At 72.9% G+C, this 115,343-nt stretch carries 92 protein-coding genes and 1 pseudogene (1 of these 93 only partly in view); 46 read left to right on the top strand and 47 right to left on the bottom strand.

Annotated features, from left to right (window positions below):
• The 4 genes from WMF24_RS06100 to WMF24_RS06085 all read left to right on the top strand — a co-directional run.
• Positions 1-613, top strand: the 3' portion of a protein-coding gene (locus WMF24_RS06100; RefSeq protein ID WP_437735407.1) for a hypothetical protein. It extends 305 nt beyond the left edge of the window; 613 of the gene's 918 nt are visible here — the last part of the coding sequence; the start codon falls outside the window, past its left edge; the stop codon is at positions 611-613.
• Positions 610-1,941, top strand: coding sequence for a hypothetical protein (locus WMF24_RS06095; RefSeq protein ID WP_437735406.1), 1,332 nt, complete (start codon positions 610-612; stop codon positions 1,939-1,941). Before WMF24_RS06100 ends, WMF24_RS06095 begins: the two co-directional genes overlap by 4 nt.
• Positions 1,942-1,994: 53 nt before the next feature.
• On the top strand, positions 1,995-2,876 hold the full coding sequence (locus tag WMF24_RS06090) for a hypothetical protein (RefSeq protein WP_437735405.1): 882 nt from the start codon (positions 1,995-1,997) through the stop codon (positions 2,874-2,876).
• Positions 2,877-3,047: 171 nt separating this feature from the next.
• A complete protein-coding gene (locus WMF24_RS06085) occupies positions 3,048-3,314 on the top strand; it encodes a NifU family protein (RefSeq protein ID WP_437735404.1) in 267 nt (88 codons plus the stop codon).
• 234 nt (positions 3,315-3,548) lie between these two features.
• Here WMF24_RS06085 and WMF24_RS06080 read toward each other — a convergent pair whose 3' ends face one another.
• Positions 3,549-4,388 carry a hypothetical protein gene (locus tag WMF24_RS06080; protein ID WP_437735403.1) on the bottom strand — a complete coding sequence of 280 codons (840 nt, stop codon included), beginning with the start codon at positions 4,386-4,388 and terminating at the stop codon, positions 3,549-3,551.
• 407 nt (positions 4,389-4,795) lie between these two features.
• On the opposite strand from WMF24_RS06080, the gene WMF24_RS06075 reads away from it, so the two are divergent.
• The 3 genes from WMF24_RS06075 (at position 4,796) to WMF24_RS06065 (ending at position 7,911) form a co-directional block, all read left to right on the top strand.
• The gene (locus WMF24_RS06075) at positions 4,796-5,389 is read left to right on the top strand and encodes a cobalamin ABC transporter substrate-binding protein (RefSeq protein WP_437735402.1); all 594 of its coding nucleotides are present in this window, start codon (positions 4,796-4,798) and stop codon (positions 5,387-5,389) included.
• Entirely contained in the window at positions 5,386-6,204 is an 819-nt protein-coding gene (gene map, locus WMF24_RS06070; protein WP_437735401.1) for a type I methionyl aminopeptidase, read from the top strand. Before WMF24_RS06075 ends, map begins: the two co-directional genes overlap by 4 nt.
• A gap of 174 nt (positions 6,205-6,378) precedes the next feature.
• Positions 6,379-7,911 (top strand): FAD-dependent thymidylate synthase, encoded by a 1,533-nt coding sequence (locus tag WMF24_RS06065; RefSeq protein WP_437735400.1) that lies wholly within the window; start codon positions 6,379-6,381, stop codon positions 7,909-7,911.
• 170 nt (positions 7,912-8,081) lie between these two features.
• Here WMF24_RS06065 and recN read toward each other — a convergent pair whose 3' ends face one another.
• From recN to WMF24_RS06050, 3 genes are all read right to left on the bottom strand, one after another.
• Complete coding sequence (gene recN / locus WMF24_RS06060) at positions 8,082-9,779, bottom strand: DNA repair protein RecN (RefSeq protein ID WP_437735399.1); 1,698 nt, start codon at positions 9,777-9,779, stop codon at positions 8,082-8,084.
• A gap of 34 nt (positions 9,780-9,813) precedes the next feature.
• Positions 9,814-12,387, bottom strand: a complete 2,574-nt coding sequence (locus WMF24_RS06055; protein ID WP_437735398.1) for a hypothetical protein — start codon at positions 12,385-12,387, stop codon at positions 9,814-9,816.
• 203 nt (positions 12,388-12,590) lie between these two features.
• On the bottom strand, positions 12,591-13,382 hold the full coding sequence (locus tag WMF24_RS06050; protein ID WP_437735397.1) for a hypothetical protein: 792 nt from the start codon (positions 13,380-13,382) through the stop codon (positions 12,591-12,593).
• 197 nt (positions 13,383-13,579) lie between these two features.
• Here WMF24_RS06050 and WMF24_RS06045 point away from each other — a divergent pair, with 197 nt between their 5' ends.
• On the top strand, positions 13,580-14,791 hold the full coding sequence (locus WMF24_RS06045) for a DUF3829 domain-containing protein (RefSeq protein ID WP_437735396.1): 1,212 nt from the start codon (positions 13,580-13,582) through the stop codon (positions 14,789-14,791).
• 119 nt (positions 14,792-14,910) lie between these two features.
• Here the strand turns inward: WMF24_RS06045 and WMF24_RS06040 are convergent, their stop codons facing one another.
• Together WMF24_RS06040 and WMF24_RS06035 are read right to left on the bottom strand one after the other, a co-directional pair.
• Complete coding sequence (locus WMF24_RS06040) at positions 14,911-16,590, bottom strand: glycogen synthase (protein ID WP_437735395.1); 1,680 nt, start codon at positions 16,588-16,590, stop codon at positions 14,911-14,913.
• A gap of 26 nt (positions 16,591-16,616) precedes the next feature.
• Positions 16,617-17,432: a shikimate kinase gene (locus WMF24_RS06035; RefSeq protein ID WP_437735394.1), complete on the bottom strand. Its 816-nt coding sequence runs from the start codon at positions 17,430-17,432 to the stop codon at positions 16,617-16,619.
• Between the two features lie 90 nt (positions 17,433-17,522).
• On the opposite strand from WMF24_RS06035, the gene boxC reads away from it, so the two are divergent.
• Positions 17,523-19,265, top strand: coding sequence for a 2,3-epoxybenzoyl-CoA dihydrolase (boxC, locus tag WMF24_RS06030; RefSeq protein WP_437735393.1), 1,743 nt, complete (start codon positions 17,523-17,525; stop codon positions 19,263-19,265).
• Positions 19,262-20,701, top strand: a complete 1,440-nt coding sequence (gene boxB, locus WMF24_RS06025; RefSeq protein WP_437735392.1) for a benzoyl-CoA 2,3-epoxidase subunit BoxB — start codon at positions 19,262-19,264, stop codon at positions 20,699-20,701. The genes boxC and boxB overlap by 4 nt, the downstream gene beginning before the upstream one ends.
• 47 nt (positions 20,702-20,748) lie before the next feature.
• Here the strand turns inward: boxB and WMF24_RS06020 are convergent, their stop codons facing one another.
• Positions 20,749-21,201: a hypothetical protein gene (locus WMF24_RS06020; RefSeq protein WP_437735391.1), complete on the bottom strand. Its 453-nt coding sequence runs from the start codon at positions 21,199-21,201 to the stop codon at positions 20,749-20,751.
• A gap of 79 nt (positions 21,202-21,280) precedes the next feature.
• Here WMF24_RS06020 and WMF24_RS06015 point away from each other — a divergent pair, with 79 nt between their 5' ends.
• Together WMF24_RS06015 and WMF24_RS06010 are read left to right on the top strand one after the other, a co-directional pair.
• Positions 21,281-22,357 (top strand): AAA family ATPase, encoded by a 1,077-nt coding sequence (locus WMF24_RS06015; RefSeq protein WP_437735390.1) that lies wholly within the window; start codon positions 21,281-21,283, stop codon positions 22,355-22,357.
• Positions 22,357-22,989, top strand: a complete 633-nt coding sequence (locus WMF24_RS06010; protein ID WP_437738770.1) for a hypothetical protein — start codon at positions 22,357-22,359, stop codon at positions 22,987-22,989. Before WMF24_RS06015 ends, WMF24_RS06010 begins: the two co-directional genes overlap by 1 nt.
• Positions 22,990-23,011: 22 nt before the next feature.
• On the opposite strand, the gene WMF24_RS06005 is transcribed toward WMF24_RS06010, so the two are convergent.
• Positions 23,012-25,708, bottom strand: a complete 2,697-nt coding sequence (locus tag WMF24_RS06005) for a HEAT repeat domain-containing protein (protein ID WP_437735389.1) — start codon at positions 25,706-25,708, stop codon at positions 23,012-23,014.
• Between the two features lie 161 nt (positions 25,709-25,869).
• Positions 25,870-26,997: a hypothetical protein gene (locus WMF24_RS06000; RefSeq protein WP_437735388.1), complete on the bottom strand. Its 1,128-nt coding sequence runs from the start codon at positions 26,995-26,997 to the stop codon at positions 25,870-25,872.
• 296 nt (positions 26,998-27,293) lie between these two features.
• Here WMF24_RS06000 and WMF24_RS05995 point away from each other — a divergent pair, with 296 nt between their 5' ends.
• Both WMF24_RS05995 and WMF24_RS05990 read left to right on the top strand, forming a co-directional pair.
• Positions 27,294-28,208 (top strand): hypothetical protein, encoded by a 915-nt coding sequence (locus WMF24_RS05995; protein WP_437735387.1) that lies wholly within the window; start codon positions 27,294-27,296, stop codon positions 28,206-28,208.
• A 172-nt stretch (positions 28,209-28,380) separates the two neighbouring features.
• Complete coding sequence (locus WMF24_RS05990; RefSeq protein ID WP_437735386.1) at positions 28,381-29,304, top strand: hypothetical protein; 924 nt, start codon at positions 28,381-28,383, stop codon at positions 29,302-29,304.
• Between the two features lie 112 nt (positions 29,305-29,416).
• Here the strand turns inward: WMF24_RS05990 and purS are convergent, their stop codons facing one another.
• The gene (gene purS / locus WMF24_RS05985; protein ID WP_437735385.1) at positions 29,417-29,665 is read right to left on the bottom strand and encodes a phosphoribosylformylglycinamidine synthase subunit PurS; all 249 of its coding nucleotides are present in this window, start codon (positions 29,663-29,665) and stop codon (positions 29,417-29,419) included.
• A gap of 56 nt (positions 29,666-29,721) precedes the next feature.
• Positions 29,722-30,684, bottom strand: a complete 963-nt coding sequence (locus WMF24_RS05980) for a phosphoribosylaminoimidazolesuccinocarboxamide synthase (protein ID WP_437735384.1) — start codon at positions 30,682-30,684, stop codon at positions 29,722-29,724.
• Positions 30,685-30,814: 130 nt separating this feature from the next.
• Between WMF24_RS05980 and mdh the strand changes: the two genes are divergently transcribed.
• A complete protein-coding gene (gene mdh / locus WMF24_RS05975; protein WP_437735383.1) occupies positions 30,815-31,756 on the top strand; it encodes a malate dehydrogenase in 942 nt (313 codons plus the stop codon).
• A 177-nt stretch (positions 31,757-31,933) separates the two neighbouring features.
• Here mdh and WMF24_RS05970 read toward each other — a convergent pair whose 3' ends face one another.
• Positions 31,934-33,073: a hypothetical protein gene (locus WMF24_RS05970; protein WP_437735382.1), complete on the bottom strand. Its 1,140-nt coding sequence runs from the start codon at positions 33,071-33,073 to the stop codon at positions 31,934-31,936.
• Positions 33,074-33,231: 158 nt separating this feature from the next.
• On the opposite strand from WMF24_RS05970, the gene WMF24_RS05965 reads away from it, so the two are divergent.
• Positions 33,232-33,714 carry a GNAT family N-acetyltransferase gene (locus tag WMF24_RS05965; protein WP_437735381.1) on the top strand — a complete coding sequence of 161 codons (483 nt, stop codon included), beginning with the start codon at positions 33,232-33,234 and terminating at the stop codon, positions 33,712-33,714.
• Between the two features lie 120 nt (positions 33,715-33,834).
• Complete coding sequence (locus WMF24_RS05960; RefSeq protein WP_437735380.1) at positions 33,835-34,518, top strand: hypothetical protein; 684 nt, start codon at positions 33,835-33,837, stop codon at positions 34,516-34,518.
• A gap of 54 nt (positions 34,519-34,572) precedes the next feature.
• Here WMF24_RS05960 and WMF24_RS05955 read toward each other — a convergent pair whose 3' ends face one another.
• The gene (locus tag WMF24_RS05955) at positions 34,573-35,031 is read right to left on the bottom strand and encodes an NUDIX domain-containing protein (RefSeq protein WP_437735379.1); all 459 of its coding nucleotides are present in this window, start codon (positions 35,029-35,031) and stop codon (positions 34,573-34,575) included.
• A 108-nt stretch (positions 35,032-35,139) separates the two neighbouring features.
• Complete coding sequence (locus tag WMF24_RS05950) at positions 35,140-36,384, bottom strand: acyltransferase family protein (RefSeq protein WP_437735378.1); 1,245 nt, start codon at positions 36,382-36,384, stop codon at positions 35,140-35,142.
• Between the two features lie 242 nt (positions 36,385-36,626).
• Between WMF24_RS05950 and WMF24_RS05945 the strand changes: the two genes are divergently transcribed.
• The 8 genes from WMF24_RS05945 (at position 36,627) to WMF24_RS05910 (ending at position 41,775) form a co-directional block, all read left to right on the top strand.
• Positions 36,627-36,896 (top strand): hypothetical protein, encoded by a 270-nt coding sequence (locus tag WMF24_RS05945; protein ID WP_437735377.1) that lies wholly within the window; start codon positions 36,627-36,629, stop codon positions 36,894-36,896.
• Between the two features lie 109 nt (positions 36,897-37,005).
• Positions 37,006-37,371 (top strand): c-type cytochrome, encoded by a 366-nt coding sequence (locus tag WMF24_RS05940; RefSeq protein WP_437735376.1) that lies wholly within the window; start codon positions 37,006-37,008, stop codon positions 37,369-37,371.
• A complete protein-coding gene (locus WMF24_RS05935; RefSeq protein ID WP_437735375.1) occupies positions 37,368-37,835 on the top strand; it encodes a hypothetical protein in 468 nt (155 codons plus the stop codon). The genes WMF24_RS05940 and WMF24_RS05935 overlap by 4 nt, the downstream gene beginning before the upstream one ends.
• A 213-nt stretch (positions 37,836-38,048) precedes the next feature.
• Positions 38,049-39,182 (top strand): Kelch repeat-containing protein, encoded by a 1,134-nt coding sequence (locus tag WMF24_RS05930; protein ID WP_437735374.1) that lies wholly within the window; start codon positions 38,049-38,051, stop codon positions 39,180-39,182.
• 198 nt (positions 39,183-39,380) lie between these two features.
• On the top strand, positions 39,381-39,824 hold the full coding sequence (locus WMF24_RS05925; protein WP_437735373.1) for a contractile injection system protein, VgrG/Pvc8 family: 444 nt from the start codon (positions 39,381-39,383) through the stop codon (positions 39,822-39,824).
• Positions 39,825-39,830: 6 nt separating this feature from the next.
• Entirely contained in the window at positions 39,831-40,256 is a 426-nt protein-coding gene (locus WMF24_RS05920; RefSeq protein WP_437735372.1) for a hypothetical protein, read from the top strand.
• Positions 40,257-40,398: 142 nt separating this feature from the next.
• Positions 40,399-40,857 carry a hypothetical protein gene (locus WMF24_RS05915; protein WP_437735371.1) on the top strand — a complete coding sequence of 153 codons (459 nt, stop codon included), beginning with the start codon at positions 40,399-40,401 and terminating at the stop codon, positions 40,855-40,857.
• A 156-nt stretch (positions 40,858-41,013) separates the two neighbouring features.
• Positions 41,014-41,775 (top strand): hypothetical protein, encoded by a 762-nt coding sequence (locus WMF24_RS05910; protein ID WP_437735370.1) that lies wholly within the window; start codon positions 41,014-41,016, stop codon positions 41,773-41,775.
• A gap of 55 nt (positions 41,776-41,830) precedes the next feature.
• On the opposite strand, the gene WMF24_RS05905 is transcribed toward WMF24_RS05910, so the two are convergent.
• On the bottom strand, positions 41,831-42,997 hold the full coding sequence (locus WMF24_RS05905; RefSeq protein ID WP_437735369.1) for a DUF2169 domain-containing protein: 1,167 nt from the start codon (positions 42,995-42,997) through the stop codon (positions 41,831-41,833).
• 226 nt (positions 42,998-43,223) lie between these two features.
• Here WMF24_RS05905 and WMF24_RS05900 point away from each other — a divergent pair, with 226 nt between their 5' ends.
• Positions 43,224-43,886: a hypothetical protein gene (locus tag WMF24_RS05900; RefSeq protein WP_437735368.1), complete on the top strand. Its 663-nt coding sequence runs from the start codon at positions 43,224-43,226 to the stop codon at positions 43,884-43,886.
• A 9-nt stretch (positions 43,887-43,895) separates the two neighbouring features.
• Here WMF24_RS05900 and WMF24_RS05895 read toward each other — a convergent pair whose 3' ends face one another.
• Together WMF24_RS05895 and WMF24_RS05890 are read right to left on the bottom strand one after the other, a co-directional pair.
• Entirely contained in the window at positions 43,896-46,028 is a 2,133-nt protein-coding gene (locus tag WMF24_RS05895) for a DUF2169 domain-containing protein (RefSeq protein WP_437735367.1), read from the bottom strand.
• A gap of 36 nt (positions 46,029-46,064) precedes the next feature.
• The gene (locus WMF24_RS05890) at positions 46,065-46,595 is read right to left on the bottom strand and encodes a Uma2 family endonuclease (protein ID WP_437735366.1); all 531 of its coding nucleotides are present in this window, start codon (positions 46,593-46,595) and stop codon (positions 46,065-46,067) included.
• 353 nt (positions 46,596-46,948) lie between these two features.
• Between WMF24_RS05890 and gpmI the strand changes: the two genes are divergently transcribed.
• Both gpmI and WMF24_RS05880 read left to right on the top strand, forming a co-directional pair.
• A complete protein-coding gene (gene gpmI, locus WMF24_RS05885; RefSeq protein WP_437735365.1) occupies positions 46,949-48,580 on the top strand; it encodes a 2,3-bisphosphoglycerate-independent phosphoglycerate mutase in 1,632 nt (543 codons plus the stop codon).
• A 6-nt stretch (positions 48,581-48,586) separates the two neighbouring features.
• Positions 48,587-50,032 carry a serine/threonine protein kinase gene (locus WMF24_RS05880; protein WP_437735364.1) on the top strand — a complete coding sequence of 482 codons (1,446 nt, stop codon included), beginning with the start codon at positions 48,587-48,589 and terminating at the stop codon, positions 50,030-50,032.
• Positions 50,033-50,133: 101 nt separating this feature from the next.
• On the opposite strand, the gene WMF24_RS05875 is transcribed toward WMF24_RS05880, so the two are convergent.
• Together WMF24_RS05875 and WMF24_RS05870 are read right to left on the bottom strand one after the other, a co-directional pair.
• Positions 50,134-50,628 (bottom strand): YkgJ family cysteine cluster protein, encoded by a 495-nt coding sequence (locus WMF24_RS05875; protein WP_437735363.1) that lies wholly within the window; start codon positions 50,626-50,628, stop codon positions 50,134-50,136.
• Positions 50,580-51,596: a peptidylprolyl isomerase gene (locus WMF24_RS05870; protein ID WP_437735362.1), complete on the bottom strand. Its 1,017-nt coding sequence runs from the start codon at positions 51,594-51,596 to the stop codon at positions 50,580-50,582. Before WMF24_RS05870 ends, WMF24_RS05875 begins: the two co-directional genes overlap by 49 nt.
• Positions 51,597-51,717: 121 nt before the next feature.
• On the opposite strand from WMF24_RS05870, the pseudogene WMF24_RS05865 reads away from it, so the two are divergent.
• Positions 51,718-51,897, top strand: a pseudogene (locus tag WMF24_RS05865) (NADP-dependent isocitrate dehydrogenase); the annotation flags it as partial.
• 100 nt (positions 51,898-51,997) lie between these two features.
• Entirely contained in the window at positions 51,998-54,226 is a 2,229-nt protein-coding gene (locus tag WMF24_RS05860) for an NADP-dependent isocitrate dehydrogenase (protein WP_437735361.1), read from the top strand.
• Positions 54,227-54,469: 243 nt separating this feature from the next.
• On the opposite strand, the gene WMF24_RS05855 is transcribed toward WMF24_RS05860, so the two are convergent.
• The 3 genes from WMF24_RS05855 to WMF24_RS05845 all read right to left on the bottom strand — a co-directional run bounded on the left by WMF24_RS05855 (position 54,470) and on the right by WMF24_RS05845 (position 59,802).
• Complete coding sequence (locus WMF24_RS05855; protein ID WP_437735360.1) at positions 54,470-55,234, bottom strand: ribonuclease HI; 765 nt, start codon at positions 55,232-55,234, stop codon at positions 54,470-54,472.
• Positions 55,235-55,389: 155 nt separating this feature from the next.
• Complete coding sequence (locus tag WMF24_RS05850) at positions 55,390-57,504, bottom strand: DUF4215 domain-containing protein (RefSeq protein ID WP_437735359.1); 2,115 nt, start codon at positions 57,502-57,504, stop codon at positions 55,390-55,392.
• Between the two features lie 285 nt (positions 57,505-57,789).
• Positions 57,790-59,802 (bottom strand): hydroxysqualene dehydroxylase, encoded by a 2,013-nt coding sequence (locus tag WMF24_RS05845; RefSeq protein ID WP_437735358.1) that lies wholly within the window; start codon positions 59,800-59,802, stop codon positions 57,790-57,792.
• A gap of 96 nt (positions 59,803-59,898) precedes the next feature.
• Between WMF24_RS05845 and WMF24_RS05840 the strand changes: the two genes are divergently transcribed.
• Both WMF24_RS05840 and WMF24_RS05835 read left to right on the top strand, forming a co-directional pair.
• Positions 59,899-60,663, top strand: coding sequence for a DUF5995 family protein (locus WMF24_RS05840; RefSeq protein WP_437735357.1), 765 nt, complete (start codon positions 59,899-59,901; stop codon positions 60,661-60,663).
• Between the two features lie 378 nt (positions 60,664-61,041).
• On the top strand, positions 61,042-62,955 hold the full coding sequence (locus WMF24_RS05835) for a hypothetical protein (RefSeq protein ID WP_437735356.1): 1,914 nt from the start codon (positions 61,042-61,044) through the stop codon (positions 62,953-62,955).
• Between the two features lie 224 nt (positions 62,956-63,179).
• Here WMF24_RS05835 and WMF24_RS05830 read toward each other — a convergent pair whose 3' ends face one another.
• Positions 63,180-63,899 (bottom strand): CTP synthase C-terminal region-related (seleno)protein, encoded by a 720-nt coding sequence (locus tag WMF24_RS05830; protein ID WP_437735355.1) that lies wholly within the window; start codon positions 63,897-63,899, stop codon positions 63,180-63,182.
• Between the two features lie 312 nt (positions 63,900-64,211).
• Between WMF24_RS05830 and WMF24_RS05825 the strand changes: the two genes are divergently transcribed.
• Both WMF24_RS05825 and WMF24_RS05820 read left to right on the top strand, forming a co-directional pair.
• Positions 64,212-64,436, top strand: a complete 225-nt coding sequence (locus WMF24_RS05825) for a hypothetical protein (protein WP_437735354.1) — start codon at positions 64,212-64,214, stop codon at positions 64,434-64,436.
• Positions 64,437-64,530: 94 nt separating this feature from the next.
• The gene (locus WMF24_RS05820; protein ID WP_437735353.1) at positions 64,531-65,676 is read left to right on the top strand and encodes an FG-GAP-like repeat-containing protein; all 1,146 of its coding nucleotides are present in this window, start codon (positions 64,531-64,533) and stop codon (positions 65,674-65,676) included.
• Positions 65,677-65,740: 64 nt separating this feature from the next.
• On the opposite strand, the gene WMF24_RS05815 is transcribed toward WMF24_RS05820, so the two are convergent.
• The 5 genes from WMF24_RS05815 to WMF24_RS05795 all read right to left on the bottom strand — a co-directional run bounded on the left by WMF24_RS05815 (position 65,741) and on the right by WMF24_RS05795 (position 72,175).
• A complete protein-coding gene (locus tag WMF24_RS05815) occupies positions 65,741-66,310 on the bottom strand; it encodes a hypothetical protein (RefSeq protein ID WP_437735352.1) in 570 nt (189 codons plus the stop codon).
• A 543-nt stretch (positions 66,311-66,853) separates the two neighbouring features.
• The gene (locus WMF24_RS05810; protein ID WP_437735351.1) at positions 66,854-68,146 is read right to left on the bottom strand and encodes a serine/threonine-protein kinase; all 1,293 of its coding nucleotides are present in this window, start codon (positions 68,144-68,146) and stop codon (positions 66,854-66,856) included.
• Positions 68,147-68,423: 277 nt separating this feature from the next.
• Positions 68,424-69,965, bottom strand: a complete 1,542-nt coding sequence (locus tag WMF24_RS05805; RefSeq protein ID WP_437735350.1) for a serine/threonine protein kinase — start codon at positions 69,963-69,965, stop codon at positions 68,424-68,426.
• 51 nt (positions 69,966-70,016) lie between these two features.
• Positions 70,017-71,444 (bottom strand): carotenoid oxygenase family protein, encoded by a 1,428-nt coding sequence (locus tag WMF24_RS05800; RefSeq protein WP_437735349.1) that lies wholly within the window; start codon positions 71,442-71,444, stop codon positions 70,017-70,019.
• A 68-nt stretch (positions 71,445-71,512) separates the two neighbouring features.
• The gene (locus WMF24_RS05795) at positions 71,513-72,175 is read right to left on the bottom strand and encodes a glutathione S-transferase family protein (RefSeq protein ID WP_437735348.1); all 663 of its coding nucleotides are present in this window, start codon (positions 72,173-72,175) and stop codon (positions 71,513-71,515) included.
• Positions 72,176-72,368: 193 nt separating this feature from the next.
• Here WMF24_RS05795 and WMF24_RS05790 point away from each other — a divergent pair, with 193 nt between their 5' ends.
• Entirely contained in the window at positions 72,369-72,965 is a 597-nt protein-coding gene (locus WMF24_RS05790) for a hypothetical protein (RefSeq protein ID WP_437735347.1), read from the top strand.
• A gap of 421 nt (positions 72,966-73,386) precedes the next feature.
• Here the strand turns inward: WMF24_RS05790 and WMF24_RS05785 are convergent, their stop codons facing one another.
• Entirely contained in the window at positions 73,387-73,821 is a 435-nt protein-coding gene (locus WMF24_RS05785) for a hypothetical protein (RefSeq protein WP_437735346.1), read from the bottom strand.
• 594 nt (positions 73,822-74,415) lie between these two features.
• On the opposite strand from WMF24_RS05785, the gene WMF24_RS05780 reads away from it, so the two are divergent.
• A complete protein-coding gene (locus WMF24_RS05780) occupies positions 74,416-74,883 on the top strand; it encodes a hypothetical protein (protein ID WP_437735345.1) in 468 nt (155 codons plus the stop codon).
• Positions 74,884-75,090: 207 nt separating this feature from the next.
• Here WMF24_RS05780 and WMF24_RS05775 read toward each other — a convergent pair whose 3' ends face one another.
• The 7 genes from WMF24_RS05775 to WMF24_RS05745 form a co-directional block, all read right to left on the bottom strand.
• Entirely contained in the window at positions 75,091-75,669 is a 579-nt protein-coding gene (locus WMF24_RS05775; RefSeq protein WP_437735344.1) for a lysophospholipid acyltransferase family protein, read from the bottom strand.
• A 272-nt stretch (positions 75,670-75,941) separates the two neighbouring features.
• On the bottom strand, positions 75,942-77,390 hold the full coding sequence (locus tag WMF24_RS05770; protein ID WP_437735343.1) for a GuaB1 family IMP dehydrogenase-related protein: 1,449 nt from the start codon (positions 77,388-77,390) through the stop codon (positions 75,942-75,944).
• Between the two features lie 13 nt (positions 77,391-77,403).
• A complete protein-coding gene (locus WMF24_RS05765) occupies positions 77,404-78,591 on the bottom strand; it encodes a glycosyltransferase (protein ID WP_437735342.1) in 1,188 nt (395 codons plus the stop codon).
• Positions 78,588-81,215 (bottom strand): efflux RND transporter permease subunit, encoded by a 2,628-nt coding sequence (locus WMF24_RS05760; RefSeq protein ID WP_437735341.1) that lies wholly within the window; start codon positions 81,213-81,215, stop codon positions 78,588-78,590. The genes WMF24_RS05765 and WMF24_RS05760 overlap by 4 nt, the downstream gene beginning before the upstream one ends.
• 128 nt (positions 81,216-81,343) lie before the next feature.
• Positions 81,344-82,927 carry a glycosyltransferase gene (locus WMF24_RS05755; RefSeq protein ID WP_437735340.1) on the bottom strand — a complete coding sequence of 528 codons (1,584 nt, stop codon included), beginning with the start codon at positions 82,925-82,927 and terminating at the stop codon, positions 81,344-81,346.
• 218 nt (positions 82,928-83,145) lie between these two features.
• On the bottom strand, positions 83,146-84,183 hold the full coding sequence (locus WMF24_RS05750) for a glycosyltransferase (protein ID WP_437735339.1): 1,038 nt from the start codon (positions 84,181-84,183) through the stop codon (positions 83,146-83,148).
• Between the two features lie 6 nt (positions 84,184-84,189).
• Complete coding sequence (locus WMF24_RS05745; protein ID WP_437735338.1) at positions 84,190-84,783, bottom strand: DNA-3-methyladenine glycosylase I; 594 nt, start codon at positions 84,781-84,783, stop codon at positions 84,190-84,192.
• Between the two features lie 235 nt (positions 84,784-85,018).
• Here WMF24_RS05745 and WMF24_RS05740 point away from each other — a divergent pair, with 235 nt between their 5' ends.
• Positions 85,019-86,527, top strand: coding sequence for a serine/threonine-protein kinase (locus WMF24_RS05740; protein WP_437735337.1), 1,509 nt, complete (start codon positions 85,019-85,021; stop codon positions 86,525-86,527).
• Between the two features lie 57 nt (positions 86,528-86,584).
• On the opposite strand, the gene WMF24_RS05735 is transcribed toward WMF24_RS05740, so the two are convergent.
• The 3 genes from WMF24_RS05735 to WMF24_RS05725 form a co-directional block, all read right to left on the bottom strand.
• Positions 86,585-87,904, bottom strand: a complete 1,320-nt coding sequence (locus WMF24_RS05735; protein WP_437735336.1) for a glycosyltransferase family 4 protein — start codon at positions 87,902-87,904, stop codon at positions 86,585-86,587.
• 286 nt (positions 87,905-88,190) lie between these two features.
• On the bottom strand, positions 88,191-90,215 hold the full coding sequence (locus WMF24_RS05730) for a nucleotide-binding protein (protein ID WP_437735335.1): 2,025 nt from the start codon (positions 90,213-90,215) through the stop codon (positions 88,191-88,193).
• Entirely contained in the window at positions 90,205-91,116 is a 912-nt protein-coding gene (locus WMF24_RS05725; RefSeq protein WP_437735334.1) for a hypothetical protein, read from the bottom strand. The genes WMF24_RS05730 and WMF24_RS05725 overlap by 11 nt, the downstream gene beginning before the upstream one ends.
• A gap of 288 nt (positions 91,117-91,404) precedes the next feature.
• Here WMF24_RS05725 and WMF24_RS05720 point away from each other — a divergent pair, with 288 nt between their 5' ends.
• The 5 genes from WMF24_RS05720 (at position 91,405) to WMF24_RS05700 (ending at position 101,194) form a co-directional block, all read left to right on the top strand.
• On the top strand, positions 91,405-93,108 hold the full coding sequence (locus WMF24_RS05720) for a DUF1592 domain-containing protein (RefSeq protein WP_437735333.1): 1,704 nt from the start codon (positions 91,405-91,407) through the stop codon (positions 93,106-93,108).
• Positions 93,108-94,493 carry a DUF1552 domain-containing protein gene (locus WMF24_RS05715; RefSeq protein ID WP_437735332.1) on the top strand — a complete coding sequence of 462 codons (1,386 nt, stop codon included), beginning with the start codon at positions 93,108-93,110 and terminating at the stop codon, positions 94,491-94,493. Before WMF24_RS05720 ends, WMF24_RS05715 begins: the two co-directional genes overlap by 1 nt.
• A 135-nt stretch (positions 94,494-94,628) precedes the next feature.
• Positions 94,629-98,786: a PAAR-like domain-containing protein gene (locus WMF24_RS05710; protein ID WP_437735331.1), complete on the top strand. Its 4,158-nt coding sequence runs from the start codon at positions 94,629-94,631 to the stop codon at positions 98,784-98,786.
• A 30-nt stretch (positions 98,787-98,816) separates the two neighbouring features.
• The gene (locus WMF24_RS05705) at positions 98,817-100,481 is read left to right on the top strand and encodes a hypothetical protein (RefSeq protein ID WP_437735330.1); all 1,665 of its coding nucleotides are present in this window, start codon (positions 98,817-98,819) and stop codon (positions 100,479-100,481) included.
• Positions 100,482-100,594: 113 nt separating this feature from the next.
• On the top strand, positions 100,595-101,194 hold the full coding sequence (locus tag WMF24_RS05700) for a hypothetical protein (protein WP_437735329.1): 600 nt from the start codon (positions 100,595-100,597) through the stop codon (positions 101,192-101,194).
• 52 nt (positions 101,195-101,246) lie between these two features.
• Here the strand turns inward: WMF24_RS05700 and WMF24_RS05695 are convergent, their stop codons facing one another.
• Together WMF24_RS05695 and WMF24_RS05690 are read right to left on the bottom strand one after the other, a co-directional pair.
• Positions 101,247-102,047, bottom strand: a complete 801-nt coding sequence (locus WMF24_RS05695) for an alpha/beta fold hydrolase (protein WP_437735328.1) — start codon at positions 102,045-102,047, stop codon at positions 101,247-101,249.
• 270 nt (positions 102,048-102,317) lie between these two features.
• Entirely contained in the window at positions 102,318-103,001 is a 684-nt protein-coding gene (locus WMF24_RS05690) for a YqiA/YcfP family alpha/beta fold hydrolase (RefSeq protein WP_437735327.1), read from the bottom strand.
• Between the two features lie 45 nt (positions 103,002-103,046).
• Between WMF24_RS05690 and WMF24_RS05685 the strand changes: the two genes are divergently transcribed.
• On the top strand, positions 103,047-103,538 hold the full coding sequence (locus tag WMF24_RS05685; protein ID WP_437735326.1) for an N-acetyltransferase family protein: 492 nt from the start codon (positions 103,047-103,049) through the stop codon (positions 103,536-103,538).
• A gap of 430 nt (positions 103,539-103,968) precedes the next feature.
• Complete coding sequence (locus tag WMF24_RS05680; RefSeq protein ID WP_437735325.1) at positions 103,969-105,255, top strand: MFS transporter; 1,287 nt, start codon at positions 103,969-103,971, stop codon at positions 105,253-105,255.
• A gap of 103 nt (positions 105,256-105,358) precedes the next feature.
• Here WMF24_RS05680 and WMF24_RS05675 read toward each other — a convergent pair whose 3' ends face one another.
• From WMF24_RS05675 to WMF24_RS05650, 6 genes are all read right to left on the bottom strand, one after another.
• The gene (locus WMF24_RS05675) at positions 105,359-106,606 is read right to left on the bottom strand and encodes an ABC transporter permease (RefSeq protein WP_437735324.1); all 1,248 of its coding nucleotides are present in this window, start codon (positions 106,604-106,606) and stop codon (positions 105,359-105,361) included.
• Positions 106,603-107,829 (bottom strand): ABC transporter permease, encoded by a 1,227-nt coding sequence (locus tag WMF24_RS05670; RefSeq protein ID WP_437735323.1) that lies wholly within the window; start codon positions 107,827-107,829, stop codon positions 106,603-106,605. Before WMF24_RS05670 ends, WMF24_RS05675 begins: the two co-directional genes overlap by 4 nt.
• Positions 107,826-108,947 (bottom strand): efflux RND transporter periplasmic adaptor subunit, encoded by a 1,122-nt coding sequence (locus tag WMF24_RS05665; RefSeq protein WP_437735322.1) that lies wholly within the window; start codon positions 108,945-108,947, stop codon positions 107,826-107,828. Before WMF24_RS05665 ends, WMF24_RS05670 begins: the two co-directional genes overlap by 4 nt.
• A complete protein-coding gene (locus WMF24_RS05660) occupies positions 108,944-109,804 on the bottom strand; it encodes an ABC transporter ATP-binding protein (protein WP_437735321.1) in 861 nt (286 codons plus the stop codon). The genes WMF24_RS05665 and WMF24_RS05660 overlap by 4 nt, the downstream gene beginning before the upstream one ends.
• A 226-nt stretch (positions 109,805-110,030) precedes the next feature.
• Complete coding sequence (locus WMF24_RS05655) at positions 110,031-111,227, bottom strand: glycoside hydrolase family 88/105 protein (RefSeq protein WP_437735320.1); 1,197 nt, start codon at positions 111,225-111,227, stop codon at positions 110,031-110,033.
• Position 111,228: 1 nt separating this feature from the next.
• Complete coding sequence (locus tag WMF24_RS05650) at positions 111,229-113,490, bottom strand: heparinase II/III domain-containing protein (RefSeq protein WP_437735319.1); 2,262 nt, start codon at positions 113,488-113,490, stop codon at positions 111,229-111,231.
• Positions 113,491-114,022: 532 nt separating this feature from the next.
• Here WMF24_RS05650 and WMF24_RS05645 point away from each other — a divergent pair.
• Together WMF24_RS05645 and WMF24_RS05640 are read left to right on the top strand one after the other, a co-directional pair.
• Positions 114,023-114,328, top strand: a complete 306-nt coding sequence (locus WMF24_RS05645; RefSeq protein WP_437735318.1) for a hypothetical protein — start codon at positions 114,023-114,025, stop codon at positions 114,326-114,328.
• Positions 114,329-114,461: 133 nt separating this feature from the next.
• A complete protein-coding gene (locus WMF24_RS05640; protein WP_437735317.1) occupies positions 114,462-115,268 on the top strand; it encodes an SDR family NAD(P)-dependent oxidoreductase in 807 nt (268 codons plus the stop codon).
• The last annotated feature ends 75 nt before the right edge of the window (positions 115,269-115,343 follow it).

Raw genomic sequence — 115,343 nt, 5'->3', positions numbered from 1 at the left:
CACGGGCGACAAGGCCGCCGCCGCGGGCGACAAGGCCGCCGCCGCGGGCGACAGGACCGCCGCCGCGGGCGACAAGGCCGCCGCCGCGGGCGACAGGACCGCCGCCGAGGCCCCCGCCGGCGAGGCGAGAGCGCCGTCGGGGAGCGCCGCGAAGGTCGTGGCCGAGCCGGTGGCGCAGGCGAAGCAGGCGCTCCAGCGCGCGCACGGCGCGCGCGCGACGGGCGACGCGACGAACGCGCGGAGGCTCGACGCGCTGGCCCTGGAGTGGGCGGAGACGGCGAGGACGCTGCTGCGCGCCGCCGCGGCGGAGGCGGCGGCGGTCGAGGCGGCCAGGCGGGCGCGCGAGGTCGAGACGAAGCTCGAGCGGGCGCGCGCGCTGCTGGAAGAGACGCAGGCGCGGCGAGGCCGCGCCGCGGCGGAGCTGGAGCGGATAGAGGCCGAGGCGCGCGAGGCGACAAGGGCGGCGACGAGCGTGGAAGCGCAGCGGATCGAGGCCAGCAAGAAGGCCCCGTCGCGGAAGGCGGCGCCAGGGCAGGCGGCCGCCGCCGCGCAGGGCGCCGGGAGCAAGGGCGCCGGCAAGACGGCGCCGGCCGGCAAGGAGGGCACGCCGTGAGCGCGCGCCGCCTCGCTTCCGTCGCCGCGCTGGGGGCGCTGGGAGCGCTCGTCGCCGCGTGCGCGCCGATCCCGCGGCCCGCGGTGCTCGACGAGCTCGATCACGTCCGCGCCGGGGCGGCTGCGGCCGAGTCGAAGCGGCACGCGCCGGGCGCGTTCGCGCGGGCGGAGAAGCTGCGCGCCGAGGCGCTCGCCGCGCTCGATCGGAAGGATCAGTCCGGGGCCCAGATCCTCGGCGAGCAGGCCGTCGCCGCGCACGCGCACGCGCACGCGCTCTCCCGGGTGGCCCGGGCCGAGGCGGCCGAGGCCGAGGCGAAGGCGCAGAGCGCGACCGGCGAGGCGTCCCTCGCGGGCCTCGATGCCGAGCAGGCGCGCGTCGCGGCCGAGGTCGACGCGCTCGACATGCGGATCAAGGTCGCCCGGGACGCGCAGCCCGTGGTCCCCTCGGGCAAGGCCGACCCCGATCGCGAGAAGGCTCGCCTCGCCGCGGCGCGCTCGCTCGCGCTCCAGGCCCGCCTGCTGTGCGGCGCGGCGCGCCTCCTGATCGCGCCGGCGCAGCCCGCCGACGCGCAGGCTGGCGACACGCGGCCCCCCGGCGCGCAGGCTGGTGACACGCAGCCCCCCGGCGCGCAGCCCGCCGGCGCGCAGCCCGGCAACGCGCAGCCCCCCGGCGCGCAGCCCGGCAATGCGCAGCCCGGCAACGCGCAGCCCGGCAACGCGGCGCTCGTGGCGCAGCTCGACGAGGCGACCGCCGCGATCAAGAAGCTCGACGCGGATCTCGCGGAGACGGTCGGCTCCGCCCGCGCCATCCCGGCGCCGATCGACCAGGCCTCCCGCGCGCGGGCGGGCTGCCTCGCGGCGCTGACCGCGGCGCGCCGCGCCGCCACGCCGGTGACCCGCGCGCCCGGCGTCGGCGATGCCCTGCTCGCCGAGCTCTCGGCCGCGGGCACCTGGTCGCCCGTCCGCGACGACCGCGGCATCGTGATCACGCTGCGCGGGCTGTTCGCGGGCAACGCCCTCAGCAAGGCCGGCGAGGCGCGCCTCCGCGAGCTCGCGCGGGTGGCCGCAGCGCACCCCTCGTTCCCCGTCGCCGTCGTCGTGCACACGGACAGGGACGTCAGCGCCAGGGAAGAGCCCGCGTGGACGGCGCGGGCCGAGGCCGTCGTCCGCGCCCTCGCCCCGGCGCAAGGCGCGGGCGCCTCCCCGGCCAGCCAGCCCATCGCGCCGTTCCTCGCAGGCTCCGCGGCCCCGGTCGTCGACCCGTCCGGCAGCGAGCGCGCCCGCAACGCCCGGGTCGAGATCGTGTTTGTAACCCCCGAAACCCTTTGAGGAGCGATGGTCCCGGCCGATGGAACTCCGCTCCCCTTGGAGAGTCGTTCTCGATGATGCGCTCTTCAACCCTCGCTCGTAGCGAAAGCAAGCCGCTCGTGCTCGCCTGCGCCCTGGCCGCCACCCTCGCGGGCGCGTGCGAGGAGGACGGCAAGGCGTCGCAGAAGCACGCCGCGGAGCTCTGCGCCAAGCTCGCGCCCGTCGTCGCGGAGGACGTCCGCCAGGTGCGCACGGGCCTGCCGCCGGGCTCGCAGAAGCTCGCGTCGCTCGTGGACACCGACCCGGGCGCGGACCTGCGCGGGCTCCAGCGCGCGATCGCCGGCGCGCGCGCCTCGGTGAAGGAGCTCGAGTTCGCGAAGGGCACCTTCTTCTCGTTCGCCGACCCGAGCGGCACGGTGCTGCGCAGCGAGGCCGATCCGGACATGCTCGCGAACCGGTCCGTCCTGGCCTCGTTCCCCGAGCTCAGGAAGGTGCTCGAGCCGAACAGCGGGGTCGTCGAGGCCTTCGGCGAGATGCAGGAGATGCGCGGCGTGAGGAACGGGCCGGATCTCCAGTGGGTCGCCGCGCACCCGGTCCGGTCGAGCGGCGGCGAGCTCAAGGGCCTGTTCGTCACGGGCTGGTCGTTCCGCGCCTACGCGTACCGGTTGCAGGAGGCGGCCAACCGCGACATCGCCGAGATCACCAAGCGCGACGGGCTGAAGTCGACGCCGCTGCTCTACGTCTTCGTGTGGAAGGGCGCGAAGGCGTACGGCGGACCGGTGACGCCCGACGTCAACGCCGAGGCGCTCGAGAAGCTGGATCTGCCGGCGAAGACCGCCTCGGGTCCGTGGAGCGGCACGGTCGAGATCGCCGGTCGCACCTTCGGCGTCGCCGCGCAGCGCACGCCGGAGCTCGCGGCGGACGCGGGCGTCGCGGCGCTCGTGTCCACGCTCTGAGCGAGCGCGCCGGGCGCGCCCCCCGAGCGCGAGGCGCGCCGCGAGCGAGCGCCGGGCGCGCCAGCGGTCTCCCGGAGCTCGCCCCGCGGTGCGCGGCGGCGGGGCAATCGCCCGATCGGGCGAGGCCGTGCTAGGCTGCCATCCCTGGCTCGCCCTGCCGAGCTCACCCCCATGCCGGCTTCCATCGATCAGCTTCTCAAGGTCTGCCGCGAGGTCATCGCGCCGCTCGTGCGCGCCGACGGCGGCGAGCTCTACATCGTGGCCGTCGAGCCCGACCACCTGACGCTCCACCTGGCCGGCGCGTGCTCGGGCTGCCCAGGGGCCATGCTCACCGCACGCGCGGTGATCGAGCCGGCGGTGCTCGCGGTCGCGCCGTCGGCGCGGGTCGTGGTCACGAACGGCATGCGGGTCCCCGACGGCGCCTCCCCCGTCCAGTGAGCGGGGCGCACCTGAGCGGGGCGCACCCGCTGCGGATACGGGCCCATCTCGACGTTTTCGGTGCTCGGCGTGCTGGAGCACGCCTGTGCGCCGAGAACGCCGATCTGGGCCCGTCTCCTGTGCGGGTGCGCCCCGCTCGGGAACGCCTGGGTGAGGAGAGAGCCGAGCCGCCTGGGGCGGCTCGGTCGGGGTTTTGAGCGGTGGGCTGCTCCTCGCGGTCGCGGGAGCGGCGGGCTACTTCTTCTTGCCTGCCTTGTCGGACGGGGGAGCGGGGGACGGCTCTTCCTTGCGGATGGCGGAGGCGACGGAGGGGTCGATGGCGTTCGCGTCGACGGGCTTGTTGGGGCGGAGCGAGTCGAGGCTGCTCAGCGTCACGAGATCCTCGTAGGCGAAGGCGATCTCGGCCTCGCCCCGCTCGATCACGCGGAAGTGCGTGGCCGCGTCCTTCCAGTCGACCTCGGTGACGTAGCGGCCCTTCTCGGGGTCGGGCGGCGTCACGCGACCAGGCACCCCGAACGCCGCCGCGAGCTTCGTGACGGCGGACGGATAGTCCTTGCCGCGCGGATTTCCCTCGCCCAGCGCGTGCTCGTCGATGATCTTCCAGAGCTTGTCCTGGATGAAGAAGAAGTACCGCTTCCCGCCGTCGCGGGTCAGCGTCATCACCGACTCCTTGTTGAGGTAGGTGTACTCGCCCTTGAGCGGCGTCGCGTCCATGCCGGTCGGCAGCTTGCCGAAATCGATGCGGCTGCGGCGGAACGCGCTCTTCTCCTCGGCGAGCTCGGCGTCGAGCGCCCTCATCTTCACGCCGGGCGAGGTCGCCTTGTACCGCGGCACGTAGGCCTCATCGAGCATCTTGTCGATGACCGCCGCGACCTGCTTGGTGCTCATCCCCCACTGGATGCCTCGAGGGGTCAGCGCGATCGTCTTCTTCGTCACCGGCGGCTCGGCGGGCCGGGCGGGGGCCGCAGCGGCCTTGCCCCCCTTCGGCTGGGCAGCCACCACGGCAGTGCTCGTGATCGCCGCAAGGCCCAGCCCCACGGCCAACCCCGCTCCCAGGAGCCTCTTCGCTTTCATGTTCTTCCTCCAGCCGGCGCAGGCCCTGTCCCTGCGCTCTGCAAATCGCAAAAGTTAGGACGCCCCGCCCGGCAAGCCCGCAAACGCTAGCACCGGCGGTAGGACAGGAGAATAGGATCCCCGCACCGAACGGGGTCGACCCCACGTCGGCCCGTTGGACGATCGCTCGTCCGGATCGATGGATCGCTGCGCAGGTGGGGCGCCGGAGCGCGCCGGCAGCGCGGGACGCGAGCGCAGGGCGCGTGGGCGCGCGGGGAGGGCGACAAGGGTGAATGTGGGCGCACAGGAGCGAGGAGCGCGTCGACGGGCGACGGCGCGGGACAAACCGGCCTCGACAGCGCATGTCACCGATGTGGGTCAGGTCCTGACAGGACCCGGCCGACGTGCTACGAGCTCCCGCCCCAGGGATGATTTCCGCCGCCGGTGTTGCTCCCCTGCGCCTCGCGCTCGCCGTGCTGGCGACCACCGGCCCCGTCGGCGGCTGCGTCGCCGATCAGGAGCGCCCCGCGATGTCCGCCGATTCGCTCGACGGCCTGCCGATCTGGGAGGGGCACGCGCCCGAGGTCTTCGACGACAACATCGAGCCCGCGGCCGTGGGCTTCTCGCTCGACGGGCCGTCGCCGAGGTCCGACCCGTTCCTCCGGGAGCGGGCGCAGACCGCCGACGTTGTCGCGCGGGTCCGCGTGAGCACGGTGACGGTCGACTCGATCGGCGACCAGAGCTCCTACCACCTCGCGGTCCAGGTCATCGACGCCCCGCTGGCCACGCCCCGGCTGCCCGACCGGGCGTTCGAGCTCCACATCCGCCCGACGAGCCGCGCGTTCGGCGTCGCGAAGGCGGTTGACGCGCGGCTCCGCGGGCTCACCTTCATCGCCTTCCTCCGGCGCTTCGCCAGCGAGGCAGGCGAGCCGGAGTTCCACTGGCACCTTTCACCTGATACAGCGGAGGTCACCGCGGCCGTCAAGGAGGCCGTCGTCCTCGGGGAGCTGTCTGCGCCGTGAGCAATGTGAGCATCAAGACGGTCAAGGAAGTCGACGCCCTCCGTGTCGCCTGCCAGATGGCGGCGGAGACGCTCCTCGGCGTCGGCGAGATGATCCGCGCCGGCATCACCACCGAGGACATCAACACCTTCGTCCACGAGGACACGCTGCGCCGCGGCGGCTACCCGGCGCCGCTGAACTACCACGGGTTCCCGAAGAGCGTCTGCACCTCGATCAACGAGGTGGTCTGCCACGGGATCCCGTGCGACCGCGTCCTCGAGCCGGGCGACATCATCAACGTGGACGTCACCACGATCTACAACGGCTTCTACGGGGACACGTCGGCGACCTTCTACATCGGCAAGCCGTCGCCGGAGGCGAAGCACGTGACCGAGGTGTCGCGGCGCAGCCTGCAGCTCGGCATCGCCCAGGTCCGGGACGGGGCGCGGCTCGGGGACATCGGGGCCGCGATCCAGGAGTTCGCCGAGGCCGAGGGCTGCTCGGTGGTGCGGGCCTTCGTCGGCCACGGCATCGGGCGGCGCTTCCACGAGGCGCCGCAGGTCTCGCACGTCGGCAAGTACGGCAGCGGCGCCCGGCTCCGCGCCGGCATGTGCTTCACGATCGAGCCGATGATCAACCTCGGGACCTACGAGGTCGAGATCCAGGAAGACAAGTGGACCGCGCTGACGGCCGATCGCTCGCTGTCGGCGCAGTTCGAGCACACGATCGTCGTCACGAAGACCGGCTGCGAGGTGCTGACCCGGCGGAGCAAGCCGCTCGCGAACAGCGAGATCTTCGCCGATCCGTTCGCCGTCTCCGCGGCGCGGGCGCTCTGACGCGCGGCGCGTCCACCGGGTGAGCGCGCGGCGCCGGGCGAGCGCGCCGCCGCGCGAGCGCGCCGCCGCGCCGGGCGAGACGGCCGGCCGTGGCCAGGGGCGAGGCGGCCCGTGACGACGATCGGAACGGAGTTTTGTCGACCGTTCGGCGCGGGATTGGGGGTAGAAGCAGGCATGGCCTTGGACGAAGCGTCGCGTGCCCGTATCGCGCCGTATGTGTCGAGCCTGACGGCCGACGTCTTCTCGCTGTCGGGTCTGCCCGAGGAGGTCATCGCCGTGCTGTTCGCGTACTACTCGCGCAGCCGCGATGACCTGCGGACCAACCTCGCGCGCCTGCTCGGCGACGAGGAGCTCGACGTGGCCCCGGGGGCCGACGGCCGGCCGCAGCGCGGGCTCGCGTTCGCGTCGGACAAGGCGCGGAGCTTCCACGAGAAGTGGGTCGTCGGCTACGGCCACGCGTCGGTCGCGGAGCACGCGGTCGTGCACCTCGCGATCGAGAACGTGAGCATCGTCGCGTCCAAGGTGATCGAGGACCTGCGGCTCGGCTCGTACACGGAGAAGAGCACGCGCTACGTGGTGTTCGATCAGCACGCGTTCGTCGATCTGCCGGAGATCGAGGGGGAGCACGCCGCGCGGTACCGGGCGTCCTGCGAGCGGCTCTTCGCGGCCTACCTCGACCTGGTCCCGAAGGTGACCGAGCGGCTGAGCGCGCGCGAGCCGAAGCCCGAGAAGATGTCGGAGGGCGCCTACAAGGCGGCGCTGCGCGCGCAGGCGTGCGATCTGCTGCGCGGCCTCCTGCCGGCGGGGACGCGGACGAACATCGGCCTCACGGCGAACGCGAGGGCGCTCGAGATCCTGCTCACCAAGATGATGTCGCACCCGCTCGAGGAGGTGCGCAGGGTCGCCCGCGACATGCACGCGGCGGCGCTCGCCGTGACCCCGACGCTCGTGAAGTACGCCGCGCCGAACGAGCTGCGGAGGGAGCTGCAGGCCACCGTCGGCGCGGCGATGGAGCGCGTCTACACGCCGCCGGAGGAGGGCGTCAGCGCGACGATGGTGATCAACCAGCCCGTCCGGCTGGTGCGCTACGACAAGGACGCCCTGGAGCGGATCGCGCTGGCCCTCGCGTACGAGGGCAGCGATCCGGGCGTGCACGCCTACAACCTCGGCGACGCGCTCCGCCGCGCGACGCTGCCGGAGCTCATCGCCATCGCGCAGGCGGCGTGCGCGAAGCGCGGGCCGTACGACGCGCCGCCGCGCGCGTTCGAGGCGTCGACGATGACCTTCGAGCTGATGCTCGACTACGGCGCGTACCGCGACCTGCAGCGCCACCGGATGCTGACGCCCGCGACGCAGCGGCTCACCTGCCGGCTCGGCTTCGAGACGCCGCAGGCGCTCCTGGAGCTCGGCCACGCCGAGGCCTACCAGGACGCGATGCTCGCCGCGCGCGACGCCTGGCACGCGATGGAGGAGCGCTACCCGCTCGAGGCGCAGTACGCCGTGCCGCTCGGCTTCCGCGTGAGGACGCTGTGGACGCTGAACCTGCGCGAGCTCTTCCACGTGATCGAGCTCCGCTCGGCGAAGCAGGGGCACACGAGCTACCGGCGCATCGCCCAGGGGCTCTACCGCACCGCGATCACGGTGCACCCGTGGCTCAAGGACATGATCCGCGTCGACCTGAACGACTACGCGCTCGCGCGCAGCTGACACGCGCCGGGCACCGCCGCTCTAGCTAGAACGACCAACGGGTCGAAGCCGCTCGAAAGAGCAGAATTTGGAACCGCCAAGGCGCCAAGGACGCCAAGAAAACACAAAAATCTTGGCGTCTTGTGGCGCCTTGGCGGTTCACTTCTCGCTCGATCAACGTGTCCGGTGCTCTAGAGGCGCGCTGCTTCGATGAGCTCCGTCGCGGCCTTGAGCGACGCGCCGGTGACCTTCGCGCCCGACAGCATGCGCGCCACCTCGGCGATGCGGTCCTTCTTGTCGACGCGCGTGACCGAGCTCTTCGCGATGCCGCCCGCGTTCTCCTTGGCGACGACGAAGTGCGCGTCGGCGAACGCGGCGATGGGCGCGAGGTGCGTGATGCAGAGCACCTGGTGGTGGCGCGCGACGTCGCCGATCGCGCGCCCGATCTTGTCGGCGACGGCGCCGCCGACGCCGCTGTCGACCTCGTCGAAGACGTAGAGCCCGGCGGGGCCGCACTCCGCGAGCACGCGCTTCAGGGCGAGCAGGGCGCGCGACAGCTCGCCGCCCGAGGCGATGCGGCGCAGCGGGCGCGGCTCGATGCCCTTGTTGGGCGAGATGAGGAACTCGACGCGGTCGATGCCGTCCTGGCCGAGGCGGGCGCCGTCGACGACGAGCTCGGCGCGGTCGCCGCCGTGCGGCTCGATGTCCACGACCACCCGCGCGCCGCCCATCCCGAGGTCGGCGAGCTCCGCGGAGATCGCGGCGCCGAGCTTCTCGCCGGCCTTGCGCCGCTTCGCCGAGAGCTTGCGGGCGCGCTCGGCGGCGACGGCGAGCAGGGCGTCGCGCCGCCGCTCGAGCTCCGCGACGTGGCTCTCGACCCCCGAGAGCTGCTCCAGCTCGGCGGCGAGGCGCGCGCGCGCGGCGAGCACGTCCTCGATCGTGGGGCCGTGCTGCCGGAGCAGGCCCTCGAGGCGGTACATGCGATCCTCGATCTCGGAGAGGCGATCGGGATCGGCCTCGGCGCGCTCGGCGTAGCGGGCGATCTGGCGGGCGGCCTCGCTGAGCTCCGTCCAGCAGGCGTCGACGGCGCGGGCGACGGGGTCGAGGGCGGGGTCGATCTCGGCGGCGGCCTGGAGCTCGGAGGCGAGGCGCGCGAGCTCGTCGCACATGGCGTCGTCGCCCTGGTCGAGGCGGGAGGCCGCGCGCCGCGTGATGTCGTGCAGCCGGCCCGCGTGCCGCAGCCGGTTGCGCTCGGCGGCGAGATCGGCGAGCTCGCCGGGGCGCGGCGACAGCGCGTCGATGGCCTGGAGCTGGAAGGCGAGGAACGCCTCGCGCTCGCCGCGGCCGCGCTCGCGCTCGCGGGCGGCGCGGAGCTCGGCGGAGATGGCCTCGAGCTCGGCGACGTCGGCCGCGAGCTCGCTGCGCGCCGGGACGAGGCGGCCGAAGCGATCGAGGTAGCCGAGGTGCGTCGACGGGTCGGTGAGCGCGACGCTCTCGTGCTGCGAGGCGACGTCGGCGAGCTCCGGGGCGAGCGCCTGGAGCTCGCCCGCGGTGCAGAGGCGGCCGTTCAGGTACGCGCGCGAGCGGCCCGTCGCCTGGACGACGCGGCGGACCACGAGCTCGCCGCCGCTCGCGATGCCCGCGGCGTCGAGCATCGCCATCGCGCGATCGGAGCTGCGCACGTCGAACAGCGCCTCGATCTCGGCCTCGTCGGCGCCGGGGCGGATCTGCTCGGCGCTCGCGCGGCCGCCGAGGACCAGCGAGAGCGCGCCCACGACGATCGACTTGCCCGCGCCCGTCTCGCCGGTGAGGACGTTGAACCCGGGCTCGAGCCGGAGCTCGAGGGCATCCATCAGAATGAAGTTCTTGACCCGAAGGGCGACCAGCACAGCGGCGGGAGGATAGGAAGCTTTCGGCCCGTCGTCAGCGGATCTTCACCTGCTTCATGACGGTGACGGGGATCCCTTCGAAGGGCGGGACCGAGATATTTCGGAACGCGTTCGCAATGCACGCGGCCGTGGCCGTCCCCACGAGGTCGCCCCCTTCGACGCGCGACGACATCGCCTTGCCCGAGGTCGCGAAGGTGACGGCCACCCGGGCTGTGCCGGTGAGGCCCTCGCCCGTGCACCCGGCGGCGGCGGCCGCTGCCGACGCGAGGGCGCTCGAGGCCGCGTTCGGATCGAAGCGGGCCGGGGCGTCCCGCGCCGGAAGGAGCGGCGCTGGGGGCGGCGGCGGCTGCTTCGCCGCAGCCTTCGGGCGGTCGGGCGCGGTCGGCGCCGCGGCCAGGGCCGGCTTCTCGGCGGCCCGGGGCTGCTCGCCCGCCGGCTGGTCTGCGTTCGCCGGGGGCGCGGCGCTGGGCGGCGCGGGGCTTGCCGCCGGCGCGGCGCTCGGCGGCGCGGGGCTCGCCGCCGGCGCGGGGCTCGCCGGCGGGGCGCTCGCCGCCGGCGCGGGGCTCGGCTCGGGCGCCGCCGCGAGCGCGGTCGCCGCCGGAGCCGGCTTGGGCGGCGGCGCGGCCGGCTCCGCCGTCGGGCCGGCGGCGGGCGCGGACGGCGGCTGCTCCGCGACGGCTGCGGCAGGCGGCTCCGCGACCGGCTCGTCGTCGAGCGACGGCTCCCGGTCGACCGCGGGCGACGGCTCCCTGTCGGCGACCTGCTCGGCCTGCGCGGGAGGGGCGGGCGACGGCGGCGCGTCCGGCGGCGCGACGAGCGCGCCGCTGCTGGCGGCGAGCGCGGCCTCGGCCGTCGCGGCGCTCGACGATCGGCCGCGGGTCTGCGCGAGGTACACCGCGGCGCCGAACACGACGAGGACCACGATCACCGCGCCGGAGACCGGCAGGTACTGGCGCACCACCGTCGACACGGCCCGCAGCCCCTCGGACACGCGGGAGCCGGCCGTGATCGAGGTGCGCACCGGCGTCTCGTCCCCGGACGCGGAGCCCGCGTCGGCGTGCTCCTCCGCGGGCAGGACGTCGGTCTCGAGGGGCTGCGCGGGGAACGACGGGGAAGAGCTGCGCCCCGCGGCGGCCCCCTCGAACAGCCCGCCGCTGATGCTCAGGATCTCGTCGTCGGCCCGGAGCTCGTTGCGGCGCTCCCGGTCGTCCGCGCCGGGCGGCGGCGCCATGCTGCGCAGGTCGATGAGGCCCGAGTCCTCCTTGCGGCCGGCGCGCCCGCGGTCGGTCTGGCCGAGGAGGTCGGTCTGGCTCGTGCGGTCGCCCGCCGGACGGGCGGTCGTGCGGGGGGCGCTGCTCGCGCGCGCCGGCGGCTCGCGCGAGGGGCGCTCGTCGCCGTTCGCCGGCTCCCGGAGCTCGCCGGCTGCGCCCGTCGCCTCCGACGGCCTCGGCCTCGCGCGCTCCCGCCGCGGCTCTTCCGCGGTCGGCGACGGGCTCGGGAGCGGCGGCGGGGTGAGCGCTCCCAGCAGGGCGAGGTCCGCCGGGGAGGCGTCGCCGGGCTGCATCCCCGGGCCGGACCGGGCGCGCCGCGCGGCCGGCAGGGGCTGCGGGGCGAGCGCCGCCATCACCTGGACGTCCTGGAGGCGCAGCTCGGGAGACGAGCGGTGCGACGACGGCCGGCCCTCGTCGATGGAGATCGGCGCCGGCGGCAGCTCGGACAGCGGCGCCGGCGGCATCTCCGACGGCGGCGCGATGGGCCGGGAGGAGCCGCTCGCGCGCGGGGCGGTCGCGGGCCGCGGCCGCGCTGTCACCGTGGCGGGCCGGTGCTCGCGCCGCGCCGGCGGCCGCACCGGGATGGGCGCAGGCGCGCCCGTGCGGCGCCTGGGCGCGGCTTCCGGCGCCGGCGCGGGGCGGCTCGCGCGATCGTCCTCGGGGGGCTCCGACCCGAACGAGAGCGAGGGCGGCTCGACCCCCGGGGAGAGCATCTGCGCGAGGTCCTGGATCGAGACGGGATCGGAGTCGGCAGGGGGGAGCGCGGATGGGCTCCGGCCGCTCGTCGGCGGCGCCGAGCCGCCGCGGCGCGCGTCGTCCCAGGAGACGCCCGCGAACGTGCGCGACCGCATCAGGATCTCGCGCCGCCCCAGGCCGCCGTCGGGCGTCACCACCGCGTGCTCGAGCGAGGCCTCCGCCGCGACGTCGAGCGCATCCAGCGAGGACGCGCCCTCGCCGGACCCGGGCTCGTCGCCCAGCTCCTGCTGCGCGATCCGCTCCGCGAGCGTCAGCCCGCGCGCCCGACCGGACGCGGACGACGCCGGGCGCCGCTCCGAGCCCGACGCGGGCTGCGGCCGGCGCTGGATGCCAGCGCCCGGGAGCGTCGACTCGGCGTCCAGCAGCTCGCTGGACAGGCCGAGATCCCGCTCCAGCGCGCGGCCGGATGACGGCCGCGAGCGCTCCGGCTCGCTCGATGGCTCCCGCCGGTCGCGTCCGCTCGCCGAGCTCGGGACGCCCGAGGGGGAAGGCCTCGAGTCGGTGCCGCCTGCCCTGTCGGCCGCCGACTGCTTGCTCTTCGTGCGGCAAGACTTGCAGACAAACGGCAGAGACGGACGCATCTCGCGTCCGACGCCGATCTCCACGTAAGCCCTGCAGACAGAGCAGGCGAGTTGCACGTTGGTGAAGAGAATCGCGCAGCTCGACAGCCTGCGCAATCTTTCTTCCTGGCGACCGGGGCGGCCGCCCTCGTGGGGCGGCCCGACGCGCTGCTCCGGCCGGTCCTTCGTCGCTTCCGCTCTCTACGTAAGGGGCGTGCTGGCGATCACAGGCCGAGGGGCGCCGGCGGGCGCACCCAGCGCTGCTCGAGCCACGCCAGCGAGACCGGCGCGCTCCGCAGCGCCGCGTCGACGGCGCGCGCCGCCGGATCCGGGGCGGGCGGGGCCCCGGGAGCGCGCGTCGACAGGATCCAGTTCGACAGCTCGTAGTGGTGCAGCAGCGGCGCGAAGCGGTGCGCGTCGAAGCCGGCGAGGATCTCGGCCGCGCGGCTCAGGCGATCGCAGGGCAGGAGCGCCGTGGTGACGTCGAAGAGCAGGGCGCGGAGATCCTCGAAGGCGCGCTCCGGATCCGCGGAGACGCTCTCCAGGAGCGCCTCGAAGCCCGCGTCGGAGAGCCCCGCCGCCTCGGCGGCCTCGGCCATCGCGGGCACCTGCGTGGCAAGGAAGTCGGCGTTCGGAGCGTGCCCGAGGAGCCGCCCCACGAGGTACAGATCGAACGCGCTCGCGATCGACTCGGCGAGCAGGAGCGCTTCCGCGCTGGGCGGAGCGCCGGCGCTCGCGGACGTGAGGGCGCGGTGGGCGAGGTGGTGCCACGCGACGTGCGCGACGACGTCGGCGGCGATGTGCTCGCCCGGGATCAGGTCGCCCTGCTCGCTCTGGCTCCAGAACGTCAGGTTCAGGAAGACGACGCGATCCCAGCTCGCCTCGACGTCGGGCACGCGGAAGCGGTACCCGTCGCGCCGCAGCACCTGCTTCAGATCGTCGTAGAGCGCGACGTGCCGGAACGAGCGCTCGTCGTCGATGGTGAGCTCATCCAGGGTCAGGCTTCTCAGCTTCACGCCGCGGACCTTAGATCCTGATCGTTCCATCAGCCATAGCGGAGGCCTGGAAGAACCCGGCGACCCGGGGTGTTTGGGGCTGGAGCCGGGATCTTCCCGACCAGCGACGCAAGTTCCCGCCAATGGCCGGTGTTGCAAGCGGCGCCGGCTTAGGCATGATGCGCCCCGTTCCTGCGCCAGCCGAGGAGGCACACCGAATGATTTCCGTCAGGTCTCTCTGTTCCATCGCGCTCGTGCTCGTCGCCAGCGGTGTCGCCGGCTGCAAGGAGGACCCGCCTCCTCCCCAGCCGGAGCCGGCCAGCTCCGCGGCGGCGAACAAGGGCAAGGCGAACCTGCGGACGCCCGTGTCGCCGATCGCGAAGGTCGACCCGCAGTCGATGAAGGAGTACCGCGTCGATGCCTGCTACTTCGGGACGCTCTCGCTGAAACAGGCCCGCGACGCCTACCTCGCGAGCCTCGGCAAGGACGCGCCCAGCGAGAAGAAGATCCCGAGCTTCGGCCTCGAGGATCTGTCGAAGCCCGGGGACGCCAAGACCGCGCTCCCCGCGAAGCCGCCGACGCCCACGACCGGCGCCGCCGCGCCGAAGACGACGGCCGTGCCGCCCGGCGCCGCCGCGCCGGCGGGCAGCGCCGCCGCCGGCCTCAAGGGCGGCCCCGAGCGCCGGCCGATCAACATCGGCGCGCGCGCCCCGTACGAGCGCAACGCGCGCGCCTGCACCGTCGCCCTCAGCCTCAAGGAGCCGGCCATGCCGGACGTCGACGCGGCGCTCGCCGAGTACGCGCCGTTCGCGAGCGACCTCGCGAAGAACATCGCCGCGGCGGCCAACTACTACCAGCGCGAGGAGTACAAGAAGGACAGCTTCGCCAAGGGCAAGGAGCTCCACGCGAAGCTCCTCGAGGGCTTCGAGAAGCTCGACGCGCACTCCGACAAGCTCGGCCTCGCGGTGTCCGCGTGGCACGCGTCGCACATGCCCGACCTCTCGAAGGCGGACGAGGGCCAGAAGGCGGCGCTCACCGCCCTCGAGGACGCGCGCGCGCTCATGGTGATGCTCGCCAGCAAGAACGTCGACCCCGCGGCGGTGAAGGCCGCGCTCCAGAAGCTGGAGACGTCCGCGGCGGCGCTCAAGGCCCACGGCACGACGAACCAGACCGACCCGTGGTCCAAGATCATGGCGCCCGCGTTCGACAAGTTCATCGGCGACGTGAAGGCGGCGGAGCCGAAACTGACGGACAAGGGGATCAGCTCCCCCTCCCTGTACCTGCCGGTCGTCACGGGCTTCGTGTCGCTGATCGAGGGCAGGCACCGGTCGCTCTCCCGCTCGCTCATGGCGAAGGCCCAGGCGGAGAAGGCCCAGACCGCCGGGACCGCGCAGCCGGCCGCTCCGGCCGCGCCCGCGCAGAAGGAGTGACGCGCCCCGGGGCGGCGCGCCCCGCAAGGGCGGCGCCGCCCGCGCGCTGATCAGCGTGCGCGTGCCCCCAAGGGCGCGCGCCGATGACACGGCGCCTCCTCCGGGAGGCGCGGGCGCTATCAGATCTGGCGGCCGGTCCGGCGGGAGATGGCGAGGCGGTAGAGCGCCTCGTACTGCCGCGCCGCGTGCGCCCAGCCGAAGTTCTTCTTCATCGCCCGGAGCTGCATCGTCCGGAAGTAGGCCGGGTCGGCGCGGTAGAGGTGCACCGCCCAGGCGACGGTGTTCCCGAGCGCCATCGACGACATCTCCTCGAACTTGAAGCCCGTGACGTTGTTCTCGACGGTGTCGTCGAGGCCGCCGACGGCGCGCACGACCGGCAGCGTGCCGTAGCGCTGGCTGTAGAGCTGGTTCAGCCCGCAGGGCTCGTAGCGCGACGGCATCAGGAAGAGGTCGGAGCCCGCCTCGATCCGGTGGGCGAGCCCCTCGTTCATGCCGACGTAGACGCGGAAGCGATCGCTCGATCCGGAGATGCGCGAGAAGAGGTCCTCGGCCCAGCGCTCGCCGGAGCCGAGGATGACGAACTGGACGTCGAGCGAGAGGATGTGGTCGAGCGCGCCCGCGAGGATGTCGATCCCCTTCTGCGTCGCCAGCCGGCTGATGAGCCCGAGCAGCGGGACGTCGGGGCGCTCCTCGAGGCCCATCTCGCGCTGGAGCGCCGCCTTGCAGCGGGCCTTGCCGCTCAGGTCCTCGGCGGAGTAGGTCGCCGCGATGTGGGGATCGGTCGCGGGGTTCCAGATGGAGTCGTCGATGCCGTTGAGGATCCCGATCACGTCGCTGCCGCGATCCCGCAGCACGCCGTCGAGGCCCTCGCCCCCCTCCCACGTCTGGATCTCCTGCGCGTACCGGGGGGAGACCGTGGAGACGAGCGTGGCGTTGTAGATGCCGGCCTTCAGCAGGTTGATGCTGTCGTACGCCTCCAGGCAGAACCTGTGGAACTGGTCCCAGCCGAGCCCCGTCGTGGGGAGCTGGAACTTGTTGAACCAGCCCTGGTAGCCGAGGTTGTGGATCGTCAGGATGGTCGCGGCGCGCGCGAGCGGCGACCGGTGCTCGAGGACGTTGATGTAGAGCGGCACGAGGGCCGACTGCCAGTCGTGGACGTGGACGACGTCAGGCCAGAAGCCGAGCGCGTGGCAGAGCTGCAGCGCGCCGCGCGAGAGCAGGGCGTAGCGGGCGAGGTTGTCGCCGAACTCGCCGTGCGCGTCGCCGTAGATGCCGTCGCGGTCGTAGAGCACGTCGTGCTCGAGCAGGTACACGCGGGGCGCGGGCGCGCCCGGGGCCCCAGGCTCGAGGCGCGTCTCCCAGACGCCGGTCCACGCCTCGCCGCTGCCCACCGGCACGCCCAGCGGCTCCGGCAGCCGGCGCGGCATGAACACCTCGGCCGGAGGCGCCCCGTCGCCGCCCTGCGCCGCGGCGACCGCGGGCGCGGCGCCCGCCGCCACGTCCGTCGGCGCCGCGGCGGCCAGCGCGGCGTCGGCCGGGTCGAGGGCCGGCGCGCCGGCCGCGGCCGCGGCGACGGCGGCCCCCGCGACGGGCGCGCTGCCCCGGAGCTGCTGCTCGGCGGCCTCGGTCTGGCGGGCGAGGTAGCGCTTGGCGACCCGGTAGGCCGGCATCACGACGCGCACGTCGTGGCCCGCCGCGGCGAGCGCGAGCGGCAGCGCGCCGGCAACGTCGGCGAGGCCGCCCGTCTTGGCGAAGGGGACGCATTCGGACACCACGAAGAGAATTTTCAGGCGCGGCATGGACATGGGAGGGGGCGCGCCCCGGGTCACGCCGAGCGCGTCGCGTCCCTTCTACCAGCTTCACGGGCGATCTTGACCACGCGATCGACAGAGCGGTCGAGACCGAGCGCCGACGTGTCCACCACGAAGTCGGCCTGCTCATAGAGCGCGCGCCGGGCCTGGAAGAGCGCCCGGAGCTCCTTCATGGCGTCGGCGCGGTTGGCCATGGGGCGCGCGTCCCCCTGCTCGACGACGCGCCGCCAGTGGTCCTCGGGCTTCGCCCGCAGCCACACCGTCACCGCGCAGCGCCGCAGCCGCTCGAAGGTCGCCGGATCGGTCACGAGGCCGCCGCCCGTGGCGACGATGCCGTGGGCGCGCGCGTCGGCGAGCCGATCGAGCTCCTCGCGCTCCAGCCGCCGGTAGTACGCGTTCCCGTGGATCTCGAACAGGGCCGCGAGGCTCATGCCCGCGCGCGCGGCGACGAGGCCGTCGAGCTCGAGGAACGGCACCCCGAGCCGGGCCGCGGCGCGGCCGCCGATCGTCGTCTTGCCCGCCCCGCGCAGGCCGAGCAGCGCGATGAGGGCGCCGCCGGACCCGCCCTCCGCCTCGCCGGGCGCCGGGCCGCGCGCCGCATCGCCCCCGTCGAGCTCGCCCGTCGAGAGCAGCGCGGCGGCCGAGGTGCCGAGCGCGCGGCCGATGTCCTCGAGCCGCGCCACGGACACGTTCGCTCGGCCGCTCTCGAGCAGCACGAGGAAGCGCTCGCTCACCCCGGCGAGCGCGGCGAGCTCGCGCAAGGTGAGCGCGAGCGCCTGACGCCGCTGCCGGAGCCGCCCGGCCAGGTGCTCGAGGATGGGAGGAGGCATGTGTGATTGGTGCACTATATTTCATGAACGACGGATCAACAAGCACTATAGTGCTTGACGGAGGCGCGCCCTGGTGGTGGGCTGATGCGGATGGAAGCGACAACCTCTCCTCCTTCCGCGGCGGCGCAGGCGGCAGCGCCGCAGACGAGGGCCCGGGACGACGGCTCGTCCGGCGAGGACGCGCCCCTCCGCTTCGAGACGGAGCCGGGCCGCTACAGGCACTGGAAGCTCTCGTTCGAGGGGGCGATCGCGCGCGTGGCGATGGACGTCGACGAGGAAGCGCCGATGCGGCCCGGCTACCAGCTGAAGCTGAACAGCTACGACCTCGCGGTCGACATCGAGCTCGCGGACATCGTGCAGCGGCTGCGCTTCGAGCACCCCGAGGTGAAGGCGGTGGTCGTGACGAGCGCGCAGCCGCGGATCTTCTGCGCGGGCGCGAACATCTACATGCTCGGGTCGTCGACGCACGCCTTCAAGGTCAACTTCTGCAAGTTCACGAACGAGACGCGGCTCGCGATCGAGGAGGCGTGCGCCGAGAGCGGGCAGCACTACCTCGCGGCGCTGAACGGCGTCGCCTCGGGCGGGGGGTACGAGCTCGCCCTGGCGTGCGAGGAGATCTTCCTCTGCGACGACGGGAGCAGCGCGGTGTCGTTCCCCGAGACGCCGCTGCTGGCGGTGCTCCCGGGGACGGGGGGGCTCACGCGGCTCGTGGACAAGCGCAAGGTGCGGCGCGACCTCGCGGACGTCTTCTCGACCCTGGCCGAAGGGGTGCGCGGCAAGCGCGCGCAGGCGTGGGGCCTCGTCGACAGCGCGATCCCGAAGAGCCGCTTCGACCAGGCGGTGGCCCAGCGCGCCGCCGAGCTCGCGGCGGCGACGCCGGACAGGGACGGGCCCGGGGTGAGGCTCGGGCCGCTCGAGGCGCGGCGCGCGGAGGAGGGCGGCGTCTTCACCTGCGCGTACCGCCACGTCTCGGTGAGGGTCGACAGGGCCGCGCGGACGGCGGAGATCCGCGTGCTCGGGCCGGACGGCGGCGGGCCGACGGACGCGGCCGGGATGCGCCGCGCGGGCGCGGACCTGTGGGCGCTCCGGGCGTTCCGCGAGCTCGACGACGCGCTGCTGGATCTCCGCTTCAACCACCCCACGGTGGGCCTCGTCCTGCTGAAGACGAGCGGCTCGCCGGACGCGGTGCGGGCCGCGGACGAGGCGCTGTGGGCGAACCGGGACGACTGGTTCGTGAAGGAGGTCCTGCTCCACACGCGGCGCGTGCTCAAGCGGCTCGACCTGACGGCGCGCAGCGTGTTCGCGCTGGTCGAGCCGGGCTCGTGCTTCGCGGGGAGCCTGTTCGAGCTCGCCCTCGCGGCGGACCGGTCCTACATGCTGGACGGCGAGTCCGACGGCGGGGAGTCGGCCGCCATCGGCCTGAGCGCGCTGAATTTCGGCCCGCTCGTGATGTCGAACGGCCTGACGCGGCTCGCGTCGCGCTTCCTCGCCGCGCCGGAGCGCGTCGCCGCGCTGAAGGAGAAGACGGGGCTCCTGTCCGCCGAGGAGGCGCTGGAGGAGGGCCTCTGCACCTTCACGCCGGACGCGATGGACTGGGACGACGAGGTGCGGCTCGCGATCGAGGAGCGGGTGAGCCTGTCGCCCGACGCGCTCACCGGGATGGAGGCGAGCCTGCGCTTCTGCGGGCCCGAGACGATGGAGACGAAGATCTTCTCCCGGCTGTCGGCCTGGCAGAACTGGATCTTCCAGCGCCCCAACGCGGTGGGACCGCGGGGCGCGCTGAGCGTGTACGGGCGCCCGGAGCGCCCCGAATTCGACTGGAGGCGGACGTGAGCGCAGTCGTCAACTCGGAGAGGATCCCGAACAACGTCGACCTCGCGTCGGACAGGAAGCTCCAGCGCGCCCTCGAGGCGTGGCAGCCGAAGTTCATCGACTGGTGGCGGGAGACGGGGCCCGCGGGCTTCCAGGCGGACGACGTGTACCTGCGCACGGCGATCAGCGTCGACCACGAGGGGTGGGCGCACTTCGACTACGTGAAGATGCCGGAGTACCGCTGGGGTATCTTCCTCGCGGATCCGGTGCCCGGCCGGAAGATCGGCTTCGGTGACCACCTGGGCGAGCCGGCGTGGCAGGAGGTGCCGGGGGAGCTCCGGAACATGCTGCGCCGGCTCGTCGTGACGCAGGGGGACACGGAGCCGGCGAGCGTGGAGCAGCAGCGGCTGCTCGGCCAGAGCTGCCCGAGCGTCTACGACCTGCGGAACCTGTTCCAGGTGAACGTCGAGGAGGGGCGGCACCTCTGGGCGATGGTGTACCTCCTGCACAGCCACTTCGGCCGCGACGGCCGCGAGGAGGCGGAGGCGCTCCTGGAGCGGCGGAGCGGCGATCCGGACAAGCCGCGGATCCTCGGCGCCTTCAACGAGCCGTGCACGAACTGGCTGTCGTTCTTCATGTTCACGTACTTCACGGATCGCGACGGCAAGTACCAGCTCCTGGCGCTGGCGGAGAGCGGGTTCGATCCGCTGTCGCGCACGACGCGGTTCATGCTGACCGAGGAGGCGCACCACATGTTCGTCGGCGAGACGGGGCTGCTCCGCATCTGCCAGCGCACGTGCGAGCTGATGAAGCGCAACAAGAACGAGGACGCGCGCGCCGAGGGGGGCATCGATCTGCCGACGATGCAGAGGTACCTGAACCTCTGGTACTCGCTGTCGCTGGACCTCTTCGGCGGGGAGATCTCGTCGAACGCGGCGTCGTTCTTCGCGTCGAGCGTGAAGGGCCGCGCGAAGGAGGAGTCGTACGACGATCACCGGGCGCTCGACGGCGCGTACCCGATGGACGTGCCGATCGCGGCGGCCGGCGGCGCGGTGTCCGGGTGGCGGCGCGAGGAGGTGCCGCTGCGGAACGCGATGAACGAGGTGCTGCGCGACGAGTACGTGAGCGACTCGCAGCGCGGGATCGACAAGATGAACCGGGTGATCGAGGAGGCCGGCGTGCCGTTCAGGCTCAGGCTGCCGAGCCGGCGCTTCCACCGGAGCTCGGGGATCTACGCGGGGCTCCACTTCGACGTCGACGGCAACCCGATCTCGAAGGAAGCGTGGGAGCGCCGGCGCGACGAGTGGCTGCCGACCGCGGGGGACGAGGCGTACGTGAAGAGCCTGATGGAGAAGCCGGTGTTCGATCCGAAGCAGATGGCGAACTGGATCGCGGCGCCGATGAAGGGGCTCAAGGGGAAGCCGGTCGACTTCGAGTACGTGCGGCGCTCCGGGTAGGTCGCGCGGAAGGCCTGGCGCCTGCGCCGAGCAGGGAGGAGATCGGGTTACTGGGCGGGCGGGGCCGCGTCGGGAGCGGGCGCGCCCGCGTCGGCGGGAGGGGGTGGGGATTTCCTGGGCGGATCGCCGTGCTCGGCGATGAGCTTCTTCACGAGGCCGTCGAGGAGCACCTGCTCGTGGTACTGCGGCATCGCGGGGAGCTGGACGGCGACGTGCACGCCGGCGCGGCCGTTCACGACCTCGATCGCGCCCTGCGTCACCCTGCTGCCGCTCTCGGGGCTGCGGTACTCGAAGAGCAGGTAGCCGTTCGAGACGTCCTTCTCGACGATCTTGAAGCCGAGATCGACCCGCACGAGGCGCAGCGCCGTGCCGTAGGTCTGCTCGAAGGTGTAGGGCGACGCGTAGGCGACGCTGGCGCTGGCGTCCCGCGCGCCGAGGAGAGCGACGGCGGGGGCGGCGAGCGCGGCGACGAGGAGCGCGATCGGCGAGAGGCGGCGCATGTCCGCGGCGTAGAGGGGCGGACGCGGATGGGCCAAGTTTGTTGCCGGCCAGGGCACGGGTATGCTGGCGTCGACCTCGATGGACCGTCCCTACGTCGAGCAGCTCCGTATCCAGGGCTACGGGTGCGTCCATGACGCGACGCTGCAGCTCACGCCGCTGCACGCGCTCATCGGGCCGAACGACAGCGGCAAGAGCACGGTGCTGCGCGCGCTGCGGATCCTGTCCTCGGTCCTCGAGCGGTCGCTCGGGGCGCCGGCGCCGGACACGCTCGGGCGCGGCACGCAGGCGAGCAAGGCGGCGGGCGGCTCGGTGTTCGAGGTGTCGGCGGCGAGCACGACGTGGCGCGTGGAGCTCGACGCCGAAGGGCGGGCGCGCACGACGTCGTTCCCCAGGGACCTGGAGCCCCCCTCCCTGCTCGACGACGCCGACGAGGACGACGTCACGACGAGCGGCACGAGCCCGGAGCGCCCCGCGCCGGACATCGTCCAGGCCCTGCGCGGCGCGCAGATGCTCCGCCTCGACCCGGACGCGCTCCGGTCCCCGCACCCGCTCATCCCGGACGGGCAGCCGCTCTGGTTCGCCGACGAGCGCGGCAGCGGCCTGCCGGCTGTCTACGACGCCGTCATCAGCCGCGACCTGTCGGCGTACATCGAGCTGAACGAGGAGCTCGCCCGGCTGTTCCCCAGCGTGAGGAGCATCCACCTCGGCAACCCGAGCCCCACCACGAAGGCGATCGGCGTGAAGCTCGCAGGCGGCGCCGTCGTCCCGGCGTCGCTCATGAGCGAGGGCATGCTCTATTACCTCGCGTTCGCCGCGCTGCCGCACCTCGACCCGATGCCGCTGCTGCTCGTCGAGGAGCCCGAGCACGGGCTCCACCCCGCGCGCGTCGCCGACGTGATGCGCGCGCTGCGCCTCGTCTCCGAGAAGACCCAGGTCCTGCTCGCGACGCACAGCCCGCTCGTCGTGAACGAGCTCCAGCCCGAGGAGGTCACGGTCGTCACCCGCGCGGGCGAGCAGGGAATGAAGGCCACGCGCATCCTGGACACGCCGGGCTTCGAGGATCGCGCGCGGGTGTTCGCGCTGGGCGAGCTCTGGCTCAGCTACGCCAACGGCGCGGACGAGGCGCCGCTGCTCACGGGAGGCCCGCGGCCGTGATGAAGCCGCCCGAGAGGACCAGGGTCTTCCTCGTCGGCGAGGGCGAGAACGAGCTCGGCAGCCGCGCCGGGCCCCCGGGCTTCCAGTCCGACAAGCGCCCCGGCGTGCTCTTCGCCCTGCTCTCCCGCGTCCAGCCGAACGGGTGGGTCGTCGGCGGCGCCCGCGACTGGAAGAGCATCCGGAAGTACAGCGCGCACGGTGCGATCCACGAGGACACGCGCCACGTGCTCGGGGCGGCCCTCGACGCGAAGGAGGCGGGGTGCGACGTGCTCGCGTTCGCGCGCGACATCGACCGGGATCCGGCGCGCCGCGAGGCGATCGCCGAGGGCATCCGGCGCGTGTCGTCGAGCCTCTCCTCGCCGCCCGAGGTGATCGGCGGCGTGGCCGTGCCGGCGCTCGAGGGGTGGATCCTCGCGCTCCTCGGGGAGAGGGCGACCGAGGAGCTCTCGCCGCTCAGGGCGCAGGCGATGCTCGCCGCGAAGGGCATGATGCCGGACGACGGCGCCGCCATGGTGCGCGTCGCCGAGGACGCCGACCTCGACGCCGTCCCCCAGGACGCCACCTCGCTCACGGAGTGGATCGCGCGCGCGCGCGCCGTGCTGCCGCGGCGGACCGGCCGCGGCGCGAGGTGACGCGCGGCCGGTACGCGGCGGCTCACCGGCGGCACTGCGGGGTCGCGGAGAGCGCCGCCCGCGCCGTCTCGCGCAAGCCGTGCGGCGTGTCCTTGTCGAGGAGCGGCTTGAGGCGCGCCGGCAGATCGGCCGGGTGCACCGCCCCGAGCGCGGCGAGCGCCGCCGAGCCGAGCCGCTGATCGCGCTCGCCGACCGGCGCCTTCGCCCGCAGCGCGAGCCGCGTCCACAGGTCGACCGAGGCCGTGTCGCACATCGCCCCGAGCGCGAGGATCGCCCGCGCGCGCACCTCGACGTCCTCCTCCTTGTCCTCCGCCCTGTCGCGCACGGCCTCGATGTGCGCCGTCGCCCGGTGCGCGCCGAGGCCGTCGAGCGCGCTCCGGCGCACCTCGGGCGACGCGTCGTCGAGCGCTCCGACGAGCGCGCGGTCGCCCGCCGCCGTCGCCGGCATCGCGCCGATCGCGAGCGCGGCGCCGCCGCGGATGAACGTCCACGGGTCGGAGGCGAGCCGCGCCGCGAGCGCCTCGGCCGCGCCGGCCGGCAGCTTCGCGCCGGCGGAGGCCGCGCGCGAGAGCGCCACGATCGCCGCCTCGCGCACGCGCACGTCCGGATCGGAGGCCGCCGCGAGCAGGTCCGGCGCGAGCGACGGGACGTCCGCCGCGACCTCGGCGGCGCGGAGGCGCACGTGGGCGTCCGCGTCCTTGCGGAGCGAGGCGCGCAGGTACGCCTCGGCCGGCCCCTCGCCCGCGCGCGCGAGCGCCGCCGCGGGCGCCTGGAGCAGGTAGCGCCGCGCGAAGGGGGCGCCCGTCGCGGAGGCGAGGGCCTGGAACGCCGCGCCGCCGCCCTTCACCCGCCCGAGCGACGGCCCGAGCGCGCGGAGCAGATCGAGCTGCGCGTCCTCGGGGCGGGCGCGCAGGCGATCGAGCTGGACCTCCTCCTCGACGACGGGCGCGGCCCGCTCGCTGCGGGCCGCCGTCGCGAGCGCGGCCCGGAGCTCCCTCCGCGTCGCGCCGCGCGCCCCGGCGAGGGCGTCGAGCAGCGCCGGCACCGCCTCGGCGGGCGCCACGAGCGCGAGCTCGCGCGCCGCCGCCACCCGGGCCGCGGCCGCGCCGCCCTTCACGACCTCCGCGAGCGCCGGCGCTGCCGCGCGCCCGCAGCGGCGGATGCGATCGCGCGCGTGGTGGAGCTCGGGGTCGGGCTCGGCTGGCGCCGCGCGGCGGCCACCCCCCAGCGCGGCGCCGGCCGCGCCCGACGTGGGCCGCGCAGCGCCGGCCGCGCCCGACGCTGGCCGCGCGGCGCCGGCCGCGCCGGACGTGGGCCGCGCCGCGGCCGCCGCGCCGGACGCGAGCCGCGCGGTGAAGAACGGGATCTGCACCGCGCACGGCGCCGTGTCGATCACGCCCGCCGCGAGCTGCCTGCCCGCCGGGTCGAGCCTGTCGTAGCCGGCGATCGCCGCCTCGACCGCCTCGGGCCCGCTGCGCGCGAGCAGCGCCGCCGCCGCCCTGGCGCGCTCGCCGCCGCCCGCGAGCGCGCCGACGAGCGCCGCCGGGCCCTGCCCGTCGAACGCGGTGCGCGCCGTGATCTCGGCGATCGTGACGCGCACCTCGGGCGCGGACGGCGAGCCCCGCTCCCCTCCCCCGGCCTGCGCGCCGCGCGGCGCGTACGCCTCGTCGAGGACGACGGCGACGCACGAGGCCCTGATCTCCTCGGGCAGCTTCACCTCGTAGCTGGCGGGCTCCTTGAGCCACGCGTCCTCGGGCAGGCTCACCTGGAAGAGCCGATCGGGCGTCGCGACGAACAGCGTGCGCGGCGCGGCGCCGCCCTCCACGCCCTCGGTCGGCTTGATGCGCAGGCCGAAGCCCGTGATCCCGACCTCGTCCGCCGACGAGAACGACACGAACTCGCCCCGGCCCACGCCCGCCTTGCCCTCGGACCACGCGGTCTTCGGATCGCCGTCGGCGATCTCCGCGAAGCGCTTGCCGACCGCGCTCGACGCCGCGGTCGGGCGCAGCAGCCGGAAGCCGGGCGCCGCCGCGTCGGCGTCGTGGCGCTCCGCGGCCACCTTGCCCGCCGCGCGCCGCGCCTCGGCCGGGAGGTTCTGGTAGCTCGCCCCCTTCAGGAGCGTCATCGTCCGGGGATCGACCTCGCTCGCCCCGACGAGCGCCGGCCGCCCGCAGATCGTCACGTCGTCGCGGAGCTGCCCGACGAGCACGCGGCTGCCGCTGGCGAGCGGCTCCACGACGACGGCGTCGCTCCGCCCCTCGCCGTGCTCCCCGGTGGCGACGCCGGTCCAGCCGCTCCAGAGCACGAGCGGCTCCGTCCCCTTCCCCGCGAGCGGCGCCGCGAGCAGCATCACCCAGGAGCCGCGCCCCGCGTCCGCGGCGCTCGCGCCGCCGGCGGGCGCGTCGACCTTCGCGAGGTGCTTGCCGTCGGCGAGCGTGACCGGCGCGACGCGCGCGCCGCCGAGCAGCGGCGCGACCTCGGAGGGCACGGCGAGGACGTTGCCGCCGTCGGGCGCGCAGGCCGCCGCCGAAGGGCAGGCGCGGGCCGTGATGCCGCGCGCGTCGATGCGGACCGCGAGCGCCTGCTGGCCCGCCGCGTGAGGGAGCACCACGGGCGCGACCTGCGCGGCGGCGTCGCCGAGCCAGGTCGACGAGGCCGCGACGGCGAGCGCCGTGGCGCTCGCGCGGAGCCAGAGGGAACGAAACCGCGAACAGCTCATGGCGGCCATGGTAGTCGCCTCCCGCGGCCGCGCGCTCGCGCGTTGAGCGTGAATCGAGCGTGAGTTGAGCCGCTCGAGCGCCGCCCCCGGGGCCCGCGCCTGCGCTGCGGCGCGTCGTCCCTGGCGGGCCCGCCGCGCGCGCCGGCGCGTGCCTCTGTTGCTTACTTCGGCGTCTCCGCGGCGGGGATCCAGAAGCCGCCCTCGTCCGGCGGCGTCATCCCGAGCGCCTTCGGGAGCACGTTCGTCCAGCCGGCCACCGTCTCGAGCAGGTAGATCTCCGCGCCGGCCTCGATCTCGCCGATCGGCTTCTCCTTCTCGTCGCGCCGCGCGCGGACCGGGATCGACCGCGTCGCCTTCACGATCGGCGGCGCCTTGTCGAGCGCGAGCTGCGCCCCGGCCACCGCGGTCGTCGGCGGGATGTACTGGTCCATCATCTCGCCCTTCTTCAGCGGCTCCAGGTCCTTGAGCCGCCCCCAGGCGTCGATCGTCAGGTCGCCCCGCGACATCAGGTGGACGAAGCCGTTCTTCGCCTCCGTGCTCCAGAAGAGCTGGGCCGTCCCCTCGAGCATCCGCAGCGTGAAGATCACGTCGCCGTTCGGGCGATCGAACAGCTCGATCGTCGACGTCTTCATCAGGTAGCCGCGCGCGCTGCCGGGGACCTCCATCCTCATGGGGACGCCGCGCTGCAGCGCGAAGGCGTCGCACGGGGCCGACGCCCTCGCCGTCTGCCGCTCGGACCCGGAGATCGACAGCTCCGCGCGCAGCGAGTCGCCCGTCGCCGCGACGAGCTTCACCTTCTGCGCGCTCGAGATCCAGATGTGCCCGCTGATCACCGGGATGTCGCGCGTCGTGTACACAGCGACGTCCGCGGGAGCGACGTAGCCGTCGATCCGCAGCGCCGGCGAGCCGTCGGACGTGCTCAGCCGCGCCCGGCCCGACGCCGGGTCCGCCGGGATCGCGCTCAGCGTCATCGGCACCAGCGCGCCGGTGAAGTTCGCGATCGTCCGGCCGCCGCTCGGGGCGTCGTGGAGCTGGGCACCCTTCGTCACCGGCGCCGTCCCCTTCAGCTTGCAGGCCGGCCCCGAGACCGCCGCCTGCGCGGTCGCCGCAGGCGCCTGCGCGGTCGCCCCGGTCACCGGCGCGGTCGCCCCGGTCACCGGCGCGGCCGGCACCGCCACCAGAGCGGGCTCAGCCCTCGCCTCGGAGACGGCCCCCGCGCCCGGGAGCCCCGCGCCGCAGAGCACCGCCCCAAGAGCCAGAAGACCAAGTCCCAGAACGTCGCTTCTCATCCACTTCCTCCGACGTGGGCCGGCAGCCCCGCGCTGGCGATCCGCACGCGCGGTCCCCGCCTGTCGAGCCTCCCTGAGCCGCCGGCCTCCTGCGCGGCGGCGACCAGCAGGACCGCCCGGCGCGCCGAGCCGTCCCTGCCGTTGGTCGGATCATCCTAGCGGATCATTCAGGCATCGCCCGAGAAAGGTCCTACACCGCAGCGCTTCGGGCATTTCGGGTGTATTGAGCAGGGCGCCCGACGCGCACGCCGGGCAGCCCGGCTGGACGGTACCTGCCTCCCCGGGAAGCCACGCCCATGCACGGATTCGATCTCGCCTTCGCCTCCCCCCGCAAGCTCCCGCGCGCCCGCGACCTGCGCGGCAACGTCGCCGTGCTCGACATCGCCTTCGCCTCGGAGGCCGGGGGCAAGAGCTTCGAGACGGTCACGCTGCCCCTCATCCAGGAGCTCGGGCCGCGGCTCGCCGCCTGGGTCGACCACCACGACAGCGCGCACCACGCGCGCTTCGCGGGCGACCCCCGCTTCGTCCTGTCGACAAAGGCCGAGCACGGCGCCTGCCCGGAGATGATCACCCCCGAGGTCGTCGCCCGCGCCGGGCGCGTCGACACCCTCGTCTGCCACGTCGACTTCGACGGCCTCGCGAGCGGCGCCAAGTGGATCCGCGGCGGCGTCGAGCCGTACCCCGGCTGCGACGAGGACGCCCGCGCCATCGACACCCGCATCGGCGTCCCGGGCCCCGTCGCCACGCGCATGGACCGCGCCCTCCGCGCGCGCCCCCGCGACCAGGCCCTCTTCGGCCTCATCGTGCGGCACCTCGCGTCGGGCCTCGCCGACCCGTCGCTGTGGACCCTCATCGACAAGGCCGGCGCCGAGCTCGCCGTCATGGAGGCCGAGACCCGCCGGATCGCGCTCCGCTACGAGCGCGTCGAGCCGGGCGTCGTGCTCGTCGACGCCTCGCAGCGCGGCGGGCCCTACGACAAGACGCTGCTCCTGCTCATCGGCCAGGAGCGCGCGCCCATCTCGGTCGTCGTCGACAACGACAGCGTCACGTTCGCCGCCCGCTTCGACAGCGGGGTGAACTTCCTCGATCTCTTCAAGATCTCGGGCGGGATGCCGACCCGCATCTCCCTCCAGCGCCCCCGGCTCAAGGACGCGCTCCTGGCGCTCGGCGTCAAGCCGGCCGACGCGAGCCGCCTCGCCGCGTCCCCCTGAGCGGCCCGCCGCGCCCTGAGCGCGCCCGCCCCCGGATCCCTGCATCCCGCAGCGCCGCCGGATCGTTGACGCTGTGGGCCCCGGCTGCTACGGGGCATTTCAGATTTGCAATTTGCAACTCTGAAATGACGGCGTGACCTGAGGCATCACGCCCGCGGCGAGCACGAGGGGTATGGCAGCGACCAACTTGTCTTCCACGTCGAGCAGCGGTGTCGACGAGCTCCTGTTCCGGAACGACGCCGTCTCGCTCTGCCTGCTGGTCAATCGACGGCACCGGACGCTCCGCATCATCGACTTCCGCGCGGGGCCGACCCCATCCAAGCGGAACTTCGTGCTGTCGACCGCGAAGCGCGAGGGGGTCGAGAAGATCTTCACCCTCGTCGAGCGCGACGAGGTGCCGACATGGACCCGCCTCGGGTTCGTCCGGGAGGGGTCGATCCCCGGCTTCTACAAGCGCAGCGACGCGTGGATCCTCGGGGCGGTCGTGTCCGGGATGTCGTCGCAGATGCGCGCGCAGGGCGACGACGAGGACGGCGCCGAGGGCGAGGACAAGGCGGGCTCGCCGGCGGTGCTGCTCGCGGAGCGCACGATCGTACGCGCGCGCCGGCTGGTCCGGGAGAGCGAGGGGCGGCCGCTGCCGGCGATCAAGATAGCGCCGGCGAGCGGGCCGGAGCTGCGGCGGGCCGTCGCGGCCGCGCAGCGGGCAGGGCGGGCGCTCACGGGATTCGAGCCGTTCGGGCGCGACGCGGTGCGGACAGGCTACGTGCTGTCCGCGCGCGGCGGCTTCAGCCTCCACGCGGCGTGGGAGATGCAGTCGTGCTTCGGCAACTCGTTCCTGGAGATCCTCACCTCGCCGCGCCACGAGTCGGAGCGGCTCGCCACCACGGCGGCGATCGGCGCCCTCTGCGAGCGCCTCGTCGAGGAGAAGGCCGTGAGCACGTTCACCTTCGCCCCCGCGGACGACCAGGAGCTGTGCGCCGCCCTCCTCGCGAACGGCTTCCGCCGCTCGGCCGTGCTGGCGCGCCACCTCGTCGTCGGTCGCGCCCGCAAGGACGCGATCCTCTGGGCGAAGAAGCTCGTCGCGCCCGAGGCCTGAAGCCGCGCGCGTCGCGGGCTACTTCGCGAGCGCCCGCGGGTCACGGCGCGAGCGCGAGCGCCCGCTGGCTACTTCGCGAGCGCCCGCGGGCTACTTCGCGAGCGCCCGCGGGCTACTTCGCGAGCGTGACCTCGTAGTCCTCGATGACCGTGTTGGCCAGCATCTCGTCCGCCATCTTCTTCAGCCGCGCCTCGAGATCGGGCGCGCTGCCGAGCGACGGATCCAGCTCGATCTCGATGAGCTTGCCCACGCGCACGCCCTTGACGCCCGGGAACCCGAGCGCGGCGAGCGCGCGCTTCACGGCATCGCCCTGCGGATCAAGGACCTCTTTCTTCAATCGAACGGTGACGACGGCTTTCACTGGCTCTGCTCCAAGCGCGCTTCGCGCGACGCTACAACGGGCGCGGCCGCGCCCACCTACACTCCCAGGTTGCGCGGGATGCGCACGGCCGGGTCCTCCAGGTCGGGGACGAACGCGGCGCCGGTGATCCGCTCGAACGCCTCGATGTAACGGCGAGACGCCTCGATCCGGACCTCGTCCGGGATCGGCGGGATCGGCCCGTCGCCCTGGAAGCCCCGCGCGGCGAGCCAGCGGCGCACGTACTCCTTGTCGAACGACTCCGGATCCTCGCCGGCCGCAAAGCGCTCGGCGTAGGACGACGCGAACCAGAAGCGGGAGGAGTCGGGGGTGTGAATCTCGTCGATGACGACGATGTTCCCGTCCCGGTCCTTGCCGAACTCGTACTTCGTGTCGACGAGGATGAGCCCCTGGTCCGCGCAGTGGCGCGCGCCGTGCTCGAACAGCGCGAGCGCCATCTCGGCGGCGGCGTCGAAGTCGCGCGGCGCGATCGTCCCGAGCGCGAGGATCTCCTCGCGCGAGGCGGAGAGGTCGTGGCCGCCCTTCGGCGCCTTGGTGCTCGGGGTCAGGATGGGCCGCGGCAGGCGCTCGTTCTTGCGCAGGCCGTCGGGGAGCCGGTGGCCGCAGAAGACGCGCTCGCCGCGGGCGTAGTGCGTCCAGATGCTCGTCGAGGTCACGCCCGTCACGTACGCGCGCACCACCATCTCGACCGGCAGCGGCGTGCACTCGAGCGCCTCGAGGACGTTGGGGTCGGGCTGCGAGATCATGTGGTTCGGCGCGACGCCGCGCGTGCGCTCGAACCAGAAGGCGGAGAGCCGGTTCAGCACCTGCCCCTTCAGCGGCAGCGTGCCGAGCACGCGGTCGAAGGCGCTGATGCGGTCGGTGACGACGAGCAGGCGGCGGCCGTCCGGCGTCGTGTAGCAGTCCCGCACCTTGCCCTCGTAGCGGGCGAAGGGGCCCGCGAGCGAGGTGCGCTCGAGCACCCTGCCGAGCGCGGTGCGCAGATCGTCCTCGGTGACCATGGGGCGCGGCTTACCCGGCCTCGGGGGCCGAGTCGACAGGTTTTCGGAGGCTCCGGCCGAGTTCCCCTCCCCGCGCCGGGCCCTCGGCCCCCGTTGGTCTCCGGCCGGGGGGGTGGTAAAGGGGCCGCCCATGGCCAACCGAAAGAAGATCGCCCTCATTGGCGCCGGGAACATCGGCGGGGAGCTCGCGGCCCTCATCGCGCGCAAGGAGCTCGGGGACGTCGTGCTGTTCGACATCCCCCAGAAGACCGACTTCGCGAAAGGCAAGGCGCTCGACCTCGAGCAGAACGGCGCCGTGCTCGGCTACGACGCCTCCATCAAGGGGACCTCGAGCTGGGCCGACTGCGCCGGCGCCGACGTCCTCATCGTCACGGCCGGCATCCCGCGCAAGCCGGGCCAGAGCCGCGACGACCTCGTCGCGACGAACCTGCCGATCATCCGCAGCGTGGCGGACGGGGCCAAGGAGCACTGCCCCAACGCGCTCGTGATCGTCATCTCGAACCCGATCGACGCGATGGTGTACGAGTTCAAGCGCCGCACGGGCTTCCCGCGCGAGCGCGTGCTCGGCATGGCGGGCGTGCTCGACAGCGCGCGCTTCCAGCTCTTCCTCGCGCGCGAGGCGAACGTGTCCGTGAAGGACGTGCGCGCGATGGTGCTCGGCGGCCACGGCGACGACATGGTGCCGGTCCCGTCGGCGTGCACGATCAACGGCGTGCGCGCGACCGAGCTCATCAGCAAGGAGAAGCTCGACGCGCTCATCGCGCGGACCCGCAAGGGCGGCGGCGAGATCGTGCAGCTCATGGGGACGAGCGCCTACTACGCGCCGGCCTCGAGCGCCGTCGTGATGGCCGAGAGCTACCTGCTCGACCAGAAGCGGCTGCTCCCCGCCGCCGTCTACCTGGACGGCGAGTACGGCTACAAGGACATCTACATGGGCGTGCCCGTGGTCATCGGCGGCAAGGGCGTCGAGAAGATCGTCGAGCTGCCGCTGACCGCCGAGGAGAAGGAGATGCTCGCGAAGAGCGCGAAGAGCGTTCAGGGCATCACCGACGTGGTCAAGGCCGCGAGCTAGCGCCCGGCCCGGGGTGTTCCCGGGATCATGAAGAGAGAATGAACCACAGAGGGCACAGAGGGCACAGAGGAGAGAGAGGATAAAAACAAGTCTCTCTTCTCTGTCTCTCCTCTGTGCCCTCTGTGCCTCTGTGGTTCGTCTCTCCTCTTCTTCGCCTCATCACAGATCTCGCGCAGCTCACTCCGCTGCTGGAGCCATCGAGAGCTCGGGCGGTGAGTCGCCGCCGAGATCGCCGGTGGGCCCGTAGGCCCGCGGCAGATCCATCGGCGCGTCGCCGCCCTCGGCGATGTCGTTGATGCGCTGGCAGATCATGTTCATCATCTGCCAGCCCTCGGTGAGCGCGCCGCGGAGAGGGGCGACGTCCAGGGCGGGGAAGCTCTTCAGGAGCTCGTACCCCAGCCGGAAATGGTCGGCGTCCACCTGGGCGTGGAGAGAGAAGTAGTCCGTGTCGGGGAAGACCGCCTGCGCCGCGGTGAGGAGGATGTCGGCGCAGCGCTCGATGACGAAGTGGACGAGGACCGTCCGCTCCTCGGTGGACGTCGCGCCCATCCGCTCGATGAACCAGGACGACGCCGCGGCGATGCCACGGTCCCAGGACGGCGAGCTCGACGGGCCGCGCATCCGGGCGAGCCGCCGGTTGTGCCCGACCTCGTCGGCCAGGTGCCGCTCGGCGATCGCGCTGGCCGCGGGGTGCGACTCGAACACGACCCTGGCGCACAGCACCTTCTGGAACGCGTCGGACCAGATCTGGAGCGCGCCGAGCATCCGCCGCTTCACGTCGTCGCCTCGGGCGCGCTCGGACCGGAGGAGCTGCATCAGCGGGCTCCTGGCGAACTCCCGCGCATGGGCCTCGTTCTCCTCGACGAGGCGATCCAGCGCGGCGCCGCTCGGAGGGAGCTCGCCCGGGCCTTCAGGCGCGGGCTTCGCGCAGAGACACGGCGTGTCCCAGCGGGCGCCCTCTCCCTCGAAATGGATGGATATCGCCGAGAGCCCGTCAGGCGCCCCGCCCACGAGGCCGCGCAGACCGCCGGGTGGGACCAGCACGACGTCTCCCGCCTGGATCTCCCGGGGCGATTCGCCGATGACCTCGCCGCGGCCATCCGTGACGACGAGCATTCCTCTCGTCGGGAGCTCACGAGTCCTGAGCGGCTGATCCGGCGAGAGGCGCACCCACCGCAAAGACAGGCGGCAGGCCTCTGGCAGGAACGCCGAGAGCTCCGCGTGCTCCCGGAAATCCTTGAAGAGCCCCAGCAGAGTGCGCTCATCCGTCTTGAGGTGCTCGATCGCAGGGATGTCGGCTGTGTTGATCACGCGCATCTACATCGTCCTCTGGGTCGGCGTTGTGGTGAGGTGACTGTGCACGGCACGACTGGCCGTGTCCAGAAGGCTCACGGGGAATGCACGAGAATGCCAGAGGCCTAGAGAAGGACGAGAGTCTGAGTTTTTCTCCCGGCGCCGCCGCGCGATGGGGCAGAATGCGGCCCGTGAGCCAGCCGCAGCTCGTCCCCACCATCCGGCGCGCCGTCGAGGCCGACCTGCCGGTCGTCATCCACCTCTTCTCGATCCCCGACGAGGGCAACGTGAAGACGGACCACCCCGGTCCGCCGCTCGACCCGCGCTATGGCGAGGCGCTCGCGGCCATCGCCGACGATCCGAACAACGCGCTGCTCGTCGCGGAGGTCGAGGGGCGCGTGGCCGGCGCCTTTCACCTGACCATCATCCAGTACGTGGCCAACCACGGAGGGCGGGTGGCGCAGGTCGAGAACGTTATCGTGGATCCGAGCCTGCGCAGCCGCGGGATCGGCGAGGCGATGATGCGATGGGCCATCGACGAGGCGCGGCGGCGGGGGTGCTTCCGCGTGCAGCTCACCTCGAACAAGGCGCGGCTGCGCGCGCACCGCTTCTACGAGCGCCTGGGCTTCGTGGCGAGCCACCAGGGGATGAAGCTGAAGCTGTAGGCGCAATCCGGGGGCGGTCCGCGCAAGCCGGCGAAGGACGGCGCAACCCTACGCAGACCAGCGCAAGGCAATAGGCAAGCGCCCGCCGCGCTGTGTAGCCTCGGCGCAGGAGGGTCGAGCGTGGCCACTGCGAAGAAGACGACGGCGAAGGGGACGACGAAGACCGCAGGCGCCGTGAAGGCGAAGGCGACGAAGCCCGCGGCCGCGACCAAGGGCGCGAAGCCCGCGGCAGCCACGAAGGGCGCGAAGGCCCCGGCCGCGACCAAGGGCGCGAAGGCCCCGGCCGCGACCAAGGGCGCGAAGGTCGCGGCCGCGACCAAGGGCGCGAAGGCCCCGGCAGCCACGAAGGGCGCGAAGGTCGCGGCCGCGACCAAGGGCGCGGCTGCGACGACCTCGCAGCCGGCCAAGGACGCCGGCGCGGCCAAGGCCCCAAGGGGAGCGGGCGCGAGCGGCGGCGCCGGCGTCTTCGAGGCGCTGCGGACCATCCTGAAGCGGCACGCGCGCGACCTCGTCGTCGTGCACGACACGCCCGACAACTACTACCTCGACACGCGCACGAAAGGGCCGAACGGAAAGCCGCTCTTCTTCGGCGCGGCGCGCGCGGGCCGGGCCTACACGAGCTTCTACCTCATGCCCGTCTACGCGCACCCCGAGCTGCTCGCCGATGCGAGCCCGGAGCTCAAGAAGCGCATGCAGGGCAAGTCGTGCTTCAACTTCAAGGCGAGCGAGCCAGCGCTCCTCGCCGAGCTCGAGGCGCTCACCGGTCGCTGCTTCGCGCGGTGGAAGGCCAGCGGCCAGATCTGAGCGGGGACGCCGCGCCGGTCGCCGGCGCCTGGTCGTCGCGCGGCGCGCGCCCGCTCAGAGCAGCCGCTCCCCCTCGGGGCCGAGCAGCGACAGCGGGAACACCGGCGCCCCGGCCAGGACGTCGCGGCAGAGCGGCGCGACGTCGGGGCCGCGCAGCGGCAGGGCCCTGAGCTCCTTCAGCGTGACCCAGCGCGCCTCGAGCGAGTGCTCGTCCGGCTCGCTCTTCGGCGGCGCGTCGCCGGCGGGGCGCGCGAGGAAGATCACCCGCAAGCGCGCCTGCAGCGAGGTCGGGCTGTGCTCGATGCGCAGGATGCCCTGGAGCTCCACGGGGACGCCCGTCTCCTCCAGCGCCTCGCGGCACGCCGCCGCCGCGAACGTCTCGCCGGGCTCGACCCGACCCGCGGGCAGGTACCAGAGCTGGTCGTGCTTGCGCTCGTGCACGAGGAGGAAGCGGTCGCCGAGCCTCACCAGCACAACGGCGAAGCACCAGGTCGGGATGGGAGAGCGGGACATGTCGGATCCGGCCGACAGCTTACCCTGGAGCGCGCGGAAGGGCGCGCCGGGCGCGCGCGGTGGGCGCGCGTCCGGATCGGCAGGCGCAGCGCGGCGCCTCCGGTGAGATCAGGTGCCGAGCGCGGACGTCACGGGACGGGCGCGACCAGCGAGGAGGCGCTGCTTGAGCCACTCGCGCGCCGGCGCCTCGATGAAGCCGTAGGCCAGGAACGAAGCGGCGACAAGGAAGGCGGTGAAGCCGAAAAAGGCGAGCGCGCTCGGGCTGCGCTCGGCGCGCACCTCCGGGGTGAGCAGGGCCTTGGCGAAGATGTGCCAGAGCGGCACCTGCAGGATGTAGACGGCGTAGCTCGCCTCGCCCAGCCGGATCATGGGCCGCGTGGCGAGGACGCGGCCGAGGGCGCCGCCGCCCTCGGCGAGGCCGAGGATGAGCAGGCCGAAGAGCGGGAACATGACGATCTGCAGCACGTAGCGCGCATCCGTGAGGTGGCCGGCGAAGCTGAACAGGGCGAGGAGCACGACGGACGAGCCGGCAGTGAGCCACGCGCCCCTGCCGCCGCCGAGCGGCGCCCCCCTGGCCCGCCGCGCCAGATGGTACTGGCCGAGGCAGACGCCGAAGGCGAACTCCGGGAGCCGCAGGAGCGGGTTGAAGCCGGCGGTGCGCTCGCCGAGATCTTGCAGGGTGAGCGCGCCGCCGAGGATGCGGACCGTCGTCGCCTCGAGCGGCACGAAGCGCCCGGCGATGAAGAGGGCCAGCGGCGCCGCGATGGCGACGGCGAAGAGGGCCGCGCCGGCGCCGGCGAGCTGCCGCCACGTCGTGCAGCGCAGGCGGCCGACGATCCACGGGAAGGTGAGATAGAAGAAGGCCTCGGCCGAGAGGGACCAGCCCGGCCCGTTCCACGACGAGATGGTGAACGGCGTCCAGGCCTGCAGCATGAGCAGGGCGGGCACGCCCGTCAGCACGGCGCGGATGAGGCCGACGCGCGGGCCGTAGAGCTCGACGAGCTGCGCGAGGTAGCTGGGCACCGTCAGCAGCAGCGCGAACAGGAAGAGCGGGTAGACGCGCGCGAACCGCGCGACGACGAAGCTGCGGCGATCGCCGCGGAGACCGCCGTCGTCGCCAGCGTAGTTGTACGCGAGCACGAAGCCGGAGAGGACGAAGAAGAGGCCCACGCCGATGAAGCCAATGCGCGCGACGCTCTCGGCCACCGCGGACCCGGAGGAGGCGGCCGCCGGCACGCCGAAATGGAACAGGACGACGTGCAGCGCCGCGAGGAAGCGAAGCCCGGTGAGCGCGTCGAGCTGCGGCCGCCGTGAGCCGATCGATGGGCCTGCGGCCGCTGCTTGGTGGATCATGGCGCGGATTCTCGACGGCGAGGCGCTGGGTGGCAAGCCTCGACTGGAGCGCGCCGCGGCGGGAAGCTGCGCGTCGGGCACCGCTCCCGGCCGGCGCCCGCCAAGGGGCCGCGGGCGCAGGCCGCCGCTCCCGCGCGCTACGGTGTTCGCGTCGGCTCCAGCGGGCGAGAGCGAGGATTCCATCGCTGCACATCCAGGAGAGCATCCGTATCGAGGCGCCGATCGAGATCGCATGGACGTGGATGAGCAACCGCGAGCGCCTGATGACGGCGAACGACGTTCACGTCGCGATGCGCTTCAAGACCGACCAGCGCCGGGGCAAGGCGACATGCGTCCTCATCGATCATTCGTTCTTCGGGAGCACCCCGGCGCCGCGCGTCGCGCGGGTGACCCACGACAGGCTGGTCCAGGACGTGTTCGTCTCGAAGGTCCTCCGGCGCGAGTGCACCTACCGCGAGGAGCATATCGAGGAGCTCGCGGCGGGCTGGAGGGCCGGGCGCGCGGCGGCGTAGCGCGGCGCCGCAGCCGGCTCGCCGGCACGCCCCCGGGCGCCTGCCGCGCCCTGCGTCACCGCGTCGCATGCGCCCGGGGCGGTGGCGCGCTACGTTCCCGCCCGCTCGCATGAGATGGTCGCCGCTCCTACCCGCCCTGCCCCTGCTCGTGGCCGCGTGCCAGAGGCCTGCTCCCGCGGACGAGATCGCACTCTCGCCCCAGGCCCAGAAGGGCAAGGCGCTGTTCTCCACCCTCTGCGCGTCCTGCCATGCCCCGTCCACCAAGCTGGTCGGCCCTCCGCTCAGCGAGATGGCGAGCCTGTACGCAACCGATCCCGAGGGCATCGTCCGCTGGGCCGTGACCCCGGGCCGCAAGCGCACCGACGTCCCGCCGATGCCCAGCTTCCGAGGCGTCCGCACGTCGGACCTCGCGGACGTGGCGCAGTACATCATCGAGGCCGGCACCGCGGCCGGGAACGAGAAAAAGAGACCATGATCTATTCCATCGTCCTCGTATTGCACTCGTGGCTGCGCTGGGCCGTCCTGCTGCTCGGGCTGGCGGCGCTCGTGCGGTCGGCCCGGGGCTGGGCCCAGCGCACGCCGCGCACCGCGACCGATCGCAAGCTCGGCGCCGCGTTCGTCGGCTCGCTCGACGCCCAGTTCCTCCTCGGCGTCCTGCTCTACGTCGTGCTCAGCCCGATCACGCCGAGCTCTCTGGCCGCGCTGAAGGCCTCCATGCCCGTCGCCGCGCTGCGCTTCTTCGCCGTCGAGCACGCCTTCGGCATGATCGTGGCGCTCGCGATCGCCCACGTCGCCTCCGCGCGGGCGAAGCGCGCCGCGGACCCCACGACGCAGCACCGGCGCATGGCGCTCGGCGTCCTCTTCGCGTTGCTCGTCGTGCTCGCGGCCATTCCCTGGCCGTTCCTGCCCCACGGTCGCCCGCTGTTCCGGCTGCCCTGAGAGCTCCGCCTGGGCCACATCGTTCGCCGGTTCGCCGGCGATGCGCCGTCCCCGCTTCACGGAGACCGCGCGCGTCCGCTCAGGTCATCATGGCGCGCTGCCGTGCGCGGCGAAGGCGCTTGACGCCTGTGCTCATGGGCGTTCCATGAGTCGATGCAGCTCGTCGCGCATCTCCAACGCTGGTTGCTCCCGTTCGCGATCCTTCTCCCGGCCGTGGCGACCTCAAGTTGCGCCGGTGACGACGGCGGCGCCGCGCCGCCGGAGCTGACCCCGGCCGCGCTGCGCGTGGACGCGCGCGAGCAGGCGTTGCGGCTCCGTGCGCCCTGGGCCCTCGCAGGGTCGCTGATCGCCGGCCGCCACCTGCACACCGCGACGCTGCTGAAGAACGGCAAGGTGCTCGTGACGGGGGGCCGAGGGGCGGACGAGAGCGGCTGGCGTTACTGGGCGAGCACGGAGCTGTACGACCCGGCGACGAGCACCTGGACGGCGGCGAGCCCGATGAGCGCCGTCCGCTTCGAGCACGCCGCGACGTGGCTCCAGAACGGCAAGATCCTGGTCATGGGCGGCCGCGATGAGCACGAGGTCGCGCTGGCGAGCGCGGAGCTGTACGACCCCGCGACGGATACATGGACGGCGGCGAGCCCGATGAACGCCGCCCGTGCCCGCCTCACCGCGACGCAGCTTCCGAGCGGCATGGTCCTGGTGGTGGGCGGCGGCCACGGCACGGAGCTGTACGACCCGGCGACGGACACCTGGACGATCGACCTCGGGACGGGCGTCGCGAACGACCTGCACACCGTGACGGTGCTCCAGGACGGGAGGGTCATGGTGCTGGGCGAGGGCTCCTATCCGCGGCTCTACGATCCGGCGACGAACACCTGGCGGACGGTGTGGCCGCTGAGCGAGACGCGCGAAGGACACGCGGCGACGCTGCTCACGAGCGGCAAGGTCCTGGTGACGGGCGGCATCAACGGGAGAACGGGCCGCTACTTGAGCAGCGCGGCGCTGTACGATCCGGTGGCCAACGCCTGGACGGACGCTGGTTCGATGAGCCATGGCCGCACGTGGCATACGGCCACGCGGCTTCCGGGCGGCAAGGTCCTCGTGGCGGGCAGCTATGACGGCCTCGAAGAGGAGGGCTCCCCGGCCCTGGCGCGCACCGACCTGTACGATCCGGCGACGAACACCTGGACGGGCGCTGGCTCGATGAGCACCACCGCCTACTGGCACACAGCGACGCTGCTCTCGACCGGTCAGGTCCTCGTGGCAGGCGGCAGCAGCTACGAGGCCGTGAGGACATGGCCGACCGCGGAGCTCTATACGCCGACGCCCATGGGCAGCCGCTGAGCCGACAGTGAGCCCATCCGCCGTGAGGGCGAGCGGGTGACCAGCGTCCGGCTCCATCGAGCATTTCGCCTCCTGCCGGAGGACGCCCGCCCATCGACAGAGCACCGCCCGCGCGCTGCCCGCCCCTGCGCCCGGTACGGTTCCAGCCGGCTGCCGGACAGGTTACGGTGCGCCCACCTTCAACGGGAGAATGGCACCGTGAGCGACGTCGACTTCGCTTTTGCCTGGGAGGGCGCTTCGGAGGCAGCCGGGCCCTGGCGACACCTGCAGGTCGTCGAGCTCCGGGGGAGCGAGGCGATCTCGAGCCCGTACCGCTACGAGCTCGTGCTGGCCGTCCACGAGCCGGCGCCCGAGGTGGACCCGGAAGAGCTCATCGGGGCCCGCGCGACCCTGCGCGTGACGACGCGCTCCGAGCCGGCCTACCGCGCGGTGCACGGGATCATCACCGAGGCGGAAGAGCTCGGACCGATCCACGACGTGGATTCGCTCGGCGACGAGGGGGCTGAGGCATGGATGTCACGCTACAGCCGCCTGTTCGATGGTACCCCGGACCACGGGCTGGAGTACATCACAAGAGGCACCAACCTGGGGACGGAGCACTACTTCGCCACGTCCGTCGACCACCTCCTGAGGTGGCACTGAGTCATCATGGAAAGCACCTTCAGTTACCGCGTGATCAAATCGTCCTGGGGTATCCGGATCGACCTGACTGCCGACGTTGCTCGTCTGGAGGGGGTCGCCGACAGTGCCATCGAGATCGCGCCAGGCCTTTGGTTCGTGAACGAGGACGCGCACCTCGACCGAGACGAGGAAGAGTTCCTGAAACGCGGCGTGCAGCTTGTCGCCGCCGACATCCTCAGCAGCAGCGCCTTTACCGCACCGTCCTTGGTCCGGGTCACCAGAGTGTGGTTCGTCCCTACAGATTACCAGCCTGAAGGGCTGACCTGCGCGATGGCCGCCTGGGCGGCGGAGAGATTCGGATTCTCCATCCCAAAGATCGACGTGCGGTTCTCTCGCCAGGAGAATCGTTGCATCTTCAACTTTGAGCGACCTGGAGAGCCTCCGTCTAGCTGAGCCACGGAGAGCCGACCTGGTGGCGGTGTACTCTCTCATGCGCGCTCGCCGGCATGTTCCGGCGCTCGCGTGAACACGGTCTATCATCCCGACGGCCGCATCGTGGACGGCAGGATCACGTGCTGATGCCGGAGAAGGTCCCATGAAGGTTCGGTGTTACGTGAACGGGACCCCCGCGGACCCGAGATCGCTCACCCGCCGCTCGATGAACTTCGGCCAGGGCTGCCCCGGTCTCCCGGCGCACGCTTGCCGGATCGAGGCCGAGACCGGCGAGCTCCTCGCGGCGAGCCAGGGCCACTTCCACCAGCTCCGGACGGAGCTCATCGAGGACCTCCCCCACGACGCCGAGTCGGACGAGGTCCGCGCTCGCCAGGCGCTCGGCTGGCCGTCGCAGGAAGCGCTGCTGTGCCTCGACGAAGGGCTCCTCGCGCGCGTCCTGTCGACATACCTGATCCTGGAAGTGCTCGACGTCCTGCTCCCCCACCGCGTCGAGGAGCTCATCGCGCCGGCCTATTCCATCGACAGCGTGTCGGTGTTGCACATCGACCCGGCGACCCTGCGCATCGAGGGGATAGCCTACCCGCTAGGCCCTCAAGCGTGAGGGGACCGCGCTCGACCTGAGGAACGCGATCAAGGCAGAGGAGGTCCTCATCAAGGGCGGTATCGATCCATCGGCCATCAAGGTGATCAAGAAATTCTGGGACTGAGCGACCGCCGTCGCGCGGCGGCGCGCCGCTCACGGCTGGAGGGCGAGACGATGAAGTACAGGCTTGGATCGCTGGATCGGTTCGACGCCCCGCGGTGGGAGCGGCTCAGCCGGAGCGACGCGGCGGCGCTCGTCGGCTTCCTTTGCGGGAGGAGCGTGGCGGCGGAGCAGCCGCTCGCTCGATCGACGAGCGCTCGAGGCATGATGATGGCGCTGTTCTGCGCTGGTGCGCCGTGGGACGAGATCGCGAAAGCCGCGGATGAGTTCATCAACGAGACCGTCGCCGTCCCGCGCGACGCAGAGAGGGCGATCGTGCGGGCGATCAACCTTACCGAGTGCATGCAAGCCCAGCTCGTCTTCCCGGACGACGCCGCGAGGCGAGAGCGGCTCATCGAGGCGGGGTCTGCGTTGCTCGCCGACCAATCCGGGGTCGACGGGCTCCCGGGACACGCGGAGACGCTCGCCGACCTGAAGCTCCACATGGCCGCGGTGGAGGAGCGCCGGGAGGCGCTGCCCGCCCTGGAGGGGCTGGAGCTCGGGGTCGTCTCGCTGCTCGGACCGCTGCACCGCGCCGACGGCGCCGCCTTCGCCAAATCCATCGATATGCTCGTGCGGGACGCGAGGGACCGGGGCACGCGCTGCGCTCGCCCGGGCAGCGCCCTGTTCGTGCAGCGGGTCCAGGGCTTCCAGGACGTCGGCCTGGGCTTCCTGTTCGCCGGATCGCGCCGGATCGGCGCGGTCTTCGGCCTACGAATGCCGGAGCCGCCCCCTGACACCTTGCCCTTCTATCCGCCGGGCACGCGCGGGGGGTGAGGCCGAGCGCGGGGGCTGCGGGCGACAGCGGGATCGCCCCCCGGCGGTCGCGCGCTCACCACCGCCCCCACGTCACCCCGAGCTTCGTCTCCTCGATCTGCTCCTCGCCGAGCGGCGCGATCAGCCTCACCGCCCCGCACCACGCGAGCGATACCGTCCGCGTCTCCGCGTCGATCCGCACCGTCTGCAGCACCGGCTCCGGCGTGAAGACCTTCGGCGACCCCGGCGGCCGCACCGTCATCTCCGGCGCCTCCCCCGGCAGCGCGAGCTGCACCTCCGGCTGCCCCTGCACGAGGTACTTCAGGATCATGAGCTCGTCCCCGCGCAGCCGCTCCGTGGCCAGCCCCGGCGCCGCGCCCTGGGCGAACCGCGGCAGCACCTCGTTCTTCCGGAACGGCCCCCCGAGGTCCTCCCCGTCCGCGAACGCCATCTCCCGGATCGGCTTCGCCGGCGGATCGTGCTCCAGGAACGCCCCGAGCCCCCGCATGATCCGCGGGTACCACGTGTGCGCCATCCAGCCGAGCCCGCCCGAGGCCGGCGCGTCGAGCCAGGCCCGCGGCGCCTGCACGAAGAAGCGCGGCGCCGTGAGCGGATCCCCCGGATCCTCGATCTGCGGCAGGAGCTCGCCGTCCGCGCGGTCCCGGTCCACGTCGAGGAAGTAGCCGCGCCCGACCTTGTTGCGCGGGTACGCGAACACGCCCTCGTCCCGCGGCGACGGCTCCACCCGTCGCCCGTTCCGCCGCAGCGGCGGATCGAGCTCGTCGTGCGCGTACGCGTCGTAACCGCCGTAGGCCAGGTCCCACGAGAGCGGCACGCTCTCGAACGGCGCCGGATCCGGGAACCGCACCTGCCCCTCGAGCGTCACCTCCACCCGGCGCTCGCCGAGCACCCGCAGCACGCGCGCGCTCCGGCCCACCGCCACGCCGACCATCAGCTCGCGCACCCTGCCCGGCGCGTGCGCCCGGCCCGTCACCACCACGTCGGTGGCCGGCTTCGGCGGGAACAGGTCCATGTCGTCGCGCAGCGCGCGGTAGCGGCCGTGCTCGTCGGTCTCGATGTCGGGCTCGAACACGACCGGCGCCTGCTCGTCCGCGAGCGTCACCCGGCCGCCCGCGAAGGCGTAGGTGCGCTTGGCCGCGCAGACCAGCCACAGCTTGCCGTCATGGCTCTTCGCGCAGCGGACGGTCTGGGTCACACGCGGGGAGGCCTCCACTGCGCTCATCGGGCTCCTTGCAGCTCGCGTTCGACGGGTATCCCTGCCCCCGCGCGCGCGCAAGGGCGAGGGCCGGCGCGCCGTGTGCGCACCGCGCGCCCATGATGCGGTCGTCCCGCCATCCCGTCCGTCGTCCCCTCGTGCCCTCGTCCGTGCCTCATCCGTCGCTCATGCGTCCCTCATCCGTCCCTCGTCCGATTGCGCGCGTCGCCCGGCCCTGCGCTACGCTGCGGCCGTGACGGAGCCCTCCGCCCCTCTGCCGCCCCAGGATCCCCCGCCGCAGGCCGCCGCTGACGCCCTGGCGCCTGCGCCCGGCGCGGCGCTCGCGGCGCCAGGGCAAGGGGCGCGGGGCGCCCGGGTGGTGCCGCTCGCCTCCGGCCGATCCATCGAGATCGCCGACGAGGGCGCCGAGGAGCGGATCCAGATCCGCGCCGCGGCGGGGCAGCTCCTCGTGTCGATCCGGCTGACCGACGAGGGCCCGGTGCTCTCGCTCTCGGGCGCGTCGATCGAGCTCGCTGCCGCGAAGACGCTCTCTCTCTCGTGCGACACGCTGCGCATCCAGGCGGCGCAGGACGCCGCCGTCGAGGTGGGCGGCAGCCTGCACGAGCGGGTGCGCGGGAGCGTGGTGCGCGAGGCCGGCAGGAGCGCGCGCACGACGGCCCGCGAGGTGAAGGTCGAAGCGTCGCCCGGCGGCGTGGAGATCCGGGCCAACGACGACGTCGACATCGTCGGCGAGCGGGTGCGGCTCAACTCCGAGGATCCGCCGATGCCGCTGTCCTGGGAGGAGTTCCGCGCGCGGCAGGCGCTCGCCGGCCGCCCCGTCCAGCCCTCCGCGCTGGCCGCCGGCGACGACGCCGCGCCGGGAGCGCCGGACGAGCGCGCGCCCCGCGCCGGGTGAGCGCCGCGCTCACTCGGCCCGCAGCGTCTCCAGCAGCGCCATGAGCTCGGCGGAGAGCGCGGGCTGGCTGGCGGCCTTCCTCGTCCATACCCGCACGATCGGCATCAGCGCCGCGCGCTGGATCGCGAGCGCGTCGAGGACCTCGCCGGCCGCCCCGCGCTCGAGCCCCACGGCGATGCGCGCGTAGTCCGGCAGGGTGATCGGCCCGCGGAACCCCTCGACCGCCGCGACGTAGGCGGCATCGTGCGCCGCGCGCAGCTTGCCGCCGGCGCGCGCGTCCCTGTCGAGCAGGGCGCGGAAGTGGCGCTCCACGGGGGCCCAGTCGCGCTCGCGGATCCCGTGCGCGCGAAGCACCTCCGCGCGCGGCGCCCGCTGCTCGGCGATCTCGGCGGAGATCGCCGCGAAGCGCTCCACGGTGACGTCCTCCGGCCGCACGGCCGGCTCGGTCGAAGGCGCCGCCTCGACGCGCGGCGCCTCGGCGCGCGACGTTTCGGCGCGCGGCGCCTCGGCGCGCGACGTTTCGGCGCGCGGCGCCTCGGCGCGCCCCTCGGCCGCGTCGCCGGCCGGCCTCGAGAGGAGCTGCCCCAGGAACGGCGGCGGAGGCGGCGTGGCGCGCGGCGAGCGATGCTCCTGAGCGTCCACCGAGGGCTCCGGCGCGGACCCAAGCGCGCTCGCCAGCGCCGCCGGCCGGGGCGGCGCCGGTGCCGCGGCGACGGCTGCCGCGGCGACGGGTGCCGCAGCGACGGCTGCCGCAGCGACGGGTGCCGCGGCGACGGGCGCCGCCTGCCACGGCGGCGCGCCCCCCCAGGCCGGGACCGGGGCCGCCGCGGGCCGCGCCGGCGCGGCCTGAAACGGTAGCGGCTCCGCGGGGACGAGCCCGGCGCCCGAGGTCAACGTGTCCGAGACCGGGATGCCCAGCGCCGCCTTCATCGCCCCCTCCCGCCCCTCGCCCCCGTCGCCGAGGGCGCCCGCCGGCGGCTCCGAGGGCGCGACGAACGGCAGCGCGCCCGAGGGCTCGGCGGCGCGCAGCACGGGGGCAAGCGTTGTCGCCGGCTCCGCCGCGGGGGCGCCGCTCCCCGGCTGCAGGTCCACGGTCTGCCCCAGCGCCGACACGCCGGCGCGGACCGCCAGCGCCCCCTGCGGGAGCAGCGTGTCCGCCACGTCCTGCTCCGCGTGCGGCCGCTCCGCGGTCACCACCACCGTGACGTCCTCGCCGAGGTCCCCGAGCGGCACCGCCCCCCGCCACGTCAGCGTGCAGATCCCGCGATCCGCGTCGATCCACAGCGTGTCGCAGCGCAGGCGCATCTCCTGCGGCCCCGCGTCGCGCTGGAGCAGCCTCGCGTGCGGGATCACCCCCTCCAGCACGGTCGAGAGCTGCGGGTACCGCGGGTGCAGGTGGGCGAGGACGATCCGCTCGCCCGCGGGGAGCTGATCGAGCTGCTGGTCCGGCGGCGCCGCGTTGAAGTAGCCGGTGTCGATGTCCTCCGGCAGCGGCCGCTCCGCCCACGTGTCGTGCCCGAACGTGGCGGCGTGCCGGCGCAGCTTCGCCATCCGCTCGGGCCACGACGGCGCGATCGGCCCGAACCCGGCGGGCGGCAGCGGATCCGCGGGGCTGCGGAGCTCCGTGCCCGGCGGCAGCAGGCTCGGCGCCATCCGGAGCCCGCGCGCGTCGGGCGCCGCGTTCGGCGGGACGCCCACCGGGTTCCAGCGATCGGGGCCGCTCGCCGCGCGCTCCCACCGGAGCGCCATCCTCGCGAACGGCGTGGCCGCCGTGATCTGCCCGTTCGCCGTCCACGCGCGGTGCCCGTGCACCTCGACCCGCTTGTCGATCGCGCCGACCGCGAGCCGCGCCACGAGCGAGCTCGTGCGCTCGCCGAGGGGCGCGTGGGCGTGCCCGACGACGAGCACGTCCACGCGGCGCTTGAACGGCGCGAGATCGCTCGCCGCCCGGAGGCTCGCCCGCGGATCGTCGTCCCAGCGGACGTCCTTCTCCCACGGCGCCTCCTGCGAGGCCGCGAGCCGCGAGACCCCCGGCTCGAGCGTGAAGGTCGCCTTGCAGACGACGGTGAGCGCCGCGGCGTCGGGGCGGGGCTGCCAGACGAGGTACGCGACGCGGAGGGGGCAGGCCGAGGAGACGTGCACGCCGCCAAGCTTATCCCGCCCGGCGACGCGCCTCTGCTACTCCTGCCAGAGCACGCCGAGCTCGATCTCCACCGCGTCGAACGGCGCCGCGCGCACGGTGACGTCGCCCTCCCACGCGCCGATGCGCGTGAACTGCCCGGCCTCCATGCGGTAGACCTCGAGGAGCCGGTGCCGCGGGTCGATGAGCCAGTAGTGCGCCACGAGCTCGCGCGCGTAGATCTCCATCTTCTCGCGGCGATCGAGCGCCTCGGTGGACGGCGAGATCACCTCGCACACCCAGTCGGGCGCGAGGAAGATGGCCGCGTTCCGCATCGGGATCTGCGGCATCCGGTCGCGTCGCCACGCCGCGATGTCGGGGATCACGATGTCCGGATCGGTGCCGAGGTGCAGCTCGGGCTCGACGAGCAGCGCCCACCGCCCGGGCCCCTTGATGCCCCGGCGAAACGGCAGGTAGAGCTCGCCGGCGAGGACCGACGTCACGTTGCGGCAGGACAGCGACGGCCGCGGGGTCGCGTGGAGGACGCCGTTCAGGACCTCCGCCACCTGGTTCGGCGGCGTGTCAAGCACATCCTGATAAGTAGCGCGACGAGCGCAGTCGGACATGGTCGGATGTTAGCACGCACGCCGTACGGGGCGGCTCATGGTGCGAAGATCTGTCCCATGTCCCTGAACGATTCGCGCTCCAGCGCATGACCGCTGGGGTCGGCGACGAAGCGCGTCGCCTGCTCGCCCGGCGAGCCGACCTCGCCCGGCTCGCCAACGGAGCGGAGGTGCGGCTCGATCGGGAACTGGACCCCGAGCCCGCGCGCGCCCCCGCCGCGCCGGGGCCACGCGGCTGCCTGCGGGAGCCCCCCAGGGGGGCAGAAATTCCCGGAGCGCCCTCCCCCGATCGCCGCGGCTTCGTTGTAGATTCCGCCGCCATGACCGCAGCCGCACCTTCTCCCAGCCAACGCCCCCGCCCGCTCGTCCTCTGCATCCTCGACGGATTCGGGGAGCGCGAAGAAAAGGATCAGAACGCGATCGCCCTCGCGACGACGCCGCACATCGACGCGATCAGGCGCGACGCCCAGAAGACGCTGATCGGGACGAGCGGCCCCGACGTCGGCCTCCCGGTGGGGCAGATGGGCAACAGCGAGGTCGGCCACCTGAACTTCGGCGCGGGCAGGATCGCGCTGATGGACATCTCGAAGATCGACGTCGCGATCGCCGAGAACAAGCTCGGCTCGAACCCGGTCATCGACCGCGCGTTCCGCATCGCGCAGGACCGAAAGTGCCGGCTGCACCTGCTCGGGCTCGTGTCCGACGGCGGCGTGCACTCGTCGCTCGACCACTTCTTCGCGCTGTTCAAGCTCGCGAAGTTCCACGAGGTCCCCGTCGTCGTGCACGCGTTCCTCGACGGGCGCGACACGCCGCCGAAGAGCGCGTGGGGCTACGTCGAGAAGCTCCAGGAGGCGCTCGAGGGCGTCGGCGTCATCGGCACCATCGCCGGCCGCTACTACGCCATGGACCGCGACAAGCGCTGGGACCGCGTGCAGAAGGCCTACACGGCGATCGTGCGCGGCGAGGCGCCGCGGGTCGACACGGCGTTCGACGCGATCCAGCAGTCGTACGCGCTCGGCAAGACGGACGAGTTCGTCGAGCCCGTCCGCATCGGCGACTACAGCGGCATCAAGGGCGACTTCATGGCGGACTTCGCCTCGAAGGAGCCGAAGTGGGAGTGGTGGGGGGAGGAGGTCGGCCTCGCGGTGAACTTCCGGCCCGACCGCATGCGCGAGATCTCGGCGATGCTCACGCGGCGCAACCTGCCGCCCGAGGTCCTCGAGTTCCTCACGGACCGCGGCAAGCCGGTCCACGCCTTCCAGGAGCACTGCTACAGCTGCATGACCGAGTACGACGCGGCGCTGAAGCTGCCGGTCGCGTTCCCCAAGGACGAGGTGACCGAGTCGTTCCCCGAGGTGATCTCGCGCGCCGGGCTGACGCAGCTCCGGTGCGCGGAGACCGAGAAGTACGCGCACGTGACGTACTTCTTCAACGGCGGGCGCGAGGAGACGTTCCCGGGCGAGGACCGGAAGCTCGTGCCCTCGCCGCGCGACGTCGCCACCTACGACAAGAAGCCCGAGATGAGCGCGGCCGGCGTCGCGAGCGAGGTCGTGGCCGCGATCAAGAGCGGCAAGTACGACTTCATCCTCGTGAACTTCGCGAACCCGGATATGGTCGGGCACACGGGCATCCTCGAGGCCGCCATCCACGCGGTCGAGGCGGTGGACAAGGGGCTCGGGGACATCGCGGACGCCGTGCGCGAGGCGGGCGGCGCGCTCATCATCACCGCCGACCACGGCAACTGCGAGCAGATGAAGGACGAGCACGGCAACCCCCACACGGCCCACACGCTGAACCCGGTGCCGCTCTATTACCTGAACCAGCACGACGCGGGCGTGGTGCTCCGGTCGGGCGGGCGCATCTGCGACGTGGCCCCGACGATGCTCGAGATCATGGGCATCCCGCAGCCCGCGGCGATGACGGGGCGCTCGCTCCGCGTTCGACAGCGATAAGTGGGTGTGGGCGCGGCAGCGAGGCAGCTCGGCCCGTACCTCCTGCGCGAGGCCGTCTCGGCGCGAGCGCTCACCGTGACGTACCGGGCCGAGCACGCCGAGCTCGGCCGCGCGGCGCTGATCAAGACGCTGAAGCCCACGGTGTCGGCCGCGAGCGCGTTCGCGGCCGGCCTGGAGCGCGAGGCGAAGATCCTCGCGCGCATCCGGCACCCGAACATCATCGACATCCACGACTTCCAGCGCGACGAGGACCGCATCTGGCTGGTGCTGGAGCCGCTCTCGGGGCCGACGCTCGCCGCGCTGTGCGCGCGGGCGGGCCGCCTCCACGAGAGCGCGGCGGCGGCCATCGCGCTGGAGATCGCGCGCGGGCTCGGGCACGCGCACGAGCGGGGCGTCGTGCACCGCGAGCTGCGTCCCGACCGCGTGATCGTCACGCCGGCGGGCGGCGTGAAGATCCTCGAGTTCGCGGCGGCGTACGACGGCCGGCTGCCGTCGCTGCCCGAGCCGTTCGAGGGGAGCGACACGTTCGCGCGGCCCGACTACATGGCGCCGGAGCAGATCCTCGGGGCCGACACGGGGCCGCAGGCCGACGTGTTCACGCTCGGGGTGATGCTGTTCGAGATGCTCACCGGCGCGCGCCCGTTCGACGAGCCCAAGGCGGAGCCGGCGGACGGCAGCCCCGCGGCGGGCGTGTCGCGCCCGTCGATCGCGCCGCGCGAGGACGACCGGTGGGCCGAGAGCCGGGCCGTCGCGCACCGCATCCGCAGCGCGCCGCCGCAGCCGCTGCGGGCGCTCGTGCCCGACGTGTCGCGCGGCCTGGAGCGGGTGGTGCTCCGGTGCCTCGAGAAGGAGCCGGAGCAGCGCTACGAGAACGGCCGCGCCGTCGCCGACGCGCTGGCCGAGGAGCTCGCGGAGCGCGGCCACCCGACGACGCGCGCGCTCATCACGAGGGCGCTCGCGGCGGCGAGGCTCGGCGGGGACGACCTGCCGCTTCCGGCCGCGACGTCCGCCCCCCCGCCCGCCGGGCGGCGTCACGCGCCGTCGATCGCGCCCGACGTGGGCCGGCTCTTCGGCGTCTTCGCGCTGATCGTCGCGGGCGGCGCGCTCATCGAGCTCGGCCTCCGCCCGCACGACGCTGCCCGGCCGCCCAGCGCCGAGGCGAGACAGACCGGCGAGGACGCGGAGGAGCGCGGTTACCTGAAGGTGCTCGCCCGCCCCTGGGCGGAGGTCGTCATCGACGGGGAGCTCGTCGACGTGACGCCGATGGCGCGGCCGATCCCGCTGCAGGCCGGGCGGCACTACGTGACGTTCCGGCACCCGAACGCGCCGGAGGAGAAGCGCACGATCACCGTCGCCGCCGGGCAGACGGTGACGCTCGACGTCAGCATGCGGATCGACCGCCCCCCGCCCGACGCGGGCGCGCCGCCGGTGGACAGGGACGCCTCGCCGTGAGGCGAGGCGGCGGCGCCTGCGCCGGGCCGCCGCCCTGCACAGCGCCGCGCCGCCCAGCCAGCGTCGCGCTACGCCGCGCCGCCCAGCCAGCCAGCGTCGCGCTACGCCGCGCCGCCGTCGCCCGGCCCTGCGCCGCCCTGCCCTGCGCCGCCCTGCCCTGCGCCGCCGACGCGGCGGCGGAGCGCGTCGAGCGCGATCAGCGGCCGCTCGCGCTTCTCGTGCAGCTCGCCGAGGCACGCGCCGCTGCCGCGCTCGAGCGCGCGGCAGCAGTCGGGCCGCATCTCGTAGATCGAGCACAAAAATCGCCCGAGCTCCGCGTCGAGCGTGAGCGCGGCGCAGCGGCCGTCCTCCATGTGCATGTAGCAGCGGTTGCCGATGAAGCGCGTGAGCTCACGGGCGCGATCGTCCATGCGATCGTAGTCGCACCCGAAGACCCGGACGTACTCGGGCAGGCTCGAGAAGCAGCAGGTGCCGCACGCGGTGCACTCGGGGACGACCGTATCGCGGCGGCCGCGCGCGTCGCGGCGGCCGCCGCCGCCCCCGCGCGTCAGAGCCGGACCTCGACGTGCGTGCCGCGCTTCAGCTCCTCGAGCCACTTCTGCTTCGTCTTCATGAGGATCTCCGCCTGCAGCCGCTGCATGATCTCGGGGCGGGCGGCCTCGAGCGTCGTGAAGCGGGACGGCTGGCGGCTCAGCAGCTTCATGACGACGAACGCGTCGCCGGCGCGCATCGGCCCGGTCACCTGGCCGGGCTCGATCGCCATCAGCGCGGCCTCGAGCTCCGGGGCCATCACCTCGCGCTGGCCGGTCGCCGCGGCCTGCGTCCCCTGCGGCGCCCGGACCCCGAGGTCGCCGCCCTGGTCGCGGCTCGCGGAGTCGTCCGAGAACTGCCGCGCGAGCGCCGCGAAATCCTCGCCCCGCCGCGCGCGGTCGGCGAGCGCTGTGGCGAGCGCGCGGCGCTCCTCGACCGCCTCGGCGCTCGCTCCGGGCAGGATGCGCAGGACGATCCACGCGGGGTGGTACTCGCGCCGCCGGCGCTCCTCGCGCACCAGCCGATCGAAGGCGGACTGCACGTCCTGCTCGGTGAGGCGCACGCGGCCCTTCACCCGGAGCTGGAGCATCTTGCCCTCGAGGAGCTGCCGGCGGATCTCGTCGCGGTACTCCTGTTCGGTGAGCCCGGAGGTCGTGCGCGCCAGCCGGAACAGCTCCTCGACCGTCGTCTGCTCCGCGGCCGCGATGTTCCGGAACGCGTTCTCGATCTCCTCCGACGTGACGCGGACATTGGCCTTCTCGGCGGCCAGGCTCTGCAGCTCCTCGTCCACCATCTTCTGGATGAGCTCGCGGAAGACCTGCGACTCGGCCGCTGCCTGCTGCGCCCCCGGCGGGACGCGCGCCTGGATCTGGAGGAGGAACGGCCGAGCCCGCTGACGCAGGTCGGAGAGCAGGATGGCGCGATCGCCGACGACGGCGACGATGCGCTCGCTCACGACAGCGTGGGCCAGCGGGGTCACGAGGCCCGCGGCGGCGACGAGCGCGGCGAGGGCGAGGCGGAGCGGTGCGCGCATCGAGCGCCTCTACCATGTGCTCCCAGGGGGTTCCACGCGTTTCCGGCCCGGCGCGGCCGGCGCGCCGCGGCGCGCTGCCCAGCCTGTTGCCGCAGCGATCCCGGCGCGGTAAGCGGCCGCAGTGACAACCCTCCCCGAGCCCGCGCAAGCCGGCACGCTGGTCGTGCCGGACAACCCCATCGTTCCCCTCATCGAGGGAGACGGGACCGGGCCGGACATCTGGCGCGCGAGCCAGCGCGCCTTCGACGCCGCGGTCGAGAAGGCGTGCTGCGGAAGGCGCAAGATCGCCCGACACGACGTGTAACAAGCGTTGATGCCAGGCATCCTGCCGGCGCGACGGGCCCTTGGCGACGGGCGAAACCTTCCCGATAATCCCGGTCCTTTCAACCCTCGAGGAAAAAGTGGAAGCGCAAAATTCTACCATCATCTACACGAAGACAGACGAGGCGCCGGCCCTGGCCACCTATTCGCTCCTCCCGATCGTCGAGGCGTTCACGAAAGCCGCCGGAGTCCGCGTCGAGACGCGCGACATCTCCCTGGCGGGCCGCATCCTCGCCAACTTCCCGGAGCGCCTGACGGACAACCAGAAGGTCGGCGATCACCTGGCAGAGCTCGGCGAGCTGGCCAAGACGCCGCACGCCAACATCATCAAGCTGCCCAACATCAGCGCCTCCATCCCGCAGCTCGTGGCCGCCATCAAGGAGCTGCAGCAGCAGGGCTACGCGGTGCCGGACTATCCCTCCGAGCCGAAGACGGAGGAGGAGAAGGCGATCAAGGCACGTTACGCCAAGGTGCTCGGCAGCGCCGTGAACCCCGTCCTGCGCGAGGGCAACAGCGATCGCCGCGCCTCGCCCGCCGTGAAGAACTACGCCAAGAAGCACCCGCACTCGATGGGCGCGTGGAGCCGTGACTCGAAGAGCCATGTCGCGCACATGTCGGGCGGCGATTTCTACGGCAGCGAGAGGTCGGTCGTCGTGGACAAGGCGCAGGAGCTGAGGATCGAGCTCGTCGCCGGCGGCAAGACGACCGTGCTCAAGCCGAGCGTCAAGGTGCAGGCGGGCGAGGTCGTCGACGCCAGCGTGATGAGCGCCAAGGCCCTGCGCGCGTTCTACGCCGAGCAGGTGGCGGACGCGAAGAAGCAGGGTGTGCTGTTCTCCCTGCACCTCAAGGCCACGATGATGAAGGTCAGCGACCCGATCCTCTTCGGGCACGCGGTCAGCGTGTTTTACGCCGAGGCGCTCGACAAGCACGCGGCCACGCTGGCCAAGGTCGGCTTCGACCCGAACAACGGCATCGGCGACCTGTACAACAAGATCCAGGGCTTGCCGGCGGACGAGAAGGCGAAGATCGAGGCGGACATCAAGGCCCTCTACGAGCAGCGCCCGACGCTGGCCATGGTCGACTCCGACCGCGGCATCACCAACCTCCACGTGCCCTCGGACGTGATCATCGACGCCTCGATGCCGGCGGCCATCCGCTCCAGCGGCAAGATGTACGGCACGGACGGCAAGCTCTACGACGCGAAGTTCACGATCCCCGATCGCTCCTACGCTGGCATCTACCAGGCCACGATCGAGTTCCACAAGCAGCACGGGGCGTTCGACCCGCGCACGATGGGCAGCTCGCCGAACGTGGGGCTCATGGCGCAGGCCGCGGAGGAGTACGGCTCGCACGACAAGACCTTCCAGATCGCCGAGAGCGGCACGGTGCGCATCGTCGACGCCTCCGGCAACGCCCTGCTGGAGCAGAAGGTCGAGGCTGGCGACATCTTCCGCGCTTGCCAGACGAAGGACGTCGCGATCAAGGATTGGGTCAAGCTGGCTGTCACCCGCGCGCGCGCCACGGGCGCCCCGGCGGTGTTCTGGCTCGACGAGAACCGCGCCCACGACAGGAACCTGATCGCCAAGGTCAAGGCCTACCTGCCCGAGCACGACACGAAGGGCCTCGAGCTCCCGATCATGAGCCCGGTGGAGGCGATGAAGTTCACGCTCGGCCGCATGAAGGAGGGCAAGGACACCATCAGCGTCACCGGCAACGTGCTGCGCGACTACCTGACGGACCTGTTCCCGATCCTGGAGCTCGGCACCAGCGCCAAGATGCTCTCCATCGTGCCGCTGCTGGCCGGTGGCGGCCTGTACGAGACCGGCGCCGGCGGCTCGGCGCCGAAGCACGTCCAGCAGCTGCAGAAGGAGAACTACCTGCGCTGGGACTCGCTCGGCGAGTTCCTTGCGCTGCAGGTCTCGATCGAGGACCTCGCCAACAAGACGAACAACGCCAAGGCCAAGGTGCTCGCGAGGGCGCTGGACACGGCGATCGGCCTGTTCCTCGAGAACAACAAGAGCCCGGCGCGCAAGGTCGGCGAGATCGACAACCGCGGCAGCCACTTCTACCTGGCGCTCTACTGGGCGCAGTCCCTCGCCCAGCAGACCGAGGACAAGGAGCTGGCGGCCAGCTTCGGCAAGCTCGCGAGGGCCCTGACGGACAACGAGTCCAAGATCAACGAGGAGCTGATCGGCGCGCAGGGCAAGCCCGTAGACCTCGGCGGCTACTATCACGTCGACGATCGGAAGACGTTCGCCGCGATGCGGCCCAGCGCCACGCTGAACGCGGCCATCGACAGCTTCTCCTGAGCCCTGAGCCGCGCGGGCCTCGCCGCGAGCTGCCCGGCCCAGGGCGAGGGTGTTCGTCGCCCTGGGCCTTTCCTCGTCCCAACAACACCAGCCGGCATCGGCCCGTCCCCACCCCGCCCGACGAACACCCTCGCCGCCGGCCTACCGCTGTCACATGAACACCAGCCGATAGCGGCTCGTCATTGGACGATAGCGGCTCGTCACTGGACGCGGAGGCGGAGCGGCGGCGGGTGCCTCGCCGGCTCAGCCGGAGCCGGGGTACACCGTCCGCCGCGACGCGCGCTCGCGGACGGCCTCGCGCGCGAGCGCATCGGCGCGCTCGTTGAGCAGCACGCCCGCGTGGCCCGGCACGTACACGAGGCGCGCCGGCGGCCGACGCGCCTGGAGCGCCTCGCGCAGCGAGGCGACGAGCTCGACGTTCGCCTTCGCCTTCCACCCCTTCTGGAGCACGCCGATCGAGTACTGGCTGTCCGTGTGGATGACGATGGGCCGCCCGGGCTCCACCTCCTCGAGCGCGCGCAGGATGGCCGTCAGCTCCGCGATGTTGTTGGTCCCGGTGCCGAGATACTCGCTGCGCTCGATCCGCTGGCCCCCGTCGATGATCACGACGCCCAGCCCCGCGGGCCCCGGATTGCCCGAGCACGCGCCGTCGGCGTAGACGATGACCGCCCCCTCCGGCACGGGCGCCGCGGCCGTCGCCCCCCGCGCCGGCGCCTTGCGCTGCGCGCGCGCCGGTCCGGCCGGCGCCGCAGCGCCAGCGCCCCCTGCCCCTTCGGGCTGCTCGCCGGCGCGCGCCTTCACGACCGCCTCGGCGGGGCCGCAGGTGTCGTCCGGCAGCACCTTCGGATCGGCGATGGTCAGGTTGTCCGCGCGCGCCCGGTACTTGCGGCCGTCGTGCGGCTTGTAGCGGATCTCGACGCCGCCGCCCTCCTCCGCAACCAGGGCGCCGGCGGCATCGGCGCGGGCATAGACGGTCTGACCTCGAAGCGATGCGCGAACCCAGGGCACGCGCGCACCCTGGCATGAATCGAGCGCCGAGGGTACGGCAGACCGGCCCCGGCGACGGCGTCGGCCCGCGCCGGACGGGCGCGGCCGGCGGTCAGCGCCGGATCATCGCGCGCTCAGCGCCGGTTCATCGCGCGTTCGGCGCATGTTCCCCACGTTCAACGCTCGATGCAGAGGGCGAGGGACCACGAGTTCAGCGTGCCGGCGTCGGAGCCGGCGTCGTCGCCGACCCGCAGGGTCCACGTGCCGTTCGCCGGTCCGGACGAGAGGGCATCGAACGACGCCTCCGGGCGGAAACACCCGCGAAAGGGCGCCATCGCCGAGGTGACCGGCGTCGCGCAGTCCATGTCGAAGATGGTCCCGCGGTAGTTGTCGCCGGAGCCGCCGTTGTCGCTCGAGACGTCGACCGCCACGCCCGCCGGAGACGAGAGCGAGATATCCAGATCTCCGTCGAACGCGTGCGTGATGTCGAGCTCCAGCGAGACGCTCCGGATCACGCCGATCGCGGGCACCGGGAGCGAGCTCGTCGCGACGGAACGGTCCGCGACGGCCCTGGGGACGTCCGTGGCCGACTGCACCCACAGCACCTGCCCTGACGCGCATGCGCCCACGACCCCCTCGCAGCCGAGCGCGCAGTCCGGGTCGTCGCAGTCCGCGTCGCCGTCGAGGTCGTTGTCGACCGCGTCGCCGCAGTCGCGCTCCCTTGCGTAGGTGCACACGCTGGGCGTCCCCCGGCAGGTGTAGCTCGCCTCCACGACGCACGTCGCGCTGCAGCCGTCGCCGCTCGACGCGTTCGCGTCGTCGCAGCCCTCGACGCCGGCCCGCACGAAGCCGTCGCCGCAGCGGGCGACGCGGCACGTGATGGGGCAGCCGTCGGTGCTGTCGGCGTCGCCGTCGTCGCACTCCTCGCCGGCCCGGACCGCGCCGTCGCCGCAGCCCTCGACGACGCACGCGGGGCTGCACCCGTCGCCGGCGCGCCGGTTGCCGTCGTCGCACGCCTCGACGCCGGTGCGCACGAAGCCGTCGCCGCACGCGGCCCGCACGCAGCGCGCCGGGCACGCGTCCGTGGTGATCGCGTTGCCGTCGTCGCAGCCCTCGGCGCCCGCCTGGACGAACCCGTCGCCGCACGAGGCCGTCGCGCAGCTCGTGAGGCAGGCGTCGGTGTTGCTCGTGTTGCCGTCGTCGCACGCCTCGCCGGCGGCGTTGACGACGCCGTCGCCGCACGCGGGCGCGGCGCACGTCCCCGCGGCGCTGCACGCGCCGCTCAGGCAGTCGCGCCCGGCCTCGCAGCGCATGCCGGCGGCGCACCCGACGCACGCCGGCCCGCCGCAGTCGACGTCCGTCTCCGCGCCGTTCCGGGCGACGTCGGTGCACGAGGGGAGGCACGTCGTCCCCGAGCACCGGCCGCCCAGGCAATCGCCGTCCGCGGCGCACCCCTCGCCGGTGGCGCACGGCGCGCACGCCGGGCCGCCGCAGTCGACGTCCGTCTCGGCCCCGTTCTTCGCGCCGTCGCTGCATGAGGACGCGCTGCACCGTCCGTCCCGGCATCTCCCGCTCTGGCAGTCCGGGTCGGCGAGGCAGGCCGAGAGGTCCGCGCAAGGCACGCAGTCGGCGCCGCCGCAGTCGACGTCCGTCTCGGCCCCGTTCGTCACGCCATCGCCGCAGCCGGGCGCCACGCACCGGTTCTCGACACAGACGTTGCTCAGGCAATCGCCCGCGGCGAGGCACTCGACGCAGGCGCCGTTTCCGTCGCAATAGCGCCGTCCGGGCGCGTCGGGCCCGCCGCACACCGTTGTGGCCGGCGCCGGCGGGTTCTCTGGCGCGCCGGCGACGCACACGTCGGCCGAGCACGGGTCCCCGTCCGAGAACACATCTCGCGCGTCGTCGAGCTCGATCACGGCGCCTTGCCCGTCGCAAGCGCGCAGCTTGCAGTCGCCAGGGACCTGATCGGCCGCGGGCCTCCCCCGCGGCGCGGGGTCGAGCCCGCACCGGCCGCCCTCGCAGGTGCGCCGCTGACACGCGCCGTCCACCCCGGGACAGTCCGCCGCCACGCTGCAGGGCACCCCGTCGCCGCCGCCGCCGCCCTCACCGCCGCCGCTGGCGACGTCCCCGCCGCCCCCGCCGCCGCCGACGTCCCCGCCGCCGGCGGCCTCCGGGCCCGACGATCTGCCGGGGCGGTCGCAGCCGTGCGCTGTCACGACAGCGGCGATGACGAGCGGCGGCAGGCCCCTCGTGAACGGAGCGCTTCTGAAGAGGTCCGCTGGCACTGGCACCTCGCTTTCCTCCGCTTTCGCGGGAACGGCGATGTCCCTCCAGGGCTCGCTTCGAGCCTGACGGGCACGCAGGCGGTCTCGATGTTCAGCGCACTAGACTGATATGGAATCGAGAGGATGCCAGCCGCCAGACGGCTCAGGAGAGGCCTTATCGCCCGCGGCGCCCCGGACGGCTCTTCGACAGGAACGCGCGGCGCCGATGCGGGACATCGCGGACACCGCGGGTCAGAAACCCCGCCTGTAAAACGGGTCGCTGGCGAGCGGCCGCCGGAGACGATGGCAGACTCACGGCAGCATCCTCAGCGCCGCCGAGACGCGCGCCAGGCGCCTGGCGACGCGGTCGCGGTCGCGCTCCGGCGTCGCGAAGTGGCTCGGCACCAGGCGCCGCGCCGCCTCGGTGGCCAGCTTGCCCAGGCCGTGGCGCAGCTGGCCGAGGACCGACACCTCGGGCAGGCGCACGAGGCCGCCCACGCGGAAGCAGCGCTCCAGCTCGTCGGGCGCGGCGAGCAAGCCGCGCAGCGCGTCGAAGGTCTGGTCGCCCGCGTCGAGCAAGAGGTCGACGGCGCGCTCGGCCCGCTCGAAGCTGCCGAGGACCGCGACGAGCGCCTCGAAGCCCTTCTGCTGCGCGCGCATCCACGCGGGCTCGAGCTCCTCGACCAGCTCGTGCACGACCACGGGCGGCCCTCCGCGGGCGTGGGCGGCCAGGATGGCGCGCGCTGCGGACTTGCCGGCGCTGCACGCTCCCTCCATCGTGGCGAGGTCCGCCGGGTTCTTGACGAAGTCCGACGCGAGGAAGAGGTTCTCGATCGCGGTGCGCGCGAGCGGGCGGCGGCGCCAGGTGCCCGGCGGGTGCACGAGCAGGGCGGAGCGGTTGAGCTCGCTCGCGAGGTCGATGTCCTCGTCGAGGTGGTGGGCGACGACGCTCTCCGGCCGAAGCAGCGGCGCGCCGCTCGCGAGCTGATAGCCGCGGAGCTGCTCGACCACGAGCGCGCGCAGCTCGTCCGCGCTGCTCACGTCGATCGGCAACTTGAACGGCGGCGGGGTGCGGCCCAGCGGGTCGGAGCGCCACTCGGTGATGTCGATCGACAGCAGGCCGTGCACGCCGCGCGCGCGCAGCGGCGCACAGAACTCGTCGTCCCACACCTCGAGCTGTGAGATCGCCGTCATGCCGTACTGGCTGTCGGCGAAATAGAGGTGCCCCGGCTGCGTGGTGAGCGGCCGATCGAGGTACAGCTGCAAGCCCACCATCTCCGACGTCTGCTTCGTGAGGTCGAGCGCGGCGAGCGCATCGAACTCTGCGCCATGCGCCGAGAGCCCGGAGGCGCGCGCGACGTCTTGCAGGGGACCGACCGGCAATGCCAGCACGAACACGTCCGCCTCCACGCGCGCGCCGCTGCGGGTCTCTACGCCGGCGACGCGCCCGCCGTCGACGATCACGCGCTCGGCGTGGCCTGCGTCGCCGTGCTCGAACTGAACGCCCAGCGCGCGCAGCGAGCGCACCCACGGGTCGATCCAGGTGCGCGAGGTGGGGCCGCGCAAGATGCGGTCTCGCGGCAGATCGGCGCGCCAGGCAGGCGCCATGTTCAGCAGGCTGGTGTTGAGGAACGTGTGCGCGCTGCCCTCGTACGCGTCCATGGCCACCAGCGCTTTCGGGACGGTGCGCAACGACTCTCGCACCTTCTCCGGCATCGAGTCGGCGCCCAGGAACTCGGCGAGCGAGCACCGATCGAAGCGCTCGGCGCGCAGCCAGGGCGGGGTCGAATAGAACGTGAACAGCTTGAGCCCGACGCGCTTGAGCGCCTGCAGGCGATCGGCGGGGCTGAGCCCCTCGATGATCCACTCGAAGCCCTGCAGGAACTCGCCGAGCTCGCCGATGCGCCGCGGGATCTGCAGGAAGGAGTCGGGGGTGCGCCCGCGCCGGAACGTGAGCGTCGAGCGGACCTCGCGCAGCCGCGAGGCGACCGACTGCGCCTCCGGGTAGCCGCCGAGGGCGCCGGCGCGGGTGGCGGAGGCGGTGTCGCGCGGGATGCGGCGCATGATGTCGGTGACGTGCAGATACCAGCCGGGGAAAAAGCGGAAGCCGTGCTCCCCCGGCAAGCCGTCCTTGAACTGGCTGCGGGCTTTGCCGCCCAGGTCCGCGCGCGGCTCGTGGACGACCACCTCGAACCCGTCGCGGCACGCGAGCTCGTGCGCCACCGTCAGCCCCGCGATCCCACCGCCGAAGATCCTCACTCGCGTCATCCGAAGGCTCCACTCCTCTTCTAAGACCCTTACATCACAACGGTGCGTCAAAGCCACCGGCGCACCGCACGACAGGCAAGGTCCCGGCGGCCCGCGGGCGCGCGGCGCCGTTTTCCTGCTGGTCCTTGGACACGCACTTCGAGATGAACGAGCATGACGGAGGTGGAACAGGCAGCGTCGGTCGACGACGTGCAACGCTTGCTCGCGCGTTGCATCGAAGTAGCCCGGGATGAGAACTCGGCAGACGCCTACTTCGCGCTGCTCTACTCGTGGGAGACGCGCGACATCGCGGACGCGGCGGACGCCGGCGTGTTCGACGCCCCCGACGCTCTGCGGCGCATGATCGTGGCGTTCGCGAACCGATATTTCACGGCGCGCGCTCAGTTCAGGGCCGACCGGCCGGTGTCTGGCGCGTGGGCCCTCGCCTTCCGCGCGGCGCGCTCCACGTCGGCGCTCGTGGTGCAACATATCCTGCTCTCGATGAACGCACACATCAACGTCGATCTCGGCGTCGCTGCGGCTGAAACGGGCCTGTCGTGGGCAGACTACGCGCGCGTGGACGCGATCCTGGGGCGCGGGGTGAGCCGTATCCAGGGCTCGCTCAATCGCACGACGCCGGTGCTGCGGGGGCTCGACTTCATCGGGGGCGAGTTCGACGAGCTTTTCACCATCTACAGCCTGAAGGCCGCGCGTCGTCAGGCCTTCGCGCTCGCGCAGCGGCTGCAGGCGGCGGCGGTGGAGGAGCGGCCGAGCCTCGTCGCCGAGGCCGACGATCGCGCGCTGCGCTTCGGGCAGCGCCTGCTCGACCCGCCGCTGTGGGACCGCCTGTGGCTGGCGGCGGTGCGCATCACCGAGCGCAACGTGAGCCCCCGCCAGCTGCTCGCCATCCTGGAACAGAGCGACCACCGCGTCGCCTGAGCTTGCCTGCGTTCCCGCGCGCTGCCGGCCCGACGGGAAATCTCACGGAGCGGCTCTGCGCCGCAATGCCCGATGCTGTCCGGCGCCACAGGGTAGCCCCTGACCGCGATGTACCTGGCAGGCCAGACGCGGGAGCGGTCTCGCCGCCGTGCCCGCTGCTGTAGCGGCCCCGCTCCAGACCGAACCACGGCGGTCTTGGCGCGGAAGGAAGGTCTTGGACAGGACAAGTCCTGTAGGGTCGTCCACGACGATGATCATCGAACAACCACGTGACTCAGCGTTCGTGCGGATATGCCAGCGGCATCCGGCGCCCGACGCGAGGGACATGCCGAGGCCGCTTGCCAGGCGTGCCGTTCGGGCGCGACGATCCGGCTCTCCATGAGACGCGCCGCCCTCCTGCTCCCGATCGCCCTCATCACCGCGTGCGCCGGCGCTCCGGCCCCCCAGCATGGCCCTGTCGCGCCGCTGCCACCTTCGCCGAGCGCGGCGCGCGCCCAGCCCGCCCCCGCGGCGGCGCAGCCCGTGACCGCGCCCGAAGGGCTCTCCTCGGTGCTGCGGGTCGCCGACCCGCTGCGGAGCTGGACCCACATCACGCAGCTCGTGGCGAGCACGCCCGCCGGCGCGATGCTGCTCGTCGCGGGCCCGATGGGACCCGAGATGCTGCTCGAGCAAGCGCTCGGTCCCGCGCTCGCCGACGTTGTCGATCTGGGCAAGCCGATCGACGTCGCCTGGTTCGGCATCACGGAATCGGCGTCGCGCGTCGTGTTCTCCCTGTCGGTCGCGGAGCAGGAGGTGCCGCGGCTGCACGACCTCTTCGTGCTCAGGGAGCACCGGGGCATGCTGCGCGTGGAGAGCGCGCGCGACGAGGAGCCCGACGAGGAGCCCGACGAGAAGGCGCCGCCGCTGGTCTGCGCCTTCGAGCCGGGCGACCGCCGGGGCAGCGCGCGCCTCCTCTGCGCCCAGGGCGCGGAGGAGCTCGACGCCGCCGCGCCCTACCTCGTGAAGGTCGTGGGCCGGGAGCCGATCGAGGCGGACGCGCGGATCGAGGTCACGGAGTGGGCCCTCCGCGAGATCGTGAAGAGCGAGGCTGACGCGGACGACGACGACGGCCACGCGGGGGCGCTGGGCGAGGAGCTCAGCGGCGCGCTCCTGCGCGATCTCGAGAGCGTGAGCATGGACCTCCGGTGGGGCCGCGCGGAGGTCGACGTCGGCTTCAGCGTGCGCTTCGCGGGCCGGCGCTCGCCCCTCACGCTGGCCCTCGCGCCGGTCGTGGCGCCGGACGCCGCCCCGCCGCCGGCCTTCCTGCGCCTGCCAGGCGACACGGCCATCGGCTTCTACACCCAGGGCGCGTCGCGCGCGGAGCTCACCCCGCTGCGCGAGGGCCTGTTGCGGGCGCTGCGCGACGACTGGCTGGACGACGGCTACGACGCGGCGACGCTCGATCGGGTCATCCAGCGCCTCGACACCCTGGCCCTCGCGGGCGGCCCCCTCGTGATGGGCGTGGGCGGGGATCGCGCGGCGGCGGATCGGGCGATCGCGGCCTACCAGGCCAGCAAGGGCGCCGCGCGCGCGCAGAAGGCGGCGCGCCGGGCGATGCAGAGCTGGATCCTTGTCGCGGTCGAGGAGCCGGCCGAGACCTGGATCCCCGCGGTGAAGGAGCTGCTCCTGCTCGGCGACGAGCTGGACAGGCGCAAGGCGAGCCCGCAGGCGGCGGGCGGCGCGGGCGCGCCCTCCGGCGCGCCGGAGGGCCGCGCGAGGAAGGACGAGGAGAGCGAGCACACCACGCACGCGATCGTCCGCGCGCCCGCCGCGCTGCCCGCGGGGACGCTGCACGTCGAGCTTCGATCCAGGCCGCTCACGAAGGGCGCCCCGCCCGCGCACACGACCCACCTCTACGTCGTGCCCGCCGGCCAGCGCACGTGGTTCGGGCTCGGCGACGACGACGCCGCCGTGGTGGCCCGGCTGCGCATCGCCGTCGACGCGGGGCGCGACGAGCGCACGCTCGGCGCGGCGCCGGGCCTGGAGGCGCTGCGGCAGCCCGGGACGCTGGCCGGCGGGGTCTTCTCGCTGGCGGGCCTCGCGCTGGTGGCGGCGCGCGGGGACACGAAGGAGACGATCGAAGAGGCCGCCGAGGAGCTCGCCAAGCTGGCGGGGCTGCCGTCGCGCGGCGAGGTCCCGATCCCGATCGCGGTCACCTCCGAGGTGCTCGGCTCCGGCGCGGCCCGCGTCACCGCCCGCGCGCGGCTGCCCATGGCGGCGATCCACGACGCGTTCGCGCTCGGCTCCCGCTGACGCAGCGCCACCTCGGGCGAAGGAGCGCCGGGGCGCCTGTACGACGACCCCGACACGCGCACAGCAGCGGATTCATTCGTTTTCGCCTGTTTCACCGCCGAGGGCGGCTCGGGTGTGGCCCAACGGGGCGCCCTCCGCCGCCGCGTCGCCCGCGGAGAAGGGCTCGCGGCATCACCGGTCCTACCGTGCGGCCACGCTGCGCGCGCTGGCTGACATGAAAAACCTCACGCGGTCCGCATCCCTCCTCGAAGGGTACCCGCGCATGCCCGGATGAGCTCAGCCACGAGCGGCGGTAGCTGACCGGCGAGCGCGGCGCGCTCCGGCTGGAACAGCGTGGCGACGAAGAATGGATGACCGTCGAGCTCCACCGCGCGAACGTCGCCGGCCTCGTCCTCCGCGCCGATCCGCAAGGGGCCCGAGATGAGCGCGGCCTGGAAGGCCGGGTTCAGCCCGTAACGGCAGCGGTATCCTTCCGTGGCCTCCGCGCAGCCGTAGGCCTGCGCGATGCGGGTCCCCGCGCGGAAACGGACGGTACCGGTGGCTTCCACCAGCGAGCATTCCAGCGGCGCGATCACCGCGCGCTGCGCGTCCGGCGCCGTCTCGGCGTGCTCCGCGTCCGACCAGCCCAGCACATGGCGTGCGTACTCGATGACCGCGTGCTGGAAGCCGCCGCAGGTGCCGAGGAAGGGGCGCCCCTGCTCGCGGGCGAAGCGGATCGCGCGCAGCGCGCCGTCCATGCTGCGGTAGGGGCTCGCCGGCACGCACCAGAGGCCATCGTAGCGCGCCACGCTCGCGTCGTGGGCCACCTCCTCGGTCGGCACCCACTCGAACGAGAGAGGCAGAGCGAGCGCCTCTCCCGCCAGCCGCAGCGCAACCGGGATCGCCCGGTGGGCAGTCACCGCGTCGTCGCGGTCGCCGATGAGCCCTAGCCGAATCACGGACATGGTGCGCCTCATGATAGCGCGGACCGACCCAGGTTCGGCCAGGTGCGTCGCCGGTCAGGAGAGGGCCGAGCGGGCGGGTAGCGCCTGAGAGCCCGCCCCACGTTGGGTCTGGCCCCGGGTCCGTGGCCGTCGAGGTGACAGTCGACCTCTGCCATGGATCACATCGTCCCAGCGCGCCCGCGCGTGGTGAGGCGTCGCGGGCCTCTCGCATGGAGGGGGAGGTCCCTGGTCCATGGGTGGTGCGCCGAGTAGACTCGCCCGGAGCCGCGTGGGCTCACCCGCAGATGCCCCTCGTCACCTCAGGAGGCTTCCATGGCGCCTTTATCGGTCCTCTCCCAGGTCATCGTCTTCCCCGACGATGCTGCATCAGGATACTGCCAGCGGACGGACATCGTCTTCCGGCTCGATCAGCAGGTGAATATCACGGATCTCTTCGGCCGGAAGCTCGAGCTGACCGCGCGTGTCACCGACGCCGACGGGGCGGCCGCAGAGGACACAAAGACCGTCGTCCTGTCGAGGGACGCGCATTACCCATGATCGAAGGGCGATGCCTCTGGACGATGCATGAGCGGCGCTGGCGCCCCGGGGGTCAGACCCGGGTCGGGGGAGATGGTGAGGTATGAGCACGAACATGACCCGGCGTCCGGCTGCTGTCGCGTTGATGCTGTGCGGGTGCAGCGACCAGCCCGTCGAGCTCTCGGCGGCTCCCCCTCCTGACAGCGCGGGCGGCCGTGACCTCAGGCTGGTGGAGGCCGGCGCCGTCGTGATCGCCCCCATGCCCAGGTCGCTCCACGTCGCCGATCTCGACGGCGACGGCGCGCCGGAGATCATCGTCGGCCATGAAGATGGCCGGCTCCGCGTGCTGCGCGCCACAGGCGGTGGCCGCTTCGAGCCCGCGGGCGACTTCTCGCTGCTCGGCACGCCGCGGCAGATCGTGCCCGGATCGTTCGACAGGAGGCCGGGCGTCGATCTCGTGGTCGCCACCGGAGAACGCGACGTGAACTACCTGGAGACGTTCTCCGGCGCCGGAGACGGCACGCTCTTGCTCCCTCCGCGCATGGATGAGAGCGCGCCAGACCGCTATTTTCTCGAGTCTGGCATGGCCGCCGGCGACCTTGACGGCGATGGGATCACGGATCTCGTGGCCGCCTCACCAGAGCCCATATCGAGCGTTGTCTTCCTCGGGAACGGCGATGGAACGCTGTCCGCCCGTTCGAGCGCGGGATCGCCCTTTGGAAACGACGCGCTGGCGCTCCGGGACCTCGACGGCGACGACATCCTGGATCTCGCGGCGACGGCAGGGGAAGTCGCCCTCGTCCATCACGGCAACGGCGATGGGACCTTCGAAGACGCGGCGAGGGCTCACAGCGTCGACGATATCATGGGCGCGATGGTGAGCGACGACTTCAACGGCGACGGCAATGCCGACCTCCTCGCGCTCGCAAGACAGCGCCACTTCGTCACGCTGATGCTCGGCGCAGGGGACGGCGAAGCTTTCACGAAGCTCAACCTGTCTCTGAACCTCGGACCGCTATACTCTCCCGTGGCCGGGGATCTCGACGGTGATCACCTCTCCGACGTGGCCCTGCTGGCAGGAGAGAGGGTCGTCGTGCTGCTCTCCGATGGAACCTCATTGAAGCCCGGGCCGGTGCTCGCGCTGGGCGGCGCGCCGTTCTCCCTCGCGGTGGCCGACATGGACGGGGATCGCCGCCCGGACCTCGTGGTCGGGCGGCGCGACCCGAGCGACGTCACGATCTTGCAGCTCGTTGCGCCGTGATCGAGCGCCGCGATCGGCCGCCGGGTTGGCGGCGATCGCGCGAGCTGCCGCTGTTCCGGGATGCTCAGTCGGATTCTACGCAGAGGGCATCACCGAGCGGGCGAGGGTCGGTCGCGCGCATGCCGCAACCGTACCCCGGACCGTCGATGGATCCCCCTCCGCCGATCCTCGCGATCCCCCAGTATCCGACGTGAGTGCATAGCTCATCCGAGTAGGCGGAGGCGGTATCCCAATCCACGAGCTCGAAGCCTTCGATGCACTGCTCTCCGCCTCTCACCACCGCGAAGGTGGTCCCGCCGATGTCAAAGAGCTCGTAATTGGGCTTGCAGAGCGTGTATTCCAGCTCGCGGGTATCGTCGGCGTGCTGCTGGCAGCTGTTCCACGGGCCATCGATCGACCCCCCGTCGGCGAGACGAAAGACCCCCGAGTACGGGAGCTGGTCGCAGCCGCCGACGAACGCCCAGAAGGCCTCGACCGCCATGAGCGGCCTGTATCCTACGGGGCAACCGTCTCCCTCGTAGATTTCGAACGCCGCCGTCTGGGCCTGAGCGGACGCGCTCAGCGAGGTGCCTCCTGCGACCAGGCCGCAGATCATCAGGGCGCGCATGGATGTCGTGTAAAAAGTGTTCTTCATCAGTTCTCCAATGTGCTGTCAGGGTGGGTTACACCGCTTGTCTTCCACACCTCGTCCGGGAAGCACCAGCGATGGCTGACCTCGGATTCGCGGCCGCGGCGTGGTCCTGGCAGAGCGCGACAACGCGATCGAGATCACGCCTTGGTCACGGCCGTGAGTATGCGAGATGTCCGGAACGATGCCAGACGCCGTTCTGGAACGACAGCGTTCGAGGAATGGAACGTCGAGAGCCCCGCCGGGGTCGAGCCTGCCCTGTTGGCGAGCTCATCGGCCGCGATGGGCTGCACGAGGCGCATCTGGCCGGGAGGCGCAGCGCCGCGCAGGAGGGGCGCTCGACCAGCGCTTCACCGCCTGCGGGGTCGAGCGCTGGCCCAATGAGGACACGCGATCGACCTGCGGCCACTCACAGGGGAATGTTCTGCCGTCTACGGACAGACCTCGGCGCCGCGCTGGAGGGGTGACCAGCCGGCTTTGCTCCGGCGGGGCGAGAGCTGCCGTCGAGCGGCGAGCCTGCTCCCGCGAGGTGGCCTTTTCGAGCCTCTGTCAGCTGAGCAGGATGGCGATCAAGAGCGCGACGCTGAGCAAGAGCGATACGACGATGGACGCGATGAGCCAGGGCCGCATCGCCGGCGAGGTCAACCTGGACGCGAGCGATGTCGCGCTCGCCTGGCGCCCCGGAGCCCCCGGCTGCATCGCGACGGTCGGCTCGATCTGCCTCGGCGCGCCCTCCATCGCCGCAATGGCCCCGTCGATGGCCGCGATCACGCTGGTAGCCGTCGGATAGCGTTGGATTGGGTCTCGCTGGACGAGCCGCATCACGATCGCCTCCACGTCGGGGCGGATACCTGCTCCCGGAGCACGCTGGCGGAGCGGGGGCGCATCCGCGAGGAGACGCTGCCGGAAGGACGATTGGCCGTCGCTCGCGTCGAACGGGCCTCTCCCGGACAGCATCTCGTACAAGATGATCCCGAGCGCATAAAGATCCGCGCGAGCATCGACGGCATCCATGCCGCGCACGGCCTCGGGCGCGAGATAACTGAGCGTGCCGAGGACCTGGTCGGCAGCCGTGAGGTCCTGGCCTTTGCGCGCGGCCTCGCGGCTCTCGGTGGACAGGAGCTCCACGTTCACCTTGGCGAGGCCGAAATCGATGAGCTTCACCTGATCGCGGGCTCCGAGGAGGATGTTCTGCGGCTTCACATCGCGGTGCACGATCCCCTTCGCGTGCACCGCCTCCAGAGCCGACGCGATCTGCCTCGCGATGTGGAGCGCGCGTCGCGCGGGGAGCGGCGCCGAGGCGATCACGTCCTGGAGCGGGGTGCCCTCGACATACTCGAGGACGAGAAAATGCGACCGGTCCGCGAGCTGACCGAAGTCGTTCGCCGAGACCACGTTCGGATGCTGGATATGCGCCCCCGCGATCGCCTCGCGCTCGAACCGCGCCACGATCTGGGGAAGGTTCCGGGCGCTCGGCTGGAGGACCTTGATCGCGACCTGCTTGCGGAGGTGCACCTGCTCGCCGCGGTACACGGCCCCCATGCCGCCCTGCCCGATGAGCTCGTGGACGCGGTACCGCTCCGAGATCAAGCTCCCGATCAGCGCTGGCGCTCCGTTCTCCGGGCGCACGAGCGTGGGTGCGTCGTCCGACCAGGGCCGTGCCGCAGCCTCGCTTTCTTCCTCAAGCGCGGAGCTCGTGAGCTCAACGACGGATGCGTCGCGTTGTTTCCCGAGCATCGGCACCGTGACGTCATCGGTGCTCGAGTGCCCCCTGGGTGGAATTATCCCCGGCATGGCGGGGAGTGTACACGCACAAAGGTGCTGAGAGCGGAGGAACCGCACCGCCGTCCGAGTGGACACCCTGCCCAAGCCGCCCACCGAACGGAAAAGCTGTGCAATTCCGCGATGCTCGTGGACGCGGCCCCGCACGCCGACGTAAGCCTACAAGGATGACCACGGTGCATCCAGCCGTAGCTCGCTGGTCGCCGCCCGCATCGCAGGAACCTCCATCCCCGCCCAGAAGGGCGATGAAGACATCGAGCGCGGGCGATCGGGGAGCTGGGCGTCGGCGTGCCCCTCGGCACGCCGACACGGTACAAGGCCCCCGCTCCTCACAAGTCTATTCCCATCGAAACTCGGAGGGGTGGTAGGCTTTGAGGCCATCGATCGGAACGGGCCCGTCGGGGGTGCCGGTGCACACCTGAACGCCCTCATCGTTCGTGCGCACAGGATAGGCCTGTTTCAACTTCGACGTGACGCAAAACGGATATTTGCCGTCCTTGATGAGCAGGCGATACTTACCATTCGGGGCGGGCCGGAGCGTCGATGAGGGCGCAGCGGTCGAGGATGGCGTCATGGGACTGGACGCCGTGGCCATCGCGCGAGCGCCACCGCTCGCCCTGCCCTCTTGAGATGCCTCATCGTCCGCGCGCTCACGAGCGTCTCCGGCGGAGCCTGGCGGACGAACACGGGTGTCTCCGGCGGAGTCTGGCGGACGAACACCGGCGTCTTCGGCGGAGCCTCGCGAACGGACAACGAAGAACACAGCGGCGAGGCAGACAGCGACGACAAAAGAGCCGATCACTCCGATGATCAAGAGCGGCGAGCTCGAGCCCGCTTGTGGATTGGTCACAGCAGATCGAGGCGACACGGATACGGCCCTTGGTGGCTGCATCGCCTGGCCCGGAGCAGGAGCGGCCATCGTCGGGCCATCGACGCTGATCTCAGACGACACGTCGGCTCGGATCACAGACGACACGTCGGCTCGGATCGACACCGAGGCTGGCGCGTGAGGGGCAGCATTGGCGCCCAGAGCTCGCTCGATGTCTTCACGCATGGCGCGGGCCGTTGGATAGCGGCGCGATGGATCGAAGGCGAGCGCGCGATCGACGATGGCGCACACCTCGGGGCTGACAGAGGGGGCGACGGTGCGCAGGGCCGGCGCAGGCTGCGTCGCCATTTTGATGAGGAGCTCGCTTTCCGTGGACCCCTCGTGCACACGGCGTTTTGCCAGGATTCGAAACATCGTCGCGCCGACGGCGAAGATGTCGGCCCGCCCGTCGATCTGGCCACCAGCGACCTGTTCGGGCGACATGTAAGGTATGGTCCCGAGCATCGCGCCGATGCGTGTACGAACATTGGAGCCGCCCTGCTTCATTCGGGCGATCCCGAAGTCGAGGACTTTGACGCCGCCTGAAGAGGTCAGGAACAGGTTGTCAGGTTTGATGTCCCGATGGACGATGCCGAGCCCGTGCGCGACGTCCAGCACCTCGAGCACGGTCGAGACGACGCGGAGCAGCTCGCGCTCCTCGATGCCGCTGGAGCCGTGAGCGCGCTTGCCGAGCGACTCACCCTCGAGCAACTCCATCACCAGGAAGGGCGAGCCATCCTCGCTCGTATCGATGTCGATGACATTGACGGCCGCGGGGTGACCGAGCTGGTTCACTGCGAGCGCCTCTTGCTCGAACCTGGCTCGAAGCTCCTTGGAGACCGCGATCTCCGGATGGAGGATCTTGATCGCGCAGCGTCGGCCGATCCTGTGTGTCGCCTCGTAGACGGCAGCCATCCCGCCGACGCCGATGAGCGAATCGATGCGCCATTTGCCCCGGAGGACCGTTCCGATTCGTGCTGTACAGTGCGCTAGCTGGGGATCATCGCTCATCGGGGTTCAGGCTCCCATGTGACGCCGGTATCCATCGCATGCCGGACCGCGTTACACGCCGGGCCGCCAGGTGCCGTGGAACCCGAATGGCACGCGGTGCGGCAGGCGGGCGACCGCGACGGGCCCAGCGGGGAGGCGCAGGGCATCGAACACCAGCAAGTCGCTGCGCTCCTCCTGTTCACGCCAGGCCACGGCGAGCAGCCAGCCGTCGCCCTCGGCCGCGTCCTTCGCGCGCGGCACGAACACCGGTTCGGACACCACGTCGCCGTGGGGCAGCGTGTGGAGGCTGCGTTCGCCGGTGTCGAAGTCGAACCGGGCGAGGCTGTCGTAGAGCACGCTCTCCGCGTCGCCCCGTGCGCGCGAGGTCGCATGGCACGTGTAGAAGCCGTAGCGGTTGCGCCGCCCCGTGTAGCGCTCGTCGATGCGTGGAAACTCCGCCACGAGATCGTCGAGGTACTCACGCCGGAACCCGGTGCTCGCATCCGCCAGGTGAAACGTCCAGCGGCACAGGCGCGCGGCCATCGCCTCGGGGTCGCCGGGGCGGCCCTCGGCGTCGGGCAGGCCGGGCGCAGCCTCCGACTGCATGACGTAGGCCACGATGGTGTCGCCGTCGTCCCATGCGTTCATCACATGGAACATGTGGCAGGCGTCAGTGTCGAACCAGCGCGGCGTGCCGGCCGCGTTCCCGCGCTGGATCACGCCGACGTGGGTCCGCAAGCTCGCGTCCCAGGCCAGCAACGGCTTGCCGCGCATGGCGCGTTCCACGCTGAGCGTCAGCGGCGTTATGGGAAAGAGCACATGCCCGCGCGTCATCATGAAGTCGTGCACCATGCTGGCATACGGCGCTGTGAACGACTGAAGCTGCGTGACCTCGCAGCGCGTGTCCATCACGCCATAGAGCATGCTCGGCGAGCAGGGACCGTCGGGCGAGTACGCGAAGAAGTGCAGCTCGCCGCTCTCGGGGTCGATCTTGGGGTGCGCGGTGCAGCGCGAGGTCACGCGGCCGCCGAAGCTCTGGTGCCCCCTGGAGGCCAGCGTGCGGGGGTCCAGCTCGAAGGGCTGATGCGACTCCTCGAGCGCGAACAGCCGAGCGCCGTGCCAGAGCATGCTGGTGTTGGCCGTGCCGCCGTTGCGGCCCTGCGCCAGCGGGTCGCTGGTGGCGGGGTTCCCGAAGGTGCCGAAGAGCGCGCGCCCGGCCTCGTGCTCGAGCTGCCACTTCGGCGTGCGCGCCCAGCGGTTGCTGTACGACACCTTGCCGGCGCCGAGGTGGAACGCATGCACCATGCCATCGCCGGAGAACCAGTGATAGTTGTCGTCGCGCGGCGTGTACTGCGGGTTCGGGCCGACACGGTACAGGCTGCCAGCCAGCTTGGGCGGCAGGGTGCCCTCGATCTCGAGCGCCGCGATGTCGTGCTCCTCACGGAGCGGCGCGTAGTTGCCGGTGAAGAAATGAGGGTTCGTCTGCGTTCTTGCGTTCACGTGGGGCCTTCGGGATTCAGTTCGTTCGGGAAGCGCTGCCAGATGGCGAAGTGCGTAGCCTCGATGGGCTAGCGCTTCGACCCGGCGGCGTCGAGGCGCGGGACCTCCGGGAGCTCCGGGGCTTCGAGCCCCGCGAACGGATCGCGCCAGGCGTCGATCTGCCACAGGCGCGCGTGCCATGCCGCGACGTGCGGGTAGTCCGAGAGCGGCAGCCCGGCGAGATCCGCGAACGGGAGCACCGACGCCATGCGAAAATCCGCATACGACACCGCGCCCCCGACGAGCCAGTCCCTGGCGCTCAGGACGCTGTCGAGAAGCGTCGCCGCCTGGGCAAAGGCCGAGAGCCCCTCCGCCACGAGGTCGTCGCGGATGGGGCCGAGCCCGTAGCGCTGCTTCGTCACGCGCTCGAAGTGGACCTTGTCGCACGAGGCGACGAAGTCGCACGTACCCCAGCTCAACCAGCGGATCATCTCCGGTTGTGCGGCGCCCGTGCGCCAGAAGTCCGAGCCCATGAGCTGCGAGAGGCGGCACGCGATCGCGTCCGTTTCCCAGAGCGACTGGTCCCCCTCGACGAGGATGGGCAGTCGCAGGTTCGGGTTCAGCGGCCGAAACTTCTCCTGCTGTGACGGGTCGAGAGGGGCCGCGTGGACGAGCTCCACGGGTGCGTCGAGGTAGCGCGCCACGGCGACGGCGACCCGTGGATTGAGGTTCCGGCTGAAGTACAGTTTCATGAATCGTCCTGTGCCAGGAAGGGCCCGGCTGGGTCAAGACGACGATATCCTGTGCTGCGAGACGGCTTCAGGCGGCTGAGCAAATCTGCGTCGCGTCGAGCGGATTGCCGCCGGCGGCGACCTCCACGTAGCTTCCCCGGATTCGCGCGCGCCGCGTTCGGCGCGGCGCGCGCCCAACCAAGGAGGTCGGTTCATGCCCAAGCAACCTGTGCAAGACCCCACGGACGTCGATCAGCTCTCCGCCGCCCAGATCGAGGAGCGCGTCGAGAAGACGCTCGAGCATATCGAGGCCATCAAGGCGCTCTGGCCTGGCCTGGAGCGGCTCGAGGAGGCGCGGCGCACGCGCAGCCTCGGCCGAAGCCTCGCCGTGATGGGGCCGCCGCTCGGCAAGCTCTTCGCGCTGCTGCGCCCCAGGGACGGCAAGGAGAGCGCGCTCGCCCGATCGTTTCATGTGCTCGGGGACCAGGACGACGGCGAGGACCCGGAGCGGTTCGAGGTGGAGCTGCTCGAGCGGCGCCTGAAGCGCGCCGTGGCCGAGCAGAAGGTCGCCGACGCGCTCGAGGATCTGGCGCGCCACCTCGACGACGACGCCCTCGCCACCGGCGAGATGGTCATCGGTCCGGGCCTCGCCGCGCTCGACCTGGCGCGCGCGATCGCCCGCCAGAACGCGACCTTCCGCGCCGTCCTGGCGCCGGTCCTCGACGACTTCCGGGCGATGACGAAGCAAGCGCGCAAGGGGAAGAAGCCCGAGGCGCCGAAGCCTGAGCCGGCGGCGCCCGAGCCGATCTGACGGCGCCGCGGGCGCGCCCGCGCAGCCCCACCGTCCCGACACGGCAGCGGCCGGCCAGGCGCCTCTCCTACCGCGCTGGCGCTGCCCGGCGCTGCCGCCCGTCGACCCGAAACCGAGCCCACGCACCGCCCCGCCGGGCATCCGGCCATGCCTCGCCAGGTACCAGCGGTACCTCGCCTGGTACCCGGCGGTACCTCGCCTGGTACCCGGTGGTACCTCACCTGGTACCCGGCGGTACCTCGCCTGGTACCCGGCGATACCTCACCAGGCATCTGCCAGTAGCTCGCCAGGTACCCGGCGATACCTCACCAGGCATCCGCCGGTAGCTCGCCAGGTACCCGGCGATACCTCACCAGGCATCCGCCGGTAGCTCGCCAGGCACCTGCCAATGCCCGGTTCATCCGGCCGAGATGCGCACGCGTCAGTACTCGACGTCCTGCTTGAAGACGAGCTCCGAGGACGGCGACTCGGGGTTTGTGGTCTTCTCGAGGCTGATGACGAGCTCGAACCGGGTGAGCGGCACGCTCACGTCCTTGAGCTTGCCGGTGCGGGCCTCGGCGTCGAAGTTGAGCGCGCCGACCCGCTGCCAGGGCGAATCGCTGTCCGGGCGCGCCCAGACGACGTAGGCGGAGCCGGCGGGATCGAGGCGATCGGGCGGGGGGAGGTTCTTCGCGCTGATGTCGAGGCGCGTCATCGCCGCGTCGAAGTTGACGTCGGCCACGACCACGGCGTCGGCGCCCGGCGCCTTCCCGATGCCCTGCGGCGTGTAGCGCAGCGGGCCGCCGCAGGCCGCCATCATCGCGCACGCGAACGCCACGACGGCGAGCCGCAGCACCTTCGATACATGTCCTCTCATCTCGGTAGATCCTCCTTGGTCGCTCTGCTGCGGGCGAAGACGCCTCGCGGAGCCCCCGGCACCGGCCGGCGGGCGAATCAGCGGCGGCATCATAGCGCCTCCGGCCGCGCCGACGGCGCTCGCCGACGCAGGATGCGACCCGCCGCGCCGCCTCCCCCGCCGCGCCGCCTCCCCCGCCGCGCCGCCTCCCCCGCCGCGCCGCCTCCCCCCGGCCGCGCCGCCTCCCGCTGCGCCGCCTCGCTCGCCGCGCCGCCTCCCCCGCCGCGCCGCCTCCCCCCCGCCGCACCGCCTCCCGCCGCGCCGCCTCGCTCGCCGCGCCGCCTCCCCCGCCGCACCGCCTCCCCCGCCGCGCCGGGTGGTGCGGTACTTACCGCGGGCAGCGCCGCAGAGGATCGAACCGCCAAGACGCCAAGAACGCCAAATGATTGAGATTTCTTGGCGTCCTTGGCGCCTTGGCGGTTCCCGAAGCTCCGAGCGTTCGGCCGATGCACCGCACGACCCGCGCGCGGCATGCGTCTCGGGATCGGCGGAGCGCGCGGTACGGACGGATCGCATGGCGAAGCGCCGCCCTTCGACTAAAGTCTCGAATTCGAGATGGATCTGGCACACACACGGCTCGGTGCGCGGGGCGATCGCTGGTCGACGTCGCGGGGGGTCCTGGATGTCCGCACGCCCGCGTTCGACGTCGTGACGCGGCGTTTCGAAGGGTACGCGACGCTCGATCTCATCGAGCCGGCGGTCAGGCACCTGGAGACCCTCATCGAGTCGGGCGTGCACCCGGTCGTGTTCAACGACTTCGAGCACGGCACCGGCTACGACAGCGACGTCCGCGCCAGGCTCACGGCGTGGCACCAGCGGAATTCCGGCAAGCTGAAGGAGGTCCACATCCTCGTCCGGCCGGGGCTCGTCGCCATGGGCGTCACGGTCGCCAACCTCGCCATGGGCGGCCGCTTCATCGTCTACTCGGATCGCTCGACATACGAGTGGACGCTCGCCGGCGCCCTGACCGAGCGGATCACAGCGGCGCCCACCTCGTCCGTGCGCGCGCCGTCCCCGCGCTGACGCAGGCTCCTGCCCCTGTCCGACGACCGCCGCGCAGCGGCTCGCGCCAGGCCCCGCGCAGCGGCTCGCGCCAGGGCCCGCGCGCAGCGGCTCGCGCCAGGCCCCGCGCGCAGCGGCTCGCGCCAGGGCCCGCGCGGCGGCCTCAGCCCGGGGGTCGGGCCGCACGGCAGCCCGTCCGGCAGCGCCGCGGCGCCGCCGGACCCGCGCTCACGGGTGCTGCGCGACCCCGTTCGCCTGCGCCATCCCGTTCGCCTGCGCGCTCCGGGCGCCCAGCGTGATCTCGCTCATCCGGCCCGGGTGCTTCCCCTCGATGCCCTCGTAATAGCGGCGAATCGTCGCCATGTCGGCCTCGATGTCGCCCGTCGGATGGAACACGTGGACGATCCCGCCGCGCTTCCGGGCGAAATCGAGGTAGCCGAGGATGATCGGGACGCCGGCGCCGAGCGCCACGTAATAAAAGCCCGTCTTCCAGCGCTTCGTGCGCGAGCGCGTGCCCTCGGGCGCGATGATCAGAACGAGCTCGTCGCGCTGCTTCAGGACGTCGACGACGGCCGCGACAAGGTTGTTCCTGTCGCGGCGATCGACGGGGATGCCGCCGAGCCACCGGAAGAACCAGCCGAACGGCGGCTCGAAGAGCGTGTGCTTGCCGAGCCACGAGAACTCGAGGTCGAGCGCGTAGCTCACCGCGAGCGTGAACGGGAAATCCCAGTTCGAGGTGTGGGGCGCCGCGATCAGCACCGCCTTCGGCGGGAGATCCGTCACGCCCTCCACGCGCCAGCCGAACACGGAGAGCCATGTCTGGCCGACGAACCGGCGAATCGCACGGCGGGTGGCTGAAAAACGCGGGGCAGGATCGCTCGGCATGGATGACCTCGACGGTAAGCAGCCGGGAGATTCGTCGCTGCCCGGGTGGATGTCACGTCACGCTTCCGTCATCCCCGCGCGCGGCACCCACGCCTCGCTTAACCGCGTTTTCCCAGGGGTTTCCCGCGCTCTTCCCGCGCTCTTCCGCGCTCGTCCGTGCCGGGCGTCGCGCCCGGCAGCGGCCGTGCCCGCGCTCAGCGGCGCTCGAGCCCGTGCGGCTTGCCCTCGCCGTAGCCGGCCAGCGTCTGCACCCCGATGACGGACTTCTCGTGGAGCTCGTCGAGGTTCGCCGCGCCGGCGTAGGTGCACGCCGACTGCACGCCGGTGATCATCTCGATCAGGATGGCGCCGACACTCTCGCGCCCCTCCTGGATGTAGATGCGCGACGTCGAGATGCCCTCGCGGAAGAAGACCTTCTTGGCGCGCTCGAACGGGTCGAGATCGGCGGTGCGCTCGCTGACGGCGCGGGCGCTCGCCATGCCGTAGTTCTCCTTGTAGAGCAGGCCCTCGCGGTCCTCCATCACGTCGCCCGGGCTCTCGTACGTGCCGGCGAGCGTCGTGCCGACCATGACGCGCGAGGCGCCGGCGGCGAGGTAGAGCGCCACGTCGCGCGGGTGCCGGACGCCGCCGTCGGCCCAGACGCGCTTGCCGTGGCGGGCCGCCTCGCGGGCGCACGCGAGCACCGACGTGAACGTCGGCCGGCCGGCGCCCGTCTGCATGCGCGTCGTGCACATCGCGCCGGGGCCGACGTTCACCTTCACGATGTCGGCGCCGGCCTCGATGAGCGCCCGCGTGCCCTCCGCCGTGCAGACGTTGCCCGCCACGAGCGGGACGGCGTCGCCCACCGCCTGCCGCACGGCGCGGATCGCCTCGATCATGCGGCGCTGGTGGCCGTGCGCCGTGTCGAGCACGATCGCCGAGACGCCGATCTCGAGGAGCCGGGCGGCGCTCTGGGCCGCCTGCGCCGAGATGCCGAGCGCCGCCGCGACCATCAGCTCGCCGCTCGCGTCGAGCGTCGGCCTGAGCAGCTCCAGGCGCACGGCGTCGTCGCGCGTGAGCACGCCGTGGAGCCGCCCGTCGCCGTCGAGCACGGGCACCGCCTTCACGCGCGCCTCCTCCATCAGCAGGAACGCCGCCCGGTTCGGCGTGCCGGCCGCGATGGTGATGAGGCGCGACGACATGAGCGCCGACGCGGGCGTGTACTGGTCCCGGTTGCGCAGGTCGGCGTGGGTGACGATGCCGATCGGGCGGCGCTCGTCGTCGACGACGACCACCATGTCGTGCGACCGCTTCCGGATGATGCCGTGCACGTCGCGGAGCGTCGCCCGCGGGGAGACCGAGAGCGGCGTGTCGTACCGCGGGTCGGCGCCCTTGATGTGCCGGACGATGCGCTCGACCGTGTCGAGATCCATGTCCTGCGGCAGCACGCCGAGCCCGCCGAAGCGGGCCATCGTCTCGGCCATCCGCTTGCCGGTGACCGCGTTCATGTTCGCCGAGACGATCGGGTGCGAGCCGCCGGGGAAGTCCGTCGGGCGCAGGTCGGTGTCGAGGCGCGAGCCGCCGGCGAAGTACCCGGGGGTCAGGAACACGTCTTCGAGCGCGAGCTCCAGGCTCTCGTCACGCTCGGGGTGGAGGAAACGCATGCACAGGCTCCGGTCAGGGGTCGTGGCGCGGCGCCGCGCGGCCGCGCGCGAGCAGGTCCGCGTAGAGGGCGAAGAGCGCGTCGAAGTGCTCGTCGCTGGCGGGCAGCCGCTCGCCCGCGGCGCGGGCCGCCGCGACGCGCTCGCCCCGGGGGCGGTCCAGGATCCGCTCGATCGAGGCGGCGACCTCGGCGGCCGGGGCGCGCGCCGGGTAGGCCTCGGCGGCGCCGGGGCTCACGAAGTCCATCGCCGCGCCGGCCGCGGGGACGACGAGCGGCAGCCCCGAGCAGAGCGCCTCGCCCAGCACGAAGCCGAACGTCTCGGCGGCGCCCCCGTGGGCGAAGACGTCGGCGCTGGCGAGCAGCGCCGCGTAGGTGGCGCGGTCCTTCGCGAAGCCGAGGAAGCTCACCTGCGGCAGCGCGGCCGCGCGCCGCTCGAGCCGCGCCCGCTCGGGCCCGTCGCCCAGGATCGCCAGCGCCACGGGGCGCCGCGCCGCGAGCTCCCGGACCGCGTCGATCACGAGCGCGACCCGCTTCTCGACGGCGAGCCGGCACGCGACGAGCACGAGCGCGGCCGACGGGTCGTCCGCGAACCGGCCGAGCAGGCTCCGCCGCAGCGCCGGGTCGGCGCGGGAGGGGTCGAACGACTCGCGCCGCACGCCGAACGTGACGCGGTGGACGCGCTCGCAGCCGTGCGCGCGGAGCTGCTCGGCGATGAACGTGCCCGGGGCGATCGTCGCGTCGAACCGCCGCGACAGCGCGCGCGGCCAGGCGAACAGCGCGCCCTCCAGGGCGCGGGCGACGGCGCGCGGGCGCAGCCGGTCGAGCAGCGGCGCGGCGTACGTGCTGATCTGATCGGAGTGGTACACGAACGTGCGGAGGGGGACCGCGCGCTCGCGGGCCACGACGAGCGCGGACGTGTACGGCGCGCTCGCCTGGAGCACGTCGGGCGCCTCGCGGCGGATGATCGCGCGCACCGCGCCGAGCCGGAGGAGCGCGTGGTAGGTCGGGTCGTACGGCATCGGCGGGCCGGCCACCCGCACGATGCGCCCTCGCTCGAGCTGCACCTCCTCGTCGCGCGGCCCGGGCGCCACGACGACCACCTCGTGGCCGCGCCGGCTGCCCTGGCGCACGAGCTCCTCGAGGTACGACCGCACGCCGCCCCCGCGCGACGAGAAGAACTCCGCGACGTCGAGGATCTTCATGAGTGCTCGCTCCCGCGGAACAGGATGCCGCTCTTCCACGCGCTGCGCAGCGCCCCGGTGCGGTTCAGCACGTGGAGCAGCGCCGGCAGGAACAGGAGGGCGCTCGCCACGCACGCGATCTCGCCGCTCACGGCCACCCAGCCGAACGAGTTCAGCGCCTGGTTGTCGGCGAACACGAGCGAGCCGTAGCCGAGCACGGTCGTGTAGCTGCAGAGCGCCACCGGCCCGGCCGAGCGCTTCAGCGCGAGCGTGACGTCGCCGCCGAGCAGCCGCGCGCGATCGAAGACGTTGAACGGGTACTCGCAGCCGATGCCGAACGTGATCGGCAGCGCGATGAAGTTCAGGAAGTTGATCTTCACGTCGAGCATGGCCATCGCGGTCGCCGTGCCGAGCACGCCGAGGACGAGCGCCGACAGTACCGTGAACGCGCCGAGCAGGCTCCCGGTCGCGAGCACGACGACGATCGTGACGGCCAGGAACGACGCCGCCGTCGCCAGCGGGCCGTCGCGCTCCATCGACCGGATCATCTCGGCGAAGACCGTCGGCCGGCTCGCCGTGACGACGTGCGTGCCGTCGGGGAGGACGACGTTGCCGGTCGTGTTCGCCATCCGGAGGAGGTTCTTGCCGTTCGAGAACGAGACGTCGTTCTTGTACTTCACGTAGAACACCGTGCCCACGACCCCGTTGTTCTCCTCGAACCTGCGCCGGATGAGGTCGGGCAGGTCCTGGGGCGCGATCACGCGCAGCGTCTCCGGCGGCATCATGAGCCGGACGCGCTCCTGCTGCTCCGGGGTGAGCGACCTGAGCACGCGCGGGGTCAGCCGGTCCCGGATGCGCTCCAGGATCTCGATCTTCTTGCGCTGCTCCTCGGGCGTGCCGGGGAGGACGTCGGCGATCGTCGCGACGTCGGCCACGAGCCTGCCCTGCGGGTCCTTCGCGTCGTTCGCCAGGATCTGCGCCTTGATGGCGGGCACCTGCTCGGGCGTGTCCGCGAGCATCATCGCGCCCGCGACGTTCATCTTGCCGCCGAAGACCTCGGACGCCTTGAGCGACCAGCTCCCCGCGCCCTTCTGCTGCGAGCTCTTCGAGCCGAGGCGCGCGAAGTTGTACTCCCACGGGTCCTTCACGTACGCGGGGAGCTTCCACGCCGCGAGGAGCAGCGTGATCGGCGCGACGGCGAGGATCACGATCGGCCACCGCTTCGTCGCGCGCGCGAGCAGCCGCGCGGTGGGCCCCGAGGCGCCCTCCTCCGAGACGCGCGGCGCCGGATCGCGCAGCCAGCGCGGGAGCCTCGCCTGAAGGCGCTCGATCGCGACGATCGTCGCCGGCACGAGCGGCACGATGGAGGCCCACACCGCGAGCATCCCGACGAAGCCGATCGTGCCGAACTGGCTGAAGCCGCGGAAGTGCGTGATCGTGAGCGATCCGTAGGCGATCGCCGCCACGCACGCGCCGACGAGCTCGGCCCGGAAGGCGTTGAAGACCGCCTCGCGCCGCGCCTCCTCGGCCGCCATGCCGCGCGCGCGGAAGTCGCGGTACCGCGACAGGAGCACGATCGGGTAGTTGACCCCGTTGCCGACGATGATCGCCCCGAGGAACGCGCCGACCGTGTTGACGTAGCCGTACGTCGCCGTCGCGAACGCGTAGCCGGCGCTCGCGCCGAAGGCCGTGGGCAGGCCGATCACGAGCAGCGACCACGGCGACCGGTAGTAGAGGCTGACGCCGCCGAGGATCAGCACCAGGGCGACGACGGTGGCCCACACCGCCTCGCTGACGAGCGACTTCTGCTCGGCGATGGCGTTCGGGATGTCGCCCGCGTACCCGACCTGCATGGCCGGGTGGAACTGCGCGGGCTGGAGGCGATCGACGAGCGCGGTCACGTCGTCGAGGAGCTGCGCCGCCTTGCGATCGCCCATGCCGGCGCTGCGCGAGACGATGCGGATCGCGACCATCCGCCCGTCGGGCGTGGAGAAGTAGCCGCTCGGGAACTCGTCGATCTTCTTCAGCCGCCGCTGGAGCTCCGCCCACGTGTCGTCGAGCGAGAGGCCCTTCTTCTCGTCCGGCGCGCCCGCCGCCTGGCCGCCGCTCGCGCCGCCGGGCTCGCCTTCGTCCAGGTCCTCGATGAGGCCGCCGCGGAGCGCGAGCTCGAGCTCGATGGCCTCGTCCGCCTGCTCGAGCTCGCGGACGCTCGCGTAGAGCCACTTGTTCTCGTCGAAGAAGCGGCGCGCCTCCTTCGTGCCGGACTCCACGTAGCGGATGAGCGACTCCGGCCCGCACGCCTGCCGGCACGCGTCGTCGGCGCACGCCGCGAGGCAGGCCGCGCGCTGCCGGAGCGGCGCCTCGACCTGCTCGGTGAGCGCGTCGATGAACCGCTCGTTCGCGCCGCGATCCGGCGACTCGGCGATCACGATGAGCTGCGCGCCGCCGTCGACGCGCTTCGCCTGGCGCTCGTACGCCATGAACGCCGGGCTGTCGCTCGGCAGGAGCTCGCGGAGCTCCGTGCGCAGCTCGAGCCGCGACGCGTAGGCCCACAGCCCTGTCATGGCGGCGATCGCCAGGCCGATCACGAGCCAGGGACGCCGCCCGCTGAAGTCGACGAGCGCCCCGATCATCCTGAGGAGCATGAGAAGAACACCTCGATCCGGCGCCGGGTCGCGCCCGGCGCGGGCAGGTCTTACCACGCGCGCGGCGCGCGGAAGGACGACGGCGCGCCATCACGCGCCATCACGCCATCACGCGCCCTCACACGCAATTACGCGCAGAACGACGGCTGGATCCCCTTCGGCCGCGGCGCCGCCGCCGGGCGCAGGTGGCCGAAGGCGAACAGGCCGCCGGTGAACCCGACCCAGGAGCGGAAGTGCCGGAAAGTCTCCAGCCACTGGAGCGCCTTCGGCCCCTCGACGAGCGGGCGGATGCCGGCCCGCGCGGCGTGCTCACGCGCGTTCACGAACGCGTTCGCGAGCATCCGCTGGACGACGATCGGCGAGGAGCGCTCGCGCGCGCGCTGCGCGGCGGCGCTCCCGACGCGCGCGGCGGCCGCCGGGTCCCGCGCGAGCGCGAGCGCGGCGGCGGCGAACGCGGCGTTCGCCTTGTCCTCCGCGAGCGCGCCGCGGCCCGGCTCGAGCAAGAGGCCGTTGTGGCCGCTCTGGATCTGCGAGCTCACGCCCATGCCGTCCGCGAACGCCACCGTCGGGGCGCCGCACCAGAGCGCCTCGCTGAGGACGTTGCCGAACGTCTCGCTCAGCGACACGTGAAGGAAGGCGGTCGCGTGGCGGTAGTAGTCCGAGATGCGGCTGTACGGCACCTCGCCCGTGAAGATCACCCGCCGGGCGACGCCGAGCTCGCGCGCCAGCGCCGCGTACGCCGCGCTGTCCGGCCCGTCGCCGACGAGCGTGAGCGTCGCCTGCGGGTGGTTCGGCGCGATGTGCTCGGCGAAGATGCGGATGAGCCGGTGCTGCGACTTCTCGCGGGTGTGCCGCCCCGCGCAGACGAAGCGCGGGCCGTTCACGTCGAGCCCGCGCTCCTCGAGCAGCGGCGCGTACGGGTCGGGGCCGAGCGCGCGATCGAACACGTCCTCCGGCACCATCCGCGGGATGACGTGGATCGGCACCGTCACGCCCCGGTCGCGCCAGTAGTCGCGGAGGCCGTCGCTCAGCACGACGAGCCCGTCGCCCTGGTTGTAGAGGTCGACGAACAGCTTCTCCATCGGCGCGCGGAGCGTCTTGTGGAGGACCGTGTGGACCGCGCCGATCCGGGAGATGCGCTCGGGCAGCAGCACGTCGTATGCGGCCGCGAGGTGCGTCGTGTTCACGCAGAGCAGCGGGATGCCGCGCATCTTGCGCAGCCAGATGCCGAACTCGACGAGGAGCGTCGTGGTCTGGGCGAAGCAGATGTCGAAATCCCACCGCATCGGATCGAACACGAACGACTCCAGGGGCATCGGCAGGTGCACCCCCGGGTAGGTGCGCAGCGGCACGCTCGGCAGGGCGACCGTGCCGGGGGGCATCTCGTCGGCCGAGGCGTCCGGATCCCGCGGTCCGATCAGTGTTGCCTGGTGACCACAGGTGTTGAGCGCCCGATACAGGGCCCGCGTCTGGAAGACCGCGCCGTTCGCGTAAGGAATGCGCGTGAAGTCGCTGAGGATGGCGACCTTGAGCGGCCGCCCGTTGGCGCCGGACAGGGCAGCGAAGGGATTCTCGGGAACAGCCGTGTGCGCCCTGGCGAAGGAATGCCCTCCCCGCGCCAGTCCCGCCGATGAAGTGTGGCGCGTCGACGCGATCGCCTCGTGCTGTGCGCGATCGATCCGGGGGCCGCCGAGCGGCCGAATTGCATCCATGGTCATCTTCGTTGCTCCTTCGAGAAGCGGCGCAGACCGTCGTCAAGGACCGGTCCGCGCAGCGCGACGGGCGATATGACGTTCATGTCGCGCCTCTGGCGGCCGTGTCTCTCCCGCGCCCTCGAGCGCGGCCTGCTGCTGGTCACAGCAGCCATTCCTCGCGTCTTCAGTCCGAATCGTCGGGGACGTTTAGCAAACCTCGTGCCCGTGACGCCACATCAACCGCGGCGCGAGGTGCGAACGCGGTGATGCACCTGGGCGCTCCGGCGCGCCTCTTCCAGCGCGGCGAGCACGGCCGAGGGCGCATCAGGCAGCGCGCCCGCGAGGTCGACGCGCGCGAAGTCGTCTGCGCGCACGCGGTCAAAGAAGCGCGCCACGGTGTCCCGCGAGAGCGCGGCGAACGAGCTCGCGACGGCGACGCCGGCGCGCTCGGCCAGCAGCGCGTTGAGCGTCTGCTCGTGATGGCGCTCGTCGTGGAGCGCCAGCACGGGCCTCCCGGCGAGCACGCACTCGGCGAGGACGTTGCTGCCGGCGGTCGTCACGACGGCGGACGCGACCTCGAGGTGGGCGAGGAACGCGCCGGCGTCGAACGGCCGCGCCAGCACGCCGGGCACGTCGAGGCCGGGGGCGCCGAACGCGATGACGCGCCGACCGGCGCGCGCGACGAGCTCGATCATGCCGCGCGCGTCGTACTCGCTGAAGTAGCAGACGACGGCCCCCGCCTCGACGCCGGCCGCGGCGTCCGCGGGCGGCGGCCGGCGCTCCGGGCGCGCGACGAGGGTGCCCGGGGTCCCGGGCTCGATGGGGAGGAAGTGGACGGCGACCGCGTGGCGCGCCCGGCTGGAGGCCCAGGTCGTCCGGCGGCTGGCGAGCACCCGCAGGCGCGGCAGCCCCTCGGGCAGGCGGCAGCGCGAGAAGACGAGGTCGTGGCCGACGGCGATCGCGGGGATCCCGAGGGCGCGCGCGGCGAGCAGGGAGGGCAAGTCCCCGTCGCTCACGAGGGCGTCGGGCCGGAAGCCCGCCTGCTCGACGACGTCCTTCGCCACGCGGCGCGGGACCTCGATCGCGCCGCCGAGGCCGCGCGCGATGGGCCGCACGGGGCGGTGCTCCGGCAGCGCGCCGAGCAGCTCCGCCGCCTGGCCGCCGCCGTAGATCCTGAGCTCGTGGCCGCGCTCGCGGAGGGCCCGCGTGACGGCGAGCGCGCGGCTCGCGTGGCCGCGCCCGCGGCCGTGGACGTAGTACGCGATCCTCGCCACGGCCGCTCAGCGCCTGCTTTGCTTCGTCGGGGTCATCTGGTTCACCTGGCGGTAACGAAAGCAGCTCACGAGGTGATCGTTGACCATCCCGGTCGCCTGCATGAGCGCATAGCAGATCGTGGAGCCGACGAACTTGAAGCCGCGGCGCACGAGATCCTTGCTGAGCGCGTCCGAGACCGCCGTCTTCGCGGGGATCTCCGCGGGGGCGCGGAAGGCGTTGACGACGGGCGCCCCGCCGACGAAGCGCCAGAGGTACGCGTCGAAGCTGCCGTGCTCGCGCTGCACCTCCAGGAAGCGGCGCGCGTTGTTGACGGCCGACTCCACCTTGAGCCGGTTGCGCACGATCCCGGGGTCCGCGAGGAGCTTCTCGACGCGCGCCGGCGTGAAGCGGGCGACGCGCGCCGGGTCGAAGCCCGCGAACGCCTCGCGGTACGCCGCCCGCTTGCGCAGCACGGTGATCCAGCTGAGCCCCGCCTGCGCGCCCTCGAGGATCAGCATCTCGAAGAGCGCCCTGTCGTCGTGCACCGGCACGCCCCACTGCTCGTCATGGTAGGCGACGTAGTCGGGATCTGCGGTCACCCACGCGCATCGTTCCGCCATCGGGCGCCACTGTAGCAGCCCGCCCCTCCTCGTCGCCGCGCCTCGTCGCCGCCGGACGCGACCCCCGGCGAGCCACCGCACCGGCGCGACGAGCGCTTTGACTCCCCGCCGGCGCGGCGCTCCAATGCGGCTCGTAGCCGGCCGCGCCGCGCGCACCATGACCGCCTCGAGCAGCTTTCCTTCGACGGGATCCCGTGGGCTCCGCGGCGGCGACACCGCCGAGGAGCGCCGCGCGATGGCCCGCGGGCTGCCCACGGCGCTCGTGACCTGGCCCACCTTCGCGGCGCTCGACGTGTTCGTCGTGGTGGCGGTGTTCCCGAGCGCCTCGATCGCGCGGCTGTTGCTCTACCGGTTGATCGGCGAGGTGATCCTGCTCTGGCTCTACCTGCTCGCCCGGCGCGAGCAGACCTCGGCCGAGCTGCTCGACGCGGCGCACGTCTTCGCGGTCTGGAGCACGGGGGGGCTCATCTCGGTGATGGCCCTGGAGTTCGGGGATCTCACCTGGAGCTACATGCACGGGCTCTCGATGGTGATGCTCGTGGACGCGACGATCCTGCCCACGCACTTCACGCGCTCGCTGCGGATGACGCTCCCCGTGGCGCTGAGCTTCCCGATCATCATGGGCGCGGGGGCGTCGCTCGATCCGGGGCTCGCGGAGCAGTGGTCGTCGCCGCGGTCGCTCGTCGTCTTCGCCTGCAACTACATCTTCGTGCTGGCCACCGCGATCCTCGTGTCGGCGGCGAGCCACGGCCTCTGGTCGGCGCGCCAGCAGGTCTTCGAGGCCCGCAAGCTCGGCCGCTACCGCCTCGTGGCGCCCGTGGGCCGGGGCGGGCAGAACGAGGTGTGGCTCGCCTGGGACGAGTCGCTCCGCCGCGACGTGGCGCTGAAGCTGCTCCGCAGCGAGAGCAAGTCGGACGGCGATGTGCGCAGCTTCGAGCGCGAGGCGCGCGCGACGAGCCGGCTCACGTCGCCGCACACGATCCGGATCTTCGATTTCGGGGCGAGCAGCGACGGCGTCTTCTACATCGCGATGGAGCACCTGGCCGGCGCGGACCTCGCCACGCTGGTGCGCGACCACGGCCCGATGACCCCCGCCCGCGTCGTGCACTTCGCGCGGCAGGCCTGCCTCTCGCTGGCGGAGGCGCACGACGCGGGCGTCATCCACCGCGACATCAAGCCGCACAACCTCTACATCACGCGCGTCGGCGACGAGCACGACGTGCTCAAGGTGCTCGACTTCGGGATCGCCAAGCAGGTGACCCTCGAGGGCGACGCGAGCATGACGGACGTCGGCGTGATCAAGGGGACGCCGACCTACATGTCCCCGGAGATGATCTCGGCGGGCACCGTCGACGCGCGGAGCGACATCTACTCGCTCGGGGTCACGCTCTATTACCTCCTGACCGGCGTCGCCCCGTTCGACGGCCGGAGCTTCGGCAAGCTCGTCTATTCGCACATGACGATGCCGCCGATCCCGCCGTCGCTGCGCACGCCGTGGCCGCTCTCGTCGGAGCTGGAAGAGGTCGTGATGCGGTGCCTCGCCAAGAAGCCCGGCGACCGCTACCAGAGCGCGCGCGAGCTCCTGGCGGCGCTCGACGCGTGCGCGCCGGCGCCGCCGTGGACGGCCGAGGACGCGCGGAGCTTCTGGGCGGCGCGCGCCGCGATGCCGCGCGCCGAGCCGCCGCCCCCGGACCCGGGGCCCACGGTGCGCCTGCGGCCCGACAAGGCCGTCTCGGCGGCGTGAAGGGTGGCCTGGAGGAGCGCGCGGCGCCGCGCTCCCCCAGGCCGGCTCGAGCCTGGATCAGGCCTGGCTCGCGCGGAGCTGCGCGGCCTCGGGGAACCGCCGCGACGCGGGCGGCGGGGCCCACCGCCTCGACGAGGGGGGCGGCCCGTCGAGCTGGAGCTGCCCGTCGAGCTGGAGCACCGGGCGCTTCGCCGCCGCGGGCACCGGCACGGGCCGCTCGCCCCGCGCCGCGAGGATGACGTTGTAGAACGCGAGGGCGCTCTCGTCCCACCCCGAGCACCCGGAGAGCGCCGAGACCTGCTCGGGATCGTACGGGGCGTAGGCCGCGCGCGACATCGCCTCGGCCAGGGCGGGCAGGTCGCCGGGCGCGACGAGCTCGCCGAGCTCGGGGCTGCTCAGCACGTCGGGGATGCCGCCGACGTGCGTCGCGACGACGCGCCGGCCCGACGCGAGCGACTCGATCACGACGTTGGGCGTCCCCTCGTGGTGGCTCGGCAGGACGAGCGCGTCGCAGGCGGCGACCCAGCGCGCCACCTGGTCGTGCGGCAGGCGCCCCGTCAGGTGGACGCGAGCGCCGAGCCGCTCCGCCGCCGCCTTGCAGGCCTGCTCGTCGGCGCCGCCGCCGACGAGCACGAGGTCGATGTCCGGGTGCGACGGGGCGATCCGCTCGAACGCCGCGATCGCGTCGAGCGCGCCCTTGTCGCGGAGCAGGTGCCCGACGTAGAGGAGCAGCCGGCGGTCCGGCGAGCGGCCCAGGGCGGCGCGGGCCTCGCCCCGGTCGCGCGGCCGGAACATGTCGCGGTCGACGCCGTTCATGACGACGTCGATGCGATCGCGCGGCACGCCGAGCGCGTGGACGCCCTCCTTGAGCTGCTTGCTGACGGCGACGACGCGCGTCGCGCGCCTGAGCCCCCACTCGAGCGCCGGCCGCACCGCCGGCTGCTGCGAGAGCACGTCGATGTCCGAGCCGTGCACCTTGACGACCGCGGGGACGCCGAGCAGCTCCGCCAGGCACACGGCGGCGAAGCCGTCCGGGTACGCGAACGAGCCGACGATGACGTCCGGCGCCGGGTGGTGGCGCGCGAGCTCGAAGAGCATCGAGGCCGCATAGAGCGGCCCATTCAGGTAAGGCGCCACCTTGGGCAGGTACAGGAAGCGCGGGTGTCGCACCGGCAACCCCTCGATGATCTCCTCGCGAGGCGCGTCGGCCGAGACTGACCATCTGGAGAACCTGGACGCTCCGGGGAACCAGGGAATTGTCGCGAACACGTCGATGTCGCAGTAACGCGACAGCGCGGCGAACTGCCGCCGGTTGAACGGCGCCTGGCCAGGGTTCATCGCGTTCGGGAAGATCTTGGTGATAAGCAGGATGCGCATTACCTCTGCTCCTCCGGACTCGCCCGCTTGGCTCGACAGGCCTTCTCCGATAAGGGGTGCGCGGCATCGCCGCACGGTCGCCCCACACCGAGCAGAGAGCGTGCCACCGCGGAGAAGCTGGAAACCGAGCGGGATCAGGAGCAACCGAGGCGGTCTTGGCGGTTTGCGAAAACCACGCTGCCTCACGCGAGGCAAAATTGCACAAGCCCCCACGCGGACTCTGCCGTTCCGGCATTTCCGTGGACAGCGCTTTTGTACAGCAAAGCGCCAACTTTACAATGGGGCGCTACAGAGAAAGTTTCGCGATGAACGCATCGCCCTGGCCCGCGCCCGTGAGCTGCGCGTCACCGAAGCGGATGCCGCCGTAGAAGCGGCCGGCGAGCGCCACGCTCGCGCCTGAGCCCGCCGCCACGTCGAGGCCGACCTGCGTCTGGCCGTCGCCGAACAGCGCGCTGAACAGGTGGTCGCCCGAGGGGGCGAGCTTGACGAGGTACACGTCGGTCTTGCCGCGGCTCGTCAGCGCCCCGCCGCCGAAGTCGGCCTCGCCGAAGAGCGGGCCCGCGAGCAGGACGTTGCCGGCCTCGTCCACGGCGGCGCTCGCGCGCGCGCCGGTCTCGAAGTCGGTGAGGAGCTGGTCCTCCGCGTCGCCGAAGCGCCGGCTCAGGAGGTGCTCTCCCGTGCCGGAGAGCCTCGCAAAGAAGAGGTCGCGCCCGCCGGCGCTCTCGATCGGGCCGCCGCCGAGGTCGAGGGTCGACGCGAACGTGCCCGTGATCACCACGTCGCCCGTGGCCTGGTGCACCGCGATGTCGTGGGCCTCGTCGGCCTCGGCGCCGCCGAAGCGGGCGCTCCAGACGTGGTCGCCGGAAGGGCCGAGCCGGGCCACGAAGACGTCGGTGAGCCCCTCGCTCTCGAGCTGGCCGCCGCCGAGATCGACGGCGCCGGAGAAGTGGCCGGCGACGAGGACGTCGCCGGTCGCGTCCGCCGCGATCGCGTAGGCGTGGTCGTCGCCCACGCCGCCGGCGCGCACGGCGAAGCGCGTGCCGCCGTCCTCGGCGTCGAGCGCCAGCACGAAGGCGTCGCGCATGCCGGCGCTCGCGAGCGCGCCGGCGCCGAAGTCGACGGCGCCGTGGAAGCCGCCCGCCACGAGGACGTCGCCCGCCGGGCCGATGGCGACGCGATCGCAGCGATCCGCGCCGGATCCGCCGAAGATCTTGCTCCAGAGGTGCTCGCCGTCCGCGTCGAGCCGGGCGACGAACACGTCGTCGGCGCCGCGCGACGAGAGCTCACCGCCGCCGAGGTCGATGCTGCCGAACGCGCGCCCCGCGACGACGACGTCGCCGCTCGAGTCGACGTCGATCGCCATCGCGAACTGGTTGCCCTCGCCAGGGAACAGCTTGCTCCAGAGGTGCGTGCCGTACCTGTCGAACTTCGCGACGAAGGCGTCGACGCCCGCGCCCGTCGCGACGAGCGGGCCGCCGCCGAAGTCGACGGTGCCCTCGATCTGGCCGGCGACGAGCACGTTGCCGTCCGCGTCGATCGCGACGGAGCGGGCGTACTGGCCGTTCGGGTCGCCGAAGCCGCGGCTCCACACCTCCTCGCAGGCCGGCGTGACGCCGTCGCAGTCCTCGTCCTCGGGCGTGGCGCACGCGTCGAAGGCGGGCAGGACCTCCCCGGCGCAGGGGCCCCACGACGTGCCCTCGGCGTTGCAGGTGCGCGTGCCGGCCGCGCAGCGCCCGACGCCGCGCGTGTCTTCCGGGCCCGTGTAGCACGCCTCCTGCGCGCCCGGCGTGCACACGCAGCCGGGGCAGCCGCAGTCGGGGCCGCTGCACGTGGCCGGCGTGAGCTCGGCGATCCAGGCGGCCACGCACTCGAGCTCGGCGGGCGTGTACGGCGGCGCGCCGAGCGGCATGCGCGCGCCGCACGAGGGCGCGTCCGTGAGCTTCACGTAGAGCACGCTCTCCTCGGGCCGCTCCGGGTCGGCGAGCACCCCGGCGCAGCTCTGGGCCGGGCGGCCGGCGACGCGATCGGCGACGCCGAGCGTGACGAGGTCGAGGGCGGACGCGGGCTCGCCCGGCCCGTGGCAGCTCACGCCGCCGCACCGCTCGGCGAGCACGGTCGGCACGTCGGCGCACGCGACGTCGTCCGGGCCGGCGTCGCGCGCCCTGAACCGCTCCTTGTCCTCGATCGTCCCCGGACACGCCGTGAGCACCAGCGGCAGCGCCGGCGCGGCGAGCGCGGCCGCCGCCCAGAGGCCGCGGCGGTGCCGGCGCGCGGACCTCGCCGGGCGCCGTTCGCGAACGTCAGTACCCATAATAAGCCACCCCCAGGTGAACGCCGAAGAGCTGGTCGAGCGCCCCGCCCGCGACGTACGGGTCTCCAGGCTCGGAGTCGAAGTCGTAGAAGAACCGCGTGTAGGACGCGCCGGCGCGCGCCTCGAGCCCGGGCGCGAACGGGACGGCGAGCGCGAGGCGGAGGTCGACGCCGCCGGCGCTCGGCGCACGGAAGTGCGACGCGAGCGCGCCCAGAGAGAGCGGCGCCTGGTAGCCTGCCCCCGCCTCGATCGCGACGGGGCCGACGGGCATGCGGCCGTCGAGCCCCAGGCGCAACGAGACGTACGACACCGAGGCTGCGTCGCGCGACGGGTCGCCCGTCGGCTCCACGTCGAAGTCGATCCAGCAGAGTCCGCCGGTCGCGAAGAGGACCGGCCCGGTCTGCCCCGCTGGACGGAAACGGCCCTTGAGGCCAGCGTGCAGCCGGCTCCAGGAGGTCGAAAGGCGGGCTCCCCCGGCGCCCTTCGAGTCGACGCCGAGGGCGCGGGCGTAAGAGAGCGCCACGCCGAGATCGCGGAGCACCGGGAGGGCGCCGCGCGCGAGCGGATACACCTCGCCCCGGACAGATGGCATTGGCGCGCCGAGGACGTTGTAGGTGCGGAGGTTCTCGGAGAGCAGATCGCTGAAGGACAGCGCGCGACCGGCGATCTCGATATCGACACCCGCGCTGAAGAGCTCGGTGCCGACGGAAGGTGGAGGGCCGTCAACCTCCTTTCGTTCGGCGCGTTCGCCGGGGGGCGCCGCGGCGCTCTGGGCCAGCGCGGAAGCCGGCGCCGCGAGCGCTAACGCGACCAGCGCGACCAGGGCGGCCGCGGCCGGGCGCCGCGCGCGGCGCCGTGAACCAGCACGGAAGACAGGACAGGCGAGCGTTCGCCTTTGCATTGGGCGCGAGCATAAGCGCTCTTTGCGCCCGGGGTCGAGCGCCGCCTTCGACGACCGGTGTCCGCGTCCGCCCGAGTCGGCGGTGAGACCCGGGCGTACGGGATGAACCCATCGGCCCCGAGCTCCCACTTGATTCGCCGCCTCCGTGCGAGGCGCCTATCCGGGAAGAGCGGACTACAATACGATCGCTGGATGATGGCGAAGGGGCGCCCCGCGCGCCGCGCGCTGCACGAAGGGGTCGAACCATCATCCATCACCGGCCCCCGCCGCGCTCACCGACGAGGCATCATGGCTGAACCACGAGCTCCCCGCTGGCCCATCGGCCTGCTCCTCCTCACGTCCTGTTCGGGTCAGTTCGGCGATCTCCCCGCGCATGACGGAGACGGCGAGGCGACGGCCCCGCTGTGCACGACCGTCGAGCCCGGCGAGTCCCCGCTGCGGCGGATGACACGCGTGGAGTACGACAACACGATCCTCGATCTGCTCGGCGACGACAGCCGCCCTGCGCAGGGCTTCGTGCCGGAAGAGGAGTCGCTCGGCTTCAACAACCAGGCGGCGGCGCTCGTCGTGAGCCCGCTGCTCGCCGAGCAGTACATGACCGCGGCCGAGGGGATCGCGGAGCGCGCGACGGGCAAGCTGCTCGCCGAGGCGCCCGCGTGCCGCGAGGCCGCGGCGGGCGCCGCCTGCCGCGGCGAGATCACGGCGCTCGTCGCCTCGCTCGGCAAGCGGGCGTTCCGCCGGCCGCTCGCCGACGACGAAGTCGCCGAGTTCGTGGACCTCTTCCAGCGCGGGATCGCCCTGGGGGACGCGCCCGACGACGCGTCGACGGGCCTGTCGCTCGTCGTCCAGGCGATGCTCCAGTCGCCGCACTTCCTCTACCGCGTCGAGCTCGGCATGCCCGATCCGGTCGAGGGCGACGTCGTGCCGCTCACGTCGTACGAGATCGCCTCGCGGCTGTCGTACCTGCTCTGGGGCACGATGCCCGACGAGGCGCTCTTCACCGCCGCCGATCGGGGGGAGCTCGGCACCGCCGCGGCGATCGAGGCGCAGGCGCGGCGCATGCTGGAGGACCCGCGGGCGCGCGAGGCCGTGAAGAACTTCCACCGCCAGTGGCTCGGGCTCGCGGACATCGACGAGATCGCCGCCGGCGGGAAGGACCCGGAGCTCTACCCCGAGTACCGCGACGAGCTCCTTCCGCTGTTCCAGGCCGAGACCGAGGCGTTCCTTGACCACGCGATCTTCGAGCAGGACGCGAGCGTGAGCGCGCTGTTCACGGCGCCCTACTCGATGATGAACCGGGAGCTCGCCGAGTTCTACGGCGTCGAGGGCCCCCGGGGCGAGGCGTTCGAGCGGGTCGAGCTCAACCCGGCGCAGCGCGCCGGCTTCGTGACGCACGCGGGGCTGCTCGCGCTCTACGCGAAGCCGAACCGGTCGTCGCCGGTGCACCGCGGCCGGTTCGTGCGCCAGAGCCTGCTCTGCCAGATCCCGCCGCCGCCGCCGGACGTCGTGCCGGAGCCGCCCATGGTCGATCCGACGAAGACGACGCGCGAGCAGTTCTCCCAGCACGTGTCGGACGCGGGGTGCAGGAGCTGCCACGCGCTGCTCGATCCGATCGGGTTCGGCTTCGAGCACTACGACGCGCTCGGCCGCTGGCGGGACGCCGAGAACGGCATCCCTGTCGACGCGAGCGGCGAGCTGACGCAGACCGACATCGACGGGCCGTTCGACGGCGCCGTCGAGCTCGCGCACCGGCTCGCGGAGAGCGAGCAGGTGCGCGCGTGCGTGGTGAAGCAGTGGTTCCGCTTCGGCTACGGCCGCGCCGAGCAGAGCGAGGACGCCTGCAGCCTGTCGCAGGCGACGCAGGCGTTCGAGGCGTCGGGGTACAACGTCAAGGCGCTGCTCGTCGCGCTGACCCAGACCGACGCGTTCCGCTACCGCCGCATGATCGTCGCAGGGGGCGCCGACGGCGCCGCAGCAGAAGGAGAGCCGTGATGAAGCCGTTCCGACTCAGCCGTCGCGCCGCGCTCCGGGGCCTCGGCGGCGCGGCGCTCGCGCTGCCGTTCCTCGAGGTGATGGGCTGCTCCAGGCGCTCCGCCCCCGGCTCGGAGGAGACGGGGCGGGCCGCGTTCGGGGCCGAGTTCCCGAAGCGCTTCGTCGTGCTCTACACGCCGAACGGCACCGTCCCGCCGGACTTCTGGCCGTCGTCGACGCAGTTCCGGAACGGCGAGGAGCTGTCGCCGATCCTGGCGCCGCTGAAGGACCACAACGAGGATCTCCTCGTCCTCGGCAACGTGAGCGCGCTGTCGGCGCTGAAGGGGCCGGGCGACGCGCACCAGAAGGGCACGGGGCAGTGCCTCACCGCGCGCGCGATGCAGGAGGGCGACTTCCCCGGCGACGCCGGGCTGTCGTGCGGCTGGGCCGACGGCATCTCGGTCGACCAGGAGATCGCGAACCACATCGGCACGCGGACGAAGTTCCTCTCGCTGGAGCTCGGCGTGCTCGTGTACGGGGCGAACGTGGGCGCGCGCATCGCGTACCGCGGGCCGGCGCAGCCGCTGCCGCCGGAGAACAGCCCGTACGCCGCGTTCGACCGCCTCTTCTCCGACTTCTCCGTCACGCCGGAGGCGGCGACGAACAAGACGGAGCAGCGCCGGGCGGTGCTCGACAAGGTGGCCGCCGACTACAAGCGGCTGCAGCGGCGCCTCGGCGCGGCCGATCAGGAGAAGCTCGCCGGGCACCTCGCGTCGGTGGAGGACATCGCGTCGCGCCTCGACCGCGGCGTGGCGCCGACCTCGCCGGCGTGCGCGGAGCCGGCGCTGACGCCGGACATCGACCCCGACAAGGTCGCGAGCATGCCCGAGATCACGCGGCTCCAGCTCGACCTGATGGCGATGGCGCTCGCGTGCGACATGACGCGGGTCGCGAGCCTCCAGTTCACGAACTCGGCGACGACCAAGGTGCTGAGCTTCCTCGGGCCCGACATCACCGAGGGGCACCACCCGATGGCGCACAACGGGTACGCGGACCCGGCGAACCGGAAGCGGCTCACGATGATCAGCCGCTTCTACGCCGAGCAGCTCGCCTACCTGATCGCGAAGCTGAAGAGCATGCCGGAGGGGAACGGAACGGTCTTCGACAACACGGTGATCTTCTGGACGAACGAGCACGCGGACGGCAATCACCTGCGCCAGAACATCCCCTACGTGCTCGCCGGCAGCGCGGGCGGCCATTTCAAGACGGGGCGCTTCGTCTCCCAGCAGAAGCAGGTCGGGCACAACGACCTGCTCGTCTCGCTGCTCCAGGCGATGGGCGTCGACACCGAGACGTTCGGAGACCCGAGCTACTGCACCGGGCCGCTCACGGGGCTGACCAGCTGAGGGGCAGAGGGGGCGCGCGCGGCGAGCGCGCGATCCTGACCCGATCTGCCTGAGCCGGCCGCATCCGGCCCGCGCGCGCCGCGCCGCCGTCCGCGTTGTGGACGGGACACCCCTCGTGCGACGCTCGAGAGCGCCATGGCCAAGGTCACCGCCCTTCACATGGACACGATCACGCAGAAGTCGGGTCATCAGATGACCGGCATGGCGGTCAGCGTGTGCCTGACGCCCGCGGCGCCCAGCCCGTTGCCGATCCCGTACCCGACGATGGGCTCCGTGGCCGAAGGGATCATCGATCCGTGCATGCGGACCAAGATCGAAGGGGCGAAGATCCTCACGGTCGGCGGCTGCATGAAGGCCTGTCACGGCAACGAGCCAGGCACGCTGAAGGAGGTCGTCAGCCTCAACACGGGGGGGCCGTGCTTCCCCTGGCTGGGCGCGCCCAACGTCCTCATCGAGCTCGGCATGGCCGGCATCACGGGCAGCATGGGCCAGATGAACAAGAGCATCACCGTCGGCGCCGGGGCGAGCGCGAGCAACGCCAAGGGCGGCGGCGGCGGCGGCGGCGGCGCGGGCGGCGGCGCCGGGGGCCCGGGCGGCGGCGGCCCGCAGGGCGGGAGCAACGCCGGCGGCGGCGGCGGCGGGAACAGCCAGGGCGCCGGACCGCCGAGCCCACCGGCGCCGCCAGGTGCAGATGGCCAGGCGTCCGCGGGGCACCCGGTCGACGTCGTGACGGGGGCCATGTACACGAACCCGGTCGCCGACCTCGAGCTGCCGGGCCCGCTGGCCGTGGCCCTGGAGCGAAGCTACTCGACCGCGGCCGTGCGGCACCGCTGCGGCATGGGATGGGGGTGGTCGCACGACCTCGCCTGGAGCGCCCGGCGCCGCGGCGATGAGCTCGAGCTCGCCGCGCCGGGCGGCCGCGTGCAGGTGCTCTCCTGGCCCGCGCAGGATCACGTCCTGCTCCTGCCGTTCGGGGTGCGCGTCGCCGCCGCCGGAGAGGATCTCCTCGTGGAGGAGGACGACGGCCTCGTGCGGGTGCTGCGCCGCACAAGCCCGGAGGAGCGCTTCGCGCTCGTCGAGATCCGCGACGCGTTCGGCAACAAGGCCACCCTGGAATGGCGAGGCGGTGAGCTCGCGGCCATCGTCGATGCCGTCGGGCGGCGCGCCCGGCTCGAGCGCCAGGGGCTCTTCTCCTGGTGGGAGGTGACCGCGACCGACGAGCAGGGCGCCGCGCACACCCGCCGCGCCGTGACCTACGAGCTCGACGGCGCGGGCGACCTCGTGCGGGTCATCGACGCGGGCGGCGCCGAGATCCGGTACGAATACGACGAGGAGCATTACCTCGTCCGGGAGATCTTGCCCGACGGGCTCGCCTTCCACTTCAGGTACGAGGCGATCGACGGCGTCAAGCGGTGCGTCGAGACGTGGGGCGAGATCGCCGGCCGCGACGTGCTCGCGGAGCTCGGCGCGCCCCGCCTCCCGGGCGCTCGGGGCATCCACCACACCCGGCTGTCGTACGACCCCGCCCGGGGCAGGACCGTGGTGATCGACGGCGAGGGCGCGACCCACACGTACACGGGCAACGCGCTCGGCCTCGTGACCGCCTATGTCGATCCGCGCGGCCACGCGCGCACCTACACGTACGACACGGTCGGCAGGCTGATATCGCTCCGTGACGGCGGCGGGCGGACCACGCGCTGGTCGTACAACGCCGCGGGGCACCTCGCGAGCATCACCGAGCCCGACGGCTCGACCTGGCGAGACGCGGTCGACGAGGAGACGCAGGCGATCGTCCGCACGCGGCCCGACGGGAAGAAGACCCGCACCACGTACGAGCGGGGCGTCCCGACCGGGAGCGTCGACTGGCGCGGCCGCGAGCGCGCCCTCACGTGGGACGCGCACGGCCTCGTGCGGGCGTCCACCGGGCCGGACGGCGCAGAGCTCACGTACGACTACGACGCGCACGGCAACCCGGTGCGGGTCGAGACGCCGGCCGGCGACGCCTACGAGTACGTCTTCGACCTGTTCGGGTGCCCCGTCGAGGCGCGCACGCCGAAGGGCGGCGTCTATCGGTTCGCGTACGACTCGCGCTTCGCGCTCGTGCGCCTGGAGGAGCCGAACGGCAACGTCCTGGAGCTGGAGATCGACGCGAGCCGCCGCGTCATCGCGCGCTCCGACGCGAGCGGGATCACGAGGTACCGCCATGTCGCCGGAGCCCTCGTGGAGGTGGTGCGCCCGGACGGCCGGCGGTTCCGGCTCGGCTACGATGCGCTGCTCCGGCTCCGCTGGATCGAGAACGCCGCGGGCGAGCGCCACACGCGCGAGTACGACGGCAGCGGCAATCTCTCCAGCGAGACGTCGTTCGGCGGCGCGACGACGGCGTACGAATACGACGGCTCGAACCACCTCGTCCGGACGACGTACGCCGACGGGACGTGGGTGCGCCACGAGCGCGACGGGGCCGGCCGCGTCACGAGGCTCGAGACCTCGAGCGGGCTCGTGGAGGAGCTCCAGTACGACGCGCTCGGCCACCTCACGCGCGCGCGAAACGCGGACGTGATGATCACGTTCGAGCGCGACGAGGACGGCCGGGCCGTCCGGGAGGTCCAGGAGGCAGCCGGGTTCGCGTTCGCCGTCTCCCGCCGCTTCGACGACGCGGGGCGCGTGCTGGACCGTCGCTATGCGACGGGGTGGTCCGTCGAGGTGCGCCGGCGCGAGGAAGACGGCGCGCCGGCGTCGCTCGAGGTCGCCGCCGCCGAGGCGGACGGGCTCGCCTTCACGCGGGACGCGCGCGGCGAGTCGGGGCGAAGGCGGCTCGACGGGACGCGCGCCCTCGCCTGGTCGCGCGACGTCCAGGGCCTGCCGGAGAGCGTCGCCATCCTGGATGAGCGGGGAGAGTCGATCCGGGCGCGCGCGTGGACGTGGAGCCGGGTGGGCCCGGTCGCGTCGGTCATGGACAGCGATCGCGGCGCGCGCCGGTACGACCTCGACGTCGAGGGCAGGCCGCTCCGCCTCCAGGGCCTCGGCGCCGACGAGCAGTTCACGTACGCGCCCCAGGGCACCCCGATCCCGTCGCGCGGCCCCGCGTGGTCGATCGGCGGGGACGGCCGCCCCCTGCGCGCGGGCGGCGTCGAGCTCCAGTGGGACGCCCGCGGCCGCCTCGCAGGCCGCGTCGGCCAGGGGCCGCTGCAGGCGTGGCGCTACCAGTACGACGAGCGCGACCGCCTCGTCGCAGCGATCCGCGGTGACGGCCTCACCGTCCGCTACCTGTACGACCCCCTCGGCCGCTGCGTCGCGCAGGCGCGCGGCGACGGCGAGAGCACCTGGTTCGGCTGGGATGGCGAGAGCCTCGTCGAGGAGCGCCCGACGAGGGGGCCGTCGATCCAGCGCGTGTTCGACGACGACGGCTTCACGCCGCTCCTCGAGGCGCGCGACGGCAAGGACTGGCGGATGGTCGTGACCGACGCGGCCTCCACGCCATGGCTCTACCTGCACCGCGACGGGCGCGCGTCGGAGATCGATCTCGGCGCCTTCGGCCGCGTCGCGCACGCGACGGGCGATCCGGGCGCGCTCCGGTTCGCCGGGCAGCGCGCCGACGCGGTGACCGGCCTGCACTACAACCGCCACCGCTTCTACGACCCGGCGACGCACGTCTTCCTGACCCCCGACCCGATCGGCCTCCTGGGCTCGCTGCAGGAGATCGGGTTCGTCCCCAACGTCACGGTCTTCATCGACCCTTCAGGGCTCACGACGATCGTGGTGGGCGCGCCGGCCGACGCGACGATCCAGCAGCATGTCGCCCTTCTTCAGGCGCAGCACCCGGGCGCCCGCGTGCTTCGCCATGATCAGCTCACGCCGGGCAGCCTGGCGCGGGAGGATCACGTCATCGTCTCGACCCACGGCGCGCCCAACACGGTGGAGTGGGGCAATGGGTACATCGACGGCCGCCAGCTCGGGCAGCGGCTCACGGCGGCGGGGTTCCGCGGCCAGAAGCGGGGGCGAAAGCGGCGCATCGAGCTGTCCGCGTGCAACAGCGCGACCCCCGCGGCCGGCAACGGGCCCAGCGTGGCCCAGGCCGTCGCGGACGAGACCCGGGCGATGGCGAGCGGTGCGCGCTCGGCCAACCCGGCCGCGACCTACGCGGGCACGACGTCCGTGGGGCCAGGCGGCCACCAGTGGGGCCCGGGCATGATGGCGCCGAACTGGACCGGCGGAACGACGCCGTACGTGCACCAAGGCACCTGGGTCGAGACGCGCCCCCGCCCGCAGGGAGGCCGCGGCCGGCGGCGCTGATCAGCCCGGAGCGAGGAGCGAGACGAGCGCGTGCGTTTCATCAATCCCTATCCCTATGGCCACCCCCCGCGGAACGAGGACCTCCAGCGTCCGCTCGCGGCGGCTTCCGGGGGCCACGTGGTCGACGGCGACGATCGCGTCCTCGCCGAGCTCGATCGGGCTGCGCTCGACGCCCTCGCGCCCGCGCTGGCGATCCGCGACGACCGGCCCTGCTTCGACGAGCGGTGCCGCGGACCGCTCGGGCAGCCGCAGCTCGGGCTCGTCCTCACCGGCGAGGCCGGCCCCGTCGGCCGGGTGGACCTGTACCCGGAGAACCGGTCGATCTACTGGCGCGGGCTCGACTGGAAGCAATGGCGCGGCTGGTCGGAGCTCCGCGACGACCGCGCGCTGCTCGAGCAGCTCGCCGCGCACGGCGTACCGGGGCCGATCGAGGACGTGACGCGCTGGCGAAGCGAGGAGGGCGAGCGCGCGCGGCGCGACTGGATCAAGGCCATCCCGCCGAACCTCAAGGGCCCCTGGTGCGCGTCGGCCGATCGCCTGCTCGACCCCTGGCACATGCTGGAGGCGGCGGCGTGGGTCGATCAGGCCGGCGCGAACCTGCGCAAGGCCCGGGGGCTCCTCGAGTGGTACGGCGCGGGGTCGGGGCCGTTCGCGCGCCGGCCCGATCACGAGCTGCTCCCGCGGCTCCTGCTCGGCCGCTTCCTCGGCGAGGATCTCCGGCGCGCGCTCCAGTCCGGCCCGAGCGATCGGGCGCTCGCGGGCGCCGGGCGCCACATCCTGGACGCCGGGCCGCTCTCTCCGAGCGCCCGCGCGCAGCTCGATCCGCTCGACGCGAGGCTCCGCGAGGCGATCATCGACGCGGTACGGCGGCTCGCGTCCGGCGAGGACGCGGATCTGCTCCGCGAGCGGCTCTTCCCGGCGCCGTTCGTCCCGCCGGAGCACACCGCGCTGATCGGCGCCTCGAGCACGCTGCACCTGCGCCGCCCGGTGGCCGCCGGCGACGCGGTGGTCGCGGTGGATTTCCAGGACATCGTGCGCCTCGAGGGCGGCGCGCGCGCCGTCCTCGGCAAGCTCCTCGGCGACGCGGTCCTTGCGGCCCGGGGCAGCCGGGTGCTCGTGGGAAAGGGCGGCGGCGTGCAGGAGCTCGACGCGCGGGGGAACGTCGTCGCCGTGCACCCCGCCGCGACCCCCGAGCAGGTGGCCGCGGCGCGCGCGATCACCGCGGCCTGGTCCGCGCCAGCCGCGGCGCCGGCCCTGGGCGAGCCGGTCGGCCCCACGCCCGAGGAGCGCGAGGCGTTCGAGGCGCTCGCGCACCTCGGGCTCGGCGCGCCGCCGTCGGCGCGCGCCGTGGGGCGCGATCACCTCGAGGCGGGCGGGCGCGCGCTCGTCCGCCGCGGCGGGGCAGGCGCGCCGCCCCGGCGGATCGCGCTGCCCGGGCGCGCCGTGCTGCACGCCTTCTCGGCGTCGCGCCTCGCGCTCGCGCTCGACGCCGACGGCGCCTGCCGGATCGCGTGGGTGGAGGAGGAGGGCGACGCGCTGCGCCTGTCGCCGCCGCTCCGGATCGCCCCGCGCGCGCTGCGGTTCCTGCTCGCCACGGACGACGCCGCGCTGCTCGGCGTCGACCTGGGCGCCGGCGAGGTGGTGCTGCGCGTCGGCATCGAGGGCGCCGACGGCGGGCAACCCGGGCGGCCCTGAGCGCCTGCGCACCGCCAGTTTCGCCCCTGGGCTGACGACGAAGATCTGCCGCTCTTGCGCCGAGCAGCTCCCCTACCTGATCAACCGACGCCGGCGGGAGGTACGATGCCGCCATGATGCTCTCACCTCGATTCCTCTCGATGGCGGTCGGCTCGCTCGCGCTGCTCGCTCAGGCCGCGTGCGGCGGCGCGGTGGTCGTGGACGGCGGCGGCGACGGATCCGGCGGCGCGGACGGCGCGAGCGGCCCTGACACGACGACCACCTCGGTCGGCGGGCCCTGGTCCGCGTCGGTCGGCCCTGCGTCGACGACCTCCGGGGGCAGCACGCCGGAGCCGAGCGCGATCGTCTTCGGCGGGTCGACCGTGACCCTCCGGATCGCCAGCATGGCGCTGTCCTGCAGCGACCCCGACGCGAGGCCCACGTACGATCCGTGCAACGACTGGTGGGACGTGGAGCTCCGCATGCCGGAGTGGATGCTCGCCGTGGGCGAGGTGGATCTGGGGAGCCACCAGGTCGAGGTGTTCGGGTCGGCCTTCGGCGCGGACTGCAGCAGCACGGGCGCGGTCACCGGGGGCGGCGCCGCCGCGACGTTCGGCAGGCTCACCATCACGGCGGCCGACGCGAGATCGGTCGCCTTCGAGCTCTCCGATGTGGGTCGGCTGCTCCCCGGCCACGACCCGAACGGCCGCTACGTGGCGCCCCGCTGCTACTGAGGAGCGGCCCTCCGGCCGACGCGTTCGCGAGGGAGGACGCGCGTCGGACGCGTCATTCGCGGATCGCCGCCTCGTCGCCGCGCGCGCCGCGCAGGAAGGCGACGGCGGCGCGGGCGAACGGCTCCTTCCACGCGCCGAACACCGGGGTGTGCCCGCTGTCCGGCACGATCCACAGGCGGGACCGCGGGATGGCGCGGTACATCTCCAGGGCGATCTCGGCCGGATAGAGCGGATCGCGGTCGCCGTGCACGATCATCGTCCGCGCCGTGATCGTGGACAGGTGGGGCGGCGTGAAGCTCATGTCGTCGTGGCTCGCCGCGAACAGCCGCGGCTGCCTCCACAGCGCCCGGATCTGCGTGTCGCCCTGCGTGTGGCGGCGCCGCATCTCCTCCCATTCCTCGGCCGACCGGCCCTCGTCGGTCACCTGGCGCATGATCGCCCTGGCCTGCTCGGGGAAATACGGTGTCGCGGACACGAGGACCATCGACTCCACACGATCCGGCTGCTGCGTCGCCAGGTGCAGGAGGCACTTGGCCCCGAAGCTGAGGCCCACCGCCCGGAAGCTCGTCACCCCCAGCGCGTCGAGCAGGGCGAAGACGTCGAGGGCGCACTGGCGGATCGTCAGCGAGCCGGCCGGGTTCGTCGATCGGCCGTGCCCGCGCAGGTCGGGCGCGATGATCGTGTGTTCGCGCCCGAGCGCCGCGAGGTCGAACACGTGAGCCCAGTCGCCGCTCGATCCGGTGAACCCGTGAAGCAACACGAGCGGCGGCCCTTCGCCGCAAACCTCACAAGCCATGTCGATGCCGTTGACGGACGCGGTGCGCCCGATGACAGGCGCTGTCTCCCTGGCCATTCGCTCCTCCGATCGGTCGCGCCGCGGGCGATCCGCGGCGGGGTGCGAACGAGCTGTAAGCGGAGTCGTTCCAGCTTGATAGCTCGGCCTTTTTCGCCTAGAATTCGAGTCGGTCGTCGAGCGAAAGGCGCTATTGGCGCCGCGCTGAACGGCGGTTCAGCTCCCGTGCCGGCCTGGGTTCGTGGGTGCGCGGAGCTGTGGACACGCGGCGATGAGCTCCGCGAGGTGAGCTGCGAGGCGCGCCACGACGTGAGCTGCGATGTGCGCGTGTCAGCTCCCGAGGAACGGGCGCAGGAAGTCGTCCGCTTCGCGGAGGATGCGTGGAATCGAGGCCACGAGCTCGTGACCGTCGTCCACCTCGACGAGCCGGACATGCCGCTTCCCCGCCGCGAACTCCCGCGATAGCGCGATGTCCACCACCTCGTCGTGGACGCCGTGGACGATGAGCGTCGGCACCCGCACGTCGGGCCATCCGCCCGAGCGGTCGTCCACCTCGGCCGCGTCGACGGCGAAGCCGAAATCCACGCGAGATCGCCGCTTCTCCGCGTGGTCGTCGACCTCGAGCCAGCCGCGCTCCTCCCACGCGCGAAAGCCCTCCTCGCCAAGCCGCTGGCGCCATCGCTCCATGATCCGGAACGCCGGGGCGAGCAGCACGAGCGCGCACACGCGCGCGTCGTCCGCGGCGACGCGGCACGCGGTGAGGCCGCCGAGGCTCGAGCCCATCAGCACGGCCCTGTCGCGCTCCTCGCCGATCGCCCGCTTCACGGCGTCGATCATCGCGCTCAGGCGCAGACGCTCGAACGAGGGGACCCGCAGGTCGAGCCGCTCGACGGCGGCGCCGCGCCGCTCGAGGTGCGCGGCGATCTGGACGCCCTTCGTCGAGCTCGGACCCGAGGCGAAGCCGTGCAGGTAGAGCCAGCGCGGGCCGGCGGCGGAGGGCGTGCTCGTCGTCATGCGGACAGGGTATCCCAGGCTGTACCGCCGGGAGGACGGTGCGGTATGAAGCGCCCGACAGACGCCATGATCCGACCCGCGACCGCCGCCGACATCCCCACCATCGCCCGCCTCATCCGGATGCTCGCCGAGTACGAGAAGCTCGCGCACGAGGCCGTCTTCGACGAGCGGGAACTCGAGGCGAACCTCTTCGGCCCGAGGCCGGCCGCCGAGGTCGTGCTCGCCGAGGCGGAGGGGACCGCGGTCGGCTTCGCGCTCTTCTTCCAGACCTTCTCCACCTTCCTCGGCAAGCCCGGGATCTACCTCGAAGACCTCTTCGTGCTGCCCGAGCACCGCGGCGCAGGCCACGGGAAAGCCCTGCTCGTTCACCTCGCGAAGCTCGCCGTGGAGCGCGGCTGCGGGCGCTTCGAGTGGGCCGTGCTCGACTGGAACGAGCCCGCGATCGGCTTCTACAGGAAGCTCGGCGCGAGGCCGATGGACGACTGGACCGTCTACCGCCTCACGGGCGAGGCGCTCACCCGGCTCGCGCAAGGCTGAAACGCCCGCTCGCCCCTCCGTCGGGAGGCCCTGCTCCCCTCGCTGCTCGACCGCGGAGAGCCCGCCCGGCGACACCTCCGGGCTGCTCGTGGCGGCGCAGCGGAGCAACACGGGTGCTTCTGCAGCAGCAGCCGCTGGCAGGCCCCCTGCCCGCGCGCGACCGGTGGTGCTCCGCGAGCGCGCGTCGGTCGCGCAAGGCGGCGACGGCGCTCCGGGCGCTGGTCGTGGCACGACGGTTGCCATCGTCGCTGGAGCTGCCCAACGGCCAACGCTGCTCGCGCGGGTGTCGCCGCAGCGAGAGAATCCTCAAGAGACTCGTGGGTGGATGTCGAGGCGGCGGCCAGAGGCCCGGTCGCGACATGCGCCGTTGCTCGCCGTCCGTCAGCGAGCGTCCTCACCGCCCCTCTCCAGGGTCGACCCAGGCATCGAGATGTCCACAAGCCAACTCACCGGGCTCGGCGTGCTGCGCCACCGGAGCTTCGCGTTCTACCTCGCGGCGAGGCTGCTCTCCGCGATCGCGGTGCAGATCCAGAGCGTCGCGATCGGCTGGCAGGTCTACGCGCTCACCGGGGACGTGTTCGACCTCGGCCTCATCGGGCTCGCCCAGTTCGCGCCGTTCTTCGCCCTGATCCTGTTCGCCGGCCAGGTGGCGGACCGGTTCGACCGGCGCCACATCATCTCGGTCGGCCTCGCCGCCGAGCTGCTCTGCTCCGCGCTGCTGCTCGCGTTCACGCTGTCGGGGCTGCGCGTCGTCTGGCCCGTGTTCGCGGTGCTCGTGCTGTTCGGGAGCGCCCGCGCCTTCATGATGCCGGCGCAGCAGGCGATCCTCATGAACCTCGTGCCGGCGGACAGCTTCGGCAAGGCGGTCGCGCTCAGCTCGTCGAGCTTCCATGTCGCCGTCATCGTCGGGCCGACGCTGGGCGGGCTCCTCTACCTCGCCGGGACGACCCTCGTGTACGCGATCGTCGCGGCGCTGCTCCTCGCCTCGCTGGTGCTGATGAGCCTCACGCGCGCGGACCGGCAGGACAGGCGCTCGGAGCCGCCGTCGTGGAGCACGGTGCTGGAGGGGCTGCGGTTCGTGTGGTCGAGGCCCGCGGTGCTCGGCGCGATCTCGCTCGACCTGTTCGCCGTGCTGTTCGGGGGCGCCGTCGCGCTCCTCCCCGCCTACGCGCGCGACGTGCTCCACGCCGGGCCGACCGGCCTCGGCATGCTGCGCACGGCGCCGGCCGTGGGCGCCGCGCTCACCGCCGGCGTGCTCGCCTTCCGGCCGATCACGCGGCACGTCGGCCGCTGGATGTTCGGCGGCGTCGCCGTGTTCGGGCTCGCCACCATCGGCCTCGGGCAAACCCGGAGCGTCGCCGTCGCGCTCGTCGCCCTCGTCCTCCTCGGCGCCGGGGACATGGTGAGCGTCTATATCCGCCACATCCTCGTGCAGTTCGAGACGCCGGACGCCATCCGGGGGCGGGTGAGCGCGGTCAACGCCGTGTTCATCGGGGCCTCGAACGAGCTCGGCGAGTTCGAGTCCGGGCTCACCGCGCGCTGGCTCGGCCTGCTGCCCGCCATCTTCGTCGGCGGCACCGCCACCCTCGCTGTCGCGGCGCTGTGGGCCCTCGGCTTCCCCGTGCTCAGCCGCATGGACCGCTTCCCGCACGCGAAGCGCGACAACGAGGAGACAGCGGACGGGCCCCGGGCGCCCGAGGCCGCCGCCGCGACGTGAGGCGCCGCGAGACCGCCGCCGCGACGTGAGGCGGCGTGAGGCCGCCGACGTGAAGCGTTTTGCCCGGCGCCGCGACGCCGTCAGGCCAGCCGCAGCGTGCGCGCTACTCCGTGCGGAGCGCCTCGATCGGGTCGAGCCGCGCGGCGCGCCAGGCCGGATAGAAGCCGAACGCGACGCCGATCGTCACTGACAGGCCGAGGCCCAGCACGATCGACCAGACCTCCACCTGGAACGCCCAGCGGCCGACCATCTGCGAGAGCAGCGCGCCGGCGAGCCAGGAGAGCGCCACGCCGGAGAGCACGCCGAGCACGCCCCCGAGCAGCGAGACCGCCGCCGCCTCGCAGAGGAACTGCAGGAGGATCGCGCGCGGCGAGGCGCCGACGGCGCGGCGGATGCCGATCTCCCGCGTCCGCTCGGTCACGGTCACCAGCATGATGTTCATGATGTTGATGCCGCCCACGATCAGCGCGACGACGCCGGTGCTGAGCAGCAGCATCTTGATGATGTCGAGGACGAGCTGCTCCTGGCCGTGGCTGTCCTTGTCCTCGATCCTGAAGTTCTTCACCCCGTGATGGCGCCGCTGGAGCGTCGCGTCGATGATGCCGCGGAGCGCGGCGAGCGGGGAGCGGACCGCGACGATCGGGTCCTGCCGCACGTAGATGCGGTCCGTGGTGTGCGCCGGCGAGAACAGCGCGTCGAAGGTGGTCTCCGGGACGAGGACCTTGCGGTTCCAGATGTTCGTGCTGTCCGTGGAGCCCAGGATGGGCCGGTCCTTCAGCACGCCGACGACGGTCCACACGTGCCCGTCGGCCGTCATGTGGAGGGGCTCCGCGCCGGCGGCCCGCGACGGAGGGCCGCCGAAGAGATCGGCCCAGATCTCGTGGCCGACGACGCACACGCGCCGCCGCGCCGCGAGGTCGTCCTCGGTGAGGAACCGGCCCGCCGCGAGCTCGAGGTCGTAGAGCGCCGGGGCCGCGGGGGCCGCGCTCACGAGCGTGATCCGCTTCTTCTTCGCGCCGGCGCGGGCCTCGGCCTGGCGCAGCGACTCGCTGAGGGCCGAGGCGCCGCCGAGGGCGCGCGACGCGCCGAGCGCGCGCGCGTCGTCCCGCGAGAGCTCGCGCCGGGTGCGGCGGCGGTCCTTGAGGCTCACCTCGGCGGGGTGGATCTGGATGAGATCGGCCTCGACCGCCTGCTGGCTCGCCCGGAGGAGCGCCTCCTCGCCGCCCGCGAGGAGCGAGGCGAGGAGCACGATCGAGCCGGTGCCGATGATGATGCCGAGCAGCGTGAGCGCGGCCCGGGTGCGGTCGGCGACGACGGCGCGCGCGGAGTGGAGGAGGTCGCCGAGCCTCATCGCCGCATCGCCGCCACGGGGTCGAGCCGGCCGGCGCGCCGCGCCGGCAGCCAGCCGAAGACGACGCCGACGCCGGAGGAGACGACGAGCGCCGCGACGACCGCCGACATCGAGACAGCGCCGACCCAGCTCGGGGTGAAGCGGCGGATGACCGCCGAGGCGATCTCGGCCGTGAGCCCGCCGCCGAAGACGCCGAGCAGGCCGCCGAAGCCGGAGAGCAGCGCCGCCTCGCACAGGAACTGCGCGCTGATGTCGCGCGGCGCGGCCCCGAGCGCCTTGCGGATGCCGATCTCGCGGACGCGCTCGGACACGCTGACGAGCATCATGTTCATGACGCCGACGCCGCCGATGAGCAGCGCGACACCAGCGATGAGGCCGACGATCGCCTTCATCGTCGCGAACATGGCCTCGAACTGCTCCATGATGCTGCTGAAATCGAGGAGGGTGAAGTCGTCGACGCCGTGGTGGCGCTCGACGAGGAGCGCGTTGAGGATGCGCTTCACCGGGTCGTTGTTGCGGGGGTCGTCCGTCTTGATGACGACGACCGCCGAGGTGCTCACGGTCCGCTCGACGTCGGCGGCCGTGTCGATCGGCGTGACGAGGAGGTCGACCCAGTTGAAGCCGAAGTTGACGCCCAGGCGGTCGCTCTCGGCCAGCACGCCGATGATGCGGCAGCGCAGGGCGCCGACGGTGACCCAGCGGCCGATCGGGTCGCCGCGCCAGAGGCGCGAGGCGAGCTTCGGGCCGGCCACGCAGACGCGGGCGCGGCGGCGGTCCTCGTCGTCGGAGAACGCGCGGCCGCGGCCGATGGGCATCCGGAAGGCGTGGAGGAAGCGGCTGTCGGCGGCGACGAGGTCGGTGCGGTCCTCCTTGCCCTCGTCGGACGTCACGTCGCGCGAGCCGAGCATCGCGTACATCGTGTGCTCGGCGACGTGCGGGACGCCGCGCGCGAGCCGGTCGCGGTCCCGGCGGGTGAAGCCGGTGACGTACATCGACTTCTTGCGCTCGGCGCGCTCCGGCTCCTTCGGGACGATGAGGATGAGCCGCGCGCCGCCGAGGTCCTCGATGCCGCGGCTCAGCGTCAGCAGGCCGCCCTCGGCGAGCGAGGTCATGAGCACGATCGCGAAGGCGCCGATCGTGATGCTGAGGACGGTGAGGAGCGACCGCAGCTTGTGCGCCGAGAGCGCCTTGGCGGCGATCGCGAGGTAGACGGCGAACCTCACATCTTCGTCTCGTTCGCGGCCGCCGAGGGCGGGTTGATGAGCACGCGGGCGCCCTCGGGGACGCCGCTCGCGATCTCGACCTCGCGGTCGTTGCGCGCGCCGAGCGCGACCTCGACCTTCTCGGTCGTCTGCTTGCCGTCGGGGCCGTCGACGACGCGCGTGACCATCGGCTTGCCGCCCTCCTCGGAGACGGCCTCGATCGGCAGGGACACGACGCCCGGCCTGCTGTCGAGCCGGATGCGGACGTCGGCGGTCATGCCGGGCTTGATGAGGTCGTCGACCTGGAGGAGCTCGGCCTCGACGGGGAAGACGTCGACCTGGCGATCCTCGAGCTTCACCGAGGCGGGCGCGATCTTCGTGACCTTGGCCGTGTACGTCCTGCCGGGGAGGGCGTCGAGCGTCAGCGTCGCCGGCTGGCCGAGCACGACCTTCGCGACGTCGATCTGGTTGAGGTCGACCTTGGCCACGAGCGTCGAGAGGTCGGCCACGGTGAGCAGCGCCTTGCCGTCGAAGGTCGACTCCACGCCCGGCGTCACGACCTCGCCGGGCTCGATGTTGCGCTGGATCAAGGTGCCGTCGAGGGGCGAGAAGATCTTCGTGTAGCGGAGCCTGTCCTTCGCGGCGTTCAGGGAGACCTCGGCGAGCCGGATCGCGATCTGCCTCGCGGCGAGCTCGTGCTTGGCGAGGTCGAGCTCCTCCGAGGGGGTGACGCTGGCCTCCACGCCGGCGGTCCGCCGCGCGACGACGCGCTGGGCGTAGCTCGCGGCGGCCCTTGCCTGCGCGAGCTCGGCCTCGGCGCGGGCGACCTCGCGCTCGAAGTCGATCGGGTCGAGCACGAGGAGGAGCTGATCCTTGGCCACCCGGGCGCCCTCGTCGGCGAGCACCTCGGCGACCTGGCCGGCGACCTTGGATTTCACCTCGACCTTCTCGCGGGCCTCGATGCGCCCTGTCTCGAGGATCTCGACGGCGAGATCGCCGCGCCTGGCGGTCACGACGAGCGCGGGGTCGATGGGCGGGGGGCCGCCGCGGGTCACCGCGACAGCGACCGCGCCGGCCCCGGCGAGCGCCAGGGCGCCCGCGAGCCACGGCCAGAGGCGCCGCCGCCGCCGGACCCTCACGACGCGCCTCCAGGCCGCGACGGCGGGGCGGGCTGCGATGGCGGGGCGGGCTGCGATGGCGGGGCGGGCTGCGATGGCGGGGCGGGCTGCGATGGCGGGGCGGGCTGCGCCGCGGGGCCGGACGGCGGCGCTGCGCCGGACGGCGGCGCCGAGGGGACCTCGGCGAGCCGGCCGCGGGGGCCGGTGTCCTCGACGATGGCGCCGTCCCGGAAGGTGATGACGCGGGTGGCGTAGGCGGCGATGGAGGGGTCGTGGGTGACCACGATGACCGTCATCCCCTGCGCGTGAAGGGCGCAGAAGAGCTCCATGACCTGCCGGGTCGTCGCGGAGTCGAGCGCGCCCGTGGGCTCGTCCGCGAGGAGCAGCGGCGGCTCGTTGACGATCGCGCGGGCGATGGCCACGCGCTGCTGCTGGCCGCCGGACAGCTGGTTCGGGAGGTGGTGCGCGCGATCGTCCAGCCCGACGCGCGCGAGGGCGCGCGCGGCCCGCTCCCGCCGCTCGGCCGGGCGCACGCCGGCATAGACCATCGGCAGCTCGACGTTGGCGAGGGCGCTGTCGCGCGGCAGGAGGTTGAACGACTGGAAGACGAACCCGATCTTCCGGTTGCGGAGCCGCGCGAGCTCGACCTCGTCGAGCTCCTCGACCGGCTCGTCGTCGAGCAGGTACCGGCCGCCGGTGGGCCGGTCGAGCGTGCCGATCACGTTGAGGGTCGTCGACTTGCCGGAGCCCGAGGCGCCCATGATGGCGACCATCTCGCCCCGGGAGAGCTCCAGCGAGACGCCGCGGAGCGCCTGGACCTCCACCTCGCCCATCCAGTAGGTCTTTGTGATCGCGTCGAGCTTCACGAGAGGGGCCATGGGGGTTCTCGAGCGGTGGCCTGCGCGCTGTCCACGGCGGCGGCCAGGGTGCGTCCGATCCCCTGTTCGCGTGACGCACGCCCGAAATTTCGAGGCGCGTCGATCGTGTCGCGCCGGATGGCGCGGCGCGGCAGCCCGGGACGAGCGGAGGCGTAAGCGAAGCGCGGCAGCGAAGCAACCGCGCCGCACGGGCTCAGCGAGGGGAGGGACCGGGCGAGGCGCGGCGCTACAGCCCCGACGTCTCGATGAGGGCCAGGAGGACGGCCCCGACGCCGTACGAGATGTCGTCGCGGAGCTCGACCGCCGCGTAGTCCTCGAGCTTGCCCACCGACGTGGGCCCGGAGATGCCCGTCACGATGGGGCGGCCCGACCCGTCCAGCGCGATGCGCGAGCGCACGCCGGCCATGGCGCTGTCGATCGCGGGGCGCACCGAGGCGTCGAGGAAGCCGTGGCGCAGGCCGCGCGCGAGCCCGGCGGCGAAGAGGGCGGACGCGCTCGTCTCCAGGTAGATCTCGCCGGGGCGGTCCATGATCGTCCACCACAGGCCGGTGTCCGGGTCCTGCGCGTCGAGCACCGCCGCGACCTGCCGGGCGAGCGCGCCGGCCACCGCCTCGTCGCGCTCGCCGCGCGCCGCGCGCACGCGCAGGTACTCGTAGCCGGCCGCCGTGACCCAGGCGTTGCCGCGCGCCCAGTACACGTCCGGATCCTGGGGCGCCGCCCAGTTGTACGCGTGCCGGAAGAGCCCGGGGTCGTCCTGGAGGAGCGAGGCGAAGATCTGGAATTGATTCGAGAATTCGTCGAGGAGGCGCGCGTCGCCGGAGCGCTCGCCGGCGCGGACGAGCACGTTGCCGAACATGAACAGCGAGTCGACCCAGAGCGTGGGCTCGAACAGCGGCGACACGCCGAGGTGGCTGATGCCGCCCTGCTCGGTCCGGCGGGCCTCCTCGCGGAGGTAGCGGAGCGCGTCGTCGACGATCGTCGCGTAGGGCGCGGCGCACGTCTCCTCGTGGAGCGCGAGCGCGGCGACGGCCGGCGGGCAGCGGTCGCTCGTCGTGAACTCGTAGCCGTACTCGAGGTGGTGGTCGATGTAGCGCCGGTAATGGTCGCGGTACGGCGCGTGCTGCGTGACGCGGTAGAGATCGACCAGCGCGAGCATGACCGTGCCCTCGCCCCAGTCCCACGGGAGCGACTCGGGCGGGTGCTCGGCGATCCACCGGTCGGCGACGGCGCGCGCGAGCGCGATGCTCTCGGAGCCGGGGGCGCGCTCGAGCGCGAACGCGTCCTCCGCCGACGGCGCGGTCGGGGTGCAGGCCGCCCCCGGATCGCTGGAACAGCCCGCGGCGGCGCCCGCGGCGGCGGCGGCGACGAGCAGCGCGCCGAGGCGCAACACGACGGGCGAGCGGGCGAGGCGCGCGGTCGGCATCTCATTCCTCCACGGCGACGCCTGTGGCCTCGGGCGCCGTGACCCGGGGGGATCCGTCGACGAGCGCCCGCGTGCCCCGGGCCATCAGCGCGAACGGCCGCTCGCCCTCGACGCGCAGCACGACGAGCTCGGCGTCCGTCGCGAGGACCTGTCCGCCGGGCAGCGTCACCTCCTCCGGCGCGCCCTGGCTCCTCAGGACCGCGACGTCGGTCCAGCCGTCGCCCTCGATCTGCCACGCGACGACGCCGGGCGCCGCCGCGAGCGGCGCCGCCTGGAGCGGCGCGTCCGGGCCGGCGCCCGCGCCGACCTTGTAGGGAAGGAGCACCGCCAGGAACCCCGGCGCCTCGGCCTGGACGGCCGCGTCGATGACGGCGTGGTCGGCGGCCTTCCGGTCCTGCTCGAACTCGTGCACGTGCGGCGCGGCGAGCGGCGTGTACGGCGGCTCCACGACCTCGAGCCCCGGCGCCGTCGACTGCACGCGCACCTCGACGCCGGCCCGCGTGCGCTCCCAGCGCGCGCCGTCGGGGAGGAGCTCGAAGGTGCCGCCGGAGGTGAGCCCGGCGTAGCCGTGCAGCCGCCACGCGTGCGCGCGGGCCGCCGGGTGCGTCGTCGCCAGGCGGTCGCCGACGACGACGTAGCGGCCGTCGACGAAGGCGACGGAGCGCTCGACGTGGGTGTCCTGGTAATCCTGGTGCGCCTCGGCGTACTCGATGGCGTCGCCGTCGTGGGTGTTCCGGAGCCAGGCGTCCGCGTCGCCGAAGTCGTTGAACAGCCCCTTGTCGGGCGCGGACCTGCCGTCGATGAGGATCACGTTGTGCGACGGCGACTGGCTCGTCTTCGCGTTGTCGAGCGCGTCGGGCTTGTAATAGCCGGGGTCGATGAGCAGGTACTCTCCATAAGCGGCGAGCGAGAAGGACGTGCCGTCCACGTGGTCGTGGATCGCCTTGCGCGCCGGGCCGTGCTCGGCGACGAGCAGGAGCCAGCGCGCCTCCTCGCCCCAGTCCGAGCGGAACACCGCATGACCGGCGTCGGGGAAGAAGCGCGTGAGGTGCGGCGGCTCCTCGGTGGCCACCGCGTCGTCGACGTAGAGCAGGTGATGGGCGACGAGGTCGATCCCGAAGTCCATGCTCCGGGGGCTCTCGCGGTTCTGCTCCCAGTCCCAGCGATGGGCCCCGCTGCCCCCGAAGGAGGTGAGCAGCGAGCTGCCGTTGAACGGGGTGAAGACGCCGTCGTCGAGCGGAGGGCGGTTGCCCCAGGGGAGCCGCAGCGACAGCGACCAGTCGACAGCCTTCGTGAAGAGCCCGCCGCGCAGCGGGGGCTCGAACGAGCCCTGTTCGCCGTCGACGCAGCCGTGCCCTGTCCAGGGGTCCTCGTCGGAGCGCGTGCGGCAGTCGCGCGCGAAGGACGCCGGCGCATCCAGGGCGTTGTCCAGCGCGATGAAGAGCGCCGCCGTCGGCCCCCAGGCGAACCCGGAGTAGTACGGGCCCTCGGAGACGCCGCCGTCGGGCTGCACGTACTGGCCCTTCGCGCCCCAGAGGTAGTCGAGCTCCGAGATCGACCAGTTCCACCACGCCTCGGCCGCCGGGTGCCCGGGGAACGCGAGCGCCACATAAGCTATCGCGTCGGCGGTCCGGATCGGGTGGTTGTTCTGGGCGGGGCGGAGCAGGAGATCGCGATAGAAGTCGTGCTCGATATACCTGGCGAAGAGCTGGCCGGTGATCTCGGTGAGCTTGCGCTCCGCCTCGGCGGACTCTCCCGCGGGGAGCCACGGCGTCGCGCTCAGGAGATCCCAGGCGTTCGTGTAGCCCATCAGGGTCCTCGCCATCCGGATGTTGATGTCGAGGACCGTGTTCGTGTCCCAGTCGGCCTCGAGGCGGCGCAAGAACTCGCGCGCCTTGTCGGCCGCCGCCCGGTCGTCGAAGGCCCAGGCGAGGACGGCGTTCGCCTGCGCCGTCGAGGCGTTCTCGCCGTTCGCCACGTGGTCCCACGAGGCCGGGTCGGGGTCCTCCGCGTACGCGCGCTCGGCGCGGCGCTTCAGCGCCGCGAGGATCGAGGCGTAGGGCTCGCGATCGGCGCGCGAGCGCAGGAGGTCGCGGTGCTCCGGGCGCGCGAGGAGCCGCGGATGGACGCCGGTGTCCCGCGGCTGGCTCTGCCCGGCGCCGTCCGCGCCGCACGCGGAGGCCGCCAGCGCGAGCGCCGCGAGGGCCCAGCGGCGAGGAGAGGAAGAGATGGAGAGAGGCGAGCCGTGAGACCGTGTGCGCATGGGGGAATCGACCGAGGGCTGTCAGGAAGGAGCCGATGCGTAGGACAGCGTATCAGCTCGCGTCGGCCCGGGTCTGCTCGACGTCCTGCGGGCGTGGGCGCGATCACCGCGTGCCCGTCCAATGCAGCTCCCGGAGACACCACCCCTCTGACGTCCGGAGCGGCGATCCTGTTGCGGGTGCGAGGAGAACACGCGGAAGAAGACGGGGCAGGATGAGCCCGTTCCGGGGCGGCGGCGGGCTCGGCGGCGCGCGCTGCGCGGGAGGCTCGCATCAGGCGGGCTGAGCGAAGGATCGTGCGGCAGACCGCCGCGCGCTGCGTCGAGCGCACCCGCGGCAGGCCGGGCGTGAGCGCCGCGATCGGCTGGAGTGGTGCAATCGTGCGCGAGCGTTCGCCTGCTGTGGCAAAAGGCGCCGCGCGGCGCGGAGCGGTCGTACCGTAAGCGCGAAATCGTCGGCGAGATGGGGTATCGGCGGAGCGGCCTTCCGCTTGCATTGCCCGGCGCCGCTGGGGGGAACTCGAGGAGGTCTGGAATGGCAACCGAGCAGAAGCAGGGACAGGGCACGCAGGGACAGCAGGGTCTGGAGGGGCGCAGCGAGAGCAGCGTTGTCCCGGACAAGGACTACAACCTGGTCAGCGTGCTCTACCATGCCCTCCAGGGCGCGGAGACCTATGCGCAGTATGTTCAGGACGCGCAGCGGCAAGGCGACCAGGAGCTCGCCACGTTCTTCAACGAGGTGCGGCAGGAGGAGCTGCGGCTCGCGGAGCGGGCCAAGCACCTCCTCGGGCAGCGGCTTGGCGGCGGTCGTCAGCAGGGAGGCGCGCGCGGGAGCGCCTAGCGAAAGCGCTGGTTGAACGGTCGAGGCGCCAGGTACGCCGGGGGATCCAGGGCTCCCCTGGCGTGCCTGGCGTCTTGCTATTTCGCCAGCGGACCGCGTCGAGGTGGCCGCGCCCGTGGTATGCGCCATCTCCATGTCCCTCCCCAAGCACCCCCGCGCCGTGATCACGGGCGCCGCCTCGGGCCTCGGCCGCGCGCTCGCCCTCGAGCTCGCGGGCCGTCGGGCGAAGCTGCTCCTCGCCGACCTCAACGACGAGGGATCCCGCGAGACAGCGCGCCTCGTCGCGGACGCCGGCGGCGAGGCGCACGTGGTCCACTGCGACGTGAGCCGTAGCGACGATGTCGCGGCGCTCGTCGGCGAGGCCGATCGCGCGCTCGGCGGCGTCGATCTGGTCGTGAACAACGCGGGCGTCTGCGCCACCGGGCAGGTCGGCGACGTCTCCCTCGAGGACTGGTCGTGGGTCATGGGCGTCAACCTCTGGGGCGTCATCCACGGCTGCCACGCGTTCACCCCGCGCTTCAAGGAGCAGAAGAGCGGTCACTTCCTGAACGTCGCGTCCGCGGCCGGCTTCATCTCCGTGGCCGCGCTCGCCCCCTACTGCGTGACGAAGGCCGGCGTCGTCGCCCTGTCCGAGACGATGAAGCTGGAGCTCGCCCCGCACGGCATCGGCGTCACGGTGCTGTGCCCGACGTTCTTCAGGACGCAGATCATCGAGAGCTCGCGCGGCGTCGATACGAAGATGAAGGAAGTCGCCGAGAAGCTCATGAGCCGCGAGGGGGTGCAGGCCGACTACGTGGCGCGGCGCGCGATCGAGGCGGTCGACGCCGGCCGCCTCTACGCCGTGCCGCACCGCGACGGGCGCTGGTTCTGGCGGGCGAAGCGGGCGATCCCCGAGCTGCTCCACGCCGTGGTTCTGCCCCGGCTGACGCGTCACCTCTGACCGGAGCGCGCGGCGCCGTTCGGGGGCGCGATCCCGTCGCGACGGCGCCGGGCGCTCCCCCGGCGGGGCGCGCGC

It is taken from the genome of Sorangium sp. So ce1335, assembly GCF_051521615.1.
Classification (GTDB): Bacteria; Myxococcota_A; Polyangia; order Polyangiales; family Polyangiaceae; genus Sorangium.
This window is presented reverse-complemented; position numbering and strand designations above follow the sequence as displayed.

Coding starts and splice junctions, on each gene's coding strand:
- WMF24_RS05825 (WP_437735354.1), top strand. CDS start 64,212: ATGGCGCCTTTATCGGTCCTCTCCCAGGTCATCGTCTTCCCCGACGAT.
- WMF24_RS05765 (WP_437735342.1), bottom strand. CDS start 78,591: ATGAAGATCCTCGACGTCGCGGAGTTCTTCTCGTCGCGCGGGGGCGGC.
- WMF24_RS05755 (WP_437735340.1), bottom strand. CDS start 82,927: ATGGATGCAATTCGGCCGCTCGGCGGCCCCCGGATCGATCGCGCACAG.
- WMF24_RS05945 (WP_437735377.1), top strand. CDS start 36,627: ATGAGCAACCGCGAGCGCCTGATGACGGCGAACGACGTTCACGTCGCG.
- WMF24_RS05785 (WP_437735346.1), bottom strand. CDS start 73,821: ATGAGAGGACATGTATCGAAGGTGCTGCGGCTCGCCGTCGTGGCGTTC.
- WMF24_RS05645 (WP_437735318.1), top strand. CDS start 114,023: ATGGCAACCGAGCAGAAGCAGGGACAGGGCACGCAGGGACAGCAGGGT.
- WMF24_RS05805 (WP_437735350.1), bottom strand. CDS start 69,965: ATGAGCGATGATCCCCAGCTAGCGCACTGTACAGCACGAATCGGAACG.
- WMF24_RS05690 (WP_437735327.1), bottom strand. CDS start 103,001: ATGACGACGAGCACGCCCTCCGCCGCCGGCCCGCGCTGGCTCTACCTG.
- WMF24_RS05795 (WP_437735348.1), bottom strand. CDS start 72,175: ATGAAACTGTACTTCAGCCGGAACCTCAATCCACGGGTCGCCGTCGCC.
- WMF24_RS05980 (WP_437735384.1), bottom strand. CDS start 30,684: ATGGTCACCGAGGACGATCTGCGCACCGCGCTCGGCAGGGTGCTCGAG.
- WMF24_RS05815 (WP_437735352.1), bottom strand. CDS start 66,310: ATGAAGAACACTTTTTACACGACATCCATGCGCGCCCTGATGATCTGC.
- WMF24_RS06000 (WP_437735388.1), bottom strand. CDS start 26,997: ATGAGAAGCGACGTTCTGGGACTTGGTCTTCTGGCTCTTGGGGCGGTG.
- WMF24_RS06085 (WP_437735404.1), top strand. CDS start 3,048: ATGCCGGCTTCCATCGATCAGCTTCTCAAGGTCTGCCGCGAGGTCATC.
- WMF24_RS05920 (WP_437735372.1), top strand. CDS start 39,831: ATGGAAAGCACCTTCAGTTACCGCGTGATCAAATCGTCCTGGGGTATC.
- WMF24_RS05760 (WP_437735341.1), bottom strand. CDS start 81,215: ATGCTCCTCAGGATGATCGGGGCGCTCGTCGACTTCAGCGGGCGGCGT.
- mdh (WP_437735383.1), top strand. CDS start 30,815: ATGGCCAACCGAAAGAAGATCGCCCTCATTGGCGCCGGGAACATCGGC.
- WMF24_RS05730 (WP_437735335.1), bottom strand. CDS start 90,215: ATGGGTACTGACGTTCGCGAACGGCGCCCGGCGAGGTCCGCGCGCCGG.
- WMF24_RS05740 (WP_437735337.1), top strand. CDS start 85,019: ATGGCCCGCGGGCTGCCCACGGCGCTCGTGACCTGGCCCACCTTCGCG.
- gpmI (WP_437735365.1), top strand. CDS start 46,949: ATGACCGCAGCCGCACCTTCTCCCAGCCAACGCCCCCGCCCGCTCGTC.
- WMF24_RS05715 (WP_437735332.1), top strand. CDS start 93,108: ATGAAGCCGTTCCGACTCAGCCGTCGCGCCGCGCTCCGGGGCCTCGGC.
- WMF24_RS05695 (WP_437735328.1), bottom strand. CDS start 102,047: ATGGCCAGGGAGACAGCGCCTGTCATCGGGCGCACCGCGTCCGTCAAC.
- WMF24_RS05725 (WP_437735334.1), bottom strand. CDS start 91,116: ATGCAAAGGCGAACGCTCGCCTGTCCTGTCTTCCGTGCTGGTTCACGG.
- WMF24_RS06035 (WP_437735394.1), bottom strand. CDS start 17,432: ATGCCTCCTCCCATCCTCGAGCACCTGGCCGGGCGGCTCCGGCAGCGG.
- WMF24_RS06075 (WP_437735402.1), top strand. CDS start 4,796: ATGATTTCCGCCGCCGGTGTTGCTCCCCTGCGCCTCGCGCTCGCCGTG.
- WMF24_RS05990 (WP_437735386.1), top strand. CDS start 28,381: ATGGCAGCGACCAACTTGTCTTCCACGTCGAGCAGCGGTGTCGACGAG.
- WMF24_RS05840 (WP_437735357.1), top strand. CDS start 59,899: ATGACGGAGGTGGAACAGGCAGCGTCGGTCGACGACGTGCAACGCTTG.
- WMF24_RS05650 (WP_437735319.1), bottom strand. CDS start 113,490: ATGCGCACACGGTCTCACGGCTCGCCTCTCTCCATCTCTTCCTCTCCT.
- WMF24_RS05780 (WP_437735345.1), top strand. CDS start 74,416: ATGGATCTGGCACACACACGGCTCGGTGCGCGGGGCGATCGCTGGTCG.
- WMF24_RS05790 (WP_437735347.1), top strand. CDS start 72,369: ATGCCCAAGCAACCTGTGCAAGACCCCACGGACGTCGATCAGCTCTCC.
- WMF24_RS05685 (WP_437735326.1), top strand. CDS start 103,047: ATGAAGCGCCCGACAGACGCCATGATCCGACCCGCGACCGCCGCCGAC.
- WMF24_RS05905 (WP_437735369.1), bottom strand. CDS start 42,997: ATGAGCGCAGTGGAGGCCTCCCCGCGTGTGACCCAGACCGTCCGCTGC.
- WMF24_RS05675 (WP_437735324.1), bottom strand. CDS start 106,606: ATGAGGCTCGGCGACCTCCTCCACTCCGCGCGCGCCGTCGTCGCCGAC.
- WMF24_RS05995 (WP_437735387.1), top strand. CDS start 27,294: ATGCACGGATTCGATCTCGCCTTCGCCTCCCCCCGCAAGCTCCCGCGC.
- WMF24_RS05870 (WP_437735362.1), bottom strand. CDS start 51,596: ATGCGCGCACCGCTCCGCCTCGCCCTCGCCGCGCTCGTCGCCGCCGCG.
- WMF24_RS05710 (WP_437735331.1), top strand. CDS start 94,629: ATGGCCAAGGTCACCGCCCTTCACATGGACACGATCACGCAGAAGTCG.
- WMF24_RS06045 (WP_437735396.1), top strand. CDS start 13,580: ATGATTTCCGTCAGGTCTCTCTGTTCCATCGCGCTCGTGCTCGTCGCC.
- WMF24_RS06055 (WP_437735398.1), bottom strand. CDS start 12,387: ATGCGTCCGTCTCTGCCGTTTGTCTGCAAGTCTTGCCGCACGAAGAGC.
- WMF24_RS05770 (WP_437735343.1), bottom strand. CDS start 77,390: ATGCGTTTCCTCCACCCCGAGCGTGACGAGAGCCTGGAGCTCGCGCTC.
- WMF24_RS05955 (WP_437735379.1), bottom strand. CDS start 35,031: ATGTCCCGCTCTCCCATCCCGACCTGGTGCTTCGCCGTTGTGCTGGTG.
- WMF24_RS05940 (WP_437735376.1), top strand. CDS start 37,006: ATGAGATGGTCGCCGCTCCTACCCGCCCTGCCCCTGCTCGTGGCCGCG.
- WMF24_RS05735 (WP_437735336.1), bottom strand. CDS start 87,904: ATGCGCATCCTGCTTATCACCAAGATCTTCCCGAACGCGATGAACCCT.
- WMF24_RS06010 (WP_437738770.1), top strand. CDS start 22,357: ATGAAGCCGCCCGAGAGGACCAGGGTCTTCCTCGTCGGCGAGGGCGAG.
- WMF24_RS05970 (WP_437735382.1), bottom strand. CDS start 33,073: ATGCGCGTGATCAACACAGCCGACATCCCTGCGATCGAGCACCTCAAG.
- WMF24_RS05935 (WP_437735375.1), top strand. CDS start 37,368: ATGATCTATTCCATCGTCCTCGTATTGCACTCGTGGCTGCGCTGGGCC.
- WMF24_RS05660 (WP_437735321.1), bottom strand. CDS start 109,804: ATGGCCCCTCTCGTGAAGCTCGACGCGATCACAAAGACCTACTGGATG.
- WMF24_RS05950 (WP_437735378.1), bottom strand. CDS start 36,384: ATGATCCACCAAGCAGCGGCCGCAGGCCCATCGATCGGCTCACGGCGG.
- WMF24_RS05680 (WP_437735325.1), top strand. CDS start 103,969: ATGTCCACAAGCCAACTCACCGGGCTCGGCGTGCTGCGCCACCGGAGC.
- WMF24_RS05720 (WP_437735333.1), top strand. CDS start 91,405: ATGGCTGAACCACGAGCTCCCCGCTGGCCCATCGGCCTGCTCCTCCTC.
- WMF24_RS06005 (WP_437735389.1), bottom strand. CDS start 25,708: ATGAGCTGTTCGCGGTTTCGTTCCCTCTGGCTCCGCGCGAGCGCCACG.
- WMF24_RS06040 (WP_437735395.1), bottom strand. CDS start 16,590: ATGCCGCGCCTGAAAATTCTCTTCGTGGTGTCCGAATGCGTCCCCTTC.
- WMF24_RS06080 (WP_437735403.1), bottom strand. CDS start 4,388: ATGAAAGCGAAGAGGCTCCTGGGAGCGGGGTTGGCCGTGGGGCTGGGC.
- WMF24_RS06015 (WP_437735390.1), top strand. CDS start 21,281: ATGGACCGTCCCTACGTCGAGCAGCTCCGTATCCAGGGCTACGGGTGC.
- WMF24_RS05820 (WP_437735353.1), top strand. CDS start 64,531: ATGACCCGGCGTCCGGCTGCTGTCGCGTTGATGCTGTGCGGGTGCAGC.
- WMF24_RS06065 (WP_437735400.1), top strand. CDS start 6,379: ATGGCCTTGGACGAAGCGTCGCGTGCCCGTATCGCGCCGTATGTGTCG.
- WMF24_RS06090 (WP_437735405.1), top strand. CDS start 1,995: ATGATGCGCTCTTCAACCCTCGCTCGTAGCGAAAGCAAGCCGCTCGTG.
- boxC (WP_437735393.1), top strand. CDS start 17,523: ATGGAAGCGACAACCTCTCCTCCTTCCGCGGCGGCGCAGGCGGCAGCG.
- WMF24_RS05640 (WP_437735317.1), top strand. CDS start 114,462: ATGTCCCTCCCCAAGCACCCCCGCGCCGTGATCACGGGCGCCGCCTCG.
- WMF24_RS05910 (WP_437735370.1), top strand. CDS start 41,014: ATGAAGTACAGGCTTGGATCGCTGGATCGGTTCGACGCCCCGCGGTGG.
- WMF24_RS05655 (WP_437735320.1), bottom strand. CDS start 111,227: ATGCCGACCGCGCGCCTCGCCCGCTCGCCCGTCGTGTTGCGCCTCGGC.
- WMF24_RS05915 (WP_437735371.1), top strand. CDS start 40,399: ATGAAGGTTCGGTGTTACGTGAACGGGACCCCCGCGGACCCGAGATCG.
- WMF24_RS06020 (WP_437735391.1), bottom strand. CDS start 21,201: ATGCGCCGCCTCTCGCCGATCGCGCTCCTCGTCGCCGCGCTCGCCGCC.
- WMF24_RS05830 (WP_437735355.1), bottom strand. CDS start 63,899: ATGTCCGTGATTCGGCTAGGGCTCATCGGCGACCGCGACGACGCGGTG.
- WMF24_RS05835 (WP_437735356.1), top strand. CDS start 61,042: ATGAGACGCGCCGCCCTCCTGCTCCCGATCGCCCTCATCACCGCGTGC.
- WMF24_RS05745 (WP_437735338.1), bottom strand. CDS start 84,783: ATGGCGGAACGATGCGCGTGGGTGACCGCAGATCCCGACTACGTCGCC.
- WMF24_RS05700 (WP_437735329.1), top strand. CDS start 100,595: ATGATGCTCTCACCTCGATTCCTCTCGATGGCGGTCGGCTCGCTCGCG.
- WMF24_RS05965 (WP_437735381.1), top strand. CDS start 33,232: ATGCGGCCCGTGAGCCAGCCGCAGCTCGTCCCCACCATCCGGCGCGCC.